Origin of the sequence: Allobosea spartocytisi, assembly GCF_014764685.1 — a bacterium.
Lineage (GTDB): Bacteria > Pseudomonadota > Alphaproteobacteria > Rhizobiales > Beijerinckiaceae > Allobosea > Allobosea spartocytisi.
This window is the reverse complement of sequence record NZ_JACXWY010000014.1, coordinates 1-111692: the sequence shown is the minus strand read 5'-3', so window position 1 is coordinate 111692 and position 111692 is coordinate 1. Positions and strand designations below refer to the sequence as shown.

General features: G+C 67.6%; 105 protein-coding genes and 1 riboswitch (1 of these 106 running past the window's edge). Of the genes, 61 read left to right on the top strand and 44 right to left on the bottom strand.

Going from position 1 to position 111692, the window contains the following annotated elements; genetic code table 11:
- The 5 genes from pheT to IED13_RS20015 all read left to right on the top strand — a co-directional run.
- Positions 1–643: the 3' end of a phenylalanine--tRNA ligase subunit beta gene (pheT, locus tag IED13_RS20035; RefSeq protein ID WP_191125224.1), read on the top strand. 1781 nt of this gene lie to the left of the window's left edge; the window shows 643 of its 2424 coding nt (coding positions 1782–2424); its start codon lies off the left edge, out of view; it ends in the stop codon at positions 641–643.
- Between the two features lie 231 nt (positions 644–874).
- Positions 875–1786: an alpha/beta fold hydrolase gene (locus tag IED13_RS20030; RefSeq protein WP_191125223.1), complete on the top strand. Its 912-nt coding sequence runs from the start codon at positions 875–877 to the stop codon at positions 1784–1786.
- Positions 1783–2862: a tartrate dehydrogenase gene (locus tag IED13_RS20025; protein WP_191125222.1), complete on the top strand. Its 1080-nt coding sequence runs from the start codon at positions 1783–1785 to the stop codon at positions 2860–2862. The genes IED13_RS20030 and IED13_RS20025 overlap by 4 nt, the downstream gene beginning before the upstream one ends.
- 90 nt (positions 2863–2952) lie before the next feature.
- Positions 2953–3657: a TerC family protein gene (locus IED13_RS20020; RefSeq protein WP_112763290.1), complete on the top strand. Its 705-nt coding sequence runs from the start codon at positions 2953–2955 to the stop codon at positions 3655–3657.
- Between the two features lie 76 nt (positions 3658–3733).
- Positions 3734–4477: a TerC family protein gene (locus tag IED13_RS20015; RefSeq protein ID WP_038361080.1), complete on the top strand. Its 744-nt coding sequence runs from the start codon at positions 3734–3736 to the stop codon at positions 4475–4477.
- 3 nt (positions 4478–4480) lie between these two features.
- Here the strand turns inward: IED13_RS20015 and IED13_RS20010 are convergent, their stop codons facing one another.
- Positions 4481–5092: a 4'-phosphopantetheinyl transferase family protein gene (locus IED13_RS20010; RefSeq protein WP_191125221.1), complete on the bottom strand. Its 612-nt coding sequence runs from the start codon at positions 5090–5092 to the stop codon at positions 4481–4483.
- Positions 5093–5249: 157 nt separating this feature from the next.
- Here IED13_RS20010 and IED13_RS20005 point away from each other — a divergent pair, with 157 nt between their 5' ends.
- The 4 genes from IED13_RS20005 to IED13_RS19990 all read left to right on the top strand — a co-directional run bounded on the left by IED13_RS20005 (position 5250) and on the right by IED13_RS19990 (position 8344).
- Positions 5250–5984, top strand: a complete 735-nt coding sequence (locus IED13_RS20005) for an AzlC family ABC transporter permease (protein WP_112763292.1) — start codon at positions 5250–5252, stop codon at positions 5982–5984.
- Positions 5971–6288 carry an AzlD family protein gene (locus IED13_RS20000; RefSeq protein WP_112763293.1) on the top strand — a complete coding sequence of 106 codons (318 nt, stop codon included), beginning with the start codon at positions 5971–5973 and terminating at the stop codon, positions 6286–6288. The genes IED13_RS20005 and IED13_RS20000 overlap by 14 nt, the downstream gene beginning before the upstream one ends.
- 188 nt (positions 6289–6476) lie before the next feature.
- Positions 6477–7349: a branched-chain amino acid aminotransferase gene (locus tag IED13_RS19995; RefSeq protein ID WP_038361085.1), complete on the top strand. Its 873-nt coding sequence runs from the start codon at positions 6477–6479 to the stop codon at positions 7347–7349.
- A 17-nt stretch (positions 7350–7366) separates the two neighbouring features.
- Positions 7367–8344: an NAD(P)H-dependent flavin oxidoreductase gene (locus IED13_RS19990; protein ID WP_191125220.1), complete on the top strand. Its 978-nt coding sequence runs from the start codon at positions 7367–7369 to the stop codon at positions 8342–8344.
- A gap of 4 nt (positions 8345–8348) precedes the next feature.
- On the opposite strand, the gene murJ is transcribed toward IED13_RS19990, so the two are convergent.
- Positions 8349–9872: a murein biosynthesis integral membrane protein MurJ gene (gene murJ, locus IED13_RS19985; protein WP_191125219.1), complete on the bottom strand. Its 1524-nt coding sequence runs from the start codon at positions 9870–9872 to the stop codon at positions 8349–8351.
- Between the two features lie 7 nt (positions 9873–9879).
- Positions 9880–10911: a glycosyltransferase family 2 protein gene (locus IED13_RS19980; RefSeq protein WP_260368185.1), complete on the bottom strand. Its 1032-nt coding sequence runs from the start codon at positions 10909–10911 to the stop codon at positions 9880–9882.
- Between the two features lie 123 nt (positions 10912–11034).
- Here IED13_RS19980 and IED13_RS19975 point away from each other — a divergent pair, with 123 nt between their 5' ends.
- The gene (locus tag IED13_RS19975) at positions 11035–11868 is read left to right on the top strand and encodes a ChbG/HpnK family deacetylase (RefSeq protein ID WP_191125218.1); all 834 of its coding nucleotides are present in this window, start codon (positions 11035–11037) and stop codon (positions 11866–11868) included.
- A gap of 171 nt (positions 11869–12039) precedes the next feature.
- Entirely contained in the window at positions 12040–13725 is a 1686-nt protein-coding gene (locus IED13_RS19970; protein WP_191125217.1) for a methyl-accepting chemotaxis protein, read from the top strand.
- A gap of 73 nt (positions 13726–13798) precedes the next feature.
- Here IED13_RS19970 and IED13_RS19965 read toward each other — a convergent pair whose 3' ends face one another.
- On the bottom strand, positions 13799–14401 hold the full coding sequence (locus IED13_RS19965) for a superoxide dismutase (protein ID WP_112763299.1): 603 nt from the start codon (positions 14399–14401) through the stop codon (positions 13799–13801).
- A gap of 236 nt (positions 14402–14637) precedes the next feature.
- On the opposite strand from IED13_RS19965, the gene IED13_RS19960 reads away from it, so the two are divergent.
- Entirely contained in the window at positions 14638–16068 is a 1431-nt protein-coding gene (locus IED13_RS19960) for a hypothetical protein (RefSeq protein WP_191125216.1), read from the top strand.
- Positions 16069–16160: 92 nt separating this feature from the next.
- Here IED13_RS19960 and IED13_RS19955 read toward each other — a convergent pair whose 3' ends face one another.
- Positions 16161–18359 (bottom strand): S9 family peptidase, encoded by a 2199-nt coding sequence (locus IED13_RS19955; protein ID WP_191125215.1) that lies wholly within the window; start codon positions 18357–18359, stop codon positions 16161–16163.
- Positions 18360–18688: 329 nt separating this feature from the next.
- Between IED13_RS19955 and IED13_RS19950 the strand changes: the two genes are divergently transcribed.
- The 3 genes from IED13_RS19950 to IED13_RS19940 all read left to right on the top strand — a co-directional run bounded on the left by IED13_RS19950 (position 18689) and on the right by IED13_RS19940 (position 20488).
- Positions 18689–19105: a Ros/MucR family transcriptional regulator gene (locus IED13_RS19950; protein WP_038361095.1), complete on the top strand. Its 417-nt coding sequence runs from the start codon at positions 18689–18691 to the stop codon at positions 19103–19105.
- A gap of 220 nt (positions 19106–19325) precedes the next feature.
- The gene (locus tag IED13_RS19945; RefSeq protein ID WP_081925283.1) at positions 19326–19691 is read left to right on the top strand and encodes a helix-turn-helix domain-containing protein; all 366 of its coding nucleotides are present in this window, start codon (positions 19326–19328) and stop codon (positions 19689–19691) included.
- A complete protein-coding gene (locus tag IED13_RS19940) occupies positions 19691–20488 on the top strand; it encodes a DUF6456 domain-containing protein (protein WP_191125214.1) in 798 nt (265 codons plus the stop codon). The genes IED13_RS19945 and IED13_RS19940 overlap by 1 nt, the downstream gene beginning before the upstream one ends.
- A 6-nt stretch (positions 20489–20494) precedes the next feature.
- On the opposite strand, the gene IED13_RS19935 is transcribed toward IED13_RS19940, so the two are convergent.
- On the bottom strand, positions 20495–20920 hold the full coding sequence (locus IED13_RS19935) for a SufE family protein (RefSeq protein WP_191125213.1): 426 nt from the start codon (positions 20918–20920) through the stop codon (positions 20495–20497).
- A gap of 77 nt (positions 20921–20997) precedes the next feature.
- On the bottom strand, positions 20998–21264 hold the full coding sequence (locus IED13_RS19930) for a hypothetical protein (protein WP_038361101.1): 267 nt from the start codon (positions 21262–21264) through the stop codon (positions 20998–21000).
- A gap of 327 nt (positions 21265–21591) precedes the next feature.
- On the opposite strand from IED13_RS19930, the gene IED13_RS19925 reads away from it, so the two are divergent.
- The 3 genes from IED13_RS19925 to IED13_RS19915 are packed head-to-tail and all read left to right on the top strand — an operon-like array spanning position 21592 to position 24379.
- Positions 21592–23394 (top strand): sensor histidine kinase, encoded by a 1803-nt coding sequence (locus tag IED13_RS19925; RefSeq protein ID WP_191125212.1) that lies wholly within the window; start codon positions 21592–21594, stop codon positions 23392–23394.
- A 15-nt stretch (positions 23395–23409) separates the two neighbouring features.
- Positions 23410–24024, top strand: coding sequence for a hypothetical protein (locus IED13_RS19920; protein WP_191125211.1), 615 nt, complete (start codon positions 23410–23412; stop codon positions 24022–24024).
- Between the two features lie 19 nt (positions 24025–24043).
- A complete protein-coding gene (locus tag IED13_RS19915) occupies positions 24044–24379 on the top strand; it encodes a DUF1491 family protein (protein WP_038361105.1) in 336 nt (111 codons plus the stop codon).
- On the opposite strand, the gene IED13_RS19910 is transcribed toward IED13_RS19915, so the two are convergent.
- Entirely contained in the window at positions 24376–25515 is a 1140-nt protein-coding gene (locus IED13_RS19910) for a DUF2336 domain-containing protein (protein WP_191125210.1), read from the bottom strand. The two genes, IED13_RS19915 and IED13_RS19910, sit on opposite strands and share 4 nt — an antisense overlap.
- A 163-nt stretch (positions 25516–25678) precedes the next feature.
- Here IED13_RS19910 and IED13_RS19905 point away from each other — a divergent pair, with 163 nt between their 5' ends.
- Both IED13_RS19905 and IED13_RS19900 read left to right on the top strand, forming a co-directional pair.
- Positions 25679–25885 carry a hypothetical protein gene (locus IED13_RS19905; RefSeq protein ID WP_191125209.1) on the top strand — a complete coding sequence of 69 codons (207 nt, stop codon included), beginning with the start codon at positions 25679–25681 and terminating at the stop codon, positions 25883–25885.
- Entirely contained in the window at positions 25882–26676 is a 795-nt protein-coding gene (locus IED13_RS19900; protein WP_191125208.1) for a hypothetical protein, read from the top strand. Before IED13_RS19905 ends, IED13_RS19900 begins: the two co-directional genes overlap by 4 nt.
- A gap of 18 nt (positions 26677–26694) precedes the next feature.
- Here IED13_RS19900 and IED13_RS19895 read toward each other — a convergent pair whose 3' ends face one another.
- From IED13_RS19895 to argC, 3 genes are all read right to left on the bottom strand, one after another.
- A complete protein-coding gene (locus tag IED13_RS19895; protein ID WP_191125207.1) occupies positions 26695–27360 on the bottom strand; it encodes a DUF1254 domain-containing protein in 666 nt (221 codons plus the stop codon).
- Positions 27357–27932: a DUF1214 domain-containing protein gene (locus IED13_RS19890; protein ID WP_112763311.1), complete on the bottom strand. Its 576-nt coding sequence runs from the start codon at positions 27930–27932 to the stop codon at positions 27357–27359. Before IED13_RS19890 ends, IED13_RS19895 begins: the two co-directional genes overlap by 4 nt.
- Positions 27933–28091: 159 nt before the next feature.
- Positions 28092–29069 carry an N-acetyl-gamma-glutamyl-phosphate reductase gene (argC, locus tag IED13_RS19885; RefSeq protein WP_191125206.1) on the bottom strand — a complete coding sequence of 326 codons (978 nt, stop codon included), beginning with the start codon at positions 29067–29069 and terminating at the stop codon, positions 28092–28094.
- Positions 29070–29402: 333 nt separating this feature from the next.
- Here argC and arr point away from each other — a divergent pair, with 333 nt between their 5' ends.
- Positions 29403–29831 (top strand): NAD(+)--rifampin ADP-ribosyltransferase, encoded by a 429-nt coding sequence (arr, locus tag IED13_RS19880; protein ID WP_210323692.1) that lies wholly within the window; start codon positions 29403–29405, stop codon positions 29829–29831.
- A 42-nt stretch (positions 29832–29873) separates the two neighbouring features.
- Here the strand turns inward: arr and IED13_RS19875 are convergent, their stop codons facing one another.
- Positions 29874–32093: a transglycosylase domain-containing protein gene (locus IED13_RS19875; protein WP_191125205.1), complete on the bottom strand. Its 2220-nt coding sequence runs from the start codon at positions 32091–32093 to the stop codon at positions 29874–29876.
- A 242-nt stretch (positions 32094–32335) separates the two neighbouring features.
- Between IED13_RS19875 and IED13_RS19870 the strand changes: the two genes are divergently transcribed.
- From IED13_RS19870 to IED13_RS19855, 4 genes are all read left to right on the top strand, one after another.
- Positions 32336–32833, top strand: coding sequence for a YcgN family cysteine cluster protein (locus IED13_RS19870; protein WP_142020196.1), 498 nt, complete (start codon positions 32336–32338; stop codon positions 32831–32833).
- A gap of 182 nt (positions 32834–33015) precedes the next feature.
- A complete protein-coding gene (gene ppdK / locus IED13_RS19865) occupies positions 33016–35700 on the top strand; it encodes a pyruvate, phosphate dikinase (RefSeq protein WP_191125204.1) in 2685 nt (894 codons plus the stop codon).
- A 129-nt stretch (positions 35701–35829) separates the two neighbouring features.
- Positions 35830–37026, top strand: a complete 1197-nt coding sequence (locus tag IED13_RS19860) for an MFS transporter (protein ID WP_191125203.1) — start codon at positions 35830–35832, stop codon at positions 37024–37026.
- 44 nt (positions 37027–37070) lie between these two features.
- Positions 37071–37772: an HAD family hydrolase gene (locus IED13_RS19855; RefSeq protein WP_113253368.1), complete on the top strand. Its 702-nt coding sequence runs from the start codon at positions 37071–37073 to the stop codon at positions 37770–37772.
- Between the two features lie 17 nt (positions 37773–37789).
- Here IED13_RS19855 and IED13_RS19850 read toward each other — a convergent pair whose 3' ends face one another.
- Positions 37790–38284, bottom strand: a complete 495-nt coding sequence (locus tag IED13_RS19850; RefSeq protein ID WP_113253369.1) for a GFA family protein — start codon at positions 38282–38284, stop codon at positions 37790–37792.
- Between the two features lie 273 nt (positions 38285–38557).
- Between IED13_RS19850 and IED13_RS19845 the strand changes: the two genes are divergently transcribed.
- The 4 genes from IED13_RS19845 (at position 38558) to IED13_RS19830 (ending at position 41063) form a co-directional block, all read left to right on the top strand.
- Positions 38558–38767 carry a cold-shock protein gene (locus IED13_RS19845; RefSeq protein WP_038361128.1) on the top strand — a complete coding sequence of 70 codons (210 nt, stop codon included), beginning with the start codon at positions 38558–38560 and terminating at the stop codon, positions 38765–38767.
- Positions 38768–38942: 175 nt separating this feature from the next.
- Positions 38943–40427, top strand: a complete 1485-nt coding sequence (locus IED13_RS19840; protein ID WP_038361130.1) for a DEAD/DEAH box helicase — start codon at positions 38943–38945, stop codon at positions 40425–40427.
- A gap of 91 nt (positions 40428–40518) precedes the next feature.
- Positions 40519–40788 carry a translation initiation factor IF-1 gene (infA, locus tag IED13_RS19835; protein ID WP_038361133.1) on the top strand — a complete coding sequence of 90 codons (270 nt, stop codon included), beginning with the start codon at positions 40519–40521 and terminating at the stop codon, positions 40786–40788.
- A gap of 8 nt (positions 40789–40796) precedes the next feature.
- Positions 40797–41063, top strand: a complete 267-nt coding sequence (locus IED13_RS19830; protein ID WP_113253370.1) for a hypothetical protein — start codon at positions 40797–40799, stop codon at positions 41061–41063.
- A 293-nt stretch (positions 41064–41356) separates the two neighbouring features.
- Here IED13_RS19830 and IED13_RS19825 read toward each other — a convergent pair whose 3' ends face one another.
- Both IED13_RS19825 and IED13_RS19820 read right to left on the bottom strand, forming a co-directional pair.
- A complete protein-coding gene (locus tag IED13_RS19825) occupies positions 41357–41950 on the bottom strand; it encodes a hypothetical protein (protein ID WP_051987715.1) in 594 nt (197 codons plus the stop codon).
- 178 nt (positions 41951–42128) lie between these two features.
- Entirely contained in the window at positions 42129–43364 is a 1236-nt protein-coding gene (locus IED13_RS19820) for a cell wall hydrolase (protein WP_038361135.1), read from the bottom strand.
- Positions 43365–43789: 425 nt separating this feature from the next.
- On the opposite strand from IED13_RS19820, the gene IED13_RS19815 reads away from it, so the two are divergent.
- Together IED13_RS19815 and acuI are read left to right on the top strand one after the other, a co-directional pair.
- Positions 43790–45034: an MFS transporter gene (locus tag IED13_RS19815; protein ID WP_038361136.1), complete on the top strand. Its 1245-nt coding sequence runs from the start codon at positions 43790–43792 to the stop codon at positions 45032–45034.
- A 97-nt stretch (positions 45035–45131) separates the two neighbouring features.
- Positions 45132–46118, top strand: coding sequence for an acrylyl-CoA reductase (NADPH) (gene acuI / locus IED13_RS19810; RefSeq protein WP_112763320.1), 987 nt, complete (start codon positions 45132–45134; stop codon positions 46116–46118).
- 3 nt (positions 46119–46121) lie between these two features.
- Here the strand turns inward: acuI and IED13_RS19805 are convergent, their stop codons facing one another.
- The 3 genes from IED13_RS19805 to IED13_RS19795 all read right to left on the bottom strand — a co-directional run bounded on the left by IED13_RS19805 (position 46122) and on the right by IED13_RS19795 (position 49034).
- Positions 46122–46796 (bottom strand): DJ-1/PfpI family protein, encoded by a 675-nt coding sequence (locus tag IED13_RS19805; RefSeq protein ID WP_113253373.1) that lies wholly within the window; start codon positions 46794–46796, stop codon positions 46122–46124.
- A gap of 19 nt (positions 46797–46815) precedes the next feature.
- Positions 46816–46896, bottom strand: a riboswitch (ZMP/ZTP riboswitch).
- A 39-nt stretch (positions 46897–46935) separates the two neighbouring features.
- Positions 46936–47841 carry a LysR family transcriptional regulator gene (locus IED13_RS19800; protein WP_038361141.1) on the bottom strand — a complete coding sequence of 302 codons (906 nt, stop codon included), beginning with the start codon at positions 47839–47841 and terminating at the stop codon, positions 46936–46938.
- A 239-nt stretch (positions 47842–48080) separates the two neighbouring features.
- Positions 48081–49034, bottom strand: coding sequence for an L-threonylcarbamoyladenylate synthase (locus IED13_RS19795; RefSeq protein ID WP_113253374.1), 954 nt, complete (start codon positions 49032–49034; stop codon positions 48081–48083).
- 202 nt (positions 49035–49236) lie between these two features.
- Between IED13_RS19795 and IED13_RS19790 the strand changes: the two genes are divergently transcribed.
- Entirely contained in the window at positions 49237–51012 is a 1776-nt protein-coding gene (locus IED13_RS19790; protein WP_112763324.1) for an acyl-CoA dehydrogenase, read from the top strand.
- A 17-nt stretch (positions 51013–51029) separates the two neighbouring features.
- Here IED13_RS19790 and IED13_RS19785 read toward each other — a convergent pair whose 3' ends face one another.
- A complete protein-coding gene (locus IED13_RS19785; RefSeq protein ID WP_191125201.1) occupies positions 51030–51824 on the bottom strand; it encodes a class I SAM-dependent methyltransferase in 795 nt (264 codons plus the stop codon).
- Between the two features lie 242 nt (positions 51825–52066).
- Between IED13_RS19785 and IED13_RS19780 the strand changes: the two genes are divergently transcribed.
- The 3 genes from IED13_RS19780 to IED13_RS19770 all read left to right on the top strand — a co-directional run bounded on the left by IED13_RS19780 (position 52067) and on the right by IED13_RS19770 (position 55026).
- Positions 52067–52948, top strand: coding sequence for an SDR family NAD(P)-dependent oxidoreductase (locus tag IED13_RS19780; protein ID WP_191125200.1), 882 nt, complete (start codon positions 52067–52069; stop codon positions 52946–52948).
- Positions 52932–53792, top strand: a complete 861-nt coding sequence (locus IED13_RS19775; protein WP_113253376.1) for an SDR family oxidoreductase — start codon at positions 52932–52934, stop codon at positions 53790–53792. Before IED13_RS19780 ends, IED13_RS19775 begins: the two co-directional genes overlap by 17 nt.
- 244 nt (positions 53793–54036) lie before the next feature.
- Positions 54037–55026: a magnesium transporter CorA family protein gene (locus IED13_RS19770; protein ID WP_038361150.1), complete on the top strand. Its 990-nt coding sequence runs from the start codon at positions 54037–54039 to the stop codon at positions 55024–55026.
- Between the two features lie 12 nt (positions 55027–55038).
- Here IED13_RS19770 and corA read toward each other — a convergent pair whose 3' ends face one another.
- Positions 55039–56097, bottom strand: a complete 1059-nt coding sequence (corA, locus tag IED13_RS19765) for a magnesium/cobalt transporter CorA (RefSeq protein ID WP_191125199.1) — start codon at positions 56095–56097, stop codon at positions 55039–55041.
- A gap of 287 nt (positions 56098–56384) precedes the next feature.
- Here corA and IED13_RS19760 point away from each other — a divergent pair, with 287 nt between their 5' ends.
- A complete protein-coding gene (locus tag IED13_RS19760; protein WP_038361155.1) occupies positions 56385–57752 on the top strand; it encodes a dicarboxylate/amino acid:cation symporter in 1368 nt (455 codons plus the stop codon).
- A gap of 28 nt (positions 57753–57780) precedes the next feature.
- On the opposite strand, the gene IED13_RS19755 is transcribed toward IED13_RS19760, so the two are convergent.
- Positions 57781–58827, bottom strand: coding sequence for a cysteine synthase A (locus tag IED13_RS19755; RefSeq protein WP_191125198.1), 1047 nt, complete (start codon positions 58825–58827; stop codon positions 57781–57783).
- Positions 58828–58916: 89 nt separating this feature from the next.
- On the opposite strand from IED13_RS19755, the gene IED13_RS19750 reads away from it, so the two are divergent.
- From IED13_RS19750 to IED13_RS19730, 5 genes are all read left to right on the top strand, one after another.
- Entirely contained in the window at positions 58917–60206 is a 1290-nt protein-coding gene (locus IED13_RS19750) for a class I SAM-dependent RNA methyltransferase (protein ID WP_318652292.1), read from the top strand.
- Between the two features lie 9 nt (positions 60207–60215).
- A complete protein-coding gene (locus tag IED13_RS19745) occupies positions 60216–61628 on the top strand; it encodes an FAD-binding oxidoreductase (protein ID WP_191125196.1) in 1413 nt (470 codons plus the stop codon).
- 188 nt (positions 61629–61816) lie between these two features.
- Entirely contained in the window at positions 61817–62836 is a 1020-nt protein-coding gene (locus IED13_RS19740) for an ABC transporter substrate-binding protein (RefSeq protein WP_191125195.1), read from the top strand.
- A 210-nt stretch (positions 62837–63046) separates the two neighbouring features.
- Positions 63047–63847: an ABC transporter ATP-binding protein gene (locus IED13_RS19735; protein ID WP_191125194.1), complete on the top strand. Its 801-nt coding sequence runs from the start codon at positions 63047–63049 to the stop codon at positions 63845–63847.
- A 25-nt stretch (positions 63848–63872) separates the two neighbouring features.
- Positions 63873–64649 carry an ABC transporter permease gene (locus IED13_RS19730; protein ID WP_191125193.1) on the top strand — a complete coding sequence of 259 codons (777 nt, stop codon included), beginning with the start codon at positions 63873–63875 and terminating at the stop codon, positions 64647–64649.
- A gap of 151 nt (positions 64650–64800) precedes the next feature.
- On the opposite strand, the gene IED13_RS19725 is transcribed toward IED13_RS19730, so the two are convergent.
- On the bottom strand, positions 64801–66396 hold the full coding sequence (locus IED13_RS19725; RefSeq protein WP_191125192.1) for a gamma-glutamyltransferase family protein: 1596 nt from the start codon (positions 66394–66396) through the stop codon (positions 64801–64803).
- A gap of 51 nt (positions 66397–66447) precedes the next feature.
- Positions 66448–67215 (bottom strand): SOS response-associated peptidase, encoded by a 768-nt coding sequence (locus IED13_RS19720; RefSeq protein ID WP_142020214.1) that lies wholly within the window; start codon positions 67213–67215, stop codon positions 66448–66450.
- Positions 67216–67302: 87 nt separating this feature from the next.
- On the opposite strand from IED13_RS19720, the gene IED13_RS19715 reads away from it, so the two are divergent.
- A complete protein-coding gene (locus IED13_RS19715; RefSeq protein ID WP_112763334.1) occupies positions 67303–67803 on the top strand; it encodes a hypothetical protein in 501 nt (166 codons plus the stop codon).
- Positions 67804–67865: 62 nt separating this feature from the next.
- Here the strand turns inward: IED13_RS19715 and IED13_RS19710 are convergent, their stop codons facing one another.
- Positions 67866–68597: a TlyA family RNA methyltransferase gene (locus IED13_RS19710; RefSeq protein ID WP_191125237.1), complete on the bottom strand. Its 732-nt coding sequence runs from the start codon at positions 68595–68597 to the stop codon at positions 67866–67868.
- A 1-nt stretch (position 68598) separates the two neighbouring features.
- Positions 68599–70509 carry a 1-deoxy-D-xylulose-5-phosphate synthase gene (dxs, locus tag IED13_RS19705; RefSeq protein ID WP_191125191.1) on the bottom strand — a complete coding sequence of 637 codons (1911 nt, stop codon included), beginning with the start codon at positions 70507–70509 and terminating at the stop codon, positions 68599–68601.
- Positions 70510–70687: 178 nt separating this feature from the next.
- Between dxs and IED13_RS19700 the strand changes: the two genes are divergently transcribed.
- Positions 70688–71917 (top strand): MFS transporter, encoded by a 1230-nt coding sequence (locus IED13_RS19700; protein ID WP_191125190.1) that lies wholly within the window; start codon positions 70688–70690, stop codon positions 71915–71917.
- A gap of 28 nt (positions 71918–71945) precedes the next feature.
- Here the strand turns inward: IED13_RS19700 and IED13_RS19695 are convergent, their stop codons facing one another.
- Together IED13_RS19695 and IED13_RS19690 are read right to left on the bottom strand one after the other, a co-directional pair.
- Positions 71946–72866, bottom strand: a complete 921-nt coding sequence (locus tag IED13_RS19695) for a pirin family protein (protein WP_112763338.1) — start codon at positions 72864–72866, stop codon at positions 71946–71948.
- Positions 72867–72922: 56 nt separating this feature from the next.
- Positions 72923–73483: an NAD(P)H-dependent oxidoreductase gene (locus IED13_RS19690; protein WP_142020219.1), complete on the bottom strand. Its 561-nt coding sequence runs from the start codon at positions 73481–73483 to the stop codon at positions 72923–72925.
- Positions 73484–73568: 85 nt separating this feature from the next.
- On the opposite strand from IED13_RS19690, the gene IED13_RS19685 reads away from it, so the two are divergent.
- Positions 73569–74477: a LysR family transcriptional regulator gene (locus IED13_RS19685; protein WP_191125189.1), complete on the top strand. Its 909-nt coding sequence runs from the start codon at positions 73569–73571 to the stop codon at positions 74475–74477.
- Between the two features lie 24 nt (positions 74478–74501).
- Here IED13_RS19685 and IED13_RS19680 read toward each other — a convergent pair whose 3' ends face one another.
- The 5 genes from IED13_RS19680 to IED13_RS19660 all read right to left on the bottom strand — a co-directional run bounded on the left by IED13_RS19680 (position 74502) and on the right by IED13_RS19660 (position 77855).
- Positions 74502–75095, bottom strand: a complete 594-nt coding sequence (locus IED13_RS19680) for a hypothetical protein (protein WP_210323689.1) — start codon at positions 75093–75095, stop codon at positions 74502–74504.
- Complete coding sequence (locus tag IED13_RS19675) at positions 75092–76357, bottom strand: YcxB family protein (protein ID WP_191125188.1); 1266 nt, start codon at positions 76355–76357, stop codon at positions 75092–75094. The genes IED13_RS19680 and IED13_RS19675 overlap by 4 nt, the downstream gene beginning before the upstream one ends.
- Positions 76358–76379: 22 nt before the next feature.
- Positions 76380–76649, bottom strand: coding sequence for an exodeoxyribonuclease VII small subunit (locus IED13_RS19670; protein WP_038361192.1), 270 nt, complete (start codon positions 76647–76649; stop codon positions 76380–76382).
- Between the two features lie 83 nt (positions 76650–76732).
- Positions 76733–77197, bottom strand: a complete 465-nt coding sequence (locus IED13_RS19665) for an Lrp/AsnC family transcriptional regulator (protein WP_185747783.1) — start codon at positions 77195–77197, stop codon at positions 76733–76735.
- Between the two features lie 145 nt (positions 77198–77342).
- Positions 77343–77855 carry a tyrosine phosphatase family protein gene (locus IED13_RS19660; RefSeq protein ID WP_113253390.1) on the bottom strand — a complete coding sequence of 171 codons (513 nt, stop codon included), beginning with the start codon at positions 77853–77855 and terminating at the stop codon, positions 77343–77345.
- Positions 77856–77973: 118 nt separating this feature from the next.
- Between IED13_RS19660 and IED13_RS19655 the strand changes: the two genes are divergently transcribed.
- Entirely contained in the window at positions 77974–78534 is a 561-nt protein-coding gene (locus IED13_RS19655; protein ID WP_191125187.1) for a thioesterase family protein, read from the top strand.
- A gap of 11 nt (positions 78535–78545) precedes the next feature.
- Here IED13_RS19655 and IED13_RS19650 read toward each other — a convergent pair whose 3' ends face one another.
- A complete protein-coding gene (locus tag IED13_RS19650; RefSeq protein ID WP_191125186.1) occupies positions 78546–82121 on the bottom strand; it encodes a hybrid sensor histidine kinase/response regulator in 3576 nt (1191 codons plus the stop codon).
- Between the two features lie 260 nt (positions 82122–82381).
- Here IED13_RS19650 and mscL point away from each other — a divergent pair, with 260 nt between their 5' ends.
- From mscL to IED13_RS19630, 4 genes are all read left to right on the top strand, one after another.
- Complete coding sequence (gene mscL, locus IED13_RS19645) at positions 82382–82801, top strand: large conductance mechanosensitive channel protein MscL (protein WP_038361203.1); 420 nt, start codon at positions 82382–82384, stop codon at positions 82799–82801.
- A 121-nt stretch (positions 82802–82922) separates the two neighbouring features.
- Positions 82923–84116 carry a pyridoxal phosphate-dependent aminotransferase gene (locus tag IED13_RS19640; protein ID WP_191125185.1) on the top strand — a complete coding sequence of 398 codons (1194 nt, stop codon included), beginning with the start codon at positions 82923–82925 and terminating at the stop codon, positions 84114–84116.
- A 113-nt stretch (positions 84117–84229) separates the two neighbouring features.
- Positions 84230–85294, top strand: a complete 1065-nt coding sequence (locus IED13_RS19635) for an AbrB family transcriptional regulator (RefSeq protein ID WP_162720089.1) — start codon at positions 84230–84232, stop codon at positions 85292–85294.
- Positions 85295–85439: 145 nt separating this feature from the next.
- Positions 85440–86795: a protoporphyrinogen/coproporphyrinogen oxidase gene (locus IED13_RS19630; protein WP_112763346.1), complete on the top strand. Its 1356-nt coding sequence runs from the start codon at positions 85440–85442 to the stop codon at positions 86793–86795.
- Positions 86796–86822: 27 nt separating this feature from the next.
- On the opposite strand, the gene IED13_RS19625 is transcribed toward IED13_RS19630, so the two are convergent.
- The gene (locus IED13_RS19625; protein WP_113253394.1) at positions 86823–87755 is read right to left on the bottom strand and encodes an SMP-30/gluconolactonase/LRE family protein; all 933 of its coding nucleotides are present in this window, start codon (positions 87753–87755) and stop codon (positions 86823–86825) included.
- A 62-nt stretch (positions 87756–87817) separates the two neighbouring features.
- Positions 87818–88723 (bottom strand): LysR family transcriptional regulator, encoded by a 906-nt coding sequence (locus tag IED13_RS19620; RefSeq protein ID WP_191125184.1) that lies wholly within the window; start codon positions 88721–88723, stop codon positions 87818–87820.
- Positions 88724–88850: 127 nt separating this feature from the next.
- On the opposite strand from IED13_RS19620, the gene IED13_RS19615 reads away from it, so the two are divergent.
- The 8 genes from IED13_RS19615 to IED13_RS19580 all read left to right on the top strand — a co-directional run bounded on the left by IED13_RS19615 (position 88851) and on the right by IED13_RS19580 (position 98236).
- A complete protein-coding gene (locus IED13_RS19615; RefSeq protein ID WP_112763348.1) occupies positions 88851–90287 on the top strand; it encodes an FAD-binding oxidoreductase in 1437 nt (478 codons plus the stop codon).
- Complete coding sequence (locus IED13_RS19610) at positions 90284–91471, top strand: FAD-binding protein (protein WP_191125183.1); 1188 nt, start codon at positions 90284–90286, stop codon at positions 91469–91471. Before IED13_RS19615 ends, IED13_RS19610 begins: the two co-directional genes overlap by 4 nt.
- Positions 91471–92106 (top strand): DUF2585 domain-containing protein, encoded by a 636-nt coding sequence (locus tag IED13_RS19605; RefSeq protein WP_191125182.1) that lies wholly within the window; start codon positions 91471–91473, stop codon positions 92104–92106. Before IED13_RS19610 ends, IED13_RS19605 begins: the two co-directional genes overlap by 1 nt.
- Positions 92107–92109: 3 nt before the next feature.
- Positions 92110–93483: a glycolate oxidase subunit GlcF gene (gene glcF, locus IED13_RS19600; RefSeq protein WP_191125181.1), complete on the top strand. Its 1374-nt coding sequence runs from the start codon at positions 92110–92112 to the stop codon at positions 93481–93483.
- Positions 93484–93790: 307 nt separating this feature from the next.
- Positions 93791–95365: a histidine--tRNA ligase gene (gene hisS, locus IED13_RS19595; protein WP_142020230.1), complete on the top strand. Its 1575-nt coding sequence runs from the start codon at positions 93791–93793 to the stop codon at positions 95363–95365.
- A 135-nt stretch (positions 95366–95500) separates the two neighbouring features.
- Positions 95501–96613, top strand: a complete 1113-nt coding sequence (locus tag IED13_RS19590; RefSeq protein ID WP_191125180.1) for an ATP phosphoribosyltransferase regulatory subunit — start codon at positions 95501–95503, stop codon at positions 96611–96613.
- A complete protein-coding gene (hisG, locus tag IED13_RS19585; protein WP_191125179.1) occupies positions 96610–97599 on the top strand; it encodes an ATP phosphoribosyltransferase in 990 nt (329 codons plus the stop codon). The genes IED13_RS19590 and hisG overlap by 4 nt, the downstream gene beginning before the upstream one ends.
- A gap of 151 nt (positions 97600–97750) precedes the next feature.
- On the top strand, positions 97751–98236 hold the full coding sequence (locus tag IED13_RS19580) for an META domain-containing protein (protein WP_038361233.1): 486 nt from the start codon (positions 97751–97753) through the stop codon (positions 98234–98236).
- Between the two features lie 156 nt (positions 98237–98392).
- Here the strand turns inward: IED13_RS19580 and IED13_RS19575 are convergent, their stop codons facing one another.
- The 4 genes from IED13_RS19575 to groES all read right to left on the bottom strand — a co-directional run bounded on the left by IED13_RS19575 (position 98393) and on the right by groES (position 104148).
- Positions 98393–100486 carry an ABC transporter ATP-binding protein/permease gene (locus IED13_RS19575; RefSeq protein WP_191125178.1) on the bottom strand — a complete coding sequence of 698 codons (2094 nt, stop codon included), beginning with the start codon at positions 100484–100486 and terminating at the stop codon, positions 98393–98395.
- 268 nt (positions 100487–100754) lie between these two features.
- Positions 100755–101864, bottom strand: a complete 1110-nt coding sequence (locus IED13_RS19570) for a branched-chain amino acid ABC transporter substrate-binding protein (protein WP_112763356.1) — start codon at positions 101862–101864, stop codon at positions 100755–100757.
- Between the two features lie 310 nt (positions 101865–102174).
- Positions 102175–103812, bottom strand: a complete 1638-nt coding sequence (gene groL / locus IED13_RS19565) for a chaperonin GroEL (RefSeq protein ID WP_038361239.1) — start codon at positions 103810–103812, stop codon at positions 102175–102177.
- A gap of 48 nt (positions 103813–103860) precedes the next feature.
- A complete protein-coding gene (gene groES, locus IED13_RS19560; RefSeq protein WP_038361241.1) occupies positions 103861–104148 on the bottom strand; it encodes a co-chaperone GroES in 288 nt (95 codons plus the stop codon).
- 219 nt (positions 104149–104367) lie between these two features.
- On the opposite strand from groES, the gene IED13_RS19555 reads away from it, so the two are divergent.
- Both IED13_RS19555 and IED13_RS19550 read left to right on the top strand, forming a co-directional pair.
- On the top strand, positions 104368–104835 hold the full coding sequence (locus tag IED13_RS19555; RefSeq protein WP_162720090.1) for a MarR family winged helix-turn-helix transcriptional regulator: 468 nt from the start codon (positions 104368–104370) through the stop codon (positions 104833–104835).
- A 145-nt stretch (positions 104836–104980) separates the two neighbouring features.
- A complete protein-coding gene (locus IED13_RS19550) occupies positions 104981–105463 on the top strand; it encodes a PaaI family thioesterase (RefSeq protein ID WP_038361243.1) in 483 nt (160 codons plus the stop codon).
- Here IED13_RS19550 and IED13_RS19545 read toward each other — a convergent pair.
- From IED13_RS19545 to IED13_RS19535, 3 genes are all read right to left on the bottom strand, one after another.
- Positions 105450–106292, bottom strand: coding sequence for a DMT family transporter (locus tag IED13_RS19545; RefSeq protein WP_038361245.1), 843 nt, complete (start codon positions 106290–106292; stop codon positions 105450–105452). The genes IED13_RS19550 and IED13_RS19545 overlap by 14 nt on opposite strands.
- Positions 106289–106786: a GNAT family N-acetyltransferase gene (locus tag IED13_RS19540; RefSeq protein ID WP_191125177.1), complete on the bottom strand. Its 498-nt coding sequence runs from the start codon at positions 106784–106786 to the stop codon at positions 106289–106291. Before IED13_RS19540 ends, IED13_RS19545 begins: the two co-directional genes overlap by 4 nt.
- Before the next feature lie 63 nt (positions 106787–106849).
- Positions 106850–107614 carry a sulfite exporter TauE/SafE family protein gene (locus IED13_RS19535; RefSeq protein ID WP_191125176.1) on the bottom strand — a complete coding sequence of 255 codons (765 nt, stop codon included), beginning with the start codon at positions 107612–107614 and terminating at the stop codon, positions 106850–106852.
- Between the two features lie 171 nt (positions 107615–107785).
- Between IED13_RS19535 and IED13_RS19530 the strand changes: the two genes are divergently transcribed.
- Positions 107786–109228, top strand: coding sequence for a lipopolysaccharide biosynthesis protein (locus IED13_RS19530; RefSeq protein ID WP_191125175.1), 1443 nt, complete (start codon positions 107786–107788; stop codon positions 109226–109228).
- A gap of 172 nt (positions 109229–109400) precedes the next feature.
- On the top strand, positions 109401–110210 hold the full coding sequence (locus IED13_RS19525; RefSeq protein ID WP_112763361.1) for a L,D-transpeptidase: 810 nt from the start codon (positions 109401–109403) through the stop codon (positions 110208–110210).
- Between the two features lie 12 nt (positions 110211–110222).
- Here the strand turns inward: IED13_RS19525 and mbfA are convergent, their stop codons facing one another.
- Complete coding sequence (mbfA, locus tag IED13_RS19520; RefSeq protein ID WP_038361255.1) at positions 110223–111179, bottom strand: iron exporter MbfA; 957 nt, start codon at positions 111177–111179, stop codon at positions 110223–110225.
- 117 nt (positions 111180–111296) lie between these two features.
- The coding region (locus IED13_RS19515; RefSeq protein WP_210323687.1) for a DUF2076 family protein at positions 111297–111692 on the bottom strand (396 nt) is incomplete at its 5' end.

Sequence of the window (111692 nt, the reverse complement as noted above, 5' to 3'; positions counted from 1 at the left end):
CGGCCTGCGCCGCGGCACGGCCAAGCTTGACGGTGTCGGCCGCCACTGGGACGGCGGCGCCAAGGCCGTCGACGCTTTCGACGTCAAGGCCGATGCGCTCGGCCTGCTCTCCGCTCTCGGCGTGCCGACCGGCGGCTTGCAGATCGTCGCGGGCGGTCCCGGCTGGGCCCATCCCGGCCGCTCGGCGACCCTCCAGTTCGGCCCGAAGGGCGTCATCGGCGCCTTCGGCGAGGTGCATCCGAAGATCCTCAAGGCGCTCGACGCCAAGGGACCGCTCGTCGCCTTCGAGATCCATCTCGATGCGCTGCCGCTGCCCAAGTACAAGCCGACCAAGGTCAAGCCGAAGCTTGCGCTCTCGGACTTCCAGCCGGTGACGCGTGACTTCGCCTTCATCGTCGACAAGGCGGTGGCGGCCGGCGACATGATGAAGACGGCGCAGGGCGCCGACCGCGCGCTGATCGCCAATGTCGGCGTCTTCGATCTCTATGAGGGGCAGGGCGTCGAGACCGGCAAGAAGTCGGTCGCGCTGGCGGTGACGCTCCAGCCGGTCGAGAAGACGCTGACCGAGGCGGAAATCGAGGCCGTCGGCAGCAAGATCGTCGCCGAGATGGCCAAGCGCTACGGGGCGACGCTCAGGGGCTGATGCCCGCCATCCAACGCACGTCATGCTCGGGCTTGACCCGAGCATCTCGCGCAGGATGAGGCTCACCTGCTCTCTTCGGCAGGAGATTCTCGGGTCCCCGCTGCGCGGCGCCCGAGAATGACGTCGGGGCCAACAGTCTCTGACCATTGACCATGATTATGTAATAATCAGCGGCAGAAAACCCTGCGCATTCGGAGTATCGGCACCGGATTGTTGCAATTTCGCTGACTGATGACTCTCACCGAACGCCCCGTCACGGACAATCTGTTCCCCGGCTTCCGCCTGCTCGACGTCGCGACATCGGGCGCGCGCATCCGTGTGCGCACCGGCGGCGAGGGGCCGCCACTCCTGCTGCTGCATGGCTACCCGCAGACCCATGCGCTCTGGCACAAGGTCGCGGCACGGCTGAAGGACCGTTTCACGCTCGTCTGCGCCGACCTGCGTGGCTATGGCGACAGCGAGAAGCCGCCGACCGACGCCGGGCACGCGCCCTATTCCAAACGCGCCATGGCGCAGGATATGGCCGAGGTGATGACGGCGCTGGGTCACGAGCGCTTCTTCGTCGGCGCGCATGATCGCGGCGCCCGCGTCACCCATCGCCTGGCGCTCGACCATGCCGAGCGCGTCATCCGCCTCGCCACGCTCGACATCGCCCCGACGCGGGAGATGTATGCCAACACCACCGACGCTTTCGCCCGCGCCTATTGGCACTGGTTCTTCCTGATCCAGCCCGCGCCCTTCCCGGAACGGATGATCGGCGCGGATCCGGAAGCCTATTGGCGCAAGAAATGCGGTTCCGGCTCGGCCGGGATGACGCCCTTCGCGCCGGAAGCGCTCGCCCATTACCTGCGTTGCTTCGCCGATCCTGCGACGATCCATGGCTCCTGCGAGGATTATCGCGCCGCCGCGACCATCGACATCCGCCATGACGACGAGGATGGGGACCGCAAGCTGACCCAGCCGCTGCTCGCGCTCTGGGGCGCCAACGGCATCATCGGCAAATGCTTCGACCCTCTCGCCTTGTGGCGCGAGCGTGCGCAGGATGTGCGCGGCCATGCCCTACCGGGCGGCCACTATCTCGCGGAGGAGGTCCCCGACCTCGTCGCCGCGGAGTTCCAGGCCTTCTTCGGAGAAGCAGCATGACCGGGACCAATCGCGTCTATCGTATCGCCGTCATCCCCGGCGACGGCATCGGCAAGGAGGTCATGCCCGAGGGGCTGCGCGTGCTGGAGGCGGCGTCGAAGAAGTTCGGTTTCGAGCTGCGTCTCGACGAGTTCGATTTCTCCTCCTGCGACTACTACGCCAGGCACGGCAAGATGCTGCCGGACGACTGGAAGGAAAGGATCGGCGGCCACGACGCGATCTATTTCGGCGCGGTCGGCATGCCCCAGCAGGTGCCGGACCACGTCTCGCTCTGGGGCTCGCTGCTGCTGTTCCGGCGCGAGTTCGACCAATACGTCAATCTGCGCCCCGTCCGCCTGATGCCGGGCGTTCCGGGCCCGCTCGTGGGCCGCAAGCCGGGCGACATCGACTTCTTCGTCGTGCGCGAGAACACTGAGGGCGAGTATTCCTCGGTCGGCGGGCGCATGTATGCCGGCACCGAGCGCGAGATCGTCATCCAGGAGACGGTGATGAGCCGTGTCGGCGTCGACCGCGTGCTGAAATACGCTTTCGAGCTCGCCCAGCGCCGCCCGCGCAAGAAGCTGACCTCGGCCACCAAGTCCAACGGCATCTCGATCACCATGCCCTACTGGGACGAGCGGGTGAAGGAGATGGCCAAGAACTATCCGGGCGTCGCCGTCGACCAGTACCATATCGACATCCTGACCGCGCATTTCGTGCTGAACCCGGACCGCTTCGACGTGGTCGTCGCCTCGAACCTCTTCGGCGACATCCTCTCCGATCTCGGCCCGGCCTGCACAGGCACCATCGGCATCGCGCCGTCGGGCAACATCAACCCGACCGGTGATCATCCTTCGCTGTTCGAGCCGGTCCATGGCTCGGCGCCGGACATTGCGGGGCAAGGCATCGCCAACCCGGTCGGCATGATCTGGTCGGGTGCGATGATGCTCGATCATCTCGGCGAGCACGAGGCCGCCAAGGGCATCGAGGCGGCGATCGAGCGGGCGCTCGGCGACGCGCGGACGCGGACACGTGATCTCGGCGGCCCGCTCGGTACCGAAGCTGCCGGCAAGGCGGTCGAGCAGGCGCTCGGCTGAGCGAGAAAAAGGGCGGCGCGGCCCTGGCCGCGCCGATTGGGGCAAACGAAGCCGGAAGCGGCCGGGGCAGACGAGGAAAGTCGCGCGACCATGGATCTGACGTCGTTTTCGCTGGGCGATCCCCTGCTCTGGGGCAAGCTCTTCGAGATCATCCTGCTCAATGTCATCCTCTCGGGTGACAATGCCGTCGTGATCGCGCTGGCCTGCCGGGCGCTCGCGCCGGAGCAGCGCACCAAGGGCATCGCGCTCGGCGCGGCGGTGGCCGTGGTGCTGCGGATCGCCTTCACGGTGGTCATCGCGTCCCTGCTGAGCATGCCCTTCCTGCGCATCGTCGGCGCCGGTTTGCTGATCTGGATCGCGGTGAAGCTTCTCGTCGAGGATGAGGGGCAGGACGAGGATTCCATCGCCGCCAGCAGTAAGCTCTGGAAAGCCGTGCAGACGGTCGCGATCGCCGACATCGTCATGAGCCTAGACAATGTCCTCGCCATCGCCGGCGTGGCGCGCGATTCCATGCCGCTGCTGATCGTCGGCCTCGTCATCTCGATCCCGCTGATCGTGGTCGGCGCCTCGCTGATCACCAATCTCTTGACCCGCTTCCCGATCCTGGTCTGGGCCGGCGCGGGCCTGCTCGGCTGGGTGGCGGGCGAGATGCTCGACAGCGACCCCTGGCTGGTGACCCGCTTCGGCGCGGAACTGCTGCACCAGCTCGAATACCCCGTCGCCATCCTCGGTGCGCTGCTCGTGCTCGGACTTGGCTATCTCATCAAATCGCGCCGGCCGGACCCGGCACACTAACCGATTGTTTTGATGCAATTCCGGCGCGGTGCCGCTGCGCGCTTCTGCTGGAACGGCTTGAAGGACTGACCGACACATGGATTTCTCATCTTCGACCTTCTGGGTGTCGCTGCTCCAGATCATCTGGATCGACCTCCTGCTCTCCGGCGACAACGCCATCGTCATTGCGATGGCGGTGCGCTCGCTGCCGGAGAAGCAGCGCAAGCTGGGCATCCTGCTCGGCGCCGGTGCCGCCGTGGGCCTGCGCATCCTCTTCGCGGTGGTGGTGTCCTATCTGCTCAACATCCCCTTCCTGAAGGTCGTCGGCGGGCTGCTGCTGTTCTGGATCGCGATCAAGCTCGCCAAGGGCGAGGAGGAAGCCCATAGCGATATCGCGGCCAGCGACAATCTCTGGAAGGCGGTGCGCACCATCGCCATCGCCGATGCGGTGATGAGCCTCGACAACGTGCTCGCCATCGCCGCGGCGGCGCGCGGCCATTTCGAGCTCTTCATCTTTGGCCTGCTGCTGACCATTCCGCTGATCATCTTCGGCGCGAACGTCCTCTCGAAGGTCCTCGAACGCTTCCCGATCCTGGTCTGGTTCGGCGCCGGCCTGCTCGGCTGGATCGCCGGCGAGATGCTGGTCAGCGACATCGCCGTGCTGCAATGGCTCCAGACCGCCATCCCGAGCTGGGTCCAGACCGTTCCGGTGTCCGACACACATCCGGTCGGGTTGGCGACGAACAAGACGGTCTTTTACGGAGCGGCGGTCGTCGGCGCAGCCTTCGTCTGCGCTGTCGGCTACCTTCTCAAGCGCAAGCCTGCCGACCAGCCGGGCTGAGCTTCAGGCGCCATCCAGAACGATCGCCGCGGCGGCCAGGATCTCCTGGCCGCCGTTTTCGATGGTGACGAGCGCGCCTTCTGCCATGCCCCGCAACGGATCGTGGACACGGAAGCGTTCGGGCGAGATGAGTAAGATCGCGAAGCTTTCGGGCGGCCGGACGAATCCGGTTCCGAGCGCTTTGACATAGGCCTCCTTCGCCGCCCAGAGCCGGGCGAAGGCGAGGGCGCGAAGCGAAGGTTCGCTCTCCTCCAGCATCCGCCATTCATCGCGATGCAGGGCTTCGCGCGGAATGACGCCGGCCGGATCGACCCGTTCCACATCAACCCCGACGGGTGCCTGCGCGAGCGCGATGGCGATGACGCCCGCCCGTGTCGCAAGCGAGATCTGCAGGTCCGTTTCCAGCGCCGTCGCCAGCAGCGGCCGGCCGGCGGAATCATGAGCGATGGCGATTTCAGCCGCAGGGCGGCCGAGCTGCCGCGCCAGGATGGCCCGTGCCGTCTCGCGCCGGAGTGTCGAGCGCTCCGTCAGGTTGCGCGGCCGCTGCGGCGTCGCCACCAGCCAGACGGCCGGGTAGGTGGGCGCGGTCGCCTCGGTCGAACGGAGCCAATGCATGGGCCGGACTATGGCATGCGGCTTATCCCGTCACCACGTGCGCGGGCCGATATCCGGACCGCGTCCTGCCCCATCGGCCTCCGCCTTGCATGGGGCACATGCGCAGGTGCAGCCGGCATGCGTTGACCCGACGGCGCCTTCGGCCTTTGGAAAGACCATGCAGTCACACGATACCGAACCGCCATTGGCGGGCAATGTTGCTCCCTTCACGGCACAGGGCATGCTGCTCGGCCTGCGCAAGGTTTCCGTGCTGCTGCCGGGCATCGTCGTCTTCGCCGTGGCCTTCGGCGCCGCCGCCTCGGCCAAGGGCATGAGCCTCGTCGAGACGCTGCTGATGAGCGCCCTGGTCTATGGCGGCGTCTCGCAGCTCGTGGCGATGGAGCTGTGGCGGCCGGAATGGAGCTGGGGCGCCATCGTCGGGCTGGCGGTGGTCACCGCCACGGTCAATGCCCGCTCGATCCTGCAGGGGGCCTCGCTGCAGCCCTGGTTCGCGCGCTATCCCAAGGGGCTGAACGCCTTCCACCTGTTCTTCTTCACCGATGCGAACTGGCTGATCGGCACGCGCTATCAGGCCGAGGGCGGGCGTGATCTCGGCGTTGTGGTCGGGGCGGGCCTCGGGCTCTGGGTCGTCTGGGTTCTCGCCACGGTTCCCGGCCACATGCTGGGCGCCCTGGTCTCCGATCCGCGCCGTTACGGCATCGACCTCGTCATGCCGATCTTCTTCGCGGCGATGATCGTGCCGCTCTGGCGCGGCCGGCGCGCTGCCGTTCCCTGGGTCGTCGCCGGTATGGTCGCCCTGCTGACGGCGAAGCTCGTCGACGGCTACGCCTTCATCATCGCCGGCTCCCTCGCTGGCGCCGTCACGGGGGCGTTCCGCGATGACGCTGTCTGATCCCGGCCCCTGGGGCGCCTTCATCGCCATCGGCGCCATGGCGATGGCGACCTATCTCTGCCGGCTGGCAGGGGTGGTGCTGATGAGCTTCGTGCCGCTGACGCCGCATGTCCGGCGCGGCCTTGCCGCGCTGCCCGGCTCGATCGTGGTCGCGACCGTGCTGCCTTTGATCGAGCGGCTCGGCCTCGCCGCGGCCGTGGCGCTGCTCGCCGCCATCGGCGCGATGTTCGTGACCCGCAGCGAACTCGTCGCGCTGCTCACCGGCATGGCGATGATCTCGGCGGCGCGGTTCTTCGGCTTCTAGAGCATTTTCGAGCGAAGTGGACACCGGTTCGCGTGAAGACAATGCGGCAAACCAAGACCTGACCCATCACCCCGCCCGATGGCTTCCATCACATCCCGTCATCGCGCCATGTCCGGCTGGCTGTTGACGGCGCGTGGCGGCGGGAGGACGGTGCGGCTTAGCAAAAACGACTGAAACGGAGCGCCGTCATGGCATGGTATTCTCAGACCTGGACCTGGTTCGACGGAGCCTGGCATGAGGGCAACCCCGGCCTCGTCGGCCCGCGCAGCCATGCTCTCTGGCAGTCCTCCTCCGTCTTTGACGGCGGCCGCTATTTCGACGGCGTCGCCCCCGACATCGACCTGCACGCCGCGCGCGTGAACCGCTCCGCCGTGGCGCTCGGCCTCGAGCCCACCGTGACCCCGGATTTCATCGTCGAGAAGATGTATGAGGGCGCGAAGAAATTCGCTCCCGGCACGGCGCTCTACGTCAAGCCGATGTACTGGGCCGAGGCCGACGGCCCCTCGACCATCATGCCCGATCCGGATTCGACCCAGTTCGCGCTCTGCCTGTTCGAGGCGGCGATGCCGCAGCCGACGAATGGCTTCTCCGTCACCAAGGGCATCTATCGCCGTCCGACCTTCGAGACCGCCCCGACCGATTCCAAGGCCGGCTGTCTCTATCCGAACAATGCCCGCATCCTGAAGGCCGCCAAGGCCGCCGGCTTCGACAACGCGCTGGTGCTCGACATGCTCGGCCATGTCGCGGAGACGGCGACCTCCAACATCTTCCTCGCCAAGGACGGCGTGGTGAAGACGCCGGTCCCGAACGGCACCTTCCTGAACGGCATCACCCGCCAGCGCGTCATCAGGCTGCTGCGCGAGAACGGCGTGCCGGTCGAGGAGTGCAGCCTGCGCTACGAGGATTTCGAGACGGCCGACGAGATCTTCATCTCCGGCAATTACTCGAAATGCATGCCGGTGATCCGCATCGACGACCGCGTGCTCCAGCCCGGCCCGCTCTTCCGCAAGGCGCGCGAGCTCTACATGGACTTCGCGCACAGCAAGGCGAAGGCCGCCTGAGGCCGTAGGAACTGGCCATGGCGCGCCTCGCCACGCGGCTGACCGAGCGGCTCGGCATCGCCCACCCGATCCTGTCGGCGCCGATGGCGCTGGCAGGCGGCGGGGCGCTTGCCGCCGCCGTGACGCGGGCGGGCGGGCTTGGCCTGATCGGCGGCGGCTATGGCGATGCTACGTGGCTCGATCAGCAATTCGCCGCCGCCGGCAACACCCAGACCGGCTGCGGCTTCATCACCTGGTCAATGGCGAAGCGGCCGGAGCTGTTGACGCAGGCGCTGGCGCATAAGCCTGCCGTCCTGATGCTGTCCTTCGGCGATCCGCGCCCCTTCGCCACCGAGATCGCGGCGGCGGGCGTGCCGCTGATCTGCCAGTGCCAGTCATTGCAGCATGTCCGGCAGGGTCTGGAGGCCGGTGCCGCGATCATCGTCGCCCAAGGCGCCGAGGCAGGCGGCCACGGCGCGCGCCGCGCAACCTTGCCTTTCGTGCCCGAAGCGGCCGATCTCATCGCCCGCGAGAGCCCGCAGACGCTGCTTCTCGCCGCGGGCGGCATCGCCGACGGGCGCGGGCTCGCCGCCGCGCTGATGCTGGGCGCGGACGGCGTGCTCGTCGGCACCCGTTTCTGGGCGAGCCGCGAGGCGCTGGTGCATGAGCGCCATCATGCCGCCGCCGTCGCGGCCACCGGCGATGGGACGGTGCGCTCCTCGTTGCCCGACATCGCCCGCCAGCTCGACTGGCCGAAGCCCTTCGACATCCGCGTCGCGGACAATGCCTTCATCGCGCAATGGGCCGGGCGCGATCACGAGCTGAAGGCCGCGATCGCGACAGAGGCTACGGCCTATCGCGAGGCCTTCATGGCCGGAGACCCCGACAAGGCGGCCGTGATCTTCGGCGAGGCGGCGGGGCTGATCGCCGATGTGCCGTCAGCCGGCGAGATCGTCGAGCGGATGGTCGAGGAGGCCGCTGCGCTGCTCGGCGGGGCAGGGCGCTTCCTCGGCTGAGAATTCAGCGCAGCAGCCTGAGCAGCCCCGTCATCTTCAGCCCGATGCCGGCGATGGCGACATAGAGCAGGCCCGCGGCTGTGGACAGCAGCAGCACCGCCATCAGCAGCGGCTGCGGCAGGGACGCTGTCCATGCCTGGGCCGGAGAGGCGAACCACCAGGCCAGAAGGCCGGCGGCGATGGTGGCCACGCCGACGATCGCGACAAAGCCCGGCAGGCGCCGGTCCGGCGCGGTCCAGCCGCGCCGCCGCGCCAGCACGAACAGCGTCAGCAGATTGACCCAGGCGCCGGCGGCGGTGGCGAGGGCGAGGCCCGGAGCGCCCCAGTCGCGCCACAGGAACAGCTTGAGCGTGAGATTGCAGGCGATGGCCGCGAGCGCGACCAGCATCGGCGTCCTGGTGTCGCCGCGCGCCTGGAAGGCCGAGACCTGGGTGCGGATCATCACGATCGCCGGCAGGCCGAGGGAATAGGCGAAGAGCACGGTGCCGGCCGCCCGGCTCGCTTCGGCATCGAAGGCGCCGCGCTGGAACAGCCCCGCCACGATCAGGTCCGGAATCGCGATGAAGGCGGCGACGAAAGGAGCGCTGGCGAGGAGCGAGATCGCGACGGCGCGGTTCTGCGAGCGGTTGGCGCCGGCCTCGTCCCCGCGCGCGACCTGCCGGCTCATCGCCGACAATGCGACCGTGCCGACCGCGATGGCGATCAGCCCGAGCGGGAGCTGGTAGAGCCGCTCGGCATAGTAAAGGGCCGAATAGGCGCCGCGCGGCAGCAAGGAGGCGATGATCGTGTCGGCGAAGATCGCGATCTGCACGCCGGCCGAGCCGATCACCGCCGGCCCGAAGGCCTTCAGAAAGCGCCGGACGCCGAGATCCATATGCGGCCTGACCAGCTTGCTGGAGACGCCCGCGCGCTTGGCCGCCACATAGAGCAGCACCCATTGCGCCAGCCCGGAGATCGCGACGCCCCAGGCGGCGGCATAGGCCGCGCCCGGAAACAGGAAGGGCACGGCGAGTGCCGCCATCACGCCGATATTGAGCAGGATCGGCGCGGCTGCGAAGGCCGAGAAGCGGTCGACCGCGTTCAGCGTCGCGCCGAGGAAGGTGACCATGGTCACGAAGAGCAGATAGGGGAAGGTGATCCGCGTCAGCGCGACGGCGAGCGCGAAGGTGGCCGGATCTTGCTTGAAGCCGGGCGCCAGCAGCGTCACCAGCCAGGGCATAAGCGGCAGGGCCAACGCGAGCAGCACAACCTGGATCAGGAACAGCACGGTGAAGAGCCGGTCGGCGAAGAGATTCGCCGCCTGCTGCCCCTGCTTCTCCGCGACATGAGCATAGGCCGGCACATAGGCCTGGTTGAAGGCGCCCTCGCCGAAGATGGCGCGGAAATGATTCGGCAGGCGCAGCGCCACCGAGAAGGCGTCCATGGTGGCGCCGGCACCGAGCACGGCCGCGAGCATGATGTCGCGCGCGAAGCCGGTCAGGCGCGAGATCAGCGTATAGCCGCCGACCGACAGGATGTTCCGGAGCATGAAAATCCTAGCGGATCAGCGGCGGCAGGGCGTCGCCGCGCGGGTGGTCGACGGTGCGCGCCTCGAAACCGACGCGCTCGCCGATGAGGTAGAGCGGCCGGCGCTTCACCTCGGCGAAGATGCGGCCGACATATTCGCCGATCATGCCGAGCGAGACGAGCTGGATGCCCGAGAAGAACATGATCGAGACGATCAGCGACGGGAAGCCGGGAAGGTCCGTGCCGTAGATCAGCGTGCGCAGCATGAAATAGAGCGCCGACAGCGTCGCGATGCAGGCGATGATGGCGCCCGACCAGGTCGCGATCTTGAGCGGCACGGTCGAGAAGGAGGAGAGCCCGTCGAAGGCGAAGGAGAACAGCTTGCGATAGCGGAACTTCGATTGCCCGTGCTCGCGCTCGGCGACCTGGAAAGGCACGCCGATGGAGCGGAAGCCGACCCAGGCATAGAGCCCCTTGGAGAAGCGTGCCCGTTCCGGCAGCGCCCGCAGCGCATCGACCGCCTTGCGGTCGAGCAGGCGGAAATCGCCGGCGCCTTCCGGCAGGTCGGTTTCGCCGAACTGCGAGAAGATGCGGTAGAAGGCCTTGGCGAAATTGCGCTTCAGCCGGGTCTCGCTCTCGCGGTCGACGCGCTGGCCATAGACGTTGAGATAGCCCTCGCGCCACTTCTCCAGAAAGGCGGGAATGACCTCGGGCGGGTGCTGCAGATCGGCGTCCATGATGACGACCGCATCGCCATAGGCATGGTCGAGCCCGGCGGCGATGGCGATCTCCTTGCCGAAATTGCGGCTGAAGGAGACGGCGTTGATCCGCGGATCGGTAGAGTAGAGCTCGCGGATGGTCGCCAATGTCGCGTCCTGGCTGCCGTCGTCGACGAAGACGATTTCCCAGGAGGCGACCGCCTCCGTCAGCACGGCCCGCAGCCGCTCGACGAGCGGGCGCAGATTGTCGGCCTCGTTGTGGACGGGCACGACGATGGAAAGCTCCGGCCAGCGGGAGACCCGGGGCGTGCGCTGAAGCGGCGGGGACGCGATGTCCGACACGAACGACCTTTCATGACGCGTCTGTCGACGGGGTGACGCGCGACGCACAGAACCGTAAAGCTTGCCGGCCGACAAGCCCGCATCCGACGGCGTCTTGCGGCCGAAGGAGGAACACCAGCAGCGATGGCGAACGGCTTTGTTCTCTGCGCCGATGATTTCGCCCTCACCGAAGGCGTCAGCCGTTCGATCCTGGATCTCCTCGGCCGTGGCAGGCTTTCCGCCACCGGCGCGATGACCAACCGGCCACACTGGCGCAGATTGGCGCCGGAACTCGGCGCTTTTGCGGAAGCCGCCGATCTCGGCCTGCATTTCAACCTGACTTGCGCCGCCCCGCTCGGCTCGATGCCGCGGCTGGCGCCGGGCGGAGAATTCCAGGCGCTGGGCGTGGTGGCGCAGGCCGCCGCCGTATCGCCGGTCGCCCGGCGCGAGATCGCGGCCGAGTTCGGGCGCCAGCTCGATGCCTTCGAGGATGCGATGGGGTGCCCGCCTGATTTCGTCGACGGGCATCAGCATGTCCATGTCCTGCCCGGCGTGCGGCGCGCGGTGCTCGATGCGCTGGCGCGGCGCTATCCGGCGGGGTCGATCTATGTGCGCGATCCGGCCGACAGGATTTCGGCGATTCGCGAGCGTGGCGTCGCGGTGGGCAAGGCGCTGGTGATCGCCGGGCTCGCGACTGGCTTCCGCGCGGCCGCGCTGCGCCGGGAGCTTCGCGTCAATCGTGGCTTCTCGGGCGTCGCGCCTTTCGATCCGGCGCGCGATTTCATGGCCGATCTGCGCCGCTTCCTGATCGCGCCGGGGCCTGCGCATCTGGTGATGTGCCATCCCGGCTTCGTCGATGACGAGTTGGCGCGGCTCGACCCCGTCGTGGCGCCGCGGCCGGTCGAGCATGCGGCGCTCGCCGCCTTCCGGCCGCCGGCGGACATGCCCATGCGGCGTTTCCGGGAGCTTGCCGCTTAGAGCATCGGCCCGAAAACTGGACCGCGGTTTTCGGGAAAAGCCGATGCTCTAGGGCCGGCTGCCGGCCGTCGCCGCAAGCGATTTGTTTACCGGCTTAGGTCAGTGTCCTCGCGGTGGATGGGGGCGCCGTCCGTCGATGGATCGCGCCGGGTTTTAAAGGGCAGTCGCTCGATGACGGGGTTGACGCGGGCGGCCGAGGCGGCTGAGGAAACGCAGGCGCAGGGTGGGATGAAGGGCTTCGGCTCGCTGAGCCGGCAGATCGCGCTCGCGGCCGTGGTCATCGTGGCCGTGGCGATCATCTTCGTGGTCATGGCCGTGGCGCGCTACAATGACAGCCGCACCCGCTCCGATCTCGACCAGAAGGCGACCGCGCTGACGATGATGGTCGCCAATGCGGCGCCGTCGCTGATCCTGTCGCGCGACAACCTCACCCTGGGCTACATCCTCGAATCGCTGCGGCGCGACCCCGATTTCGATGCCGCCATCGTCGCCGACGATCTGGTCTCGCTCGCTTCCGCCGGACGGACCGAGGAGGCGCGCCTGTCCCTGACGCCGCGCTGGCTGACCAGCGCGGTCGGAGAGGAGCCCTGGCGCAAGCTTCTGTCGGTTCCTTCGGTCGAGATCGAGGACGATGTCAGCGTCACCAAGATCCAGCCCGTGCGCGTGGTCGACAGGCAGATCGGCTATGTCGCGGTGCGCTTCGACAAGACCAGGCTGGTCGCACGCGCGACCTGGGAGCAGTTCGTCATCATCGGCCTGGGGCTCGCCGTCCTGATCGTGCTCGGGCCGCTGCTCTGGTTCTCGCTGTCGCGCACGATGCGCCCGCTGCGGGGCATGACGAATGCCATCGTCAGCATCTCCGACGGCGATCTCGACACGCCGATCGACGCGCAGGAACGCAGCGACGAGATCGGCGCGATCGCGCGCGCGCTCGGCGTGCTGAAGATCAGGCTGGCCGAGCGCGCGGCGCTGGAAGAGAAGCAGACTCTCTCCGAGACCGAGCGAAGGGCCCGGCAGCAGAACGTCGACGGCGCGATCGCGATGTTCCGCAGCGAGGTCGGCCTCGCGCTCGAAGCCTTCAAGAGCAACGCCGATCGCATGCAGGAGGCCTCCGACGGGCTGGCGCGCGTCGCCGCCGAATCCTCCGAGCGTGCTGCGCGCGCTGCCGACAACGCGCATGGTGCCTCTGGAAACGTCGAGAGCGCGGCGCAGGCGGCCGAGGAAATGGGCGCCGCGATCCGCGAAGTCGAGTTCCAGGTTCGGCGCGTCCGCACCGAGATCGTCGAGGCGGCCTCGGCCTCGCGCAACACCGCCGGCTCGGTCGAGGCGCTGGACGAGACGGCGCGCGCCATTGGCGAAGTGGTCAATCTCATTCGCGACATCGCCGCGCAGACCAACCTGCTCGCGCTCAATGCGACCATCGAGGCGGCGCGGGCCGGCGAGGCCGGGCGCGGCTTCGCGGTGGTGGCCTCCGAGGTCAAGTCGCTCGCGGCCCAGACCGCCGATGCAACCGACCGCATCGTCTCCCAGGTCGCCGCGATTCAGGGAGCGACAGGGCAGGTCGTCGGCGCGATACAGAACATCGCTGAGCGGATGAATGCCATCGAAACCTTCGCCAACTCGGTCGCGGCCTCGATCGAGCAGCAGGCGCTCGCGACCGGCGAGATCGCCAGCGGCGTCGCCATGGCGAGCTCCTCGGCCCTGTCCGTCTCGAGCGACCTGAGCGTGCTCGCCGACAGCGTCGAGGAGACCGGCCGTTCGGCCGAGCAGGTCCGCGGCGCGGCCGGCGAGGTGGCGACGCAGGCCCAGAGGCTCGATTCGACCGTGGACCAGTTCCTGCGCAACGTCGCCGCCTGAAGCCGTCGCGGAGCGGCAAACAAAAACGGGGCCGCGAGGCCCCGTTTGCTTTTCCGGTTGCTGATCGCCGGGATCAGCCCTTGGCGGCTGCGCCATGGAGCTCGGCGACGTATTCCCAGTTCACTAGGCTTTCGAGGAAGGCCTTGAGATAGTCGGGGCGCCGGTTGCGGTAATCGATGTAGTAGGAGTGCTCCCACACGTCGACGCCGAGGATCGGCGTGCCGCCATGGACCAGCGGGTTCTCGCCGTTCGGGGTCTTGCTGATGGCGAGCTTGCCGCCCTTGACCTCGAGCCAGGCCCAGCCCGAGCCGAACTGGCCGATGCCGGCGGCGATGAAGTCTTCCTTGAACTTGTCGACCGAGCCGAAGGAGTCGACGATCGCCTTCTCCAGCGCGCCCGGGATCTTGCCGCCGCCATTCGGCTTCATCCACTTCCAGAAATGGAGGTGGTTGTAGTGCTGGCCGGCATTGTTGAAGACCGCGGCATTCTTGCCGTAGGAGCCCTTGACGATCTCCTCGAGCGACTTGCCCTCGAATTCCGTACCCTTGATCGCGTTGTTGCCGTTGTTGACATAGGCGAGGTGGTGCTTGTCGTGGTGGTACTCCAGCGTCTCCTTCGACATGAAGGGCTGAAGTGCGTCATGTGCATAGGGGAGATCGGGAAGGGTAAAGGTCATTGGGCCTCTCCTTGGGCTGTGAAATCGCTTGAATCAGAATGGCTTGCCATTCGGAGGCGGGGCCATGACAACCCTGCCGCTCCACGCGTTAGTTAAGCCGCCGCGCGCGGCTCGACAACCGCCAAACCTGCGAAAAACCCATGTCCTCTCGACAGGCGGCCACAATGGGGCCAGATTCCTCTCCTTAAGCCAGGTCGATTGGAAACTCTCTCTTATTCAATACGTTAGATATTGGCATGTTCCCGCCCGTCCACGAGCCGGGCAGGCCCAGCGTCAAGGAAGCCGAATTGATCGCGATTTTTACTCTCCTCGGCCTCGGGCTCTTCGGCGGCGGTGCCTATGCCGTCTATGATGGCTGGCCCTATCTGGTGCTGGAGCGGGGCTTCACTCAGGTCATCATCGGCTCGATCGCCATGACGGCAGGCCTCATCCTGCTGGCGTTGGCCTGGGTCCTGAAACAGCTCAAGGCGATCAGGGCGGAGCTGGCGGAAGCCGCCGAGGCGCGCGTCTCCGTTGCGGCTCCTGCGGAGGCCGCTTTTCCGGCCGTCTTGCCCATGGCGCCGGCGAATGCGCCGCCCGCCTCGTCTCCGATCGTGCCCGCCGTGCTGGGTGCGGGTGCCGCGGCCGCCGCGGCCGCCGTCGTCGCGGAGACGTCGGAAGCCAGCCCATCGTCCTCCGGCGCGGTGGAGCGGGACCTGTTCGGCACGCTGGTCGCCGACCATCTTGCTGCCGCGCCGAAAGAGGAAGAGGAAGAGCAGGATGAGGTGCCGGCGCCGGAGCGCGATGATTCCGTGCCGGACATGTTCGCGAAGGCTGCGGCGGATATCGAGCCGAGCGAGGCGGAGCATCCGATCGCCGTCGAGGATGAGAGCCACGAGCCGGCTGAGATCGTTGCGGCCCATATCCAGCCGCTGAGCGAGGACGAGGCCCTGGCGCACAGTGACGAACAGGCCGAGGCGGCGGTTGAGAAGGCGGAGATCGACGAGCTTCCGCCCGAGCATCCCGTCGCCGCCGTCACGGATCAGGCTCCCGCCGATGAGGAAGACACCGCGCGTGACGAGTTCGCGATGCTGCGGGAAAGCCTGACCACCGAACTCGGCGACCTGCGCCGGCCGGCCGGGCGTGTCGAGCCGTCCTTCGCGCTGGACGATCCCTTCGCGGAAGCCGAAACCTGGATGAAGCCCGGCGCCAAGCGCCAGGAGCCCCGTTTCGACACGGAGCAGCCTTCGGCCGAGGTTGAAGAGACTCAAAAGCCCATGCCGGTCGCGCCGATCTGGCCGCCGCGTACCGGGCCCCATGCTTTCGGTGTGTCGCCTGCGAATGAAGCCGAGCAGCCGGCGAAGCTTTCTCCCGAGCCCGTCGGGATGGATGCGGCTCCGGAAGCGCCTGTGCCCTCCGAAGAGATCGCGGAAGCGCCATCGAAGCCGGCCGATGAAGAGGTGCCTGCGGGCGAAAGCTCTCCCGCTGTCTCGTCCGAGCCGGCAGCGCCCGAACCTGCCGCCTCCGAAGAGGGTGTCGTCGGCGCCTATCAGGTCGGCGAAGCCCACTTCACCATCTATGCCGACGGTTCGATCCGCGCGCGCACGCCCGACGGTGAATACAGCTTCGCCTCGATGGACGAACTCAAGGTCTACCTCGCCAGCGAGAAGAGCCGGCTCGGCGTTTGAGCATCCGCGAGCGCCGCCGCCATTCTCGGGCTTGACCCGAGAATCTCATGACATGGCGGCTCCTTCGCCTCATCGAGCGCGAGATGCCCGGGTCAAGCCCGAGCATGACGCGGGAGGTTCTCGGGCCAGCCTTCGCCGACGGCCTTGATGGCGAAGGCATAGGCCAGCGCCGTTTCCTTCAGCGAATCGAAGCGCCCGGCCGCGCCGCCATGCCCCGCCTCCATATTGGTGTGGAGCAGGATCGGCCCGCCGCCGGTCATGGTCGCGCGCAGCCGCGCCACCCATTTCGCCGGCTCCCAATAGGTCACGCGGGGATCGGTGAGGCCGCCCATCGCCAGGATCGGCGGATAGTCCTGCGCGCTGACGTTGTCATAGGGCGAGTAGCTGCGGATCGTCTCGAAGGCTTTGACGTCCCGGATCGGATCGCCCCATTCCGGCCATTCCGGCGGCGTCAGCGGCAGGCTGTCGTCGAGGATGGTGTTGAGCACATCGACGAAGGGCACCTCCGCGACGATGCCGGCGAAAAGCGCCGGCGCCATGTTGGCGACTGCGCCCATCAGCATGCCGCCGGCGCTGCCGCCCTCGGCGACGATGCGCCCGCGACGGGTGAAGCCGGCCTCCGCCAGCGCTTCCCCCGCGGCGATGAAGTCGGTGAACGTATTGCGCTTCTTCTCGCGCTTGCCGTCGAGATACCAGCGCCAGCCCTTGTCCGTGCCGCCGCGGACATGGGCGATGGCATAGACGAAGCCGCGATCGACCAGGCTGAGCGGCCGCGTCCGGAACGAGGCGGACATCGCCGAGCCGTAGGAGCCGTAGCCGTAGAGCAGGCAGGGCGCATTGCCGTCGAGCTTCAGATCGGCACGGTGCAGGATCGAGATCGGCACCCGCTCGCCACCCTCGGCCGTCGCGAAGATGCGCCGCACCTTGTAGTCGGCCGGGTTGTGGCCCGAGGGCACCTCCTGCCGCTTCAGCAGGGTCCGCTCGCCGGTTGCGAGATCGTAGTCATAGGTTTCGGCAGGCCGCGCCATCGAGGCATAGATGAAACGCAGCGTATTCGTGTCGAACTCGTAGCCGGCATCCATGCCGAGCCCATAGGCCTCCTCGTCGAAGGCGATGCTGCTCTCGGCACCATCGGCGAAGTCGCGGATCACGATGCGCGGCAGCCCTTCCTCGCGCTCCAGCCGGATCAGCCTGCCCTCGAGGCAGACATGGTCGAGGATGAGCCGGCCCTGCCGATGGGGAACGAGATCGCGCCACCCTGCCGGATCGGGGTTGGCGAGCGGGGCCGTCACGATCTTGAAGTCTTCCGCCCCCTCGGCATTGGTCAGGATCACGAAGTCGTCGCCATGGTGCTCGACGCTGTATTGCCGGCCGGGCAGGCGCGCGGCGACAAGGCTGAGCTTCGCTTCGGGTGAAGCCAGATCGAGCAAACGGATCTCCGAGGTTTCGTGATCGCTGATCGAGATCAGCAGGAAGCGGCCGGACTGGGTCTTGTCGATGTCGACGAACATGCCCGCATCGCTCTCGTCATGCAGCAGCTCATCCGTCTCGGCCGCCGTGCCCAGACGATGCCGCAGCACCCGCGACGGGCGGTGATCGGCATCAACGGCGACATAGAAGAACGAACGGGAATCGCTCGCCCAGACGATGTCGCCCGTGGCGTCGTTGACCTGGTCGGCCAGATCCTCACCCGTTTCGAGATCGCGGACGCGGATTCCATGCAGTTCCGAGCCGGCCTCGTCCGCGCTCCAGGCAAGCAGCCGATGGTCGGGACTATGGACGGCGTCGCCGAGGTCGAAGAAGTCCTTGCCTTCGGCCAGGGCATCGGCGTCGAGCATGATCTGCTCGCGGCTCTTGCCTTTGTCTTTGCCCTTGTCCTTGCCGTGACCTTCCCGCGGGCGGCGGCAGATCAATGGATGCTCGGCTCCCTTGCGATAGCGTGAATAGTAGAGCCAGGCGCCGTCCCGCTGCGGAACGCTGGAATCGTCTTCCTTGATCCGGCCGCGCATTTCCTTGACGAGTTCGCGCTGCAGGTCGCGGGTCGAGGCCATCAATGCCTTGCAATAGACATTCTCTGCTTCGAGATAGTCGCGGATATCGGCGGGCAGCGCTTCGGGATTGCGCAGTACGTCCTTCCAGTTCGGGGCTCGCAGCCAGTCGTAATCATCGCGCAACAGCACGCCGTGGACGGTGCTTTCCTTCGTCCTGATCTCCGCTTTGGGCGGCGCCGGCAGGCGGCGGGATCGGCGCGATACGCCGCTCTGATCTCGAAGGCCGGGGGCAGGACGCATGAGCGGTTCTCCATGACGGGCGCCCGAGAGGTAGAGCCCCGCTGCTACGGTGACAAGACGCACTTCTTGTCGGTAGGTATACCTTTGCGTGCATTGGAAATCGCAGTCATTTGCGCTGCCGAATATTGGATCAAGATATTCCTGTTCGATTGAATTGTTCTCTTGCGTGAATAGCCAGTATCCATTACAGGCTGATCTCGATCGATCGGGTCGATGATTCTGTTTCCGGTAGTGCCCGCCACTATTGGCAAGGATGGCCACCAGGTGGGGCTTTCAAAGACGGGCGATCGCCAAAGTCCACGTTAAGAACGATAAGGAGCGACATAGCTATGGCCGATCACGAGGGAGCGGACTTCATCGAACTGACGGCAGACATCGTTTCTGCCTATGTCTCCAACAATTCAGTTCCTGCGTCCGACTTGCCGGCGCTGATCAGCGAAGTCCATTCGGCGCTCAGCCGCGTCATCGGCGGTGTGGCTCCGGTGCTTCCGGTCGAGGCGCCGAAGCCGGCGATCCCGGTCAAGAAGTCGATTACTGCCGATTTCCTAGTCTGCCTCGAGGACGGCAAGAAATTCAAGTCGCTGAAGCGCCATCTGCGCACGCAGTACAACATGTCGCCGGAGCAGTATCGCGAGAAGTGGGGCCTGCCGCCCGACTACCCGATGGTCGCTCCGAACTACGCCGAGGCTCGCTCGCAGCTCGCGAAGAAGATGGGCCTGGGCCAGCAGCGTCGCAAGCGTCGCTGAGACGCGGGACGAAGCAGAATTTCATCGACAGAAGCCGCCGGATTTCCGGCGGCTTTTTTCATGCCGATCGTTTCGTGCCGGTCGTTTCTTGCTGGTCGCTTCTTGCCGCCGTTCGCGGGGATAACCGAGCGCGCAGGCTTGCCAAGGCGGATATAAGAATATAATCCTATTCCCCGGATCTCGCGCCATCACTCGCGCAATCGCAGAATGGGAACATAGCATGAACAATATCAAGGCCGGCCCTGACATGATCTTGCAGGAGGCTGCCGGCGCCAGACTGGCCGAGGCCACCGTCGCGGCTGCGGCGAAGATCGCTCCCGGGAAGCTCAGGGCCTTCAATCGCGGCCGGCGGCCGGTTGCCCGGGCGCGCCAGCGGGCGATGTATCTGGCCCATGTCGCCTTCGGGCTGAGCCTCACCCGCGTCGGCGCCTGTTTCGGGCGGGACCGCACCACCGTGCGCCATGCCTGCGCCTTGGTGGAGGACAGCCGCGACGATCCGGGGACGGAATTCGGCCTGAACGCACTCGAAGCGGCCCTCCTTGCCGCCAGTGCCAGCCTGTCGGCCCATCCGAGGGAGATTCTGTGATGACGAACGAGATCGACCGGCGTGATCGCGAGCGGCTCCTGCGCCATCTGCGCGAGCCGAATGCCTATGGCATCGTCTCCCCGCTCGGCTGCGGCCGGATCGCGCTCTATCGCGAGCGGAACGGCGCGAGCCTTGGCGCAGGCTATGTCGCGGCGGAAGCGGCGGCGGCGCTCATGGCCGAGGGGCTGATCGCCTGGGCGGGCGAGGGCAGGGGCGCCCGCCTTACGCTGAAGGAGGCGTCTTCCGGGCAAGGCGTTCCGGTCGCCCCGCCATTCGATGCGCCGCAGGCGCCGGCGGTCCGGATCGATGAGTGCGAAAGCCCCTTGCTCTGGCTGAGGCGGCGGCTCGGCAAGGACGGCAAGCCGCAGATCAGCGACGAGGAATTCGCCGCCGGCGAGCGCTTCCGGGCCGACTTCACGCGCGCGCAGATGCTGCCGCGCACGACCATGAACTGGGATGCGGCGCTGACCCCGGATGAACGTAGCCCCGGCCCGCGCGATCCCGCCGGCGCGTCCGATGTGGCCATCGCGGCCCGCCAGCGCGTCCGGCATGCCTGCGAGCGGCTGGGGCCGGCGCTGTCCGGCCTCGCCATCGACGTCTGCGGCTTCCTGAAGGGGCTCGATCTGGTCGAGCGCGAACGGCACTGGCCGGCACGCTCGGCCAAGGTCGTGCTGCGCGTCGCGCTTGCGACGCTGGCCTCGCATTACGGCATGGATCGCGGCGGCAAGCCGTCCGGTCTTACCGCCTGGCAGGCGCCGGATGCCCGGCCGGGCATCCCGCCCGCGGCCGGGCGCTGAGGCGTTTCACATTGCCGTGGTGCGGGCGTCGCTCTTGATGCGCTCGATCATGGCGCGCACGCCGTTTGAGCGCTGCGGCGTGAGATGCGCGGCGAGGCCAAGCTTCTCGTAGATCGCGAAGGCGTCGGTCGCGAGGATCTCCTCCGCCTTCCGGCCCGAGAAGATGGCGAGCGCCAGCGCGACGAGACCGCGCACGATATGGGCGTCGCTGTCGCCGCGGAAGAACAGGCGCGTCTGCGGGCCGGGCCCGCCTTCGCGATGCAGGTCGAGCCAGACCTGGCTGGCGCAGCCGCGCACCTTGTTGGTGTCGTTATGCGCGCCCTCGGGCAGCGGCTCGAGGCTCTTGCCGAGCTCGATCAGGTAGCGGTAGCGGTCGTCCCATTCGTCGAGCAGCTCGAAATTGGCGACGATCTCGTCGAGAGTGGTGGTCATGTCCTGCCTTGCCGACCTCCGATCCATCCGGAGCCGGCGCGCTCTCTTCCCGCGCCTTGCGGGCTTTCGTCAAGCATTCAACGCGGGGCGGAGCGGCCGGTTGCAGCCGATGCCGCGGCGTTGATGATACGCCCACGCGTCTCCGGATCGAGTCCCGCCAGGATCTGGGCCGCCTCGCGGGCCGCGGTGAGGCTGCCGGCCGCCACGCGCGGCTCGGCCTGGACCGCGCTCACGACCTGCCGCACGGCCTGGGGCAGCTCCACCTCGGCCGGCTTGCCGCCATGGACCGGGGAGTTGATCGCGATCAGGCCGATGATCGCGACCTTGCGCAGGAAGTAAGCCATCTCGATCTCCGTTGCGGTTCTTGCGACCGCGACGCTGACCCTAGCCGGGGATCCGGAAAAATCGCGTCATTCCAAACGCTCAAATGCGAGTCGAATGCGGATGGCGATCTTCAGGTTCCGTTCACCCTGCTTTGAACCTTCATGCCGCATGAGAAAGCCGCCGAAACAAGCGTAACTATCTGCCGAATTTACATAAACTTGAAATTGGCCGCCTGTGGGGCGTCTTGTCGGGCGATCGCCTTAAGCCCCGCTTAAACCCGCCATGGCGAGATAGCGGCAAGCGGGCATGTCGGTCCGCACGAGTTAGGCGTTGCGTTTCGGATGGTGATGGCAGCACTCAGGACACAGGCGGCAGCACTGGTGCATGCATCGGCGCGGTCGGACACCTGCGAGAGGGGGCGCCACGAGCGCTTCATCCTGTCGCGGCTGCTCGTCGGCGCCGGTGCCCTTGGTCTTGCGCCTGCCTATCTCGCCTGGCGCGGAACGCTCGGCACCTTCGAGGCCGCGATCGTCGTGGCGGCGGCGCTGCCGCTCCTGGCCGTCTTCATCCTCTCCCGCAGCGGGCGGCTCGACGTCGCTCATGCCGTCTCGGCAGTTGCGCTGTCCCTGTTCATCGTGACGCTCGCGGCCGCGACTGGCGGCGCGCGCTCGCCGCTCCTCGCCGGGCTCGCCATCTTGCCAGTGGAGGCCGCCAGCCTCGGCGGCCGGAAATACGTTTTTCGCGCCGGGGTGGTGGCGGTGACCGCGCTGCTAGCCATGGTCGTCGCCGACCAGCTCGGCGCCTTCGCCGCTCCCGCGGCCTGGACGCAGCAGGCGATGCCGCTTCTCGTCATCGGGGCACTGGTGCAGGCGCTCGTCGTCACCGCGATCATGCTGCGCCGGCGCGATACGGAATTGCGCGAATACAAGGCCTCCGACGAGCGCGCCCGGGCGCTGCTCGACCATGTCGGCGATCTCGTGACCTGGCATGACGTGGACGGTGCCGTCGTCTTCGCCAATGCCGCGGCGCGCCAGCTCGCCGGAGCCGAGCCGCGCGAACTGATGGGCCGCGGCCTGTTCGAGCGTGTCCACATCGCCGACCGTCCGCTGTTCCTCAAGGCGCTGAGCGACGCCGCCCATGGCGATGCCGGCGTCAGCGCCTGCTTCCGCACCCTGTTCGTGCCGCGGGAGGATGGCGGGGCGGGGCGGGTGCCGGTCTCGCGCTGGCTCGAAATGCAGGCTTATCGGGTCGCGGGGTCCCAAGGCGGCAAGGGCGCGACCGTCGTCTGTGTGATGCGCGACGTCACCGCGCGCCGGGTGCTGGACGAGGAGCGCGAGCGCGGCCATGCCGAGGCCCTCAAGGCCAACGACATCAAGGGCCGCTTCCTGGCGACGGTCAGCCATGAATTGCGCACGCCGCTCAACGCCATCATCGGTTTCTCCGAGATGCTCAGCATGGACGAGACGGGGCGCCTCGATGCCGGCAAGCGCGCCGAATACGCACGGATCGTCCATGCCTCGGGCAACCATCTGCTCGATGTCGTCAACACATTGCTCGACATCTCGAAAATCGAGAGCGGCGCCATGTCGATCGAGCGCGAGCCGCTCGACCTCGGGGTGCTGGCGCAGGATTGCTGCGCGCTGATGGCGCTGCGCGCCGAAACCGGTGGCATCGCGCTCGAGCATGTTCTGGGCCCTGCGCTGCCGCAGGTCGAGGGTGACAGGCGCGCGCTCAAGCAGGTCGTCCTCAACCTCCTGTCCAACGCGGTCAAGTTCACCCCTGCGGGCGGCCGCGTCACCCTGGCCGTTATTCGCGACGGGGATGTGATCGACCTCTCCGTCTCCGACACGGGCATCGGCATCTGTGCCGCCGATCTGCCGCGATTGGGTGATCCCTTCTTCCAGGCCAAGGGCTCCTATGACCGCTCGCATGAAGGCACCGGCCTCGGGCTTTCCGTGGTGCGCGGGCTCGTCGGCCTGCATGGCGGGCGGCTGAGCATCGAGAGCGCTCCCGGCGTGGGCACGCGCGTTTCGGTGCGCCTGCCGGTCGGCGGCGCCGAGACGGTCGAGCCGCCGGCCAAGATCGTGACCTTCGCCAGGGCGCCGCGCCGTGGCATCGACACCAAAGAACCGCTTCGCCTGACTGCCTGAGAACGAGCCGAACAGATGTCCGCAACCATGGCCGCCCGCGCCCGCCCCGGCGCCTCCTTGTCCGCTCCGGTCCGGCGCGCGCAGCCGGCGCGCCGGAAATCGTCCCCGTGGTTCGCCCGCCTCATCCGGACGGCGAGCCGGCGGCCGGGCCGTGCTCTGATCCTGCTCGTTTTCGGCATCGTCTCGCTCGCCATCGTCGCCAATGCGCTGATGTTCCAGACGGCGCGTCACCCTCATCCGATCCTGTCGGCGCCGCGCCCGGTCGAGGAGGCGCGTCCCGCAGCCCGGCGTGCCGAACCCGCGCCGGCTCCCGCTGCGGCGCCTCCGACCGACATTCCTTCGCTGCTGGGCCCGGCCCTGCCGCCGTCGCGCCCCAGCGACCTGTCCCAGGCACAGCCGGCCGTGCGTGAGGCCGCGCCCCGGCCGCCTGCGGCCGTCACCAATGTCGCGCGCACGCCGGCCCCGGCTCCCGCCCCGGCGGCAGCCCCCGCGCCGCGCGCTGCTGCGGCTCCCGCTCCGCGCGATCCCATCGCCGATCTGATCAACGGCGCGGATATGCGTCCGCCGGCTGATATCCGCGGCGCCGCCACGCGTTCGGCGGCCGCGCCGCGCCGCACGGCCTCCAATTGACGCCCGGCTTCGCCAGCCCATGGCGCGCCTGACCAGCGAGTTCTGGGTTTCGGCTTGGCTGCGGCAGGCGGCGCATGACGGGCTCATCGCCGTGCTGCGGCGTCGCGGCGCGGCCGAGGCCGGTGCCATCTTCGTCAAGCTCGACCGCCTCGACGGCACCGCCGTGCTCTATGGCCCGGCGCCGCAGACGCTCGCCAGCGATGACGGTGTCCGTCGCTTCCAGCTCCTGCTCGACGCCGATCCGTTGACGGTCGAGGATCGTGTCACGCGCGAATTGCGCTTCGACGGTGACCTCTGGCTCGTCGAGATCGAGAACCGTGCGGGCGATCCGCGCCTGGAGCTGGTGAGCGACTAGCCGCGCTCCCGCTGCGGGCCGATCCGCCCCAGCACCTCGGACATGGCGGGCTGGCCTTCCGGCCGGGCGGTGCCCGTTCCGGCGCGCGAGGGCGTGCCGCTCGGGTCCATCGCCGGCTGATGCTGGCCCCGGCGCTGCGGAGCCGGTGGCGCGAGCCCGGCGATCTGCTGGACGAGGCGCCGGGCGATGACCGGCCTGATCGAACGCATCAGGGCGACGAGCGCGAAGATGCGCTCGACCGAATGCGCGGCCTCGTCGCCGAGCCGGATCAGGAAGCGCGTCGCCTCCTCGACGGTGGTGCCGCTGGCGATCAGGGCCAGCGCCGCGAGTTCGCGTGTCGCGTCGCGATCCATGGCCTCGGCGAGCGCCGGGCCGCCGCCGAAATGCCGGGCGATGGCGCCGAAGGCTCGCTTCCGGTCCTCGCTGGCAAGCGCGAGCCAGTCGGCGAGGATCGTGGCCGAAAGCGGCGAGAGCCGCTCGCCGGGATGCAGCGCCTCATGCGCGGCCAGCGAATCGAGGATGGTCAGCCGCCGCTCCGCGCCGGCGCGCAGGAAGAGCGGGGCGAGCTCGAGATTCGAGAGGTCCGGCCGGCCGAGCAATCCCGATCGATAGGCCGGGCGGCTGCGGGCGCGCGCGATCAGGATGTCGGCGGCGGCGCGGGGCAGGGGGGCTTCGGTATTGGCGATCAGAGCGAGGTCAAGCGCGTCGGAATCCCGCTCGACCAGCATCAGCGTCGCGGCGGCGGTGAGGTCGCGGCGGGCGCTCAGGGCCGACAGCATCTCGTCATCGCCCGTCTCCGCCAGCTCTTCGACCTCGGCGGGGGTGAGCGGCAGGCCGTGCCGCAGCATCTCGGCGAGGACCGTGCCGCCGCGCTCGCGCAAGGCCAGCAGGACCGGCGCGGGTGTGTGCCGCCAGCCGGAGAGCTTGCGCGCGAGGATGAGCGCCGTCGCCTCGTCGATGCTCGGAATTAGGGCCGTCGCCATCTCGGAAAAGGCCGCGAGATCGTCCTGCGGAGGGCGCGGCGCCGAGAGCAGCAGGTCGGCTCTGACACGCAGCGAGACCTGGCTGAGATCGAGCCCGCCTTCGCGCGCGAGGCGAGCGAGATCGGCGAGTTCCTTGGCGGGGGAGGTGGTCATGAGGCAGCAAATCCGATGTCGGATCGCAGATTATCCCCGATGGCTTAAGGCCACGTTAACCATGTCCGGGCCTGATGGTCTTGAGAGCTGTGACACGGGGAGCGGCCTCTGTGTCGTCCGTGGCTTTCGCGATCGTAAGCAGGCGCTGGACAAGGAGGCGCACATGGCCGACGTCATCCCCTTCGCGCTCTGGCGGCGCTGGCAGGCGCGGAGCTGCGCCTTCCCGCAGACGAGCGCCGAAATCCTGTTCTTCACCGGCGTGCGCTTCGAGCGCCCTGCCGAGCCCGGCCCACGCAAGGCCTTGCCGCGCGGCAGCCGCCCGGCGGCGGGCAAAGTGGTCGGCCGCAGGAAGGCCAGGCAGCCGGCGTGACGGATTCAGCAGACGCGACGGCGCGCCGCCGGCCGTGCGGCGGCAAGACGGCTTTCGCCGCGCTGCTCGCGCTGCTGGCCTCGGCCTGCACCGCGACGACCGGGGATCTCGGCCGGCCGCGCCCGACCGTCTGGTCGCAGCTCCTGGCGCCCGAGGCGGGTTTCCTTGCGGCGGCGGTCCGGGGCGAGGCGGCCTCGCCTTTCCGCCTGACCGATGACGAGGAGCAGATGCGCGACCGCGCCTGGCGCTTCGTCATGCCCGCCAGCCCGCACAGCATCTTCCAGGGGGAGGTGTCGAACCTCGCCCATACCCGCATCCTGCCGGTCGCGGCGCAGTCGAACGACGTCTCCGACTATTTTCACGGTCTGACATCGACCTCCTTCGCCTCGCAGAGTTCGCGCTACAACCGCATGAGCGAGGATGTGAATGCCGATCGCCTGCTGATCGGCCCGTTCCGCGCCAATGCGATGCGGGTGGTGAGCATGGACCGGGTGCGGATGCGCACGGTCGAATCCTCCCCCGATGTCGCACCCGAGAAGCAGGACCCGGCCCTGGCGCGCGTCGTCGAGAACGAGGGGCTGGTCTTCTGGGTCTGCGAGCGCCTCGATTTCCGCCTGAGGAGCTATCGTTACGCGCTGGCCAATCTCGTGGTCGAGATGCCCTCCCGCGAGGCCATCCGTGCCGAACGCGCCATCATGGCGCTGGAGGCCGAGGCCGGCCCGCTCTGCAGGATGCCGCTCAACGACGCCTTCGGCGAAGGCACGAAACGCCCCGTGGTCTACAAGGGCTGAGCGGCGGGCGGCGCATCGTCAGTTCGCCATGCCGCACTGGATGCCGGTGGCGAGCGCTTCGGCATCCGCTCGGTCGGAGGGGCGCTTGGCGAGCACGCGCGCGACGATCAGCCCCTGTGCGGTGTCGGAGACCACGCGCAGTTCGCGGCTCGTCTCGCCCTCCTCGTCATTGGCGACGCGCTCGTCATATTGCGCCTCCGTCATCACCAGGAATTCCAGCACGCCGCGGATCGCGGCCCGGTCGGTGATGGCGTAGATCACGCCGCCGCCCTGCCGGTGCAGGGTGAGCCCGAGCGGCAGCGTCCCGATATGGGCGACGACCCGCATCGGCCCGGCCGAGAGATCGTAGCCGCAGATGGCGGTCACCGCATTCGGGTCGGCCTCCTGCAAGGGCGGCAGTCCTGAGGCATTGCCGGCCGGCGGGACGATCTCGACATGGCCCTCGCTGCCGAGATTGCGATAGGCATGCGCCGCATCGCGCTGCGACAGGACCGGGATCAGGAGGATCGTGACGATGTGCACGATGGCCGCGAGCATCAGCCCGGCGAGCGTCGTCAGGGCCAGGCGCATGGCTGCGGAGCGCAGCCGCTCGGGCCAGCTCCGGGGCGCCGGTGCGGGCCGGGGAGCCTTCCCGGGCCGGGCCTCGTCCGGAAGCGGCGCGGCTGTGGGGTCGAGCGCGCTCATCGGCAGTCGATGCGCGTGATCCGGGGCAGGTTCGCCGCCCGCGTCTCGCCGGTCTGGCTCGACACCGGCGTATCGTAGAGCCGCAATCGGAGCTGGAAGCGTCCGCCCGCCGGCAGCGGCAGCCAGTTGCCGGCCTGGGCTGCCGCCGCGGCCGTGATCGACAGCCCGCCATCCTCTCCGCGCACGATTTCCGAATCGGTGAAGCTCACCCGTTCGAGCGGCAGGTGGAAGGGGCGGCCGGCACCGTCCGTGACGCCCAGCGTCCAGCCCCGCGATGTCGGGATGGTGCCGCTGACGCGATAACGGCAGCGCCCTTCGAGCGGCGCGCCGTCATCGCTGCGCTCGGCGATCAGCTCGAGCCCCTCGCCGGCGCCGATGGGCAGATGGACGCCGCGCGCCAGATAGGCCCGCATATAGGGATCGACGTCGCGGCTGCCGCTGCCGGGCCAGGCCATCCAGGAGCCGACCTCGACCTTGCCCACCACCGGCCGGCCGGCGACCGCCCAATGGGCCGAGACCAGCCCGAGACCGGCGCCCAGCCCGAGAATAGTGGCGAGATCGAGGATTCGCACGCTTGCCTTCCGCGCCTGCGTTGCATCGCAGCCCGCCGGAGTTGAGCCCCGGCGCGTCGGGTCGTCAACCGCTGGCGGTGTCTCGGTTTGAATATCGGGTTGCGCGCCCCTGGCGAACCCACAAAGCGGATTGAAACACTGCGTGGAGACCCGCGCTCATCATGGCCAAACGGGCACGCCGTCCAACCCCGCGGTTTCCGGCAGGCCGCAGATCAGGTTCGCATTCTGCACCGCCTGGCCGGCGGCACCCTTGCCGAGATTGTCGACCGCGCCCATCGCGATCACCAGGTTGCGCTCTGGATCGGCCGCATAGCTGACGAACGCCAGGTTCGAACCCGTAGCCCATTTGGTCTGCGGCGGCTTGTCGGTCACACGCACGAACGCTCGCCCGGCGTAGAAGCGCCGGGCCGCGTCCAGGCACTGCTCCGTGGTGGCGCGGCCGCGGCAGTAGATGGTGGCGAGGAGGCCGCGGGTCATCGGCACCAGATGCGGCGTGAACACCAGCCCGGCCGCGCTGCCGCCGCTCAGCCGCTCGATCGTCCTGGCCATCTCGGGCATGTGGACGTGCTTGAGCAGCCCATAGGGGATTAGGTTCTCATTGCTCTCGGCATAGCCGAACCTGCTGTCGGCGCCGCCTCGGCCGGCACCGGAGATGCCGGTCTTGGCGTCGATCATGATGTTGCCCGGCTCGATCAGCTTGTCGGCCAGCAGCGGCGCCAGCGCGGCCAGCGTCGCAGCCGGGAAGCAGCCGGGGTTGGCAATGCGGGTCTGCCCCTTGATCTCAGCCGGCCAGACGTCTGCCAGGCCATACGCCCAACCCTCGAGGTAGCGGTGGTCGCCGCCGATATCGACGATCTTCACGTCCTGGGAGACGCGCGCCAGGGCCTCGGCCGAGGTGCCCGTGGGCAATGACGCGAACAGCAGATCGAGCTTCGGCAGCGTCGCCGGGTCCCACTTCTCGATCACCAGCTCGGCCAGCTTGGATGGCACACCGGGGAAGCGGTCCACCAAACGGCTGCCGGCACTGCTTTCGCCTGCGGCGTAGACCAGCTCGAAAGACGGGTGGCTGGCGATCAGGCGCAGCGCTTCGCCGCCGCCGAAACCGCTGATCCCGACAATGCCGACGCGAATGCTCATGATGGTGTCCTTCTGGAGTTCGGGCAAAAGAAAACCCCCGGAGCCGAGGGCTGCGGGGGTTCAGGAAGGCGGGCCGAGGCCGCTTCGACGGGTGGGACCTACGATGAGGCCGTCACCACGCGGAAGAACGCTGATCGACGCGCAGCCCGAAGAGCCGCCGCTTGGGGAAAGCGGCGTCGGCGTCGATCACAAAGGTTCTGGTTCCTGAACATGCCCTGGGACACTGTCGCGAGCCCTATTCATCGTCAAGCGGAATATCCGCTTTCGACGGTGGATTAGCGGACGTTGGCACCCTCGGCTCACGGACTAAAACAGGCTCGCAAGATAAGGACGATGACGATGACCGAGGCGCTGGACGAGGGGCCGTTTTTTCACGGCACGATCGCGGATCTGCGCGTGGGTGATTTCCTCACCGCAGGATACCGGTCGAACTATCGTCCTGAGGTGGTGATGAACCACATCTACTTCACGGCCCTTGTGGACGGCGCCGGGCTTGCCGCCGAAATCGCGGCGGAACTTGCCGAAGGCGATGCCGTCCCGCGTGTTTATGTCGTAGAGCCGACCGGGACATTCGAGAACGACCCGAATGTGACCGACAAGAAATTCACCGGCAACCCCACTCGGTCGTATCGCAGCAGCGCACCGCTCAAGGTCACCGGCGAAATCACGCATTGGACCAGATTGACGCCCGAAGCGCTCCAGATGTGGAGAGAACGACTGACGGCACTGCGCTCGGACGAACGAGGCGAAATCATCAACTGATGCGTGGCGACACGCATCTCGTGCCGAGGCAGCGCCCAACTGTCAGCGCAGCCGCGTCTCCAGCCCCGAGACCTCGCGGATGCCGACCTGGACCGGGCGGCTGGCGCTGCGCGAAGGCTCGACCGTCTTGAACAGCGCCCCGACGGCGGACAGGACCTCGAAGGATTGCCGCGGCATATGGCCGGCGCCCGGCATGCCCGCGCCGAGCGGGTCCGGCGTCGTGCCGTTCGCCTTCGCGACCGTAACGGCCTTGGGGTCGACGGGGACGCCCGGAATCGGCTTCAGCTCCAGCCCCTGATGGGCGAACTGCATGATCTCCTTGAAGGTCATGGCCGGCAGCGCGCCGCCGGTCAGGTTCGCCGTCTCGGAGGAATCGTCGTTGCCGAACCAGACGGCCTCGACGAGGTTGCCGGAGAAGCCGACATACCAGGCGTCCTTGTAGCCGTTGGTCGTGCCGCTCTTGCCCGCCGTCACCACGCCGTCGAGCGCGGCGCGACGGCCGGTGCCCTCGGTCGGCACCTTGGAGAGCATGAAGTTCATGTCCTGCACGACCTGGGTCGTCAGGACCTGCTGCGGCTCGGGCTCGTCGCGGCCGTGATTGTAGATCAGCTCGCCCTGCGAGTTATGGATGTCGAGCGCCGCATAGGGCTTGGCCCGCTTGCCGCCATTGACGAAGACGGCATAGCCCGCGGCCTGGTCGATCACCGTCACCTCCGCCGCGCCGATCGGCAGCGAGACCGTGTCGGTGAGCGGCGTCGTCAGCCCCATCGCATGGCCCATCGCCACGATCTTCTTGCGGCCGATGGCGGCGGCGCGCGCCTCATGCGTCTCGCCGGTGGCGCGGCCGATCGCGATCGACATCTGCACCGGGATCGAGTTGATCGACTTCGCCAGCGCCACATAGAGCGGCATCGACCCCGAGAACGAGCCGCCGTAATTCTTCGGGCACCAGTTGCCGATGCAGACAGGCCGGTCGGTGACGATGGTGTTCGGCCGATAGAGCCCGGCCGAGAGCGCCGTCGCATAGACATAGGGCTTGAAGGAGGAGCCGGGCTGGCGCTGGCTCGCCGTGGCGCGGTTGAACTGGCTCGCGCCGTAGTCGCGCCCGCCGACGATGGCGCGCACCGCCCCGTCCGGGTCCATCACGACGGTCGCCGCCTGCTTCACGCGATAGGTCGGGCCGTGCTGGCGCAGGATCGCCTCGACCGCCTCGTCGGCCCGTTGCTGGATCGCGGAATCATGCGGTGTCTTGACGGTGAGCACCCGGTCGGAGCCGAGCTTGCCCTCCTCGGCCAACTCCTTCACCTGGTCGAAGGCCCAGTCGAGATAGTAGTCGGGGCTGGATTCGCGCTTGCGGTCGACCGGCGTCGCCGGATTGCGCTTGGCGCTGTCAACCTGGCCGGCGGTCATGAAGCCGGCATCGACCATGGCGTTGAGCACGTCATTGGCCCGTGCGCGGGCGGCGGGCAGGTTGACATGCGGCGCGTATTTCGTCGGCGCCTTGAACAGGCCGGCGAGCATCGCGGCTTCCGCCAGCGAGACGTCCTTCACCGACTTGCCGAAATAGTATTCCGCCGCCGCCGCCACGCCAAAGGTGCCGCCACCCATATAGGCGCGGTCGAGATAGAGCTTGAGGATCTCGCTCTTGCTCAGCCGGGCCTCGAGCCAGAGCGCCAGGAAGGCCTCCTTGATCTTGCGGTCGAGCGAGCGCTCGTTGGAGAGGAACAGGTTCTTGGCGAGCTGCTGCGTCAGCGACGAGCCGCCCTGCACCACGCCGGAGGCGCGCGCATTCACGGTCAGCGCCCGGAAGGTGCCGATGATGTCGATGCCGAAATGGTCGTAGAAGCGCCGGTCCTCGGTCGCGATCACGGCCTTCAGCAGATGGTCCGGCATCTCCTCCAGCTTGAGCGAGTCGTCGTGCCGGGCGCCGCGATGGCCGATCGCATTGCCATAGCGGTCGAGGAAGGTGACGGCGAGCACCTGGCTCTTCAAAGCCTCCTCATTGCCGATGCGGAAGGCGGGCAAAGCCAGTATCAGGACGAAGAGCGCGCCGACGATGCCGATGTTCAGCCCCTCGCTGGCGAATTCGGCCGCAAGGCGCCTGGGGCCGGTCACGGTCAGGCGGTCGGCCTGGCTGCGGATGCGCTCGTAGATCTCGCCGACGCGGCGGCCCGCGCCCCACAGGCCGGCATCGAGCCATGAATCGACGGCGAGCGCATAGCGCTTCAGCCGCGTCCTCCAGCCTGCCTTCCTGAACTCCATGGCCGTTCCAGGCTTCCCGAATGGCCCCCGACACAGTCCTGCCCCGCGGTCGCCGCCTTGGCAACAGGAGGGTGCCCGGTCATAGACACATAATCACGCCCCGCGCGGCGGTAAGGGCAGCATGCGCGGAATTCTTTTTTAACAGCAGGAAGCAGGCCAGCCGGCTTGTCCCGGACTGGGACAAGGACGCGCGCCGATGCGCCGCCCTTCCATCTTCGGGCGCATCGGCGCATAAGCCTGCCATGGAGCCGAAGCCCGCGACAAACGAGCCGTTCTGGCTGACCACGCCGCTCGAGGAGATGAACCGCGAGCAGTGGGAGTCGCTCTGCGACGGCTGCGGGCGCTGTTGCCTCGTCAAGCTCGAGGACGAGGATAGCGGCCGCCTCTTCGCCACCGATATCGGCTGCCGCCTTTTCGATGCGGGCACCTGCCGCTGCCGCGACTATCCGAACCGCTCTCGCGAAGTCCCCGATTGTGTCACCCTGACGCCGGAGGATGTGCGCACGCTGCCCTGGCTGCCGCCGACCTGCGCCTATCGCCTCATTGCGGAGGGCAGGGATCTGCCCTGGTGGCATCCGCTCGTCTCCGGCGACCCCGAGACGGTCGTGGCGGCCGGGATCTCGGTGCGTGGCCGGGTCTTCGCCAATGAGGACGAGGTGACGGAGGACGAGGTGACCGAGCGCATCGTCGCCTGGCCGCTGCGCTGGCCCCGGGCCGCCCGCGGCGGACGCGCGAAATGAAGCGTCGGTGCTTCCGCGCCTGCGGGCGTTTTGTTGCACCTGCTCATTGATTGTTCAGCCGCTTTTGGGCATGACCGCCCCATCCCGCCGTCCCTGCCTATGGGGCATCGATGGCACGCGCACGAAACTTTCGCATCGCCGTGGCGTTGCTGCGTCCGGCTGCAAACGAAGAGGTTGAAGTGATGGCAGGTGGGAAGTGGGTCTATACCTTCGGCGACGGCAAGGCCGAAGGTGAGGCGGGAATGAAGAACCTGCTCGGCGGCAAGGGTGCGAACCTCGCCGAGATGAGCAATCTGGGTCTGCCCGTTCCGCCCGGCTTCACCATCACCACCGAGGTCTGCACGGCCTATTACGACAACGGCAAGAGCTTCCCGGCCGAGCTCGACGGGCAGGTCAAGGCCGCGCTGGCCGGCATGGCCAAGCTCACCGGCAAGACTTTCGGCGACCCCGCCAATCCGCTCCTCGTCTCCGTCCGCTCCGGCGCGCGAGCCTCGATGCCGGGCATGATGGACACCGTCCTCAATCTCGGCCTCAACGACGAGACGGTCGAGGCCGTCGCGAAAGCCTCGGGCGACGAGCGCTTTGCCTGGGACAGCTACCGCCGCTTCATCACCATGTACTCCAACGTCGTGCTCGATATCGACCACGGCCTCTTCGAGGAGGCGCTGGAAGACTACAAGGAGCGCAAGGGCCTCCATCTCGATACCGACCTCAAGGCGGCCGACTGGAAGGTGCTGGTCGGCAAGTACAAGGAGATCGTGAAGAAGGCGCTCGGCTCCGACTTCCCGCAGGAGCCGGAGAAGCAGCTCTGGGGCGCGGTCGGCGCCGTCTTCTCCTCCTGGATGAATGCGCGTGCCATCAAGTACCGCGAGCTCAACGGCATCCCGGCGAGCTGGGGAACGGCGGTCAACGTCCAGTCGATGGTGTTCGGCAATATGGGCGACACCTCCGCGACCGGCGTCGCCTTCACCCGCAATCCCTCGACCGGCGAGAACGCGCTCTATGGCGAGTTCCTGATCAACGCCCAGGGCGAGGACGTCGTCGCCGGCATCCGCACGCCGCAGGACATCACCGAGAAGGCGCGCATCGAGGCGGGTTCCGACAAGCCTTCGATGGAGAAGGAGATGCCGGAGGCCTATGCGGAGCTCGTCCGCATCTACGGCATCCTCGAAAAGCACTACCGCGACATGCAGGACATGGAGTTCACCATCCAGGAGGGCAAGCTCTGGATGCTGCAGACCCGGTCCGGCAAGCGCACCGCCAAGGCTGCCCTCAGGATAGCGGTCGACCTCGCCAGCGAGGGGCTGATCACGCAGGCGGAGGCGGTCGGCCGTGTCGAGCCCGGCGCGCTCGACCAGCTCCTGCACCCGACCATCGACCCCAAGGCCGAGCGCCGCGTGCTGACCACCGGCCTGCCGGCCTCGCCCGGCGCCGCCGCCGGCGAGATCGTCTTCAATTCCGACGATGCCGAAGCCGCCAAGAAGGCCGGCAGAAAGGTCATCCTCGTGCGCGTCGAGACGTCGCCGGAGGACATCCACGGCATGCACGCCGCCGAAGGCATCCTGACCACGCGCGGCGGCATGACCTCGCATGCGGCGGTCGTGGCGCGCGGCATGGGCAAGCCCTGCGTCTCCGGCGCCGGCCAGATCCGCGTCGACTACGCCAAGGGCACGCTCGCGGTCGGCAACACCACGCTGAAGGCCGGCGATTTCATCACCATCGACGGCGGCAACGGCCAGGTGCTGCTCGGCGAGATCAAGATGCAGAAGCCCGAGCTTTCCGGCGAGTTCTCGACGCTGATGGGCTGGGCCGACAAGGTCCGCCGCCTCAAGGTCCGTGCCAATGCCGAAACGCCCGATGACGCGAAGACCGCGCGCGAGTTCGGCGCCGAAGGCATCGGGCTCTGCCGCACCGAGCACATGTTCTTCGACGAGAGCCGCATCCAGTCGGTGCGCGAGATGATCCTCGCCCAGGACGACAAGGGGCGCCGGGCGGCGCTTGCCAAGCTCCTGCCGATGCAGCGCCAGGACTTCGTCCAGCTCTTCACCATCATGAGCGGGCTGCCGGTGACGATCCGCCTGCTTGATCCGCCGCTGCACGAATTCCTGCCGCATGGCGAGAAGGAGATCGCCGAGGTCGCCGCGGCGCTCGGCGTCTCGTCCGATGCGCTGCGCCAGCGTGCCGCCGAACTGCATGAATTCAACCCGATGCTCGGCTTCCGCGGCTGCCGTCTTGCGGTGGCCTTCCCCGAGATCGCCGAGATGCAGGCCCGCGCCATCTTCGAGGCGGCCGTGATCGCCGCCAGGGAGACCGGCAAGCCGGTGATCCCGGAGGTGATGGTGCCGCTCGTCATGGGCAAGCCCGAGCTCGACCTCGTCAAGGCCCGCATCGACGCCATGGCCAAGGCCGTGATGGAGGAGAGCGGCACGACCATCGACTATCAGGTCGGCACCATGATCGAACTGCCGCGCGCCGCCCTGCGCGCCGCCGAGATCGCCGAGAGCGCCGAGTTCTTCTCCTTCGGCACCAACGACCTGACGCAGACGACGCTCGGCATCAGCCGCGACGACGCCTCCTCCTTCCTCGGCTCCTACACCGCCAAGGGCCTGCTCGAGGCCGATCCCTTCGTCACCATCGACCAGGACGGCGTCGGCGAACTGGTCAAGCTCGCCGCCGAGCGCGGCCGCAAGACCCGCAGCGACATCAAGCTCGGCATCTGCGGCGAGCATGGCGGCGACCCGGCCTCGATCGGCTTCTGCGAGAGCGTCGGCCTCGACTACGTCTCCTGCTCGCCCTTCCGCGTGCCGATCGCGCGGCTGGCGGCGGCGCAGGCGGCGCTGGGCGCGATCAAGCCGAAAGACGGCTGAGCCGGATCGCAGCTGCCGGGCATGGCGCCCCTGCACGGGCGCCATGCAATTTGCTGCGTCGCAGCATGATGGGCGGAGTGCCATAGTGCGCTCCTCCGCCCGGTTGTCCGGGCCTGTCGGTCCATCACCATGAACGAGACGACTTCCGACGCTCCGACCATCGGGGCGGGGCTGACCATTGTCCTGGCCGCGGCCTGCGGCCTGATCGTCGCCAATCTCTATTATGCGCAGCCCCTGGCTGGACCCATCGGCGCAACGCTCGGCATGTCGGCGGAGCTGACCGGCCTGATCGTCACCCTGACGCAGATCGGGTATGGGTTGGGGCTGGTCTTCCTGGTCCCGCTCGGGGACCTCGTCGAGAACCGGTTGCTGATCGTCACCCTCGTCGTCCTGGCGGCCGTTTCGCTCGGCATGGCCGCCCTGGCCGCCAGCGCGGCCGTCTTTCTCGCCGCTTCGCTCTTGATCGGCATGACCTGCGTCGCCGCGCAGGTCCTCGTACCGCTTGCGGCCCATATGGCGCCCGAGCAGATTCGCGGCCGGGTCGTCGGCAATGTCGTGAGCGGCCTGCTGTTCGGCATCATGCTGGCGCGGCCGGTGGCGAGCCTGGTCGCGGACGTTGCGTCCTGGCATGCCGTCTTCGTCCTCTCGGCCGTGGCGATGTTGGCCCTGGCGGCCTTCCTGTGGTTTCGCCTGCCGCAGCGCCGCCCCCATACCCGGTTGGGTTATGGCGAGCTGATCGCGTCCATGGGCGCGATGGTGATGAGCACGCCGGTGCTGCGCCGACGCGCCGGCTATCAGGCCTGCATGTTTGCCGCCTTCAGCCTGTTCTGGACGGTGACGCCGCTTTATCTCACCGGTCCGCAATTCGGCCTGACCCAGCGCGGCGTCGCGCTGTTCGCATTGGCGGGGGTCGCGGGCACGATCGCCTCGCCGATCGCCGGGCGCCTCGCCGATGCGGGTTGGACGCGCCCGGCGACGGCCTTCGCCCTGATCCTCGCGGCAGGGTCCTTCGCCTTGACCTTCCTCGCCGAGCCGGGCTCGACGGCGGCCCTGGCCTTGCTGACCATCGCCGCGATCCTTCTCGATTATGGCGTGACGACGGGCCTGGTGCTCGGGCAGCGCGCCATCTTCGCGCTCGGGCAGGAACAGCGCAGCCGCCTGAACGGTCTTTTCATCGCGAGCTTCTTCATGGGCGGTGCGCTCGGCTCGGCGCTCGGGGGCTGGGCCTTCGCGCATGGCGGCTGGCCGCTCGCGGGCGCGCTCGGCGCGGCGATGCCGCTGCTGGCGCTGGCCTATTTCGCGACGGAGTTCCGGGCGCGGGATTGATGCGCCCCGCATGTGGGGCATGATGCCTCGCGAAGGAGCATCGCATGGGCGATCTGACCACCATCGGCTTCGATGCCGACGACACGCTCTGGCAGAACGAGCAGTTCTTCCGCATGACGGAGGAGCGCTTCGTCGCTCTGCTCGGCGAGCATGGCGAGGCGGCCGAGATTTCCGGCCGCCTGCTCGAGGCCGAGAAGCGCAACCTTGGCTTCTACGGCTTCGGCATCAAGGGCTTCGTGCTCTCGATGGTCGAGACGGCGATCGAGATCACCAGGGGGCAGGTTCCGGCCGCCGTGATCGGCGAGATCCTCGCCGCCGGGCGCGAGATGGCGGCGCATCCGGTCGAGACGCTGCCGCATGTCCGGGAAACGCTCGAAGCGCTGTCGGGCGACTACCGGCTGGTGCTGATCACCAAGGGCGATCTCTTCGACCAGGAGCGCAAGCTCGCCCAGTCCGGCCTCGGCGATTTCTTCCACGCGGTCGAGATCGTCAGCGACAAGAAAGCCGCCACCTATGAACGCATCTTCGCGCGCCATGGCGACGGGGCAGGGCGGGCGATGATGGTCGGCAACTCGCTGAAGTCGGACATCCTGCCGGCGCTGGAGGCCGGCTCATGGGCGGTGCATGTTCCGCATGAGCTGACCTGGGTGCTGGAGCATGCCGAGGAGCCCGTCGGGCACGGGCGTTATCGCGCGATACCGCATCTCGGCCCTTTGCGGGGCCTCGTCACGCAGCTCGCGCGGTAGCCGTTCGCCATCGGCCTTCACTCGACCCAAAGGCCATGCCTGCGGTGCCACTCCTCGATGGATTCCTCCGGATAGCCTTCGAAGCTCAGGTCGTTCTCCGCGATATCCGGGTCGACCCAGCCGGCCTTGAAGCGCAGCATGATATGGGTCTTCTCGGGAGCGCGTGGCAGATGGCTGTCGATCGCCGAGGCGAAGGGATGCAGCAGATCCGGCCAGCGCGGATCGAACAGCCACAGCGCCGTCCCGCAGGACTTGCAGAAGTGGCGCCGCGCTTGCGATCGTTCGCAGGTGCCGTCGTCGTCGCGAATCTCGGCGCTGAAGCTGCCGACGCTGTCTTGGCCCTCGACCTTCAGCGTCGCGGCCTCGGCCGACAGGTTGATCGCGAAGCCGCCTCCGCCTGCCGTCTTGCGGCAAATCGAGCAGTAGCAGAGTTGATACGGGACGGGCGCATGGCTCTCGACCGAGAAGTGAACCGCCCCGCAGCGGCATGAGCCCTTCAGCGTGATCGGCATGACGTAGCCTCCCTTTGCCTGTCCAACACCGGCTTTCGCCGCGTGTTCCGCGATGCCCGCGGGCGCCTTGCTGGACCTGGCTTGCATTTCGTGCTATCGCCACCGATGTAAGACGAGATGCGGCCGGGTTCTGGCCACTCCTCCGCTTGGCGGCTTGTCCGGTGGCGGTTACGAATCAGATCCACCACACATCGCTACAAGGCCATGGCGAGGCGTCCGCGCGTCCGTCGTGTCATACCGATAGACGCGGATCTGAACGTAAGGACTAACACTATGAACAAGGGCACCGTGAAGTGGTTCAACGCCACCAAGGGCTACGGCTTCATCACCCCTGAGAACGGCGGCCAGGACGTTTTCGTCCACATCTCCGCCGTCGAGCGTGCCGGCCTGCGCGAGCTGCGCGAAGGCCAGGTCGTCTCCTTCGAGATGGTCGCCGATCGCAAGACGGGCAAGACCTCGGCCGGCAACCTCGTCGCCGAGTAATAACCGAATCGACCGGGTGGGCGTTCGCCCGCCCGGTCCACAATAAACCTGCCGGCGCTGTGGCTAGCGGTTCGCCGGTGGGACCGATTCTCTGATATCCAGGCCGGATACGGGCCGACGGCGCAGCCGAAACCACATGCGCCCCCCGTCATCACGGCGTCCAGAAAGCTTTTTCTTGACTAAATTCGCTGATCTCGGCCTCGCCGAGCCGCTTCTCAAGGCGCTCGCGGCCGAGAGCTATGAAACGCCCACGCCGATCCAGGCGCAGGCGATCCCCCACATTCTGAAGGGCCGCGACCTGCTCGGCGCCGCCCAGACCGGCACCGGAAAGACCGCTGCCTTCTCGCTTCCGATGCTGCACCGGCTGCTCGGCAAGCCGCGCCAGATGCCGCAGCGTGCGGTGCGCGTGCTGATCCTCTCGCCGACGCGTGAGCTCGCCGCCCAGATCGAAGCCTCGATCCGCACCTATGCGCAGTTCACCACGCTGCGTTCGACCGTGATCTTCGGCGGCGTTCCGGTCGGCAAGCAGATCCGCGCGCTCGGTGACAAGATCGACATCCTCGTCGCCACGCCCGGCCGTCTGCTCGACCTCGTCGACCAGCGCGCCGTCTCGCTGCGCGAGATCGAGTTCCTCGTCCTCGACGAGGCCGACCAGATGCTCGACCTCGGCTTCATCCATGCGCTGCGCCGCATCGCGACGCTGATCCCGAAGGAGCGCCAGACGCTGCTCTTTTCGGCGACCATGCCGAAGCCGATCCGCGACATCGCCTCCGCCTACCTCACCGACCCGGTCGAGGTCGCGGTGACGCCGGTCGCGACGACCGCCGAGAAGATCGACCAGCGCGTCATCTTCACCGAGCCCGGCGACAAGCCTGCGCTGCTGGCGAAGACGCTGTCCGTGCCGGAGATGGAGCGCGCCATCGTCTTCACCCGCACCAAGCATGGCGCCGACAAGGTCGTGCGCCAGCTCGAGCAGTCGGGTATCGAGGCGGCGGCGATCCACGGCAACAAGAGCCAGGGCCAGCGCGAGCGCGCCCTCGGCGCCTTCCGCAACGGTAGCTTGCGCATCCTCGTCGCTACCGACATCGCCGCACGCGGCATCGATGTCGACGGCGTCAGCCATGTCGTGAACTACGACCTGCCGAACGTGCCTGAGAGCTATGTCCATCGTATCGGCCGCACGGCACGCGCTGGCGCTTCCGGCGTTGCGATTGCCTTCTGTACACCGGAAGAGCGCGGCGATTTCGCGGCTATCGAGAAGCTGACCGGCGTCAAGCCGACGCCGATCGGCGAGGTGCCGTATTGGGACGGTCGCACGCCCAAGAAGCCGGCGCAGAATCGCGGCGGCCGCAGCCAGCAGCAGGCCCGCCCGCAAGGGCAGGGCAGGCCGCAGGGACAGGCCAAGCGGGCGGACGGCAAGCGCTCCGACCAGGGCGGTCATCGCAACCATGCCGGCGGCGCGCCGCGGCAGGAGCGCCAGGATCGTCCGGAGCAGCGGCAGGAGCATCGCCCCCGCACGGGCGAGCGGCAGCAGCGTCCTGAGCAGATGCAGCAACGAAAAGAAGCGACTTCCGCGAAAGAAGGGCTTGGCGGCGTCGCGTTCTTGCAGCAAAGAACACAGCAACCACGCACCGACGGCGCCCGGCGGCGCGCGCGCTGACGCGCGATCGGCCAGAACAGGGCGGGCTCATTCGTTATCCTAACGGGACGATGGCCCGCCTTTGCGCCACAGGGCTCACGAAGGACGACAGATGGCGAAAGAAGAACTGCTTGAATTCGATGGCACCGTGGTCGAGGTGCTTCCCGACGGCAACTACCGGGTCAAGCTCGACAACGACCATGTGATCCTGGCCTATGCGGCCGGCAAGATGAAGAAGAACCGCATCCGCACCATCGCGGGCGACCGCGTCATCGTCGAGATGTCGCCCTACGATCTCGATCGTGGCCGCATCAACTTCCGCCAGAAGACGGCTGGTCCCGGGCCGGGCGGCCCGCCGCGCCAGAATTTCCGCCGCCGCTGAGCGAAGCGATGCGCCTTTCGCGGAACGAGCTTCTCTTCGTCGCGCTGGGCGCCCTTCTCGGCGCCATTGTCGCCTATGCCGTGAAGGCCGGCCTCGTCGCGCGGGACGGGGCCCTCCCGCCCTTCGCCATCGTGCTGCTCGGCCTCGGCTTCGTCGAACTGGTGTTCGGCTATGCTGCGGGCCGCTCGCCTGGCACGCTGGTCGGCATGCCCGCCCGCTTCCTCGCCTTCGTCGTCGGCGTCTGCGTCTTCCTGCTCGGCGACCGCTACGTCTGAGCGGCTGCGGCTCCGCACCATCCCATCATTGTCATTCCGGGCAAGCGAAGCGCAGATCCGGAATCCATCATCGGGCATTGTGCTTTGTGATGGATTCCGGATCGGCGCCGCTGGCGCGGCCTGTCCGGAATGACGTTGGATCGGGGGCGTAATCCACCCAAGAAAAAACCCCGGCCGAGGCCGGGGTTGAAGTGGTCGTTTCCGTGGATAAAGGGTCTGCGTGAAACTCTCTGATGCATCGGCCCGAAAACTGGAATCCGGTTTTCGGACAAGCAGATGCTGCGATACCGCGCTCAGTAACGGGCGCGGGACCAGTACTGCGAGCCGGGGCTGACCAGGACCTGGCGCTGCCGCGTCTCGTAGACGGCGGGGATCTCCTCCCGCACGACCTGAGTGGGACGCACCATCACCCTGCGCTGACGCTGCGTGTAGACGGCGGGAACCGTCTCGTATTCGACGGTCGCCGGAGAAACCTCGACGCGGCGGCTCTGGTAGCCGTATTGCGCGGGCACATCGACCCAGCAGCCGACGGTCCTGCCCCAGGCGTCGCGGGTCACTTCCCAGCGGCGCGTGGCGGGCGAGATCAGCACCTTCTCGGTGACGGTGTCGTAGACCGCGGCGCGGTGACGCGGAATCTGGCGGGCCGGCGCGATCATCACCGTGTCGGTGACGGTCTCGTATTCGGCCGGGACGACGTGGCGTTGCACTTGCGGCGGCTGGACCTGATAGGTTTCGTCGACGGTGCCGTAGACCGGCGGCGTGCTGACGAGGTTGTAGCAGGCGGAGCCGTGGCAACCGCCGGCCTGCGCCGCGCCTGCACCGAGGAGAAGAACGGTCGTGAGCGCCGAGGTGGCGAGGAGCAACCGGGATGAGAGCGAGCGCGCCATGATGGACCTGACCTGTCGGTTCCGGCGTCTGAGCGCCGTTCGTTGGGATCAGGAAGCCAATTTGGCGTGATGAACGCAAGGTAAACGCTAAAACAAGGTAAAATTAACCACGTCGCGCGCGCTGGCGACCTTCCTCCCGCTGCTGTTCAGGTCGATGGAATCGCTTGCTTTCCAGCGCTCAGGTCTGGCCGGGCCGGAGCTGGTAGAAGACGTGCTGGCCGATGGTGTCCATCTTCTTCAGCCGCTTCGCCCAGTAGGGGCTGACGTAGCGCGCATGGTAATGCGTCGAGGCGCCGACCTCGGCGAGATAGGTCGTGCCCTCATAGACCTCGCGTGCGATCCGCACCGCATCGCGCCACGGCCCCGGCTCGGTGATGCGCAGCGACTTGCCTTCGCAGGTGAAGGTGAACTGGCAGGAGAGGTAGCGGTTGCTGTTCTGGTAGACGGTGCCGCAGACGCTGTTCGGATAGAGCCCGCTCTTCACCCGGTTGAGCACGACCTGCGCGACGGCGGCCTGCCCCTCCGGCGATTCCGAACGAGCCTCGAAATAGACCGCCTCGGCCAGGCAGCGCTGCTCGCGCGCCATGTTCTCCGGCACGATCAGCCCGGCATAGCTCTGCCGCTCGCCCGGCGTCGCGAGGCGCAGGTCTCGGGTCGCCGGCGCGGAGGCGAGCGCGATCCGCGCCTCCGGCTGCTGCGCGCCATGCGCGGGCAGGGCGGGGGGCGTCAGCTCCGCCATGGCGATCGCCGAGCGGGGCGTCGACGAGCTGCGCTGGCTGGGCGAGGGCACCGCAGGCGAGGAGCCGTCGATGCTTTCGAGATAGAGCTCGGCCTGGCGCGCCGAGGTGATCTTGGGCTTCAGCGAGACCGGCGAAGAATCGGACAGGGCCGGGTCGGTCAGGCCTTCGTCGATCGCGTAGGGCTCGAAACCGCTCGGTGGACCCTCGACCTCTCCCGCCGCGCGCATCGCATCGAGCGAGAAGCCGCCCGAGATCAGCCTGGGCTGGGTGTCGCCGAAGACGACGCGCTCGAGCTCGACGGAGGGGTGCTGGGACAGGCCGGGCCGCAGGCTCGGCAGCATGTCGCCCTTGGCGGTGCGGTCGACTTCCGGGAAGCTCGCTGCCGTGCGCTTCATGTCCTCGCGCGGCTGGCGCGGATCGACGACGATGCGCCGCTCCGGATCCTCGAAGGAGAGGCTGGCCTGCACGATGGCCGAGGACAGGGCAAGTCCCGGCAGCCGGAAGGCGCTCTCCGCCACCAGCATCGAGGGGCCTTCCGCCAATGCGGAGGCGGGGCCGGGATCGATGCGTGGGATCGCGCTGGAAGGCAGGCCGGTCGGCCCGAAATTCTGTCCGGCCGAGGCGGTGAAGGAGACCAGCAATCCGACCGACAGGGCCCAGGGCGCAGCCGTCACCGCGGCCCATCTGAGCCCCGGCGCCCGCCCGCCTCGCTTCCGCCTGTGAAGACGCAAATGACTCAAAACGACGCACCCGTCCCGACGATACGGAACGAAAGACCGCCGGCCGGAGCCGCGTCTTCGTTGGAATCCGTTATCGCCTCGGTAAGGTTGAGCGGCAGTTAACGCCGGAGGGTGTTTTTTGGCCGGGCTGGAGCGTCATTGCCGTGCGAGCACCCGGGGCTTGCCTTTGGCGCCCCCCGGTACAGGCTCCGCAAAGCAATTCGCGATGACGACTCCGGCGGTCCTTTCTGATCGAAAGCTGCTCCGGCGCGGCCGCCGGCCATATCGGTCCGTGATGCCTCGTTTCACGAAAACGCGCTGGTTGCCCCCGGGGCGAGCCGCTATCGTGTAGTCACACATTCGAGGCTTCGGGGACATTCATGAGCTCCACTCCGGCAAGCTCCAAACCGGCACGCAGCTACGCTCCGGAGGTCATCGTCGCGGCCGGCTGCCTGATCGCGCTGATCACCTTCGGGCCGCGCGCCAGTGCCGGCCTGTTCCAGATCCCGATGACGCTGCAGTTCCATTGGGGCCGCGACATCTTCGGCCTGGCCCTGGCGATCCAGAACCTGCTCTGGGGTCTCGGCGCTCCCTTCGCGGGCGCCATCGCCGACCGCTACGGCACGGTGCGCGTGCTCTGCGTCGGCGCGGTGCTCTATGCCGCCGGCCTCGTCGTCATGGCCCATGCGACGACGCCGCTGCAGCTCCATCTCGGCGCCGGCGTGTTGATCGGCTTCGGCCTGTCGGCCTGCTCCTTCAACCTCGTCCTCGCTGCTTTCGGCAAGCTCCTGCCGGAGCAGTGGCGGCCGATGGCCTTCGGGGCCGGCACGGCGGCGGGCTCCTTCGGCCAGTTCCTGTTCCCGCCGATCGGCAACATCCTCATCGATACGCTGGGCTGGCAGCAGGCGCTGATGGTCTTCGCCGTGACCCTGCTGCCGGTGCTGCCGATCTCGATCATCCTGGCCACGCGCAAGCTCGGCGGCTCCGGCAGTACCACCGCCAACCTGCCGAATCAGACGGTGGTCCAGGCGCTGACCGAGGCGTTCAGGCACCGCAGCTACGTCCTGCTCGTGCTCGGCTTCTTCACCTGCGGCTTCCAGCTCGCCTTCATCACCGTCCACATGCCCGCCTATCTCCGGGATACCGGCCTGCCGGCCTGGGTCGGCGGCTGGACGCTCGCGGTCATCGGCCTCGCCAATGCGGTTGGCTCGCTCTCCTCCGGCTGGCTCTCGACGCGGATGCCGAAGCGCCATCTCCTCGCCTGGATCTATCTGGGTCGGGCGGTGGCGATCGCCGCCTTCATCCTGATCCCGCCGAGCCCGCTGACGGCGCTGACCTTCGGCGTCGTCATCGGCCTGTTCTGGCTCTCGACCGTGCCGCCGACCTCCTCGCTGGTCATGCTGATGTTCGGCACGAAATACATGGCGATGCTCTACGGCTTCGCCTTCTTCTCGCATCAGGTCGGGGGATTTCTCGGGGTCTGGCTCGGCGGCGTGCTCTACGAAGCGATGGGCAACTATCAGTTCGTCTGGTGGCTCTCGGTCGCGCTCGGCGTCGCCTCGGCGTTGATCAACCTGCCGATCGTCGAACGACCGGTCGAGCGGCCGCAGGCGCAGCCCGCCTGATCCGGAAGACGATCCCGCGCACGGCCGACGGGGTTGCGATGGCGGACCGCCGCTGCAACCTTGTCGGCTTTCGCATGTCAGTGTTCGGGAGATGGGGATGACGACGTTCAAGGCCCTGGTGGCGACCAAGGGGGAAACCGCGCCCAACCTCGCCTTCACGGATTTCGCCGAAAGCGATCTGATGGAGGGCGACGTCACCGTCCGCGTCACGCATTCGACCGTGAACTACAAGGATGGCCTCGCCATCACCGGCAAGGCGCCGGTGGTGCGCCGCTGGCCGATGATCCCGGGAATCGATTTCGCCGGCCGCGTCGAGGCCTCCGATCATCCCGGCTTCAAGCCCGGCGATCTCGTCGTCCTGAACGGCTGGGGCACCGGCGAGACCCATCTCGGCGCCTACGCCCAGAAGAGCCGCGTGAAGGGCGACTGGCTGGTGCCGCTGCCGGCGGGGCTGACCCCGGCCGAGGCCATGGCCATCGGCACCGCCGGCTACACCGCGATGCTTTGCGTGCTGGCGCTGGAGAAGCATGGGCTGAAACCCGCGGACGGTCCCGTCGTCGTCACCGGCGCCGCAGGCGGCGTCGGTTCGGTCGCGATCGCGCTGCTCGCCAAGGCCGGCTGGCACGTCATCGCCTCGACCGGCCGCGCCGAGGAGGCCGATTATCTCAAGGGCCTCGGTGCCGCCGAGATCATCGACCGCAACGAACTCTCCCAGCCCGGTCGCCCGCTCGGCAAGGAGCGTTGGGCGGCGGGCGTCGATGCGGTCGGCTCGCATACGCTGGCGAACCTGCTCGCCATGACGAAATATGGCGGCGCGGTTGCCGCCTGCGGCCTTGCGCAGGGCATGGACCTGCCGATGACGGTCGCGCCTTTCATCCTGCGCGGCGTCGCGCTGTTGGGCGTCGATTCGGTGATGTGCCCGAAGCCGCGTCGCCTCGAGGCCTGGCAGCGCCTCGCGACCGATCTCGACCGCGAAAAACTCGCCGTCATGACGACGACGATCCCGCTCGACGCCGTCATCGAGACCGGCAAGGCGATCGTCGAGGGCAAGGTCAAGGGGCGCGTCGTCGTGGAGATCGGCTGAGGTTCAGCCGAGCTTCGCTCCGGCGCGGCGCGCCAGGACTTCGCGCGCTTCCTGGAACGCGGCCGTGTCGGCACGGACGGCCGCGATCAGATCGGCTGGCGCCGAGGCGGGCGAGCCGCCGCTGAAGGGAGGCTGCGGGTCGTATTCCATCTGCAGCTGTACTTTCCGCGCCCGCTCCTCGCCGAAGAGGTGAGCGGCGAGGGACAATGCGAAGTCGATTCCCGAGGTGACGCCCGCGCCGGTGATGCGGTTGCGGTCATGGACGACCCGTTCGGCGACGGGCTCGGCTCCGAGCAGGCTCAACTGCGACAGGGAGAGCCAGTGGCAGGTGGCGCGATACCCCTTGAGAAGCCCCGCCGCGCCGAGCACCAGCGAGCCGGTACAGACGGAGGTGATGTAGCGCGCGCTGCCGGCCTGCTCCTGCAGGAAGGAGAGCACGTCCTCGTCCTCCATCAGCGCGCTTTGGCCTGGCCCTCCGGGAACGAAGAGGATATCGGCCTGCGGACAGTTCCGGAAATCGCAGCTTGGCAGGATCGTCAGCCCGCTGGCGTCCCGGACCGGCTCCGTCGTCTTCCAGACCAGGTCGATCTTGCACTCGCGGAAGCGGGACAGGACTTCGAAAGGCCCGGTCAGGTCGAGCTGCGTCAGGCGCGGGTAGAGAAGCATCACAATCTGCATGGGCTCGGCTCCGTCGGGAAGGTGAGGCCCAGGCGCGCGGCTCATGCGTTCGCGTTTCCCGATGGTGATCCATCTCGTAGCGCCAGTCGCGCGAACGCTGCGAATGTAGAGCGCCACACCCGAGCGGGCAATGCAGTCCTTACTCCGCCCCCTCGATCAGCATCCGATGCCGCATGAGCTCATTGCTGCAGTAATCCATGAAGGCGCGCACGCGCGGGACGTGGCGGATGTCCGGATGGGTCAGCACCCACAGGCCCGTCGCGAAATCGGGATTGGGCGGCAGCAGCCGCGTGAGCCCCGGCCGCCGGTCCGCGATGAAGCAGGGCAGGGGGCCGATGCCGAGCCCCTGCTCGACGGCCTCGGTGATGCCGAGCACGGCCGAGCTCTTCAGCGCGATCCGCTCCGGCGCGACGTGCTCGCGCACGAAGCGCGCCGCCTTCACATGCGAAAGTTGGTCCCCCAGAGCGACCCAGTCGCGCAGGTAGAGCCGGGCCGGGTCGGCCTTCTCCTGCGCCGTGATGCCGTCCTCGCTGCGGCCATAGATCGCCCAGGCGAGGGTGGCGATGCGCCGGCCGACCAGCGTCTCGCCCGGCGTGTCGCTGGCGCGGATGGCGACGTCGGCGTCGCGCTTGGACAGGTTGAGAGCCTGGTTGCCAATGACGACATCGAGCCGGATCGCCGGATGCGCCCGCCGGAAACCGGCGAAGATCGGCAGCAGCAGGTTGAGATGCAGCGTATCGGTGGTGGTGATCCTGATCTCGCCGGAGGGCGCCACGTCGCGGCCGGCGAGTCGCCGGGAAAAGGCCGTCACGTCCTCTTCCATCCGCCCGGCCAGCGCCGCCATCTCCGCGCCGGCGACGGTGGCGACATAGCCGGTCTTGCGCCGCTCGAAGAGCGGCATGCCGACCATCTCCTCGATCTGCCCGAGGCGGCGGAACACGGTGGAATGGTTGACCGCGAGCGCTCCCGCCGCACCCGTCAGCCCGCCATGGTCGGTGATGGCCTTGACCAGGCGGAAATCGTCCCAGGCGAGCTTGGAAGACATCGGCGATCTTTTCCTCCCCGCCGGCACGCAAGCCGAAATCTTGCATGGATGCAAGGTGATGCCGTCCAGATCCGAACGAATGGCGACGTGCGAAACGGTCGAGCCCTCATCCTGAGGAGCCGTTCCGTAGGAGCGGCGTCTCGAAGGATGCTTCACGGGCGCAGAAACCACTGGAACATCCTTCGAGATGCCGCTGACGCGGCTCCTCAGGATGAGGGCTGTGAATTGCAGATGCGTTCTCAGCGCGGCGCGGCCGCTCGCCGCAGCCTGTCGTTGATCGCCTCGCCCAGGCCTTGCTCGGGGATGCGGGCGACGGCGATCGTCTTCCGGCCGGTCTCGTCGAGCCGGCGCAGATAACCGAAGAGATGGCTCGCCGCCTCGCGCAGATCGCCGGTCGGGCTCAGATTGAGCGCATGCGGATGGCTGGGCGTCTCCGGGCCGAAGCCGAGCCAGGCCTCGCCCTCTCGCGGCGCATCGGCATCGAGCCGGACCCGTGCGGCCGGCGCGTAATGTGAGGTGAGCATGCCCGGCGCGATCGGCGCCTGCCCGGCCTCGCCCGCCTGGACCAGCGGGCGGCCGATCACGCCTTCAAGCGCGGCGCGGGGAATTCCGCCAGGCCTGAGCAGGCGCGGCGCCCCGTCAAGGCAGGCGACGATGGTCGATTCGACTCCGACCTCGGTCGGGCCGGCATCGAGCACCGCGTCGATCCGCCCGTCGAGATCGGCCAGCACATGGGCGGCGCTGGTCGCGCTGATCCGGCCGGAACGGTTGGCCGAAGGCGCCGCGATCGGCCGCCCTGCGGCTTCGAGCACGGCATGTGCGACGGGGTGGGCCGGCACGCGCAGCGCCACGGTGGCAAGCCCGGCCCGCGCCAGATCGCTGACCGTGCAGCCCGGCGACGCCGGCACCACCAGCGTCAGCGGCCCCGGCCAGAAGGCTTGCGCCAGCGCCAGCGCATTCGCGTCGAACAGGCCCTGCCGCCGCGCGCCGGCAAGATCGGGCAGATGCGAGATCAGCGGATTGAAGCTCGGCCGCTCCTTGGCCGCGTAGATACCGGCGACGGCCGTGCCTGCGGTCGCGTCGGCCGCCAGCCCGTAGACCGTCTCCGTCGGCAGTGCGACGAGGCCGCCTGCGCGCAGGATCGCAGCCGCCTCGGCGATGCCGGCGGCATCGGCCGCGAGACGCTTCGTCATACGGGAGAGGGAAGGAGATTGATCCACGAGGCGATTGACCGAAGATGGTTTATATATAAACTAATTACCGGGCGCGGCACGGGACGAAGGTCGCGCTCGTCTGCGCGTGGCATAGGCGATAGTTCCTCGCTACCATCGCGGCAACGGCAAATTCGGGCCCGGCCGCCCCAGCGGGCGGAAACGCGGCCGAAGGGAGACGATCATGACTTATCGCGCCCCGGTTTCGGACATGCTGGCGACCATGCGCCATGTCGCCGGCCTCGACCGGCTGATTGCGGACGGGCTGGCGCCGGAGCTCGAAGGCGGCGTCGCGGAAGCCGTGCTCGACGAGGCCGCCAAATTCGCAACCGACGTCATCGCGCCGCTGAACCGGGTCGGCGATCTCAATGGCTCGAAGCTGAAGGACGGCGCCGTCACCACGCCGCCGGGCTGGAAGGAGGCCTACAAGGCCTGGGCCGAAGCCGGCTGGAATGCGCTGCCGGCGCCGGAAGCCTATGGCGGACAGGGCCTGCCGACGCTGCTGCAATCGGCCTGCATCGAGATGTGGAACTCGGCCGCCTTCGCCTTCGCGCTCGGCCCGCTGCTGACCGTCGGCGCGATCGAGGCGCTCTACGCCCATGGCTCCGACCATCTCAAGGAAACCTATCTCGCCAAGCTCGTCTCGGGCGAGTGGATGGGCACGATGAACCTGACCGAGCCGCAGGCGGGCTCCGACCTCAACGCGCTGCGCAGCAAGGCCGAGCGCCAGCCGGACGGCACCTATCGCATCACCGGCCAGAAGATCTTCATCACCTATGGCGAGCACGACCTGACCGAGAACATCGTCCATCTCGTGCTGGCGCGCCTGCCCGATGCCCCTCCCGGCACGCGTGGCATCTCGCTCTTCCTCGTCCCGAAATATCTCGTCAATGCCGATGGCTCTCTCGGCGCGCATAACGACCTGCGCTGCTCCGGCATCGAGCACAAGCTCGGCATCCATGCCTCGCCGACCTGCTCCATGGCCTTCGGCGACAAGGGCGGCGCGATCGGCTGGCTGATCGGCGAGGAGAATCGCGGCCTCGCCTGCATGTTCACGATGATGAACAACGCCCGACTCAACGTCGCGCTGCAGGGCGTCGCCATTGCCGAGCGCGCCTATCAGCAGGCGCTCGCCTTCGCCCATGAGCGCAAGCAGGGCGCCACGCTCGATGCGCCCAAGGGTGCCCCGATGAGCCCGATCATCGTCCACCCCGACGTGCGCCGCATGCTGATGGACATGCGCGCCAAGACCCAAGGCGCCCGCGCCATCTCCTATCAGGTCGCCGAAGCGCTTGATCGCTCGCATCGCGAGACCGACGAGGTCAGGCGCAAGGCCGCCTCCGAGCGCGCGGCGATCCTGACGCCGATCGCCAAGGCCTATGCCACCGATATCGGCATCGACGTCGCCTCGACCGGCGTTCAGGTCCATGGCGGCATGGGCTTCGTCGAGGAGACCGGCGCGGCCCAGCATCTGCGCGATGCCCGCATCGCCGCGATCTACGAGGGCACCAACGGCATCCAGGCCATCGACCTCGTCACCCGTAAATTGCCGCTATCCGGCGGCGAAGCGGTCAAGGCGCTGATCGCCGAGATGCGTGGCATCGTCGGAGAGGTCGAGCGCGCCAATAATCCGGGCTTCGGCCACGCCGCCACCCGCCTCGGCGCCGCCGTCGATGCGCTCGAACGCGCGACGCAGTGGATGCTGGCGACGCTCGGCACGAGCCAGGCCGATGCGCTGGCGGGCGCCACGCCCTATCTCAAGCTCTTCGCGCTGGCGCAGGGCGGCACGGGACTGGCGAAGAAGGCGCTCGCCACCCGCTCGGAAGCCGAAGGCACCGGCGACCTCGCCACCGCCCGGTTCTATGCCGAATACATCGCGACGGAGGCCCCGGCGCTGGAACTCACCGTGACGGAGGGCGCCGGCGCCATCGCCGACGCGGCCGCGGTCTTCGCGGCGTGAGGGCGGCCGCGCCCTGCTCAGGCAGCCGCGCTCTTGCGGACGCGGATATGCAGGAACAGCGGTGCGATATGCGTATCGGCGAGGTAGGGCTGGGCCTGCGCCGTCTCGGCATCGACGCGCGGCTCGGCCATATGCTCGATCGTCAGCCCGGCCGAGACGATCATCGCGACCCATTCGCTCAGCGTGCGGTGGAAGCGCGGCACGCGGAACGGTTCGACGCTGGCCTTGACCTCGGCCGGCGCGGCGCCGAAGCGCCAGGTTTCGATCTCGCCGTCGACGCCGTCGAAATAACGACCGACCTCGATTCCACGGATGGTCCCGGCCTCGTCTCGCAGCACCTTGCGATAGGGTGGGGCAAAGCACGGATGCAGGATCGAGAACTGCAGGAACCCTCCGGGTCTCAGCACGCGCGCGGCTTCCGCCAGCGCCTTGTCCTGCCGCGGCATGTCCATCATCGACATGAACGCCGTGGCGAAGTCGAAGCTTGCATCGGCGAAGGGCAGGGCGGTGCCGTCGCCCTCCCGATAGGCGATCCCGAGCGGCGCCTGCATCTCGGTCTCCTGCGCATGGCGAATGAAGGTCGGCGCGATGTCGACCGCAGTCATGCGCGCGCCGGCCTCGGCCAGCTTGCGTGTGTTCGAGCCTTCGCCGCAGCCGATGTCGAGGCCGTCCAAGCCGGCAATATCGGGCAGGTTCGCCAGGAAGGCCGGCGTGTTCAATGCGTCGCGATAGAGGTCGTAGCCGGCGCGCGCGTGCCGGGTCCAGGTTTCGGCATTGGCCTCCCAGCAGGCCGCGACATCCGCGCTGTCCATGGTTCTGCTCCGTTGCGAGGGGAGCGGGGCTATAGAGCAGGAGATGGTGCGTGGCTAGCGGATTTCCTTTGCACCCACGCGTGTCATCCCGGGCGCAGCGAAGCGGAGACCCGGGATCCATGCCTGAGCGTTTCCGATCGAGTTTCAGGCATGGATCCCGGATCGGCGCCGCTGACGCGGCTTGCCCGGGATGACTGCGGAAATCTGGGGGGATGGGATCCATCAGGGCCGGGAGCCTCCGCATGACCCCCGCCACACCCGCACTCTTCGGCCGCATCTGCCTCGTCGCGGGCGCCTCGCGCGGGCTTGGGCGCGGTATCGCCAGGGCGTTGGGGGAGGCGGGCGCGACCGTGATCGTCACCGGCCGCTCCAGCGAGGCCGGGCCGCATACCGACCAGCGCCCCGAAACCTTCGAGGACGCGGCCCGCGAGGTCGAGGCCGCTGGCGGCAAGGGCCATCCCTATCGCTGCGACCACACCAATGAGCGCGAGGTCGACGGCCTCGTGTCCTGGGCCCTGCGCCGCTTCGGCCGGCTCGACTGCGTCGTCGATGCGGTCTGGGGCGGGAACGAGGGCTATGACGGCGAGCGCTATCCCGATGGCTCCGGCTACGGCACGCCGTTCTGGCGCCGGCCGGTCGCGAGGCTTGGCGAGAGCTTCGAGAGCGGCGTCTATGCCCAGCTCCTGCTGGCGCGGGCGGTCGCTCCGGCGATGGTGCAGATGCGCTCGGGCCTCATCGTCACGGTGAGCTTCGACACAGGCACCGGCTATCTCGGCGATGTCTTCTACGATCTCGCCAAGGCCGCGATGAATCGCCTGACCTTCGCGATGGCGCAGGAGCTGGCGCCCTTCGGCGTCACCGCGCTCGGCCTCTCGCCCGGCCATGTCCTGACCGAGCGCGTTAGCGATGCGGGGCTGGCGGCGCAAACCACCGAGACGCCGCTCTATGCCGGCCGCGCCGTCGCGGCACTGGCCGCCGACCCCGATGTCGCGCGTCATGCCGGGCAGGTGCTGCACGTTGCCGATCTGGCGCGCGCCTATGGCTTCACGGACCGGGACGGCTCGCAGCCCGGCCGCTTCATCATCACGAACCAGGAGGGAGGCGGCGATGTCGCTCAAGGGTAAGACGCTCTTCATCACCGGCGGCTCGCGCGGCATCGGGCTCGCCATCGCGCTCAGGGCAGCGCGGGACGGCGCCAATGTCACCATTGCCGCCAAGACGGCCGAGCCGCATCCCAAGTTGCCGGGCACGATCTACACCTCGGCCGCCGAGATCGAAGCGGCTGGCGGCAAATGCCTGCCGCTGATGGTCGACGTCCGCGACGAGCAAAGCGTCGCCGAGGCGATCGCCAAGACGGCCGAGACCTTCGGCGGCATCGACATCGTCGTGAACAATGCCAGCGCGATCCAGCTCACCAACACGCAGATGACCGACATGAAGCGCTTCGATCTGATGCATCAGATCAACACGCGCGGCACCTTCATGGTCTCGAAATACGCCATTCCCCATCTGGAGAAGGCGGAGAACCCGCATATCCTGATGCTCTCGCCGCCGCTCGACATGAAGACGCAGTGGTTTGCGCCGCATCTGGCCTATTCGATCGCGAAATACGGCATGAGCCTGTGCGTGCTGGGTCTGGCCGGCGAGCTGGCCCGCCAGGGCATCGCCGTCAACGCGCTCTGGCCGCGCACGACGATCGCCACCGCCGCCGTCCAAAACCTGCTCGGCGGCGACAAGATGGTGCAGGCCAGCCGCACGCCGGAGATCCTGGCCGACGCCGCGCATATGATCTTCTCGAAGCCGTCTCGTGAATTCTCCGGCAACTTCCTGATCGACGACAGCTTCATGGCCGGCGAGGGGGTAACCGACTTCACGCCCTACCGCGTCGACCCGTCAGTGCCGCTGATGCCGGACTTCTTCGTCCCGGCCGATAGCAAGCCACCGCAGGGCGTGAAGGGCGGCGTCTGAAGAAGGTCACACGCCGTCCTGCTCGGGCTTGACCCGAACATCTCATGACAAGGAGGCTCCTGAGCCTTTCCTGAAAAGAGATTCTCGGGTCGGCGCTTCGCTTCGCCCGAGAATGACGCTCTTTTAAGTTTCCGGTTTTCGGGCGCGGGCCCGAAGGCTCCGCCGACCGTCATCGGTTTGACATCCGCCTCGGATCGGAGTTCCTGCCGGTTTCCCTCCTGACCGTGCATCGAGATTCGCGCCCATGCTGATGATCCACGGCATCTGCCCCGACTCGCGCGACAAGCTGCGCTCGGCGACGCTCGGGCCGGCAGAAATCTTTTCAGCCGATACGGTCTGGATCGACCTGCTCAACCCGACGCCCGAGGAGGACAAGCGCGTCGAGGAACATCTCGGCATCTCGATCCCGACACGGGAGGAGATGCACGATCTCGAGCCCTCCGAGATCATCTATACCGAGAACGGCGCGCATTACATGACGGCGCGCGTGATCTGCCAGTCGGAAACCATCGTCCCCAAGCTGGCCGACGTCACCTTCATCCTCACCGAGAAGGCGCTGGTGACAGTGCGCTATGACGAGCCCGGCGCCTTCAACATCTTCCTCAACCGCGCGACCAAGCCCGGTGGCTGCGGCGAGCAGCCGGAGGCGGTGCTCGACGGGCTGATCGAGGCGATCGTCGACCGCGCGGCCGAGGTGCTGCGCGGCGTCGGCGACAAGATCGACATGGCCTCGCGCCGGATTTTCGCCGGTCGGGCGCAGGACGTCGAGCAGGGGGGCGTCTATCAGGTGGTGATCCAGCGGATCGGCCAGCACGAGCACATCATCTCGAATGTCCGCGAGAGCATGATGTCGGTCGAGCGCGTCCTGCTCTTCCTCTCGGCCAACTACAAGCGCCCGAAGAAGGCCCAGACCGGCTTCTCCGCCGAATGGCGCTCGGCGGTGCGCGACGTGCAGGCCATCGAGGAACATGCGACCTTCCTGTCGAACAAGCTCCAGTTCATGCTCGACGCGACGCTCGGCCTCGTCTCGATCGAGCAGAACAAGATCATCAAGCTGTTCTCGGTCGTCTCGGTGGCGCTGATGCCGCCGACGCTGATCGCCTCGATCTACGGCATGAACTTCAAGGCCATGCCGGAACTCGACTGGCAGTGGGGCTATCCGCTGGCGCTGGTCTCGATGGTGCTCTTCGCGGTGCTGCCCTATCTGTTCTTCCGCTGGAAGAAGTGGCTGTGAGCGACTGCCCGGCTACAGCCAGCCATTGCGCTTGAAGCGCCAGTACAGCACGGCGCAGGAGGCAAGGATCACCACCAGCACGCCGTAATAGCCATAGGGCAATTCCAGCTCCGGCATGTTCTTGAAGTTCATGCCGTAGATGCCGGCGACCGCGGTCGGCACGGCCAGGATCGCCGCCCAGGAGGCGAGCCGCTTGGTGATCGCGTTCTCCTGGCTCTGCCCGACCAGCAGGCTCGCCTCGAAGGCGAAGGCCAAAACCTCGCGCAGGCTGTCGATCTTCTCCTGCACGGTGCGGACATGGTCGGTCACGTCGCGGAACATCGGCGCGAGTGTCGGCCGGACCTGCGGCACCGTGCCGTTCATCAGGCGCTGGCAGACATCGACCAGCGGCGCCACCGCATTGCGCAGGCGCAGCAGGTCGCGCCTGAGCATGTAGAGCCGCTCGATGTCCGAGCGCGCCATCGGCTTGGCCAGCACCTTGTCCTCGATTTCCTCGACCTCGTCATGGATGGCCTCGAGCACTGGCATGTAGTTGTCGACGATGAAGTCGAGGATGGCGTAGAGGATGAAGTCCTCGCCCTTCGCCAGCGAGGTCGGGCAGGTTTCCCAATGCTGCCGGACCGAGGTGTACGAGGTCGAGGCGCCGTGCCGGACGCTGACGATGTAGCCGCGGCCGAGGAAGATATGCGTCTCTCCGAAGGCGATGCGTCCCTCGATCAATTGCGCGGTGCGTGCCACCACAAAGAGGGCGTCGCCATATTGCTCGAGCTTCGGGCGCTGATGGGCGTTGGTCGCGTCCTCGACGGCGAGCGGATGCAGGTTGAATTGCCGCTGGACGCAGTGAAGCAGGGCGGCGTCGGGCTCCAGCAATCCGATCCAGACAACGTGGTCGTCCTTGCGCGACCACTCGCCGGCTTCCTCGACCGGGACATCGGCGACGCGCACGCCATGGGCATAGACGCTGGAGGCGACGACGCCGGCCGCATGGAGATGGCCCGGCTCGGCCGGGGCAACGGAGGGTGAGGGTTCGGGCGCGGTCCTGGCGGCGAACCTGACCTGTGAAGCCGTCATGCGATCACCTCATCTTTCGCGGGATCACCTTAGGGCAGGCTAGAACGCTTCGACCTTCGGGGAAATCATTTTTGCGGCAAAAGAATTTCCGGCCTTCGCGGCGGAGGGGGCTTGTCGCCGACGCTCTTGCCGCGAATGGATACATTTTCTCTTTTTGCGCCAGTCCGGAGAGTATTTTTGCCGCCGGCGCGGCCAAAGACGGAAGCCTCCGCTTTTGCGAAAATCGCGCCAGATCGTATATATAGCGCGTATCTTCAGCCATTTGCGGCGATTGACGAGCTCTTGCCATGACAACATCGATATCCCGGAGCGGTTCGTCCGCTGCCGGCGCTAAGCCGTTCTATTCCAACTTCGGCTTCCAGGTTTTGACCGCGATGGTGGTCGGGCTCGCGCTCGGCTGGGTCGCGCGCAACATCGGCCCGGATGCGGCCGGACAGCCCAACTGGCTCACGACCACGCTCGCGACGACGGGCTCGATCTTCGTGCAATTGCTGCAAGCGCTGGTGCCGCCGCTGATCTTCACGGCGATCGTCGCCTCGATCAGCAATCTGCGCCAGCTCTCCAACGCAGCCGCGCTGGTCTGGCAGACTCTGCTCTGGTTCGCCGTCACCGCTTTCATCGCGGTGTTGATCGGCATCGCGCTCGGCCTTCTGATCCAGCCCGGCATCAATGCCGGCGTGGTCGCCGCCAGCGCCAAGGCGCCGGGCACGGTCGGCTCCTGGCTCGACTTCCTGAAGGGGCTCGTGCCTGCCAACATGCTCGGCTTGCAGGCGACGACGCGGGTCGACGGTGGCGGGGCGACCACCCGCCTCGGCTTCAACGTGCTGCAACTGCTGGTGATCTCGATCGTCGTCGGCGTCGCCGCGCTGAAGGTCGGCGAGCGCGCCAACAGCTTCCTCGCGCTGAACGAGTCGTTCCTGGCGATCGTCCGCAAGATCCTGTGGTGGGTGATCCGGCTGACGCCGATCGGCACCGTCGGCCTGCTCGGCAATGCCGTGGCGCAATATGGCTGGCAGACGCTGGAGCAGCTCTCCTGGTACGCCTTCGCGATCTATCTCGGCCTCGCCATCGTCCTGCTCGTCGTCTACCCGACCTTGCTCGTCCTGCACGGGCTTTCGCCTGCGCGCTTTTTCGCTGGCGCCTGGCCGGCGATCCAGCTCGGCTTCGTCTCGCGTTCCTCGATCGGCACCTTGCCGGTGACCGAGGCCGTGACCGAGAAGAGCCTCGGCGTGCCCCGCGAATACGCTGCCTTCGCCGTGCCGCTCGGCGCGACCACCAAGATGGACGGCTGCGCCGCGATCTACCCTGCGATTTCCGCGATCTTCGTCGCGCAGTTCTACGGCGTGCCGCTCGGCATCCAGGAATATGTCCTGATCGCCTTCGTCTCGGTGATCGGCTCGGCCGCGACCGCCGGTCTCACCGGCGCGACGGTGATGCTGACGCTGACGCTTTCGACGCTCGGCCTGCCGCTGGCGGGTGTCGGCCTGCTGCTCGCCATCGACCCGATCCTCGACATGGGCCGCACGGCGGTGAACGTCGCCGGCCAGGCGTTGGTGCCGACCCTCGTCGCCAAGCGCCAGGGCATGCTCGACCAGGCGCAATACGACCGCGCCGGCGATATCGACGCGATCGACGCGACGCCGCGGGCGGCGTGAAGCCGAAGGGCCTGAGGCGGCTGCCGCCTCAGGCCATCACCTTGGCGACGACCTGCTTCAGCGCCGACCCGTCGCGCTCGAGCCAGCCGGGAACCGGCAGGTTCTTCGAACGCAGGAACTCCGGGTTGAACAGCTTCGACTGGTAGCGCGTGCCGTAGTCGCAGAGCACCGTCACGATGGTGTGGCCCGGCCCCATCTGCTGCGCCAGCCGGATCGCACCGGCGACGTTGATGCCCGATGAACCGCCTAGGCACAGCCCCTCATGCTCCAGCAGGTCGAAGACGATCTGCACCGCCTCCGCATCCGGGATCTGGAAGGCGGCATCGACGGGTGCATCGACCAGATTGGCGGTGATCCGGCCCTGGCCGATGCCCTCGGTGATCGAGGAGCCCTCAGACTTGAGGACGCCGCTGGTGTAATAGGAATAGAGCGCCGCGCCCATCGGATCGGCCAGTCCGATCGTCACCTTCGGATTGCGAGCCTTCAGCGCCATGCCGACGCCGGCGAGCGTGCCGCCCGAACCGACCGCGCAGATGAAGCCGTCGACCTTGCCTGCCGTCTGCTCCCAGATCTCCGGGCCGGTGGTGTCGAGATGGCCCTGCCGGTTCGCGACATTGTCGAACTGGTTGGCCCAGATCGCGCCGTTGGGCTCGCTCTTCGCCAGTTCCTCGGCGAGGCGGCCCGAGACCTTCACGTAATTGTTCGGGTTGGCGTAGGGCGCGGCCGGCACCTCGACCAACGTCGCGCCGGCGAGCCGCAGCATGTCCTTCTTTTCCTGGCTCTGCGTCTCCGGGATGACGATGACCGAGCGATAGCCCAGCGCGTTGCCGACCAGCGCGATGCCGATGCCGGTATTGCCCGCCGTGCCCTCGACGATGACGCCGCCGGGCTTCAGATGCCCTTTCGCCTCGGCGTCGCGGATGATGGCGAGCGCGGCGCGGTCCTTCACCGATTGGCCGGGATTCATGAACTCGGCCTTGCCGAGGATGGCGCAGCCGGTTTCCGCCGAGGCGCGCTCGAGCTTGATGAGCGGGGTATTGCCGATGGCTTCGATGACGCCGTCGCGGATAGTCATGGCAGGATTTCCCAATTCGTCCCTGACCTGATAGGCGAAAGCCTCGTTCCCGTCATCAGCAGGCCGGCTCTGCGCCGGAGATTGTCACGATGCCCGCCGCCCGATCGAATCCGCCTCCGGATGCTTCGCCTCGCCTCGCGATGAACGAAGTCCTGACCATCGATCGCCTCGGCCAGAAGGGCGATGGCATCGTGCAGGCGCCCGCCGGCAGCATCTTCGTTCCCTATGCGCTGCCGGGCGAGACCGTGCGCGCCGTGGTCGATGGCGATCGCGGCCAGCTCGTCGAGATCATCGCGCCCTCCGAATCCCGCATCGCGGCGATCTGCCCGCTCTTTACCCGTTGCGGCGGCTGTGCTGCGCAGCACATGGCACCCGGTCTCTATCGCGAATGGAAGCGCCAGCAGGTCGTGACCACGCTGAGCCGCGCCGGCATCGAGGCGCCCGTGGCCGATCTCGTCGACGCCCATGGCGCCGGGCGTCGCCGCGTCACCTTCCATGCCCGCCGCCAGGGCGAGGCGATGGTCGTCGGCTTCATGGCGGCGCGCAGCCACGATCTGGTTCCCGTCGAGGCCTGCCCGGTGTTGGCGCCGGGCCTCGACCGGGCACCAGCCGCCGCTCAGATGTTGGCGAACCGGATGGGCGGGGCGAACAAGCCGCTCGACATCCAGATCACCGCCTCCGAAGCGGGGCTCGACGTCGATATGCGCGGCCACGGACCGCTCGGCGACAAGCTCAGGCTTGCCTTGACCCAACTGGCCGAGCGGCTCGACCTCGCCCGGCTCTCCAACCATGGCGAGATCGTCGTCGAGCGCCGTCCGCCCTTGCAGCATATGGGCAAGGCGCTCGTCGCCCCGCCGCCCGGCGGCTTCCTGCAGGCGACGGTGCTGGGGGAGGAGACGCTGGCGAATCTCGTCACGGCGGCTCTGCCCAAGGGCAAGCGCGCCGCCGATCTCTTCGCCGGCTGCGGCCCCTTCAGCTTCCGCATCGCCGAGCGCATGCAGGTTCTCGCCGTCGAGAGCGACAAGGCCGCGATGCTGGCGCTGGCGAAAGGTTTTGGCGCGACGCCGGGGCTCAAAGCCATCGCGACCGAGACGCGCGACCTCTTCCGCCGCCCGCTGCTGGAGCATGAGCTCAACGGTTTCGACGTCGTCGTGCTCGACCCGCCGCGTGCCGGCGCCGAGGCCCAGGCGAAGCGGCTGGCGGCCTCGAAGGTCAGGGACGTGATCTACGTCTCCTGCGATGCCGGCAGTTTCGCGCGCGACGCTGCGACGCTGGTTGCGGGCGGATATGCGCTGGAAGGCGTGACGCCGGTCGATCAGTTCCGCTATTCCGCCCATGTCGAGCTCGTCGGCGTGTTCCGGCGCGGCAGGAAGGGCTAGGACTTCAGGATGAGCGCAATTCTCGATCGCATGGCCGGCATCGTCGGCGCGAAGAACATCGTCACCGATGCCGACGCCATGGTGCCCTATCTCAAGGAATGGCGCGATCTCTTCCGCGGCAAGGCGCAAGGCATCGTCCGCCCCGGCTCGACGGCCGAGGTCGCCGAACTGGTGAAGCTCGCAGCCGAAACCGGCACGACATTGGTGCCGCAAGGTGGCAATACCGGTCTCGTCGGCGGCCAGATCCCGATCGCCGAGGGCAGGGAGATCATCCTCTCGCTGCAGCGTCTCGACAAGGTCCGCGCGGTCGATACCGATGGCGACACCATGATCGTCGAAGCCGGCGTCACGCTGAAGCGGGCGCAGGATGCGGCGGAAGCGGCCGGACGCCTCTTCCCGCTCTCGCTGGCCTCGGAAGGCTCCTGCACCATCGGCGGCAACCTCTCGACCAATGCCGGCGGCACCGCCGTGCTGGCCTATGGCAATGCCCGCGAGCTCTGTCTCGGCCTGGAAGTCGTGCTGCCCGACGGCCGCATCTGGAACGGCCTGCGCCAGCTCCGCAAGGACAATACCGGCTACGATTTGAAGGACCTCTTCATCGGCGCCGAGGGCACGCTCGGCATCATCACGGCGGCCGTGCTGAAGCTCTTCCCGCTGCCGGCGGCGCGGGCCACCGCCTTCCTCGCCGTGCCGGACCCGGAAGCGGCGCTCGCGCTGCTGAATGCCGCCAAGGCCGGCGCCGGCGGCACGCTCACCACCTTCGAACTGATGCCGCGCATCGGCCTCGATTTCGTCCTGCGCCACGCCTCCGGCACGCGCGACCCGCTCTCTGAACCATCGCCCTGGTATGTGCTGATGGAGGTCTCGGCCCAGTCTGCTGCCGGGCTCGACGAGCATGTCGAGGCCTTCCTCGGCGATGCTCTGGAGAAGGGCATCGTCACCGATGCCGCGCTCGCGGGTTCGCTGACCCAGCGCGCCGATTTCTGGAAGCTGCGCGAGATGATGTCGGAGGTGCAGACCTATGAGGGCGGCTCGATCAAACACGACGTTTCCGTGCCGGTCCATGCCCAGCCGGAGTTCCTGAAGCGCGCCATCGCGGTGGTCGAGGCGATGGTGCCGGGCTGCCGGCCGGTGCCCTTCGGCCATCTCGGCGACGGCAACATCCATTTCAACGTCAGTCAGCCGGTCGGCGCCGACAAGGCGGCCTATCTTGCCGGCTGGAGCGAGATGAACGAGGCGGTCCACGCCATCGTCACGGAGCTGCACGGCTCGATCTCGGCCGAGCACGGCATCGGCCGCCTGAAGCGGGACCTGCTGCCGGGCGTGAAGGACCCGGTCGAGCTCGACCTGATGCGCGCGATCAAGCAGACGCTCGATCCCAGGGGCGTGCTCAATCCGGGCGCGATGCTGGCCGCGAAGTAAGCTGCGGTCGAGAGTGACGCACCTGCCTGCATGGCTGCCTAAAAAACTGGCAGGACGGCCTTCCCGCCTGATTGACCGCTTTCGGGCCCCTCTCTAGCCTTTGAAGCACAATCAAAAATCGGGGGTCGGCTCAGATGATCGGCGTGGTGCGTGGGGTTTCGAAGAATGCGGCGGCGAAGGGCAGGGGGATGACCCGCCGCGCGCTGGCCGCAGCCGCTGCCGGCTGTGCCCTGGCGCTCGCCTCGGCAGCGCCCGCCATCGCCCAGACGCCGGTCAAGTTCACGCTCGACTGGGTCTTCCAGGGGCCGACCTCGCCCTTCCTCGTCGCACTCGACAAGGGCTACTACAAGGCCGAGGGGCTCGACGTGACCATGGATCCCGGCCAGGGCTCGGCCGGCGCCGTCCAGAGGGTCGCGACCGGCGCCTACGATATCGGCTTCGCCGATGTGAACTCGCTGATCGAATACAACGCCAAGAACGCCGGCAAGGAAATTCTCTGCGTCTTCATGGCCTATGACTTTCCGCCCTTCGGCGTGCACGCGCTGAAGAAGAGCGGGATCACGAAACCCGCCGATCTCGCCGGCAAGAAGCTCGGCGCCCCGGTCTTCGACGCCTCCTTCCGCCTGTTTCCGGCCTTCGCCAAGAAGGTCGGCATCGACGCGGCAAGCGTCCAGCACGTCAATCTGACGCCGCAGCTGCGCGAGCAGTCGCTGGTGCAGGGCACGGTCGACTTCATCTCCGGCCATTATTTCTCGTCGATCCTCGACCTGAAGGCGCGCGGCGTGAAGGCCGAGGATGTCGTCTCGTTCAACTACTCCGACTACAAGATGGATGTGTACGGCAACGGCATCATCGTCTCGCCGGCGCTGGCCGCGAAGCCGGAGGTCGTGACCGGCTTCCTGCGCGCCACCGCCAAGGCCTGGAAGGAGGTCGCCGCCAATCCGGCGCTCGGCATCGCCGCCGCCAAGAAGCGCGACCCGCTGATCGACGAGAAGCTTGAGGCCGAGCGCCTCGACATGTCGCTCAAGATGAACGTGCTGACCCCTTACGTGAAGGAGAACGGCATGGGCGATGTCGACCCGGCGCGCTTCGCCCGCTCGGTCAAGGACGTGGCCGAAGCCTTCGGCCTGCCCGCGGCGCCGGAACCGGACAAGGTCTTCACGGCTAAGTTCCTGCCGCCGAAGGCCGAGCGGATGGTCGCGCCTTGATTCCTGAAGGGTGCCGAAGAGAGCGATGAGCGGAATGACGAATGCGGGGAACCCTTCTCCCGTGTGGGAGAAGGGCAGGGATGAGGGCCCGCCTTTCCCGCAGAAGGCGCAGCCGCTCCTTGTCGTATCGACGATGACCCAGTCCCTCACCCCTGCCCCTCTCCCATCCGGGAGAGGGGTTCCCCACGCCTGCCGGTGATGACGCTGCCTATGCTTGACAGTTCGGAACCGCCCCTCGTCGAACTGCGACAGGTCAGCCTCGCCTATGGCAGCGGCCCCGCGCGCATGCTGGCGCTGGAGGATGCGACGTTGTCCATCGCCAAGGGCGAGTTCATTGCCGTGGTCGGCCCTTCCGGCTGCGGCAAGTCGACCCTGATGAAGCTCGTCACCGGCCTGCTGCCGCCGAGCGGCGGCGAGGTTCGCGTGCACGGGCAGGTGGTGAAGGGGCCGATCCGCGGCGTCGGCATGGCCTTCCAGGCGCCGACGCTGATGCCCTGGCGCACCACGCTCGACAACATCCTGCTGCCGCTGGAGGTGGTCGAGCCGCATAAGCGCCGCTTCCGCGCCAACAAGGCCGAATACGTCGCGCGGGTCGAGGCGCTGCTGGCTTCTGTGGGCTTGGGCGGTTTCGGCCAGAAATATCCCTGGCAGTTGTCCGGCGGCATGCAGCAGCGCTCGAGTCTCTGCCGCGCGCTCGTCCACGAGCCGGATATCCTGATGCTCGACGAGCCTTTCGGTGCGCTCGACGCCTTTACCCGCGAAGAGCTCTGGAGCGTGATGCAGAAGCTCTGGATGGAGCGCCGCTTCACCGCGGTGCTCGTCACGCACGATCTGCGCGAGGCGGTCTATCTCGCCGACACCGTCTATGTGATGAGCCGGCGTCCCGGTAAAATCGTCAAGATCCGCAAGATCGAATTGCCGCGTCCGCGCACGCTGGAGACGACCTTCACGGTGGAGTTCGTCGACATCGTCCACGAACTGCGCGAGCGCATCCACATGGAGCATGCGTGATGCGGCCCCCGGCGGGACAAAGACCATGACGGAGAGACAGAAACGTCTTTTGCTCGTCGCCATGCCCTGGCTCGCCATGGCGGGGCTGCTGCTGCTCTGGGAGCTGGCCTGCATCGTCTTCGACGTGCCGGAAATCCTGGCCCCGCGTCCGAGCCGGATCTTCGAGACGATGGTCCAGCGTTGGGACATCCTGCTGCGCTTCTGCCTGGAGACGCTCTGGACCACGATCATCGGCTTCGCGCTGGCGATCGGCTTCGGCCTGCTGCTCGGCCTCGCCATTGGCGCATCGCCCTTCATCAATGCCGGGCTCTACCCGCTGCTGATCGCCTTCAACGCGATCCCGAAGGTCGCGATCGTGCCGATCCTGATGATCTGGGTCGGCGTCGGCGCCTTGCCGGCGGTGATCACCGCCTTCGTCATCTCCTTCTTCCCCATCGTCGTGAACGTCGCCACGGGGCTTGCCACCATCGAGCCCGAGATGCGCGACGTGATGCGCTCGCTCGGCGCGAGCCAATGGGAGATCCTGACCAAAGTCGGCGTGCCCCGCGCGATGCCCTATCTCTTCGCCAGCCTCAAGGTGGCGGTGACGCTCGCCTTCGTCGGCTCGGTGCTGTCGGAGACGGTGGGCGGCAATCGCGGCATCGGCTTCCTGATGTTGTCCGCCGGCGCGCGCAACGACGCGCCGACGACCTTCGCCGGCCTGTTCTCCATCGCCATCATGGGCATGGCGCTCTACGCGCTCTGCGCCCTGGTCGAGCGGCGGATGACCCGCTGGGCGTTTCGCGCCGAGATCGTGAGTTAAAACGGGCAGTTTGCCCTGAGAGCCACGCCGTCATCCCGGACAAGCGGCGTAGCCGCGACGCTCCGGGATCCATCTTAGAGCGTAGCGGTCTCCGATGGATCCCGGCTCAAGCCCGGGATGACGTCTGAACTCGCCGGGAGCTTCCAGGCGCCTACGGTGTCGCGACGTAGCCGTCGCGGCGCGGATCGGCGGCGCCGGTGAACACGCCGGTCGCCGGATCGACCGCGACCGCCTGCATGCCGCCGCAGCGCATCGTCCAGCCGACATCGAACGCCTTCGCATCATGGCCGCGCCGGACGAGTTCGGCGATGGTCTCCGGCGCGATCCGGTTCTCGATCTCGACGAGGCGTCCATCCCAGAGCCGGGCGCGCGGCGCCTCGATCGCCTCCTGCAGCGGTAGCCCGAAGACGAGATGCTGCACCATGGCCTGCGCCTGCGTCTGCATGATGCCGTAGCTGCCGGGCGTGCCGAGTGCGAGCACCGGCTTGCCGTCGCGCGTCGAGATCGAGGGCGACATGCACATGGCCAGCGCATCGCCGGGCTTGGCCCGGTTCGGGCTGCCGGTCTGCACATCCGCCCAGTACAGGAAATTGTTGAGGCAAAGCCCCGTGCCGGGCACCACGACGCCGCTGCCGAACGGGCTGCCGAGGCTCTGCGTGATGCAGATCAGGTTGCCCTCGTTGTCGGCGATCGAGAAGGAGGTGGTATGCGCCGGATCCTCTTTCTCCTGCGGCGTCCATTGCTCGGTCGGTCCCGTCACCGGCTTGCCGTCGGTGAGGCGCTGGCGCAAACGCGCGACGGAAGCCTCGGACAGGATTTCGGCGAGCGTCTCCGGGCTTGGATTGTTGTGGGCGATGCGCTCGCCCGCCGCGAGGCGGATCGCGCGATAGACGAGGTCGAGATGGTCCGCGCCGTCCCTGGGAAGCGAGGCGAGATCGAGACCTTCGAGCAGGCGCAGCGTCAGCAGGAACTGGAAGCCTTCGCAGGGCGGCGGCGGCACATGCACCGACAGCCCTTTGAAGCTCGCGGCCAGCGGCTCGCGCCACACCGTCTTCACCGCCGCAAGGTCGGCCATCGTCATCGAGCCGCCGAGCCCCTGCAGATGGGCCACGATCGTCTCGCCGAGCGTGCCGCGGTAGAAGTGATCCGGTCCCTTTTCCGCGATCTCGCTCAGCGTCCGGGCGAGATCGGATTGGACCAGCAGCGAGCCGAGATGCAGGGCGCCATCGGGCTGGTAGTTCTTCGACCAGGCCGGATAAAGCGCCGGGTATGTCTTCAGAAGCGGGTCGTTCTCCTCGAACTCCGCCGCGCCGAATTCGGCGAGAGCGAAACCGTCCCGGGCGAGCGCGATCGCCGGTGCGAAGATCTCCGGCAGCGATTTGCGGCCATAGGTCTTCACCAGCTCGCACCAGCCGGCGAGGTTGCCGGGCGCGGCGACCGAGAGGGCGCCGCGTTCGAGATCGGAGCGCTTGCTGAAGCGCTCGACCGGGAAGCTCGCCGGGATCGGCGGCACGAAATCGAGCACCCGCACCCGCTGCTCGGCTGCGACCCACAGCGTCGCGAAGCCCATGCCGGCGAGGCAGGACATGAAGGGTTCGACGACATTGAGCGCCGCGGCTGTGGCTGCGGCGGCGTCGAAGGCGTTGCCGCCCTGGGCCAGCAGCCGGGCCCCGGCCTGGGCTGCGAGCGGATGTGCGGCGGCGACCATGCCGTGGCGGGAGGTCATGGTGGGGCGGCGGCCGTGCATCTGCGCGTTCTCCTCATCGTGCTTTTGCACGATCAGAGCATGATTCCGCCGCTAGAACAGGCTGCCTTGCCCATCATCGACGGGACGCCGGGTCGCTTTGCGCGCATGGCTCGCCGGCTCGGCCGCGGGAGGCTCCGGCACCGTCTCCGCCATTGGCGCCTGCACTTCCGGCCCGTCATGCGCCACCTTGTTGACGGCGGGTCCGATCGCGACCGGCTCCAGCAGAGCGTCCGGTGGCGGCTTGAGCAGGCGATCGATCTGCTGCGGCGCGGCGCCCGGATCGAGCCAGGCATCGTAATCGGCCGGGTCGAGGATGACCGGGCAACGGTGGTGGATCGCGGCCATGGTGCCGTTGGCCGGGCCGGTCATCATCGCGACGGTGTCGATCTCCGAACCATCAGGCGAATGCCAGGTTTCCCAGAGCGCCGCGAAGGCGAAGAAGCCGCGATCCGGCCGGCGGAACAGGAAGGCGTCGGCGCGCGCCTGCCGCCCCGTTCCGGAGCGGCGCCACTCGTAGAAGCCGTCCGCCGGCAGCAGGCAGCGCCGCCGCGTCAGTGCGTGGCGGAAGGAGGGCTTCTCGGCCGCGCTCTCCATGCGGATATTGATGACGAGGGGGAAATCCTTGGGGTCCTTGACCCAGCCGGGAATGAAGCCCCAGCGCATCAGCAGGAACTGCCGCGCCCCGTCATGAAGTCTGACGATCGGCACGGGCTGCGTGGGCGCGATGTTGTAGCGCGGCGGAAAATTCGGCTGCTCGCGATAGCCGAAGCTCGCGCGCATCGCCTCGGGGGGCAGGGTGATCGCATAGCGTCCGCACATGGCGCCTGTTTAGCGCGATAGCGGCAGAGCAAAGCAACACTTTGTTGGGGTTTGGCCCACCATAGTCGCGGCGAGTTGGGGCTCAGGATGACCGTCTCCGCGACGCAATTGCAGGCCGGCGAGGCGGCTGATCGGATGGACGGGCTCCGCGCCCCCCGTCTCTCGACCGATTTCCTCAACCGCTACAGCGAAGCGTTGATGCTGATCGAGATGGCGGAGAGCGACGACAGCGTCATCGAAGACCTGCAATCCTGGCGAAACCTCTGCTATCGTGGGCATTTCGAGATATCGGCCCTGCGCTGCGCTGGCGAGGCGCTGGTCGCCTATGACCGGCTTGACCCGGCGCGGCGCAAGAGCTTCGAGGAGGTCTGCCGTTCCATGGCCCGCCTCGTCGCGACGGTGACCGCGCTCCTCGTCGAGAAACCGCGCCCTGCCGAATTGCCGACGATCATCGAGGTGGCGAGCGAGGCCTTGCGCAGGCTCATCACGCGCTCCACCCAGTTCATCAACGCCAACGGCACGATCGACATCGCGACCTTCGACGATGCCAGCCTGCAAGGCGAGATCGACGCACTGCTGGCGCGCTGATCAGGCGCTTTGTCTCAGCATCAGATCTCTCCGAAAAGTGGATTCCACTTTTCGGTCCGATGCTAGCGCTGCGCGCCGACGAGGAATTCGCGATTGCCGTCGCCCCCCTCGATCGGAGAGAGGATCGGCCCAGAAACGGTGAAGCCCAGCTCGCCCAGCAATCCGACGATCTCGTCGCAGACCTGAAGCTGGATCGCCTCGTCCCGGACGATGCCCTTCTTCAGCGCCGCCCGCCCGGCCTCGAATTGCGGCTTGATCAGCGCCGCGATGCCGGCGGCAGGCGCGAGCAGCGCCGCGACCGCCGGCAGGACCAGCTTGAGCGAGATGAAGCTGACATCGATCGCCGCGAGGCTCGGCCGCTCGGGCAGTGCCTCGACATCCAGCGTGCGGATATCCTGCCCTTCGAAGCTGGTGACGCGCGGGTCTGACCGCAGCGAAGCATGGAGCTGGTCACGCCCGACATCGACGGCGACGACATGGCGTGCACCGCGTTTCAGCAGCAGGTCGGTGAAGCCGCCGGTGGACGAGCCGACATCGAGGCAGACCAGACCCTGTGGATCGAAGCCGAAGGCATCGAGCGCGCCCGCCAGTTTCAGCCCGCCGCGCGAGACGTAAGGATGCGGCGCCTGCGCGGTCAGCACCGCATCAGCGGCCACCATCTCGGAGGCCTTGCGCACGGGGGTGCCATTGGCGGTGACCAGCCCGGCCGCGATCGCGGCCTGCGCCCGCGCCCGGCTCTCGAAGAAGCCGCGCTCGACGAGCAACTGATCGGCCCGGCTCTTCATGGCAGGGATGTCAGGCCAGTTTCACCGCGCTCGGCGTGCCCAGCGCAGCCTCGACGGCCTTGACGATGCCGGCGGCATCGAGCCCGGCAGCGGCATACATGGCGTCCGGCTTGTCATGGTCCTGGAAGACGTCGGGCAGCGTCAGGCTCCGGATCTTCAGGCCGGCATCGAGCGCGCCGTTCTGCGCCAGCAGATGCAGGACATGGCTGCCGAAGCCGCCGACCGAGCCTTCCTCGACCGTGACGAGAACCTCGTGCTCGCGGGCGAGCTTGAGGATCAGCGCTTCATCGAGCGGTTTCGCGAAGCGGGCATCGGCGACCGTGGTCGACAGGCCGCGCTGTGCCAGCAGTTCGGCGGCCTTGAGACATTCGCCGAGGCGCGTGCCGAGCGAAAGCAGCGCGATCCGCGTGCCCTCGCGGACGATGCGGCCCTTGCCGATTTCGAGGGGCAAGCCGACATCCGGGATCTCGACGCCGATGCCTTCGCCGCGCGGATAGCGGAAGGCGATCGGCCCTTCGTCATAGGCGGCGGCGGTCGCGACCATATGGGTGAGCTCCGCCTCGTCGGCGGCCGCCATCACCACCATGTCCGGCAGGCAGGCGAGATAGGCGATGTCGAAGGAGCCGGCATGGGTCGCGCCATCGGCGCCGACGAGTCCGGCGCGGTCGAGTGCGAAGCGCACGGGCAGCTTCTGGATCGCCACGTCATGCACGATCTGGTCATAGGCGCGCTGCATGAAGGTCGAGTAGATCGCGACGAACGGCTTGTAGCCCTCGGTTGCCAGGCCGGCCGCGAAGGTCACCGCATGCTGCTCGGCGATGCCGACATCGAAGGTGCGGCCCGGAAATTCCTTGCCGAAGGCGTCGAGCCCGGTGCCTGACGGCATGGCGGCGGTGACGGCGACGACCTTCTCGTCCTCCCGCGCCTGCTTGATCAGGGCCTGGGCGAAGACGTTCGTGTAGCTCGGCGCATTGGCCGGCGCCTTGGCCTGCAGGCCGGTGACGGGGTCGAATTTGACGACGGCGTGGTACTTGTCGGGCGTTGCCTCGGCCGGGGCGTAGCCCTTGCCCTTCTGCGTCACGACATGGACGAGGATCGGCCCGTTGCCGGCGTCGCGGACATTGCGCAGCACCGGCAGCAGATGGTCGAGATTATGCCCGTCGATCGGACCGACATAGTAGAAGCCGAGCTCCTCGAACATCGTCCCGCCGGTCCAGAAGCCGCGGGCATATTCCTCGGTGCGCCTCGCCTTGTCGTGGAAGAAGCGCGGCAGCCGCTCGGCGAGCTGCTTGGCGACCTCGCGCAGCGAGCGATAGGTACGGCCTGAAACCAGCCGCGCCAGATAGGCCGACATCGCGCCGACCGGCGGGGCGATCGACATGTCGTTGTCGTTGAGGATGACGATGAGCCGCGAATCGAGCGCGCCGGCATTGTTCATGGCTTCATAGGCCATGCCGGCCGACATCGCGCCGTCGCCGATCACGGCGATGACGTTGTTCTTGCGGCCGGCGAGATCGCGCCCGACCGCCATGCCGAGCCCGGCCGAGATCGAGGTCGAGGAATGCGCGGCGCCGAAGGGGTCGTACTCGCTCTCAGCGCGCTTGGTGAAGCCCGAGAGCCCGCCGCCCTGGCGCAGCGTGCGGATGCGGTCGCGCCGCCCGGTCAGGATCTTGTGCGGATAGGCCTGGTGCCCGACATCCCAGATCAGCCTGTCGCGCGGCGTGTCGAAGACATGATGCAGCGCCACCGTCAGCTCGACCACGCCGAGCCCGGCGCCGAGATGGCCGCCGGTGACGGAGACGGCGTCGATCGTTTCCAGCCGGAGCTCATCGGCGAGCTGGCGCAGTTGCGTGTCGTCGAGCCTGCGCAAATCGGCCGGGGCTTGGATCGTGTCGAGGAGCGGCGTGACAGGACGGGGCACGAGGCAATGTGATCCTTCGGTGAGATCACCTGAAATAGAGGTTGCGTGGCGCGCTGGCAAACCAGAGGTGGGGGGCGGCCCGCGCATGGCAAGCGCCGACTCATCCCACGAAACGGGTGGCTCCCGCGCCAGCAACGCCGTTTAGTGCCCTCAAGACCGCTTTCGAGGACACCGGGCGATGGAAACGACCGATACCGCGCCGCTGCCGATGGCATTCCGCCGCATCGGCTGGTCCAATCTCTCCGCCCAGTTCTCGGAGCAGATTGCGCTGGCTGCCGCGCCCTTGGCCGCGGTGCTGCTGCTCTCGGCCGGGCCGGCCGAGACCGGCTGGCTGCAGACGGCGCAGACCCTGCCTTTCCTCCTTTTGTCCATCCCGGCGGGCCTGATGGTGGACCGTGCCTCGCGGCGCCGACTCATGGTCGGCACGGAAGCGCTGCGGGCCCTGTCGCTGCTGGCGATCCCGCTGCTGCTGGCCGCAGGCAGCCTCAACCTGACCTGGCTTGCCGTGCTCGGCGCGCTCGGCGCCATCGGCACGGTCTGCTACAGCGTGGCGGCACCGGCCTTCGTTCCCTCCGTGGTGCCGCGCGCGCGGCTTGCGGATGCCAATCGCTGGCTGGAGCTGGCGCGCAGCGTCGCCTATGCCGGCGGGCCGGCTCTCGGTGGGGCGCTCGTCGGCTGGATCGGCGTCTCGACGGCCTATGGCCTGGCCGCCGCACTTTCCATCCTGGCCGTGCTCCTGCTCGCCGGCCTGCCCAAGGATGAACCGCCCTCCGGTCAACGGCGCCATCTGCTGCATGATCTGGGGGAGGGCGCCCGTTTCGCGGTTGGCCACGACCTGCTCAGGCCGATCCTGCTGACGGCGGTCTTCTTCAACATCTCCTGGTTCGTCTTCCAGGCGGTCTATGTCGCCTATGCGATCCAGAACCTCGGCCTGAGCGCGACCCAGGTCGGCGTCACGCTCGGCATCTACGGCGCGGGAATGATCGTCGGCGCTGCTCTCGCGCCCGCCATAGCCCGGCGCGTCTCTTTCGGGACGTTGATCCTGCTCGGGCCCTTCGCCGGGCTTTGCGCGGCCAGCGTGATGCTCGCGACGCTCTGGTTCCCGTCTGTCCAGCTGGTCGGAGCGAGCTTCTTCCTGTTCGGTGTCGGGCCGATCATCTGGACGATCTCCACGATGACCTTGAGGCAGGCCGTCACGCCCAATGCGATGCTCGGCCGCGTCTCGGCCTTGATCATGACGGCGACCTTCGGCGCCCGTCCACTGGGCGCCGCGATCGGAGCCTCCGTGGCGGCGCATTTCGGCATCGCCGCCTGCCTGGGTCTCGCAACCGCGGGCTTTCTGGTTCAGCTGCTCGTCATCGCCTTTTCGCAGGTGCCGAGATTGCGGGACCTGTCCGAGATCGCCTGACGGGTTGTGGCTGCTGGGAGGGAAGGTGTCATCCCTCCGGCAGCGGAATGAACTCCTTGTCGTCGCCCGGTACGGTGTCGAAGCGGCCGGTCTTCCATTCCTGCTTGGCCTGCTCGATGCGCTCCTGCGAGGAGGAGACGAAATTCCACCAGATATGGCGCGGGCCATCCATCGGCTCGCCGCCGACGATCATCACGCGGCTTTGATCGACGGCGAGGATCGAGATGCGGTCGCCGGGCTTGAAGACCAGGAGCTGGCCGGCGCCGAACTCGTCCCCGGCGATGTCGACCTTGCCCGAGACGATGTAGATCGCGCGCTCGTCATAGTCCGGGTCGAGCGGCAGGATCGCGCCGGGCGAGAGCACCGCCTCGGCATAGAGCGCCTCCCAGGGGAATTTCACCGGCGAGCTCTGGCCATAGGCCGAGCCCATGATCAGGCTGATGCGCTTGCCGCCTTCGACGATGCGCGGCAGCATTGGCGCGCCGTGATGCACGAATTCCGGCGCGACCTCCTCATGCGATTTCGGCAGGGCGAGCCAGGCCTGGATGCCGTAGAGCTTGGGGCCGCTGGCGCGTGCCTCCATGCCAGTGCGTTCCGAATGCACGATGCCGCGCCCGGCCGTCATCAGATTAACCGCCCCCGGCTTGATGGCGAGTGCGGTGCCGAGCGAGTCGCGATGCATGATCTCGCCGTCGAAGAGATAGGTCACGGTCGAGAGCCCGATATGCGGATGCGGGCGCACATCGAGCCCTTCGCCGAGATGGAACTCGGCCGGTCCCATCTGGTCGAAGAAGATGAAGGGGCCGACCATGCGCTGGCCGATCGCCGGGAGCGCCCGGCGCACCTGGAAGCCGCCGAGGTCATGGGAGCGGGGCACGATCACCTTCTCGATCGCCTCGCAGGAGCGGGCATCGCCCAGGACGGGATCTTCGGCTGGCAGTTGCGACATGGCGGCCTCCTGTGTCGGCGAGAGCCTACCCCGATCGCGCTGGCGGGCAAGGCTGTTCAGGCGGCCGCCGCTGCCGGTGCCGGCGCGGCCAGGCGCCGCAGCCGCGAGGCGTAGTAGTCGCCTGCGGCCTTCAGGGCTTCATCGTCGGCGCGACGGGCGTCGTAAACGAGAAAGGGCTCGGCCCAGGCGAGACCGCAGCGATGCGCCGTCGCCCGCAGCGGGAGCAGGAGTTCCGTCAGCGGGAAGAGATTGACGCCTTGCGGTGCATAGGCCGTCTCGACATTGCCCGCCGTCGCCGCGACCAGCAGCGGCCTGCCGACGAGTTTGGCGCCTTCCGTCTCATAGTCGAGGTAGAACATCCGCGTGAGTACGACATCCTGCCAGGCCTTGAGCAGCGGCGGTGTCGAATACCACTGGACCGGAAACTGCAGCACGATGCGATCCGCCGCGACGAGCCGGGCGGCCTCGGCATCGGCATCGATCTGCCCGTCCGGATAGAGCGCATGGAGATCGGCGATCTCGGTATCAGGCAGATGCTGCGCTGCCTCGACGAGCGCCCTGTTGGCACGCGAAACCGAGAAATGCGGGTGGAACAGCAGGATCAGGGTCTTGGTCATGGCATCCTCCTTCGGAATGAGCAGAGGATGGCTGCGTCGATAAAATTACTCCAATGGATGATCGATATACCGTATCATCGATTTCATGAATTTAAGGTCGGTCGATCTGAACCTGTTGGTGGTGCTCGACGCCCTGCTCGACGAGGCGCATGTCTCGCGTGCGGCGGATCGCATCGGCCTGTCGCAACCGGCGATGTCGAGCGCGCTGGACCGCTGCCGCCAGCTCTTTGGCGACCGGCTGCTGGAGCGCGGTCCCGGGGGAATGGTCCTGACGCCAAAGGCCCATGCGCTGGCCGGGCCGGTGAAGGACATTCTGGCGAGCACGAAATCCCTGCTCGACCGGAACGAGCCGGATCTCATGGCGATCCGGCAGACCGTGCGGGTCGTGACGGCCGATTATCCGGCCGTGGCCATCGCCCCCGAATTGCATCGCCGCCTGGCGCGGACGGCGCCGGGCATCACGGTCGTCCTCATGCCCTGGCATGGCGCAGCCGCCGCGCTTGAAGGCCTTGGGCGCGGAACCATCGATCTGGCGATCTCGGTCTTCCCGGTCGTCGAGGCCGATTTCACCCGCCGCGAATTGCTTCGGGAGAGCTATCTCGTCGTGATGCGCCGCGGTCATCCGGCGGCGGCCGGCTTCGATCTCGAGGGCTGGCTCGCCCATCCGCATGTTCTGGTTTCGGGGCGCGGCGACACGAAGGGGCCTCTCGACGAAGCCCTGGCGCGGATCGGGCGCGAGCGCCATGTCGGCATGGTCGTGCCGAACTTCACGATGGTGCTGCCTTTGGTGGCCGGCTCCGACATGATCGGGCTGTTGCCGAGCCGCTGCCTGCAGGATGGCGACGACGCGTTCGTCACTTTCCCGCCGCCGCTTGCCGTGGAAGGCTTCCCGCTGCACAGCGCCTGGCACAAGCGCCGCGCCGGCGATCCAGCCGTCCAGCACGTCGCAAGGCTGATCGAGGATCTGATCCTCGCGCTGCCGGTCGGAGGCTGAGATTGCCGTCGGCGAGCGGCAGGCCTAGCGCAGGGAGGCGGCTGCGGCGCTCGATTTCAGGCTCATCAGGATCTTCAGGCCGTCCCGATGGCGTTCCTCGCCGGTTTCGCAGGTCTTGCAGATCCCGCCGACATAGAGGCCGCTGACGACCGTCTCGGCGAAAAGGCCGGATTTGTAGTTGTGCCGCGCATCGGTCTCGACGCGGTACCATTCTCGCTCGCCCATCCGCACGATCTCCAGCGGCTTGCGAATCTCGGCGTCCTTGCTGGTCGAGCGCAGCACGGCGCGCAGGCGGGTGTAGCGGTCGAGAGGCGAGGCATAGAGCGCGCGCAGCCTGGCCGCATCGTCGGCGCCCTCGATCTCCTTCGAGCGCATCAGGATGGTGCAGGTTTCCTGCGTCTTCCTGCAGGCCTCGCTGTCGCAGACGAGCTGCACGCGGCGAAGTCCGGTTTGCGAGACCTCGCCTTCCGGCGACCCGTCAACGTGCCAGCCCTCGGGGAGGTCGACCGAAAGCCCGTGCGGCATCACGATGGTCTCGGCGTGAGAGGTGGCGGCCGCGACGGACAAGGCCAGCGCCGCCAGCGCTGTTGCAATGGAATTCGCGAGCGGCTTCGTCACGTGCCTGCCTCCGGCCGATGGCTCCCCCCATCGATGCGATGATCGACGATGCGCTGGAAGATGGCCAGCTTGTCGCCGTCGAGCGCGCGCAAAGGCAGGATCAGCGGCTCGCCTTCCCGCCGCAGCAGGATGAGATGGTCGCCCTGGCGTTCGATCCGCTCGAACCCCTTCCAGTCGAAGCCGTTGCAAAAGCCGTCCTGCCAGGTTTCGAGGCCGTCGTCGTAGAGCCGCACCTCGTGCTCATAGGCTTGCACGCGCTTCTGCATCTGCCGGGCGAGCTGGCGCGCATGCCGGCGTCTCATCCAGGGATGGAGCAGGATGACGGCCGTCATGACCGCCCAGAGACCGAGCACCCATTTCCAGAAGGTGCTCGCGAACATCTCGACGAACAAGGGAAAGGCATAGCGGAAGGGCACCCTCTCGGGATCGAGAAGCCAGAGGACGCCGAAGAGCAGCGGGGGGATCAGTGCCGCGACAAGGAAGGCGAGGATAAAGCCGCGCCTGCGCCGCCGCCGCGTCCCCGGGCGCTCCATCTGCCAGCCGAGCGCGACCGCGCGATCATCCTCGGTCAGCTCGAAACGCGCGGTCAGCAGGGGCGCGCGCCCCGGCGGCGTTTCCAGCTCCGGAAAGGCGCGGGCCGCTCCCGCGCCATCGACATGACAGGAGGCGGCCCATGCTCCGATCTGCGCGACCTGCTCCCCGGATAGCGCGCTGCGGGGCAGGGCGAAGACATCCTCGATGTCCTTCAACCGGATGAAGAGATGGGTGGAGCTTTCGGAGATGCCGCCGATGCGGCGGCAGGCGAGCGCGCTCCCGCGGCCGGGCAGGGTCACGGCGATGCCGCCGGGCTCGAAGCGATAGGTAGTGCCAATGGGGCGGTCGAGCCGTTCGTCGCGATACCAGCGCTTCAGCCGGCTGCGAACGAGCGCCGGCTGGACGAGGTAGTAGGCCAGCATGGGCCCCGCGACGACGAGGATCGGCAGGCCGCCGAGACCGAGCAGGTCCGCGCCGAAACGCGACAGGAAAGCGCGGGCGCCCAAATGGCCGCTTTCCTGCCAGGAGGCGTAGTAGGCCATCGCCAGAAGCGCGATAACCACCCAGATCAGCAGATGGAGCTGGCGCCGTCGTGCCACCGCGAACAGATCGGCATAAGCGAAGAGCGCGGCCGCGACCCGGTCTTCGAGGCGGACCGGAGCCTCGATCGTGAAAGCCTCGGGAGGATCGGTTGCGTCAGCGCGGCGGATCGTCGGCGTCGTGCGCATCCTGCCGGTCGCCTCCGCCCTCTCAGTTCTCGACGTCGAGCGGCGTCGTGCCCGTGGGCTTGCCGTCTGCACCGAGGGTGATGCGCTCGATGCGGGCTTCCGCCTGCTTCAGCAGCGCGTCGCAGCGCGCCTTCAGTGCCTCGCCGCGCGTGTAGATCGCGATCGATTCCTCGAGCGGCACGTCGCCGCGCTCGAGCCGCGCGACGATGCCTTCGAGTTCCTTCAGCGCCGCCTCGAAGGGCAGGGCGGCGACGTCGGCATGGGGAGTGCCTTGGGTCTTGTCTTCGCTCACGGGCCTGATTCCTGTTTGAGGCAAGCTTATCGGTCGGACGGCGCCCCGTCGCAACCCGCGAGCCGGAATTAGATCCGCCGGGCTCAGACCGGCAGGGCAGAGGTCTTCTTGATCGTCCGTAGCGTCAGTGTCGACTGCACGCGCGTCACGCCAGGCAATTGCGTGATGATGTCGGTGTGGATGCGCTCGAAATCGGCGCTGTCGCGATAGATCACGCGCATCAGATAATCATGCGCCCCGGCGAGCAGGTGGCATTCGAGGATCTCGGGCAGGTTCTGCACGGCCTGCTCGAAGCTCTCCAGCGAGGCCCGGCCCTGCTGGTCGAGCGTGACGAAGACGAAGGCCGTGCCCGGAAAGCCGGCGATCTTGTCGTCGAGCATCATCGCATAGCCACGGATCAACCCGCTTTCCTCGAGCTGCCGCACGCGCCTGAGGCAGGCGGAGGGCGACAGGTGCACCTTCTCGGCCAGGTCCGAATTGGTGATGCGTCCGTCCTGCTGCAGGATTCGCAGGATCGTGCGGTCGCGCGAGTCGAGTTCGATCGTCATGGTGCCGGAATTGCCTCCCGCGCGATCAATCGTCGCAAATTTTGCCGGATGCAAGCAATCTTCTGCCTCGCTCGTCGAGGAGCCCGGTACGATCCGCGACGATCCTCCGGAAGGCCGCATGAAGCTGCCGTTGCGGCATCCTGGCTCAAGCCAGCGGGAAGACGAAGGGCTGCCCCTCGAAGGCGTCGGCTCCGCGGCCGATCCGCTCGATGGCGCGGATCATCCGGCCGCCCCGTCCGAGGCTGGCGTCGGCGAGTGCGACGAGGCGGGCATTGGGCGTTGCCGAGGGCGAGGCGGCGCGCAAGGCCTCCGCCGCTTCCGCCTCGTCCCGCTCAGGCGCGAGCGCGCAGGCGGTGATGTAGGCGGCCGCGGTCGAGCGGCTGATCCCGGCCCAGCAATGGATCACCAGCGGCGCGGCGCGGTCCCAGTCCCTGACGAAGGCGATGAGCCGCGCGATATGCTCCTGCCCCGCCAGCACATGCCCCTCCATCGGCTGGCTGATGTCGGACATGCCGAGGAAGAGATGGCGGCTCTCCGCGATGCCGGCGGGCCGCTCGACCTTGGTGTCGGTATTGATCAGCGTGACGAGATGGCTGGCGCCGCAGGCCGCGACCGTGACGTCGAGCTTCGACAGGGGCGAGACGTGAAGGGTGGGCAAGCCGGCGACTCCGCTGCCGCTCTCTGGCGGGTTCGAACCAGACGATAGCATGATCGACAGCGATGCCGCCCGTATGACATGGGGCTCGCAGCGACCGGTCCACAATCGGAAGGCCGACATGAATCTCTGGTTCCGCCTGATCTGGCTCCTCGCCACCTTTCGGATGCGCCCGCGCCTGAAGATGCCGGGCGGAGCCTCTCTCCTGCCGTTCCGCGTCTGGTTCCACGATCTCGACACCAGCCTGCACATGAACAACGGCCGCTACTGGACGCTGATGGATCTCGGGCGGACCGACCTCGTGCTGCGCAGCAGCCTGTGGCGCGCGATCCTGCGGCACCGCTGGGTTCCGGTGGTCAATGCCGGGACGATTCGCTTCAGGCGCGAGATGCGGCTCTTTCGTTCCTTCAATCTCGAGACGCGCATCCTGTGCTGGAGCGAGAACTGGCTGGTGATGCAGCACCGCATGCTGATGCAGGGCCGCGACGGGGGTGAGATCGTCGCTGCCGTCGCGCTGGTGCGGGCGGCGATCTACGACCGGCGGGCGAGGGCCTATGTGCCCGTCGAGCGGCTTCTCGCGGAGATCGGCATCACCGCGCAAAGCCCGGCGCCGAGCCCCGAGGTCGCGGCCTTCCTGGCATCGGAAGAGGTGCTGCGCGGCGCCGGCGCAAGCGAGCGCTGAGGGCTGGAAACCTACTCCGCCGCCAGCCGCGTCGCGCGCCACTGCGCCAGCAAGGCGCGCAGCGCCGCCGGCTTCAGCGGCTTGTTCAGCAGATGGGCGTCGAGCGCGTTCGCCGCCTCGCGCACATGCGGCGTGCGGTCGGCGGTGAGCAGGATTGCCGGCATCGGCGTACGGGCATGGGCCCGCAGCGAGCTGATCGCGGTCAGCCCATTGCCATGGTCGAGGTGATAATCGGCGATCAGCACGTCCGGTTCGTTCTTGCCCCCGACATGCGGCAGCGCCTCTTCGAGCCCTGCCGCGATCGTCACCCGGCAGCCCCAGCCTTCGAGCAGGCGCTTCATGCCGTCGAGGATCGCCGGCTCGTTGTCGATCACCAGGAGCCGCATTCCGGCGAGCTGGCCGGCCGGGGACTGGCGCGGAGCCGCGCCGGTCGTCATCGCCGGCAGCGGCGCGGTGCGCGGCACCATGAGCGAGAAGCGCGTGCCGCGGCCGGGCACCGAATCGAGCGTCAGCCCATGGTCGAGCGCGCGGGCGATGCGCTGGACGATCGACAGGCCGAGCCCGAGGCCGCGCGCTACTCGCGCGCCCTGGTCGAGCCGCTGGAACTCGCGGAAGACGGTCTTCTGCTTGCTCTGGGGAATGCCGAGCCCGGTATCGATCACCTCGACCGCGACCTGGTTGCCGCGCCGCCGGCAGCCGATCAGCACCTTGCCGTTCGGCGTGTATTTGATCGCGTTGGAGATCAGGTTCTGCAGCAGGCGCCGGAGCAGGCGCCGGTCCGAGCGCACGGCGAGCCCGGTCGGCACGAAGACGAGCTTCAGCCCCTTCTCCTGCGCGCTGGGCTCGAATTCGCGCTGGAGCTGGCGCATCAGCTCGTCGAGGCGGAAGGCGGTGAGCTCGGGCTTGAGGGCGCCGCCGTCGAGCCGCGAGATTTCGAGCAGTGCGGTGAGGATCTCTTCCACCGCGTCGAGCGAGGCGTCGATGTTCTCGGCGAGGTCGGGCTGGCCGGCGGTACGATCCCGCTCGACCAGCGAGGTCGCGTAGAGGCGCGCAGCGTTGAGCGGCTGCAGGATGTCATGGCTCGCGGCCGCGAGAAAGCGCGTCTTGGAGAGGTTCGCGGCCTCGGCCTCGGCCTTGGCGCGCTGGAGCTCCGTGTTGACGTGGAGCAGCTCCTCGGTGCGCTCGGCGACGCGCCTTTCCAGGCTTTCATTGGCGCGTTCGAGCTTCTCCTCGCCGGCGACGGTCTCGGTGATGTCGGTATAGGTCGTGACGAAGCCGCCATCCGGCAGCGGGTTGGTGCGGACCTCGATCACCTTCTTCGAGGGGAAGAGCTTGAGGCGGACCGGCTCGCGGTCGTTGACGAAGCTTTCCAGCCGCGCCGCCATCAGGTCGTCCTGCGCGCCGTCGCCATAGGCGCCGCGTGCCGCGTTGAAGCGCACGATCTCGTCGAGCCCCGTGCCGAAGCGCACCAGCGAGGGCGGCAGGTCGTAGAGCTGGAGGAAAGCCTGGTTCCAGGCGAGCAGCCGAAGATCCCGGTCGAGCACCGTGATGCCCTGGCCGGCATGGTCGAGCCCGTGCTGGAGGATGTCGCGGTTGTACTGCAAGGCCGCCGAGGCATCGTCGAGCAGCTTGAAGGCGGCCTCGGTCGAGAGGTTGCGCTTCTTCAGCAGCAGCGACAGCACCAGCCGCGAGGAGGCTGCGCCGATCGCCGAGGAGAGCAGGTGCTCGCCGAAGCGCAGCAGGTGGATGTCGGCGTCGCGAGCGGGCTCAGGCGTTTCGCCGCGGCTGTGGTTGAAGCTTTCGAAGGCACCTTCCGTGCGCTCCCGGCCGAGATAGCGGGCGATGGTCGCCTGCAACTCGCCCTCGGTGACGCTGGTGCGCCAGAGCGAGAAGGTCTGCGCCATCGTCGCCCGGTCCGATTCGACGAAGGCGTTGGCCTGCAGACGCTCCATCGGATTGGCCGGCCTGAGCAGCGAGAAGCCGACATAGGAGAGGATGTTGAGCCCGAGGCTCCAGGCGACGCCGTGCGGCAGGGCCGGCATGCCGTCGAAGCCCAGCAGCGCTTCCGGCCGCAGCAGGTCGAGCCCGAGAAGGCCATGCGCGACGATCTCGCTCCACCAGCTCCCGGGAATGGCGAGGCTCGGCATCAGCAGCGTATAGGCCCAGACGGTCGTGCCGACGATGAGCCCCGCCGCCGCGCCCAGCGACGTGCCGCGCCGCCAGATCAACCCGCCGAAGAAGGCAGGCGCGATCTGCGCCGTCGCCGCGAAGGAGAGCAGGCCGATCGAGACCAGCGCCGCCTCGCCGGCGGCGCGGTAATAGGCATAGCCGAGCAGGATGACGAGGAAGATGCTCACCCGGCGGATGATCAGGATCTGTGAGCCGAGATCGCCGCCGGGATTGCCGTTGCCCGGCGTTTGCGGGCCGAGCGAAGCCTTCGCCTTCCTGGGCTCGCTGAGGGCCCGGCGGCCGCGCAGCAGCAGCGGCATGACGAGGTGGTTGGCGATCATGATCGCGATCGCGACCGAGGCGACGATCACCATCGCCGTCGCCGCCGAGAGCCCGCCGATGAAGACGAGAAGCGCGATCAGCCCGGCCTCGCGCTGGAGCGGCAGCAGCAGCACCGTCATGTCGCGATCGATGCCGCTGCCGGGCAGCAGGATCTCGCCGGCGGCCGCCAGGGGCAGGACGAACAGGTTGATCAGCACGAGATAGAGCGGGAACATCCAGGCCGCGCGGCGCACGTCCCGGGCATCGCGATTCTCGACGATGGTCATATGGAACTGGCGCGCCAGCAGCAGCGCGGCACAGCTCGACAGCAGCGTCAGCGTCAGGAAGCCCGGCCAGCTCGATGTCCGGTCCCAGATCGGCGGCATGTCGGGTGCTGGCTTTGCCGCCTGAGCGAGCAGGTCGCCCATGCCGTCGAACAGCCCGTAGACGATGAAGATGCCGAGCACGAGGAAGGCGATGAGCTTGACCACCGATTCGACCGCGATGGCGAGGACGAGGCCGTCCTGATGCTCCGTCGCATCGATATGGCGCGTGCCGAAGGCGCAGGCGAAGCCGGCCAGCACCACCGCGACGAGGAAGGCGATGTCGCTCAGAATCGGCACGTCATAGGCCGGGGCGTGTCCGCCGGTCGCGGCGAGGAACACGGAGAGCGAATTCGAGACCGCCTTGAGCTGCAGCGCGATATAGGGCAGGGCGCCGATCACGGCGACGAGGCAGACCAGCGCCGCCACGCGCTCGCTCTTGCCATAGCGCGCGCCGACGAAATCCGCGACCGAGGTGATATTCTGCGATTTGGCGATGCCGACGATGCGCGCGACGAAGCGATGGCCGAAGCCGATGACCAGGATGGGCCCGACATAGATGCCGAGAAAATCGAAGCCTGCGCGGTTGGCGAAGCCGACCGAGCCGTAGAACGTCCAGGAGGTGCAGTAGACGCCGAGCGCCAGCGCATAGATCGTCGAGCGCGCCCGCCCGGTCATCAGCCGCCGGCCGGATATGTCGGCGGTGTGGGCGACGGCGAAGAGCCCGCACAGATAGGCGAGCGCGACCAGTACGACGGACCAGGCTGGAATCACGATGCCATGTCCTGCGAGAGCGCCTGCAATCGGGGCCGAAAAGCTGCCGGCATGACCTTCCGTTTCAGGTTTCCCACCAGTCTAGCGATGTGTCTTCCGGCTTGCCACAGGTCATTTGTCCAAGTCGTCCCCCGAATATTTCGCGCAAACCGGGTCGAACGCGCCGAATATACCGCCTGCGGGCTTTTCCTGCCTGGGCTGCATGGTCTAGCCTGCGCCGGCCGATGGAAAAATCCGGGCGACTAAAGAAGGGGTGCAGCATGCTCGATGAATTCAAGAAATTCGCGCTGCGAGGCAATGTGATCGATCTCGCGATCGGTGTCGTCATCGGCGCCGCTTTCGGCAAGATCGTGGACTCCCTGGTCAACGACATCATCATGCCCTTTATCGGCGCATTGGGCGGTGTCGATTTCTCGAACTATTTCATCGGCCTCAACAGCGGCATCACCGCCACGACGCTGGCCGAAGCCAAGAAGCAGGGCGCGGTCCTCGCCTACGGCAACTTCATCACGGTCGCGGTCAACTTCATCATCATCGCCTTCGTGCTGTTCCTCGTCGTCAAGGGCATCAACACGCTCCAGCGCAAGCAGAAGGAAGAGCCGGCCGCGCCGCCTCCGAAGGCCGACGACGTCGTCCTGCTCACCGAGATCCGCGATCTGCTCAAGCAGAAGACGGTTTGATCGGCTGACGCCGCCGGTCGCGATTCATCACCGCGACCGATCGACCCGATCTCGCGATTTCATGCCCCGCCGCGCCGTCATCGGCTAAAGAAGGGCAGGACAAATCGCGAGGTCGAAGCCGATGAATTCCGCTCTCCCGACGGGCAGCACGCTGATCGCCGATCTGCGGCCGGAGGCGCGCGAGGCGCCCGAAAGCGGTATCGTCGAGGTGATGAATTACGGCCGCCTGCGGGAGGGGTTGATTCCGCTCTGGGTCGGCGAGGGTGATCTGCCGACTCCGGCCTTCATCCGGGACGCGGCGGCGCGCTCGCTCGCCGCCGGCGAGACCTTCTACACCTGGCAGCGCGGCATCCCGGAACTGCGCGAGGCGCTGGCCCGCTATCACGAGCGCCTGTATGGGCAGCCATTCTCGCCCGAGCGCTTCTTCGTCACCGGCTCCGGCATGCAGTCGCTCCAGATCGTGGTGCGCATGATCGCGGGGCCGGGCGACGAGCTCATCATCCCGACTCCGGCCTGGCCCAATTTCGTGGCCGCGACGAGCGTCGGCGGCGCCAGGCCCGTCTGCGTGCCGATGGAGTACGACCAGGGCCGGTTCACGCTCGATCTCGGCAAGCTCGAGGCCGCGATCACGCCGAAGACGCGCGGCATGCTGATCAACTCGCCCTCCAACCCCACCGGCTGGACGGCGACGAAGGCGGAGCAGGAGGCGCTGCTTGCCCTGTCGCGCAAGCACGGTATCTGGATCGTCGCCGACGAGATCTATGGCCGCTTCGTCTATGACGGCTCGGCGCGGGCGCCGTCCTTCCACGACATCATGGCGCCGGAGGACCGCGTCATCTTCGTCCAGACCTTCTCGAAGAACTGGGCGATGACCGGCTGGCGCATCGGTTGGATCGAGGCGCCGGAGGCCTTCGGCCAGGTGATCGAGAACCTGATCCAGTATTCGACCTCCGGCTCGCCGGTCTTCGTGCAGCGCGGTGCCGTTGCGGCGCTGGACGAGGGCGAGGATTTCATCGCCGGCCAGATCGCGCGCGCAGCCGAAGGACGCCGGATCGTCCATGAAGGGCTCAAGGCGACCAACCGCGTCTCGCTCGCGGCGCCGGTCGGGGCCTTCTACCAATTCTTCACTGTCGATGGCCGCGAGGATTCCCGCAAACTGGCGCTGGATCTCGTCGATACCGCCAATGTCGGGCTGGCGCCGGGCACAGCCTTCGGCCCCGGCGGCGAGAAGGGCCTGCGGCTCTGCTTCGCCCGCAACGCCGCCGATCTCACGGAGGCGGTAGCGCGGTTGCAGAAGGCGCTGATGGCGGCCTGACCGCCCGCCACGCAAGGCGGCCCTGCGCGGGCCGGCGGCCGGCGCGGTTGACCGTTGCGCCAGCGATGGTCATGAACGCCCGGCGTCGCCGATGCGGCACGCTTCGGGGCAGAATGAGACTGTTCGGCTACCCTTCCTCGCGATTTGCGCTCCTCGGACGCGAGGCGGTCGTCATCGCGATCGCGGCGCTCGGGGGCGCCCTGTTCGCGACGCTCGGCATGCCCGCCGCCTGGCTGTCGGGGTCGATGCTGCTCAGCACCATCGTGTCGCTGATTCGCCCGCTGCCGGCGCTTCGGCGCCCCTGGTTCGATTCGACGATGCTGTTCTCGGGCACGATTCTCGGCTCGGCCGCGACACCCGAGGCGCTGGCCGCGCTCGCGCGCTATCCGGCTTCGCTCGCGGTTCTGCTGGTCGGCGTCGCGGCGATCATGCTCGCGACCGGGGCTTATCTGCGCCATGTCGCGCGCTGGCCCTGGATCGACGCGCTTCTCGCCGCCGCGCCGGGCGCGCTCTCGACCGTTCTGGCGATCGCCCAGGCGAAGGGCGCCAATATCGGCCGCATCTCGGTCGTCCAGCTCTTCCGGCTGCTGGTCCTGGTCGCGTTCCTGCCGAGCCTGATGCAGGCGACCGGCACCTCGGCGGGCGCGCCGGCGCCGGTCCTGACGGCAGTCGGTCCCTCGACCATGCTGGGTCTGGTCATGGCCGGGTTGCTGCTGGGTCTCAGCTTCGAGCGCATCGGGCTTGCCGCGCCCTTGATGTTCGGAGCGACCTTCGCCAGCGCGATCCTCCATGGCAGCGGGCTCGTCGAAGGCAGCTTGCCGCAGCCGATCCAGATCGCGGTGCAGATCCTGCTCGGCTCGACCATGGGCGGGCGCATCGCCCATATCCCGCGCAAGGAGCTGCGCGGCCTGTTCCCGCTGGCGATCGGCGGCTTCGCCGTCTCGATGGGCGTCGCCTTCCTCTTTGCCTGGCCGGCGGCCTGGCTGGCTGATGTCCCCTATGCCAGCGGCATGGCCGCCTTCGCGCCGGGCGGGCTCGAGGCCATGGCGATGCTCGCCTTCGCCATGGGGCTCGACACGCTTTATGTCGGCGCCCACCATCTGGTGCGGTTCGTGGTGATCGGCCTCGCCATGCCGCTCGTGCTGATGCGGATCAAGGGCGAGAAGCCCGGCTCCTGAGTGCCGCCGCTCCGTTAGCGTTAACAGTTCATGACGATCTGAGCCCTTGATTGTGAAGTCGGCTCAAATCGGGATTCATCCGCTCCTGTTACGTCAGTTCATGCCGGAACCTGCCGGCGGGCTTCGGAACGCGGGGGCTTTCTCCATGGACATCGCAGTCAAGGCGCCGGCTGTCTGGCGCCGTCTCGCCAAGCCTGTCGCGATCATCGGCGCCGGCATCGCCGGGCTGACGGCGGCTTTCGATATCGAGCGGCGCGGCTTGCAGGCTGCGGTCTTCGAGACCGGCCGCGCGGTCGGCGGCATGGCTTCCTCCTTCAAGGATGCCGAAGGCTACACCTATGATTTCGGCGCGCATTTCGTCAGCAACCGGCTGGCGGACGCGCTCGGCGCGAGCGAGATCTCGCGAACCGTCGGTCACTACGGCGAGGCGGTCTCGCTCGGTGGGCGCAGCTACAGCTACCCCTTCGGGCTGGCGGCGTCGCCGCGCTACGCGGTCAGCGCCTTCGCGGCCCGGTTAAGCCCCGGTAAGGTCGAGAACGCCGCCGACTGGTTCCGAAACGCCTATGGCGAGGCGCTGGCGCAGGATGTCGCGATTCCGCTGGCGGAGGCCTGGTCCGGCGCTCCGGCGAGCGAGCTTTCTCCGGCCGTCGGACAGAAGCTCTCGGCCGGGGTGATGAAGACGCTCTATCTCAAGGCCGCCTCCCGCGTCACGGGTCGTGCGGTCTGCAACGGCTATTCGCACGAGATGCCGGAGAGCCCGCGCGTCTATCATGTCTATCCGGAAGGTGGCGTCTCGCGGCTGCTGGAGCCGACGATGAAGCAGGTCGGCCACCGCATCGAACTGGAAGCGCGCGTCGAGCGCGTCTTCGTCGAGCGCGGCCGCGTCGCCGCGATCCAGGTCAATGGCCGCGAGATCGGCGTTTCGGCGGCGATCAGCACGGCGCCCGTTCATGTCCTGCCGCGCCTCGTCGAGGGCACGGACCAGCTCGACGAGCTCGGCCAGTTCCGCTACCGGCCGATGATCTTCGTCAATCTGCGCTTCGAGGGCCGCAACCTGCTGCCCGACACGATGCTGTGGGTGCCGGACCGTTCGCAGCCCTTCTTCCGGGTGACGGAAGCTCCGGCCGCGATGCCCTGGCTTGCGCCGGAAGGGCGCACGCAACTGACCTTCGACATCGGCTGCGAGGTTGGCGACGCCCATTGGTCGATGTCGGACGAGGAACTCGCGACGCTCTGCCTTGAAGGGCTCTGCAGGATCTATCCGCATCTGCGGGCGCGCTATATCGGCGCCGGCGGGATGCTGAAGACGCCCTTCGCCTATCCGGTCTATCTCTCGCGCTACGAGCAGCGGCGGCAGGCCTTCGCGCGCGGCACCGGAGTCGCCGGGCTCTACAGCATCGGCCGCAACGGCGAGTTCGCCCATCTGCTGATGGAGGACATCTACTGGCGCACGCTGAAGCGCATGCAGCATGTGGCCGATTATGTCGGGCAGGACGTGTAGCGCCCTGCCGCGCTGATCCGCTTGGGATCAGGGTCGCCGCGCGCCGTTGGTGTGGGTCATCACCGAATAGAGCGAAGTCGTGCCGCAGATGAAGAGGCGGTTGAGCTTGGGGCCGCCCCAGCAGAGATTGGCGACGATTTCGGGAATCGCGACCTTGCCGATCAGCGTGCCGTCCGGGTGGTAGATGTGGACGCCGTCGGCGGCGCTGGTCCAGATCCGGCCCTCGACATCGAGGCGGAAGCCGTCGAACAGCCCATTCGTGCAGGTGGCGAAGACCTTCGAGGCGCCGAGCGTCTTGCCGTCGGCGCCGACCGCGAAGGCGCGGATATGGCGCGGGCCGTTCTCGGGATCGTGGCTGGCGCCGGTATCGGCGATGTAGAGGATGCTCTCGTCGGGCGAGAAGGCGAGGCCGTTGGGCTTGACGAAATCATCGGCGGCGATGGCGATTTCGCCGGTTTGCCCGTCGATCCGGTAGACATGGCAGGCGCCGATCTCGCTCGGCGACTTGTCACCCTCATAGTCGGTGAGGATGCCGTAATCGGGGTCGGTGAACCAGATCGAGCCGTCCGATTTCACGACGACGTCGTTGGGCGAGTTCAATCGCTTGCCGCCATAATGGCTCGCCAGCACGGTGACCCTGCCGTCATGCTCGGTGCGCGTCACCTGCCGCCCGCCATGCTCGCAGGTGACGAGCCGGCCCTGCGCGTCGACCGTGTTGCCGTTGGAATTGCGGGCGGGCTCGCGGAAGACGGCCGTCTGGCCGGAGAGGGCGTCGAAGCGCAGCATCCGGTTGTTGGGAATGTCGGACCAGACCAGCGTGTTGTGGGCGGGAAACCAGGCCGGCCCCTCCGACCAGCGCGCACCCGTCCAGAGCCGCTCGACCCGGGCCGAGCCGGGAACGATACGGTGGAAGCGCGGATCGAGAACCGAGACGCCTGTGCCTTCGAGCACGCCGAACATGAGTATCCTCCCAGAAGCCCTTTCCCGGAGCATCCCCCGGCGGCCTGGCCGCCGGCAATGCCCTATAGCGCAAGCCCCGCATCCCAATAGGGCGTGGCGCCGTAGAGTTCGGCGAGATAGTCGACGAAGGCGCGCACCTTCTGCTCCATGTGGCGGCGGCTCGGATAGACGGCATGGACCGCGACGCGAGAGCCCACCGCATAGGCCGGCAGGACCCGTTGCAGGGCGCCGGATTTCAGCTCCGGCCCGACATCCCAGGTCGAGCGCAGGGCGATGCCGACGCCGGCCAGCAGCGCCTCACGCACCACCTCGCTCGAATTGGTCCTGAGCGGACCGCCGACCCTCACCGAGACAGGACCTTCCGGCCCATCCAGCCGCCAATGGTCGGCATTGTGCGCGATCAGCGTATGCCGCGAGAGCGCGGCGATGTCGGTCGGCGTCCCGTGCGCTGCGAGATAGCCCGGCGTGGCGCAGAGCACGCGGTGGTTCGGGGCGAGCCGCTTCGCCACGAGGCTGGAATCCTGCAGATCGGCGATCCTAACCGCGAGGTCGAAGCCTTCTCCCACCACATCGACGAAGGCGTCGCTCAGCACGAGCTCGACGGTCACCAGCGGGTTGGCGTCGAGGAAGGCCTTGAGATGGGGGGCGATATGCATCCGGCCGAAAGAGGTGGGCGCCGAGACGCGTAAGGTGCCGCGCACCTGCCCCGCGCCGCTCGCGACCCAGGCCTCCGCCTCCTCGATCGAGGAGAGAATCGAGACGACGCGCTCGTAGAAGCCTTGCCCGGCCTCGGTCAAAGCGAGCTGCCGCGTCGTGCGCTGCAGCAGCCGCACCCCCAGCCGCTCCTCGAGGCGGCGGATGCGCTTCGAAATGACCGCGGGTGACAGATTGAGCTGCCGTCCCGCGGCTGACATGCTCTTCGCCGTGACGACATGGGCGAAGACGTCGAGATCGCCGAACCGATCCATGGCAAGCCCACCTTTTCCATTTTGGAAATAATGGCTGGCTTTCCACACGCGCTGCAAGTGGTCTTGAATTGGTCTAGTCTCCGGCGCAATCAGAGCCGTGTGTTTCGCGGGGCGAGGGGAGGGACAGATGAGCGCGATTGCCTTTCCGGAGCCGGATGCCGGCATTCTCGCCCGCCGCGAATCGATCATCGCCGGCCTGTCCCGGCTCGTTCCGCCGCAGGCCCTGATCACCAGCGACGACGAGCGGCGCCCCTATGAGACCGATGCGCTCACCGCCTATCGCCGCATGCCGCTGGCGGTCGTCCTGCCCTCGACGACGCAGGAGGTCGCGGCGGTCCTGCGCTATTGCCTGGAACAGGGCGTGCCGGTGGTCCCGCGCGGCTCCGGCACCTCGCTCGCCGGCGGGGCGATCCCGCAGGAGGACGCCGTGGTGATCGGCGTCTCGAAGATGAACCGCATCCTCGAGATCGACTATGCCAACCGGATCGCCAGGGTCGAAGCCGGCGTCACCAATCTCGCGGTGACCGGTGCAGTCTCGGCGGAGGGCTTCTTCTACGCGCCCGATCCGTCCTCGCAGCTCGCCTGCTCGATCGGCGGCAATATCGGCATGAACTCGGGCGGGGCGCATTGCCTGAAATACGGCGTCACCACCAACAACGTCCTCGGCGTCACCATGGTGATGCTCGACGGCAGCATCGTTGAAGTTGGCGGCGGCCATCTCGATTCCCCCGGCTACGATCTGCTCGGCCTGATCAACGGCTCGGAAGGCCAGCTCGGCATCGTCACCGAGGCGACGGTGCGCATTCTGCGCGCGGCGGAAGGAGCGCGTCCCGTGCTCTTCGGCTTCCCGACCAGCGAGCAGGCCGGCGCGGCTGTGGCCGCCATCATCGGCGCCGGCATCATCCCGGTCGCGATGGAGTTCATGGACAAGCCGGCGATCGAGATCTGCGAGGCCTTCGCCAAGGCCGGCTATCCGATGGATGTCGAGGCGCTGCTGATCATCGAGGTCGAGGGCTCGGATGCGGAGATGGACGCCCAGCTCGCCCGCATCGTCGCGATCGCCCGCGAGCACGGCGTCAAGACGGTGAAGGAGAGCCAGTCGGCCATGGAGTCGGCGGCGATCTGGAAGGGCCGCAAATCGGCCTTCGGCGCGACCGGCCGCATCGCGGATTACATCTGCATGGACGGCACGATCCCGACCGGCCAGCTCCCCTATGTGCTCAAGCGCATGGACGAGATCGTGAAAGCTTACGGCCTGCGCGTCGCCAATGTCTTCCACGCCGGTGACGGCAATCTCCACCCGCTGATCCTGTACAACTGCAACGATCCCGTAGAGGCGCAGAAGGCGGAGGATGCCGGCATGGACATCCTCAAGCTTTGCGTCGAGGTCGGCGGCTGCCTCACCGGCGAGCATGGCGTCGGCATCGAGAAGCGCGATCTGATGACCTTCCAGTTCACCGAAACTGACCTCGCCCAGCAGATGCGGGTGAGGGCGGTGTTCGATGCCGGGTGGCTGCTCAACCCGGCCAAGGTGTTCCCGCTGGAAGGCAGGGTCGCGGCGTGACCATCCACACCCCCACCACCGAGGCGCAGGCCTGCGCCGTCGTGAAATCCGTGGTCGACAACAACGTGCCGCTGATCCTGCGCGGCGGCGGCACGCGTGCCGGCCTCGGCCGGCCCGCCCAGGCTGCGAGCACGCTTTCCAGCGCCGGCCTCACCGGCATAACCCTCTACGAACCGGCCGAGATGGTCATCGCCGCCCGCGCCGGCACGCCGCTGCAGATCGTGCAGGAAACCCTGACCGAGCGCGGCCAGATGCTGCCCTTCGAGCCGATGGACCATCGCGCCCTCTTTGGCAGCGAGGGCGAGCCGACGATCGGCGCGGTCGCCGCCTGCAATGTCTCGGGCCCGCGCCGGATCAACGCCGGCGCCGCGCGTGATTCCCTGATCGGCGTCAGGCTGGTCAATGGCCGCGGCGAGATGATCAAGTCCGGCGGGCGGGTGATGAAGAACGTCACCGGTCTCGATCTGGTTAAACTGCTGAGCGGCAGCCACGGCACGCTCGGCTTTCTGACCGAAGTGACCTTCCGCGTGCTGCCGCGGCCGGAGCGCATCGCGACGCTGCAATGGCGCGGCCTCTCCGACGAAGTGGGAGTTGCGCTGCTGGCGAAAGCGCTGGGCTCGCCCTTCGAGCCGATGGCGGCGGCGCATCTCCCGGCCCGGATCGCTGGCGAGGAGGCGCTGACCCTGCTGCGTCTGGAGAATTTTTCGGACTCGATCGATTACCGTGCCGCTGAACTCGCGCTGCTGCTCGGCGACTATGGCACGCCCGATCGGCTGGAAGGAACAGCCCCGACCGAGCTCTGGGTCGACATCCGCGATGCGGCCTTCTTCGCCGGGAGCGATGACGCGGTCTGGCGGCTCTCGCTCGCCCCGACCAACGGCCCGAAGGCCGCCGCTGCGATTGCGCGGATGATCCCGGCTGCACGCTGCTTCTACGACTGGGGCGGCGGACTGGTTTGGCTCGCGGTTCCCGCCTATGGCGATGCCGGCGCCGCCGCGATCCGCACCGCGTTGAAGCCGCTCGGCGGCCATGCCACGCTGGTCCGGGCGCCGGATGCGATCCGCGCCGCCGTCGACGTGTTCCAGCCGCTGGCCGAGCCGCTGATGCGGGTGACGGCCGGCATCAAGAAAAGCTTCGATCCCGCCGGCATCTTCGAGCCCGGCCGGATGTATGCGGGGATATGATGGCGCTCGCCGAACCGGTTTCCAGCGAATTTGCCGCGCCGCGCCCGAGCTGGGCGCCGGGGCGTCTCGGCCCTCTTGCAATCGCCGGGCTGGCGCTGCTGCTGGTGGCGGCGGCCGCCGTGATCCTGTTGGCCATGGGCCGCGAACCGATCTGCAAATGCGGCTATGTGAAGTTCTGGCAGGGGCAGGTTTTCTCCTCCGAGAACTCCCAGCACATCGCCGACTGGTACACCTTCTCGCACATCATCCACGGCTTCCTGTTCTATGGCCTGTTCTGGCTGGTGCGCCGCATCACCGGCCTGCCGATCTCCTTCGGGCTGGCGCTGCTGCTCGCCATCATCATCGAAGGCGCCTGGGAGATCACCGAGAACTCGCCGGCCGTGATCGAGCATTATCGCTCGGCGACGATCTCGCTCGACTATTACGGCGACAGCGTCCTGAACTCGGTCAGCGACATCCTCTCGATGGTGCTGGGCTTTCTCGTCGCGCGGCTCGCGCCGGTCTGGCTGACGGTGACCAGCGCATTGGCGATGGAGCTCATCGTCGGCTGGCTGATCCGCGATAACCTCACCCTCAACGTCATCATGCTGCTCTGGCCGATGGACTGGATCAAAGCCTGGCAGGGCGGAGCCTGAGCCATGCAGACCAACTTCACCTCCGAGCGCCTCGCCTCCGATCCGCGCATGCCGGCCTCGGAGAAGATCCTGCGCACTTGCGTGCATTGCGGCTTCTGCACCGCGACCTGCCCGACCTATCTGCTGCTCGGCGACGAGCTCGATTCCCCGCGCGGCCGCATCTACCTGATCAAGGACATGCTGGAGAACGGCAAGCCGGCCACCGCCGAGGTGGTGCAGCACATCGACCGTTGCCTCTCCTGCCTCTCCTGCATGACGACCTGTCCGTCCGGCGTGAACTACATGCACCTCGTCGACCATGCCCGCGCGCATATCGAGGAGACCTATACGCGCTCCTGGCATGACCGTTTGCTGCGCAAGGTCCTTGCGGCGATCCTGCCCTATCCCGGCCGCTTCCGCGCCGCGATGCTGATGGCCCTGGCGGCCAAGCCGCTCGCTCCGGTGCTCGGCGTTCTCCCGGTCGTCGGCAACCGGCTGAAGGCGATGCTGGCGCTGGCGCCCGCGCGCCTGCCGACGCGCTCGGCGATGGAAGGCCCGCAAAGCTTCCCGCCGCCGGCCGAGCGATCGAAGCGCGTCGCGCTGCTCTCCGGCTGCGCCCAGCCCGTGCTCGACCCCGCCATCAACGAGGCGACGATCCGCCTGCTCAACCGCCATGGCGTCGAGGTCGTGCTTCCGAAGGGCGAGGGCTGCTGCGGCGCTCTCGTCCACCATATGGGGCAGGAGCACGACGCGCTCGCCTTCGCCCGGAAGAACGTCGACGCCTGGACGGCGGAGATCGAGGGCGAGGGGCTCGACGCCATCCTGATCACAGCCTCAGGCTGCGGCACGACGATCAAGGATTACGGCTTCATGTTCCGCAACGAACCGGCTTACGCCGAGAAGGCGGCGAAGGTCTCAGGCTTGGCCAAGGACGTCACCGAGTTCCTGGAGACGCTGGAGCTCGCTCCGGTCCGCGACGTCGCGATGCCGATCGCCTATCACTCCGCCTGCTCGATGCAGCACGGCCAGCAGCTCAAGGACGGGCCGAAGCGCCTGCTCTTGGGCGCCGGCTTCAAGGTCAAGGAGGTGCCGGAAGGGCATATCTGCTGCGGCTCGGCCGGCGTCTACAACATCCTCCAGCCCGAGATCGCGGGGAAGCTGCGCGAGCGCAAGATCGGCAATATCGAGCGGACGAAGCCGATGCTGGTCGCGACCGGCAATATCGGCTGCATGACCCAGCTCGCGAAGGGTTTTGCCGACAAGGGCTCGGGCGTGCCGGTCGTGCATACCGCCGAACTGCTGGATTGGGCGACCGGGGGCCCACTGCCGGAAAAGCTGGCGCGGGCAGGGATCGAGGATCGGCCTTTACGAGAGACGAGGCTCGCGGCTGCGGAATAGCCTTCCTTCTCCCCTTGCGGGAGAAGGTGCCGGTAGGCGGATGAGGGGTCGCGCCGCACTCTCCGTCATTGCGAGAAGCGAAGCGACGAAGCAATCCAGGGGACATTGCGCTCTGCGATACTGGATTGCTTCGCTGCGCTCGCAATGACGGCTGAGGATGGCGCGACCCCCTCATCCGTCTCGGCTTGGCCGAGCCACCTTCTCCCGCAAGGGGAGAAGGGAACGCGCTTGCCCCTCGCGCCCGTACGGTCTAACCCGCCATCCAGCCCCTTTCGTGTACACGAAATCCGTTTTTCCGAGTTCGCCCATGTCCGCCGACAAGACCGCCCCTGCCAAGCTGAAAGCCCGCCAGCCGCGCGGCTTCGTCGATCGTGGCCCGGCCGATGTCGCCGCCACCGAGCGCATGCTCTCCGTCATCCGCGAGCAGTTCGCCCTTTATGGCTTCGATCCAGTCGAGACGCCCTTCGTCGAGTACACCGACGCGCTCGGAAAATTCCTGCCGGATCAGGACCGGCCGAACGAGGGTGTCTTCTCCTTCCAGGACGATGACGAGCAGTGGCTCTCGCTGCGCTACGATCTGACGGCGCCGCTCGCTCGCTATGTCGCCGAGAATTTCGACGCGCTGCCGAAGCCCTATCGCGGCTACCAAGTCGGCTATGTCTTCCGCAACGAGAAGCCGGGCCCCGGCCGCTTCCGTCAGTTCATGCAGTTCGACGCGGATATCGTCGGCTCGGGCACCGTCGCGGGCGATGCCGAGATCTGCATGCTCGCCGCCGATACGATGGAGGCGCTCGGCATCAAGCGCGGCGACTATGTCGTCAAGGTCAACAACCGCAAGGTGCTCGACGGCGTGATGGATGCGGCGGGCATCGACCCCGCTGTGCGCCTCACCGTGCTGCGCGCGATCGACAAGGCCGACAAGTTCCCGCTCGAGGAGGTCCGCAAGCTCCTCGGCGACGGTCGCAAGGATGAGAGCGGCGACTTCACCAAGGGGGCGGGTCTGTCCCCCGCGCAGACGGATCGCATCATTCGCTATCTGGAGCTCGGCCAGAAGCTCGCGGAGCTGGGCAAAGCCAATGCCGAGGACAGCGAAGGTTCTGCCAAGCTCTCGGCCGAGGCTCTCACCGATCTGCGCGGCCTTGTCGAAGATGCCGAGAATGGCCGCGCCGGCATCGGGGAACTGGAGCAGATCCGCGAGTTGATCACGGTGGCCGGCTATCTCGGGCGGATCATTATCGACCCCTCGGTCGTCCGCGGCCTCGAATACTACACCGGCTCGGTCTACGAGGTGGAGCTGACCTTCCCGGTCACCAATGACGACGGCCAAATCGTGCGCTTCGGCTCGGTCGCGGGCGGCGGGCGCTATGACGGGCTGGTCGGCCGCTTCCGGCCCGAGCCCGTGCCGGCAGTCGGCTTCTCGATCGGCGTTTCCAGGCTCTATTCGGCGCTGAAGGCGGTGAAGTCGCCCATCGTCGATAGCAGGAACGGACTGCCTCTCGTCGTCGTCACGGCGATGGACAACAAGTCGCCGGAGTTCATGCCGGGCTATCAGGCGATGGTCGCAGGCTTGCGCCAGGCCAAGGATGCCGAGGGCAAGCCGCTGCTGCGCGCTGACCTCTATCTCGGCTCCTCCGGCTTCAACGCCCAGATGAAATATGCCGACCGGCGCGGCGCGATCTGCGCGGTCATTCAGGGCTCGTCCGAGCGCGAGGCAGGGACCGTCGTCATCAAGGATTTGATCCTCGGCGCCGAACTCGCCGCCGCCAGCCGCGACGTCAAGGATTCCGCCGAGCACAAGGCCAAGCAGGCCGAGGCTCAGTTCGCTGTGCCCGTAGCGGAACTGGTCGAGGGCGTGAAGCGGGTGCTGGCGCGACATTCGTGAGGCACTGAGAACCCTCTCCCTGCGGGAGAGGGTTCCGGTCAGCCCTTCGATTCCCATTCACCCATTTCCCTCAAATCCCTCGAAAATCCTCCGCGCCGCTGCTAGGACGACGCTCGCAACAGGACAGGACGACCCGTGCCCGCAAGCCGCGCCAGCATCGAGACCGTGATCGCGCTCTTCGCGGGCGAGGGCTATGGGCATGCCGAACCCGCGATCCTCCAGCCCGCCGACGTCTTCCTCGACCTGTCGGGCGAGGATATCCGCCGCCGCATCTTCATGACGCAGGATGTCGACGGGCGCGACTGGTGCCTGCGCCCTGAATACACCATCCCCGTCGCGCTCGATCACATCGCCTCGGGCTCGACGGAGCCTGCGGCCTATGGCTATGCCGGCCCGGTCTTCCGCATGCGCGCCGGCGAGCCCGGCGAGTTCCAGCAGGCGGGAATCGAATCCTTCGGCCGTGCCGATTTCACCGCCGCCGATGCCGAGATCATGGGGCTCACCATCGAGGCGACCGCTGCGCTGGGCCTGCAGGCGCCGCGCATCCTGATGGGTGACGTCGCGCTGCTCGGCGCGCTGCTCGACCGGCTGGCCGTGCCCCAAGGCGCACGCCGGCGCCTGGTGCGCGCCATCGTGCAGGGCAGGGGGACGCAGGCCGTCGCGGCGCTCGATCCCCCGCTCGCCGAGGGCGAGGCCGCCCATGCCGGCCTGCTCAAGGCGCTGGAAGGGCAGGATCCCAAGGCCGCCCGTGCCTTCGTCGAGGATGTGCTCTCCATCGCCGGCATCTCGACGGTCGGCGGGCGCAGCGCCGCCGATATCGCCGAGCGCTTCCTCGCCCGCGCCGCCGAACGCGAGAATCCGATCAATGGCGACGTCAAGGCGTTGCTGGCGCAGGTGCTGGGCGTCTCGGGTGATCCCGATACGGCCTCCGCCGCGCTCAGGGCCTTGGCCGATCAGGCCTCGCTCGATCTCGGCCGCGAACTGGACGCCTTCGACGAGCGCACCGGCTTCCTGGCCGCGCGCGGGGTCGATGTCGGCGCCATCGGGTTCTCGGCCGGCTTTGCGCGCAATCTCGACTATTACACCGGCTTCATCTTCGAGCTGCACGATCCCGCGCGTGGCGACGGCAAGCCTGTGGCGGGCGGCGGGCGCTACGACAACCTGCTCGGGCGCCTCGGCGCGAAGCGCGCGATCCCCGCGGTCGGCGCCTCCCTCTGGCTCGACCGTCTGGCGGGAGAGACCCCATGACTCAAGCGCCGCAAGCCAATGACGCTCCTCTCGTCCTCGCCGTCCCCTCCAAGGGCCGGCTGCAGGAGAACGCCACCGCCTTCTTCGGCCGCGCCGGGCTGAAATTCGTCAAGGCCAGCGGCGAGCGCGGCTATCGCGGCACCATCGCAGGCGTCGAGGGGGCGGAGGTCGCCTTCCTCTCCGCCTCGGAAATCGTCGCCCAGCTCGCCTCGGGCGCGGCCCATCTCGGCATCACCGGCGAGGATCTGGTTCGCGAGCAGCTCTCCGATGCCGATGCGGCGGTGGAGATGCTCACGCCGCTCGGCTTCGGCCACGCCAATGTCGTCGTCGCCGTGCCGCAGGCCTGGATCGACGTGCGCAGCATGGCCGATCTCGATGACGTCGCCTCGACCATGCGCGCCCGCCACGGCCGCAAGCTGCGCGTCGCCACCAAATATGTGAACCTGACCCGCCGCTTCTTCGCTGAGCATGGGCTCGCCGATTACCGCATCGTCGAGAGCCTGGGCGCGACGGAAGGCGCCCCTGCCGCCGGCACCGCCGAGATCGTCGTCGACATCACCACGACCGGCGCGACGCTCGCGGCGAATGCGCTCAAGGTGCTGGACGATGGCGTGATGCTCGCATCGGAAGCCAATCTGGTCGCCTCGACGCGCGCGCCCTGGGACGACCGCGCCAGGGCCGCCGCCAGGACGATTCTCTCCCGCATCGCGGCGGAGGAGGAGGCGCGCACGGTCCGCGAAATCCGCGCCAGGTTAGACCTCGATGCGTCGGCGCTGGCTGCGCTGACCGAGCGTTTCGGGGCGCGGCTGCCCTTTGGCGCCCCGGCCGCGGGGGCGCCATTGACCCTGCATTGCCCGGACAAGGCGGTCTTCGCGCTGGTCGAGGAGCTCGACCGCAAGGGTGCGGACGACATCACCGTCACCGCGCCGACCTATGTCTTCCGCCGCGCGAACCGGCTGCTGGAGCGGCTCGACGCCCGGATCTGAACGCATAACCGGCCATCCGGCTGTGCGCTTTCCGGTGCAGCAGCCTTGATCCTGAACCAATTGGCATCTACGCGTTTAACCATGAAGGGGTCCGCGGCCCATTTGATCCTGGATCGAGGCGGCCGCGCGCGTGAATGCAGGTAAGACGAAGATGACTCGACGCCTTGGCCTTGCGGCCGTCCTTGCTGCGCTGGTTGCACCGATGCTGATGCCGGGAGAGGCCGCCGCGCAGCGCCGCCAGCAGATGCCGTCCCGCGAGGAGCTCGGCGGTGGCGGCACGGCGATTCCGCTGCCGCAGCAGGAGAAGACCTTCCCGATCGGCGCGAGCTGGAGCGTCATCGAACTCAACGGCAAGCCGGTCTATGATCGCCGCGCCACCCTGATGATCGACGCAAACCTGCGCGGCACCGGCTTCGGCGGCTGCAATACCTTCTCGGCCTCCGCCTATCCGCTGCGCCAGCAGGCTCTCGCGGTCGGGCCGATCGCGCTGACCAAGCGCTCCTGCGACAAGGGGCTGCTCGATTTCGAGCGCTCCTTCCTCACGACTTTGCGCGCCACCCAGAAATGGGACCTGGTCAATGGTCGCCTGGTGCTCAAGGGCAGCGCCGGCGAATTGGTGCTCAGCCGCACGCTCTGAGTTCTTGAGCCGACAGGCTCGGGCTCAACCGGACCATTCTCCCGACGCCAATCGCCCAGCAACAGCGGACTGAATATGATGTTCAGTCCGCTGTTGCTGGGCTTTGTTCTTGCGTCGGCCTCTCTCAAAACCGCATGCCGCTTCTCGGGCTGACGATCAGGCGACCGGCGCCTTTTCTGTCGGCGTCGGTGTGAAGGTGCCGTCGGCATTGGGCTCCATCGTCACGATGGCATCGTGCATCTCGCGCAGCGTTGCCCGGTGGCCGATCGAGACGATGCGCGTCTCCGGCAATTCCGTGTCGATGGTCGCGTAGATCTCGCCTTCGAGCTTCTCGTCGAGCGAGGCGGTCGCCTCGTCGAGGAAGAGCCAGTCCGGCTTGCTCAGCAGGGCGCGGGCGACCGCCAGCCGCTGCTGCTCGCCGCCCGAGAGACGCTGGCCCCAGAGATCGACCTCGTCGAGCCTGTCGGCGAGATGGCCGAGCTTGACCTTCGCCATGGCGGCGCGGATCGCGGCGTCGTCATAGGCGCCTTCCTCGGCCGGGTAGGCGAGCGCCGCACGTAGCGAGCCCTGCGGCAGATAGGGGCGCTGCGGCAGCAGCATGATCTGCGCATCCGCCGGGATTCCGACCTTGCCGTCGCCGAAGGGCCAGATGCCGGCGATGGCACGGAACAGGGTCGACTTGCCCGAGCCCGAAGGGCCGATCAGCAGGGTCGAGCGCGCCTGGCCGAAATCGAGCCGCTCGAACCGGACGATCGGCTGGCCGTTCGGCAGCGACAGCACCGCCTTGCCGACATGCAGGCCGCCGTCGCGCGACGTCTCGCGGCTCAGCGCCTCCTCGCTGATCGCGCCGTGCTGCGCATCGGCGATCGCTGTCTCGAAGGAGGTCAGGCGGTTGATCGAAGCGAGGTAGGAAGCGATCGAGGAGTAGCTGTTGATGATGAAGGACAGCGCCGTCTGCACCCGGTCGAAGGCGCCCGAGACCTGCTGCAATATGCCGAGCGTGATCGTGCCCGCGAAGAAATACGGTGCCAGGATGATGGTCGGGACGACCACGCTGGCCTGGTTGTAGGAAAAGGTGAAGGCGGTGAGCTTCAGCCGGCGCCAGACCAGCCGGTAGAAGTTCTCGACGATATCGCGGAAGCGCTGGGCGAGGTGGCTGCGCTCCGTCGGCTCGCCGACCATCAGCGCGATCTGCTCGGAATATTCGCGCAGGCGCGCCAGGGAGAAGCGGAAATTAGCTTCCCGCTTCTCCTGCTCGAACTCGAGCCGGATCAGGGGGCGGCCGATGAGGTGGGTCAGCCAGGTCGCCGCCGCCGCATAGAAGAACGCCACCCAGAAGATGTAGCCGGGGACCGCGAAGGAGGTGCCGGGCAGGGTGAAGGCGACGGGGATGTTCCAGAGGATGATCGAGAACGAGACCAGCGTGGAGATCTGCGAGAGCAGAGGCAGTGCGAAATTATAGGTCTGGTTGACGAAGGCTCGCGTGTCTTCGGCGATGCGCTGGTCGGGGTTGTCGACGCTGCCGACCAGGGCGATCCGGTAATGCGTGGCGTGGCTGAGCCAGCGCTCGGTGTATTCGCGCGCCATGAACTGCCGCCAGCGGATCAGGATCGTGTAGTTGGCGAACAGCTCGATCAGATTCGAGACGACCCAGATCGTTGCCCAAGGCACGAACACCCAGAAGATCTGATACCAGAAGCTCGGCGCGTCCTTGTTCTGCAGCGAGTCGAACATGTCGCGGCTGAAGAACGAGATCCTGAGCGAGATGCCGACCTGGAGCTGGTTTATGACGACCAGGAAGACGAGGAGCGCGACGGCGAGCCGTCCGAGCCGGATCTGGTAGGGGCCGATCGGCCAGAGATTGGCGGTGGTCACCTCGTCGGTTTCGAAGAAGGGCGAGGCGAGCCGCGAGATGCGTGCGATCACCGGTACGAAGGAGATCGCGTAGATCAGGACGCCGAAGACGCCGACCGTGGTCGGCAGGCTGGTCGGAATCGCGGGAATGCCCAAGGGCGCCGGCCACAGCCCGGTCTGGGCGAGCAGCGCGGCCGCGCCGAACAGCACATATTCGATGGCGAAGACGCCGGAGAAGATGCGCAGGAAGAACGTCAGCGCCGGGGAGCGGAAGGTCACCACCGCCAACAGCAGGCCGATGACGCCCATGCCGATGATGGCGGCCGATTGGGCCGAAGCGCCGACCGCCAGCGCGGCGGCCGCCATCACGGCGACGAGAATGCTCAACAGACGCATGGGCTGAAATCCTGGCGGGAAACGGTGAAAGCCACGATTCGGACCATGTCGCAGCGCCGATGGCCTTTCAATGGCAACGCGCGCAGATGAGCAAATTGTCATCCGCCGGAGAGGCGAACAACAGCGTGATATTACCCAGCGAGGTGGCTGTTTGCGGCCACCCGGAGCGCTCCAATCGAGAGGTCATCCCGGGTCAAACTGAGGTTGCCTAGGATGACCCGCGCCCCGAAAAAAGGCGAAGCGGACATGACCCGCTTCGCCCTCTGTCTCACTCCGCCGCGACGATCTTGCCGGCGTCCCACTTGTACATGGAGAAGCTCGGCGAGCTCAGATCGCCCGTCTTACCATAGGTCAGCGTGCCGATGGCGGTCTTGATCGGCATGCCCGATTGCAGCGCCTTGGCCGTGCCCGAGGCGTCGGTCGCCTTGCCCGCCTTCTCGATGCCGGCCTTCAGCACCTCGACCGCGGCATAGGCGTTGAGCGTGAAGGCTTCCGGCGGGATGCCCTTCTCCTTCAGCGCGGCGACGGCCTGCGCCGAATCCGGGTTCTTCAGTGCGTCGGTGGCGTTGGTGAACAGCGTGCCGGTGGCGTGGTCACCGCCGATTGCCGCGAACTCGGTGTTGGAGAGACCCTCGCCGCCGATGATCGTCGCCTTGACGTTGGCATCGGCGAGCTGGCGCGAGAGCAGGCCGCCCTCGGGGTGATAGCCGCCGAAATAGATCACCTCGGCGCCGGCCGACTTCAGGCGCGTGATCACGGCCGAGAGGTCCTTCTCGCCCGGCGTCAGCGAGAGATAGGCCACTTCCTTGAGCCCGCCCGCATTGATGCCCTTCTGGAAGTTGTCGGCGAGGCCCTTCCCGTAGGTGCCCTTGTCGTGGACGATGGCGATCTTCTTGTCCTTCAGGGTCTTCAGCACATAGGCGGCGGCGACTTCGGCCTGCTGGTCGTCGCGGCCGCAGGTGCGGAAGACGTTGGTGAGGCCGCGGCTGGTCAGCGCCGGCGAGGTCGCGGTCGGCGTCACCATCAGCACGCCGCTTTCGGCGAGCGCGTCCGAAGTCGCCATCGCGACGCCCGAGGTCACCGGACCGACGACGAACTTCACCTTGTCGCCGACGAGAAGATTGGCGGCCGAGACGCCCTGCTTCGGGTCGCCCGCATCGTCGGCGAGCTTGAGCACGAGCTTTTCGCCGAGCACGCCGCCATTCTTGTTGATGGCGTCGACGGCGGCCTGGGCGCCGTTCTTGACCTGCTCGCCATAGGCGGCGACGGGGCCGGTCAGCGGCGCGATCAGGCCGATGGTGATGTCGGCGCGAGCGATCTGCGACGCCAGCAGCGTGGCGGTGAAAGCGACGCCTGTGAGGAATTTGGAGGTCTTCATGGGCCTCTCCCGATCGGTTTTTGCATGTTCGCGCATCCGTTGCGGAGGCGCTTGCCGCTTTTATAGGCGAGGAGAGGGGATGATGACATCTCATCGGCTCCCAAGCGGGCCGCTTGGGACGCATGGCCGCAGGGGAGCGTCGGCTCCCTCGCTTGCTGCTTTGGAAAATCACGCAAACGAAAAAGGCCCGGCTTGCGCCGGGCCTTCTCGATAGCTTGCGAGAAGCTGGACTTCCTCAGAAGTCCATGCCGCCACCGAAGCCGGGCTTGCCCGGCTTCGGCACTTTGACGCTTTGGGCGTCTGGACTTCCTCAGAAGTCCATGCCGCCCATGCCGCCGCCGCCCATCGGGGGCATCGGAGCTTCCTTCTTCGGCAGGTCGGCGACCATCGCCTCGGTGGTGATCAGCAGGCCCGCGATCGAAGCCGCGTCCTGGATCGCCGTGCGCACGACCTTGGTCGGGTCGATGATGCCGGCCTTGACCAGATCGCCGTATTCGCCGGTCTGGGCGTTGTAGCCGTAGGTGTAGTCCTTCGACTCGAGCAGCTTGCCGATCACGACGGCGCCGTCATCGCCGGCGTTGTCGACGATCTGGCGGGCCGGGGCCATGATCGCCTTGCGGACGATCTCGACGCCGGTCTTCTGGTCGTCGTTGACGGTCTTGATCGACTTGACGGCCTGGAGCGAACGCAGCAGGGCGACGCCGCCGCCCGGCAGGATGCCTTCTTCCACCGCGGCGCGGGTGGCGTTCAGGGCATCGTCGACGCGGTCCTTCTTCTCCTTGACCTCGACCTCGGTCGCGCCGCCGACGCGGATGACCGCGACGCCGCCGGCGAGCTTGGCCAGACGCTCCTGGAGCTTCTCACGGTCGTAGTCCGAGGTGGTCTCCTCGATCTGGGCCTTGATCTGGCCGACGCGAGCCTCGATGTCCTTCTTCTTGCCGGCGCCGTCGATGATCGTGGTGTTCTCCTTCTCGATGCGCACCTTCTTGGCGCGGCCGAGCATCTGGAGGGTCACGGTCTCGAGCTTGATGCCGAGGTCTTCCGAGATCATCTGACCGGCGGTCAGGATCGAGATGTCCTCGAGCATGGCCTTGCGGCGATCACCGAAGCCCGGAGCCTTGACGGCCGCGACCTTCAGGCCGCCACGGAGCTTGTTGACGACGAGCGTGGCCAGGGCCTCGCCCTCGACGTCCTCGGCGATGATGAGCAGCGGCTTGCCGGTCTGCACGACGGCCTCGAGGATCGGCAGCATCGCCTGGAGCGAGGACAGCTTCTTCTCGAAGATCAGGACGTAGGGGTCGTCCAGCTCCGCGATCATCTTCTCGGAGTTGGTGATGAAGTACGGCGAGAGATAGCCGCGGTCGAACTGCATGCCCTCGACGACGTCGAGCTCGGTCTCGGCGGTCTTGGCTTCCTCGACGGTGATGACACCCTCGTTGCCGACCTTCTGCATCGCGGTCGAGATCATCTTGCCGACCGACTCGTCGCCGTTCGCCGAGATGGTGCCGACCTGCGCGACTTCCGCGTTGGACGTGACCTTCTTGGAGTTCTTCTTGAGGTCGGCGACGATGGCCTCGACGGCCAGGTCGATGCCGCGCTTCAGGTCCATCGGGTTCATGCCGGCCGCAACCGACTTGGCGCCTTCACGGACGATCGCCTGGGCGAGAACCGTGGCGGTGGTGGTGCCGTCGCCGGCATGGTCGTTCTGGCGCGAAGCGACTTCGCGGACCATCTGGGCGCCCATGTTCTCGAACTTGTCGGAAAGCTCGATCTCCTTGGCGACGGTGACGCCGTCCTTGGTGATGCGCGGCGCGCCGAACGACTTCTCGATCACGACGTTGCGGCCCTTGGGACCGAGCGTGACCTTCACGGCGTTGGCGAGGATATCCACGCCGCGCAGCATCTTGTCGCGGGCTTCAGTGCCGAATTTGACGTCTTTGGCAGCCATGAGAGCTACTCCTTGAACTTGAAACGGAAGAGAGCGGTCAGGCGGCTATCAGCCGACGACGCCCATGATGTCGGATTCCTTCATGATCAGGAGGTCCTGACCATCGATCTTGACCTCGGTGCCCGACCACTTGCCGAACAGGACGCGGTCGCCCTTCTTGACGTCGAGCGGAACGAGCTTGCCGGCCTCATCGCGCGCGCCGGAACCGACGGCGATGACCTCGCCCTCCTGGGGCTTTTCCTTGGCGGTCTCGGGGATGATGATGCCACCCTTGGTCTTCTCTTCGCCATCCAGGCGACGGACCACGACGCGGTCATGCAAAGGACGGAACTTCATGGTTCTGTCTTCCTCTCGGTCTTATTCGTTTCGGGCGCCGCTGATGGGCTCCCGGGGGAGGCTGTTAGCAGTCACCTGTTGGGAGTGCTAACAGATAGCGCGGAGATAGGCGCGGGTGTCCGGAGAGTCAAGAAAGCCGCGAGCGATAAAGTGAACGCTCCGGACGCAGCCCTTAGCCTTCCGGCTGCGGTAAAGGGCAGAACACGTTAAGATGGCGACATGACGACATCCGCGACCCCTCCCGCGCCCGACCCCCGTCTCGATGAGATCGCCCGCTCCTGCGTGGCGCTGCACATCCGCATGACGGCGCGCGCCGTCACCCGCGCCTATGACGAGGCGATGCGGCCGAGCGGGCTGAAGATCACCCAGTTCGTGCTGCTCTCGGCGCTGAGCACCGGGCAATGGAAGTCGGTCACCGAATTGGCCGAGCGCTTCGCGCTGGAGCGGACGTCGCTGACCCGCAATCTCCAGCTTCTGGCGGCCGAGGGCATGGTCGAGCCGGTCGAGTGCCGCGGCCGCGCCTCCGTCTATGCGGTGACGGAGAAGGGCCGGGCTGCGATCGCGGCGGCGATCCCGTTCTGGCGGGCGGCGCAGGACAAGATCGAGGGCGGCTTCGGCGAAGAGCGCTGGCGCGAGACCCGCGACGGGCTGAAGGCGCTGCGCCGCGCGGCACGCGAGACACGCTAAGAACCTTGCCTGAAAAATACGGCACTCCTCAGGATGAGGGCTTTAGAACACGTCTCCCGCTTTTCGCGGCATGATCTCCGGCGGCCCGGTTGACGGTACAGTCAGGCTCTCTCTATCGTGCAGATACACGATTGGAGAAGCGGCCATGGATCGAACCTTCGGAGTGGTGTCCCGCGAAGTGCTGACCGCCGGCGACGGCCTGAGCTTCCTGCGCGGCATCATCGATGGCTCGCAGCCGGCCCCGCCCTTCGCGCAGACCATGGATTTCGACCTGGTCGAGGCGGATGAGGGCCGGGTCGTCTTCGTCGGCCGGCCGTCGCCGCGCTTCTTCAACCCGCTCGGCACGATCCATGGCGGCTGGACGGCGACGATCCTCGATTCCGCCATGGCCTGCGCCGCGCATGCGACGCTGAAGCCGGGCGAGGGCTACACCACGCTGGAGATGAAGCTGAACTATGTCCGCCCGGTCATGCCGGAGAGCGGCACGGTCCGCTGCGAGGGCAAGCTGATCCATCGCGGCGGCACGGTCATCACGACCGAGGGCAAGCTCGTCGACGAGCGCGGCAAGCTGCTCGCGCATGGCACCGAGACCTGCGTCGTATTCCCGGCGAGGCCTAGCGCCGGCTGACTGCCACCGCTCCCGCTACGATCAGCACCGCCCCGGCATAGGTCGTGTAGAGCGGCACCTCGCCGAAGAGGTGGAAGCCGAGCAGGCTCGCCCAGATCAGCGCGGTGTATTCGATCGCCGCGAGCTTCGAGGCCGCCGCCCGGGCATAGGCCGAGGTCAGCGTCAGATGACCGGCGACGCCGAGGATGCCGGCGCCGAGATAGATCGCGAGGTCGATCGCCGCCATCGGCACGAAGACGGTTGCCGCCGGGATGGCGAGGCAGAGAGCAGGGCCGACATTCTGGAAGGCGACGATCACCGTCGGGTGCTCGCGCATCGCGATGCGCCTGAGCAGGATGAGGTTGAAGGCATAGCTCACGGCCGAGAACAGGGCGGCGGCGACGCCGAGCCCCGCGCCACTGACATGGCCCTGCAGCCGCGGCCAGACCATCACCAGCATGCCCGCGAGGCCGAAGGCGAGCGCCTGCAGCACGCGCTTGTCGATCTTCTCCTTGAGCAGAAGCCCGCCCAGCAGCGCGACGAAGACCGGGGCGAGGAAGGAGAGCGTCAGCGCCTCGGCCAGCGGCAGCACCGAGACCGAATAGAAGAAGCTGCCGGCGGTGAGCACCACCAGCGGGATGCGGGCGAGATTGCCGATCAGGCTGTCGCGCGTCGGCCTCGCGGGCCGGGCGATCGCCAGGACGACGAGCGCGCAGAGCCCGCCCATGGCGAAGCGCATGAACAGCGCCAGCACGAAGGGATGCTTGTGCATCTGCCCCTTCAGCACCGCGTCCATGGCGGTGAGCAGGGCGATGCCCAGGGCGGCGCGCAGCGCCGTCGACCAGGTCATGACACGCAGCTGAGCGGCTTGCGGAAATGATATTCCCAGGTGGCGGAGACGTCTGCGAGATAGCGCTCGCCCGGCCAGCGCCGGAAACCGAGCTTCTCGTAGAACCGGTGGCCGCGCGCGAAGCGCGTGTCAGACCACAGCATCATCTCGGCAAAGTTGCCTGCCTTGGCGAAAGCCAGCGCCTCCGAGAAAAGCGCCTGCGCCAGCCCGGTGCCGCGAAAGGCCGGGTCGGCATAGACCTTGGTGAGCTCGACGGCGTTCTGCTCGGGCAGCGGCGTGGCGCCGAGCGAGCCGGCGATGCCGCCATCCGGCGCGTCGACGATCCAGAGCTTGCCGCCCTTGTTGGCGAAGGCCGTCGCCGGCTGCCGCAACTCCGGGAATTCCTCCCAGACGAAATGGCAGTTCGGATATTCGGCGAAGCTCGCCGCGATCAGCGTGGCGAGAGGCTCGGAATCGGTGTCGCGGGCAAGGCGGATCGGCGGGAGCGCGGTCATGACGACGGCTCTAGGGATAAACCGGTATCGCGCCTAGAGGGGCCGCCGCATTCCGCCATGCCGCTATCGCATCAGGGCGAGCGCAGCATCGGCGGTGAGCTTCAGCGCGGCGACTGCGAGCAGGGCGTAGCACCAGAGGAACAGGGCCTTCTGCTCGAGCCGATCATGCAGCACGCGCCCGAGCCAGATCCCGATCGGCACGGCGGGAGCCAGCGCCAGCGCGCCCCAGAGCGCCTCGGTATGTTTCAGGCCGAGGCTGAAATAGGGCGGCAGCTTTAGCCAGTTGCCGAGGGTGAAGATCGCCACCGTCGTGCCGACGAACAGGGTTTTCGGCAGGCCGCGGGCGAGCAGATACATCGCGACGGGTGGCCCGCCGGCATGGGCGACGAAGGTGGTGAAGCCGGAGGCCGTGCCCGCGGCGAGGGCCAGCACCGGTGAAACCGGGCGGTTGCCGGGCGGGGCGAGGCGCCCCCTCAGGAACCAATGCGCGGTGAACAGCAACGTCACGACGCCGATCATCAGGTTGACGATGCGCGGGTCGATCCGGATGAAGACGAGATAGCCAAGCCCGATGCCGAGGACGAGGCCCGGCAGCAACCAGACCAGGTCGGGCTTCGACCAGGTGTCGCGCCCGAAGCGTTGTAGCGCCATCAGGTCCATCAGCGAGACCAGCATCGAGACCATGATCGCGGCGTTCTGCGGTGTGGTGACCATCGCCAGCAGCGGAATGCCGAGGATGGCGAGACCGCCGCCGAAGGCGCTCTTGCCGATGGCGATGATCAGCGTCGTCACCCAGCCGACGAGATAGAAGGACAGCGGCTCAGGCATCAGGCCCCCGACCTCGCCCGAGACGCGGCCACAACCCGGCTCCTTCCGCTTGGAAAACCATCCGCGCCCCGCTACGCCATGTTTCGCTGAGCTTCCCGACTTGTCGGCGAGTCGCAAGGGCGTTGGCCGCATGGGCGTCGCGAGGGAAAACAAGGGGATGACCGAGACGCGATGACCGTCCTGCTGCCCTTCCTCGTCAACGCGGTGCTGAATTTCGCTCTCGGCCTGCTGATCGCGCTGTTCCTCGGCCCCGAGGCTTTTGGCCTCTATGCGATCGGCGCGGCGCTGGTCGTCCTCGTCAACACGGCGGCGCTCGACTGGTTGAAGCTCTCGGCCGTGCGCTTCTACACGGCGCAGACCCGCGCGAGCGATCCCGGCATCCGCTCCACGCTGGACCTGCTTTTTGCGGGTGCCGCACTGGCGCTGTGCGGATTGCTCGGGATCGTGCTGCTGGCGGGCTTCGATGGTGGCGTGCCGGTGGCCCTGCTCGTCGCTGCCGTCCTGGCCGGGATCGGCGCTGGCTGGTTCGACTATCACGGCGCCATCGCGCGGGCGCGTTTCCTCGATGCTGCCTATGGCCGCCTGATCGCCGTGCGCGCCGCCATCGTGCTCGTCCTGATGGTCGGCGGCGCCTGGCTGACGCGCGATCCGGTGGTCGTGCTGCTTGCGGGGCTTGCGGGGACCATCGCCTCGGTGCTCAGCGTGCGCGGCCGGCTCTCCGACGGGCCGCTCGCCATCGCCGGGGCGCGCATGGATCTGGCACGCGCCTTCCTGCGCTACGGCCTGCCGCTCGTCGCCGGAAATGCGGTCTATTCGCTGATCCCGCTTGCCAATCGCAGCCTGCTGGCCGAGGCGCACGGCCTCACGGAGTCCGGCTATTTCTCGCTCGCCTCCGATATCGGCCTCAGGCTTTTCCCGATGCTGGCGTCGATGCTCGAGATCGTGCTGTTGCGCGAGGTGATCCGCCTCGACGAGACGCGCGGGCGCAACGCCGCCCAGAAGCGGATCGCCGGCAACATGGTGCTCGTCCTGGCCGTGGTCCTGCCCGCCGCGCTCGGCTTCTGGCTCGTGCTGCCGGCCTTCGAGGCGCTTTTCGTCCCGGCGACGTTCCGCGGCCATTTCGCGGGCTACATGGCGTTGCTGCTGCCGGGCTTCGCCGCCATCGCCCTGTTCCAGGCGGCGATCTATCCGGTTTTCCTGCTCCAGAAGCGAACCCTGATCGCGGCGATCGTCGCGCTCGCGGGGCTCGCGGTGAATCTCGCCCTCGTCTCCGGCCTGCTCGGCACCGCGTCGCCCTCGCGCTTTGCCATCGCGCAGAGCGCGGGATTCCTGGTCGTGCTGCTGGTGACGGCTCTCGTCGCCTTGCGCTCCCTGCCGAAAGCGCCGCCGCCGCGCGATATCGCCTGCGTCCTGTTCGCGGGAGCCGTCATGGCGCTGGCGATCTGGCCGCTGCGGAACCAATTGCCGCCGGTGCTCGAACTCATCCTCCAGATCGGGCTGGGTGGGCTCGTCTACGCTGCCATCATCCTCGCCTGCGACGTCGCCCGCTGGCGCACCGGGCTCAGGTTGCGCTGGCTTGCCCGCAAGACGCGGCCTCCGCGCGGTTCTGCCTGACCTGCACGCGGAAAGCTTTCCTTCACCCTGTCTCTTGGCAAGGCACTAAGGTTAATTCCGCGAATTCGCGCCTTTCGGCCCTGTTTCAGGCCGAAAGAGTCAACGATTCACCATTCCTTCGAGACCGTTCCGCAGGCTTTCGGGCAAGTCTTTCCGTTGAGAGAGTTGTGTCATGCGTCGAGCGTTCATCCTCTCCTGTCTGGCTGTCGCCGGCAGTCTGGCCGTGGCCGATCCCGCCGCCGCGCAAGGATATGGCTATCGCGGCCCCGACGATCCGATGCTGCAGGCGCAGCGCGGCCGCTCGAACTATGGCGGCGGCTTCATCGAGATGCTGATGACCGGCCGCGATCCGACGCCCGCGAGCCGTGGCGGCGCGGTCTATAACCGGCCGGGCGGCTATGCCTATGGCCAGGCGATGCAGGCGCCCGCCGGCTACGGCGCCGATCCCTTCGCGGAAACGCGCCGCCCGCAGCCCGGGCGGCAGGTCGCGGCCTTGGGCCAGCCGGTCGAGCCGCAGGCCGGCATCCCCTATGTCGTCGAGCCGCGTTTCCGGAAGCAGGAGGTCGCCTATGACGGGCCGCATCGGCCCGGCACCGTGATCGTCGACACGCCGAACCGCTTCCTTTTCCTGGTTCAGCCCGGCGGCCGGGCGCTGCGCTACGGCATCGGCGTCGGGCGTCCCGGCTTCTCCTGGGCCGGCACCAAGACGGTGACGCGAAAGGCCGAATGGCCGAGCTGGACGCCGCCGGCCGAGATGATCAAGCGCCGGCCCGACCTGCCGCGTTTCATGGCGGGCGGCCCCGAGAACCCGCTCGGCGCTCGCGCCCTCTATCTTGGCTCGACGCTCTACCGCATCCACGGCACCAACGAGCCGAACACCATCGGCCACGAGGTCTCCTCGGGCTGCATCCGCATGACCAATGACGACGTCATCGACCTCTACGGCAAGGTCGGCGTCGGCGCGAAGGTCGTCGTGATCTGAGGGCGACGGCCCTCAGGAACTGCCGATCAGGATGCCGACGGCCAGCACGGCGAGGCCGCCGAGGATGATCTGGACGATCGCGGAGGCGAAGGGCGTTTCCATGTAGCGGAAGCGCACCCAGGCGATGATGACGAGCTCGCAGGCGACGACGACGCCGGCGATGGCCGTCGCCAGCCAGAAATCCGGGATGAGATAGGGCAGGGTATGCCCGAGCCCGCCGATGGCGGTGGCAATGCCGCAGGCGGCGCCGCGCACCCAGGGGTGGCCGCGACCCGTGACCACGCCGTCGTCGGAGAGCGCTTCCGTCAGCCCCATGCTGATGCCGGCGCCGATGGAGGCGGCGAGGCCGACGACGAAGGCGTTCCAGGAATCATGTGTCGCGAAGGCGGCGGCGAAGATCGGCGCCAGCGTCGAGATCGAGCCGTCGATCAGTCCGGCCAGCGCCGGCTGGACGATCTGCAGGACGAAGAGGCGCTTGCGCGTCTCCTCCTCCTCATCGGCCGCGCCCGAGCTCTTGAGCTCGTCGTCGAGCCGTTCCGCCATCTTCTCATGGCCGCGCTCGGCCTCCGCCAGATCGGCTAGCAGCTTCCGCGTGCCGGTGTCATGCGCCCGCTCGGCGGCGCGCGCATAGAAGCGGCTGGCCTCGACCTCCATCACGGCGGCGTGGCGACGCGCCGCCTCGAGCTGCAGGTCCTCATGCAGCCAGATGGGATTGCGCTTGAGGAAGCCTTTGACGTCCTGCCGCGTGATCAGCGGCAATTCGGTGCCGAACCGGCTCTCATACTGCGCCAGGAGCTGGTGGCGATGGCCGCTCTCCTCGGCTGCCATTTCCTCGAACATCGCGGCGGAGTGGGGATAGTTGGCCCGCAGCCTCTGCGCGAAGGTCAGATAGATTCGCGCGTCCTCCTCCTCGCTGGCGACGGCGAGGGCAAGGAGTTCGGCTTCGTCGAGATCGTCGAGGCGCTTCATGGCGGATCCATAGATTAGAATTATTCTAACCTATCCTCGGCGCATCGGCTTGTGAAGCCCTTCGGCAGCAAAAAGCCCGCCTCCTGGAGGCGGGCTTTAAGGTCGTTCAGGGAGCTGTCAGACCCAGCTGTCGTCGTCCGAGTTGCCGCCGTCGTCGTAACCCGGATCGTCGTCGTCATCCGCCTGGTCGTAATTTGCCTGGCTGACATCCTGTCTGTCGGCAGTGCTGTCGGTGCGCGCCTGGTCGTCCGCGCCGCGATCATAGGCGGACTGGTCGGCTGCCCCCTGCTCGTAGGCGGATTGCTGGGCGTTCGTGCCGCTCGAGCCCGAGCCGAAGTTGCTCACCGAGCTGGCGAGACCGCTTGCCGCGGCGCCGTGACCGCTGAAAGCGTTGGTCAGGACATTGCCGAGCACGAGGCCGCCGGCCACGCCCGCCGCGGTCGTCAGCGCGCTGGCCATGAAGCCGCCGCCACGTGCGGCCGGCTGCTGGGGCTGGTTGCTCCAGGGGCCGGG

Bases quoted from the DNA above. Each gene is read 5' to 3' on its own strand.
- IED13_RS19785 (WP_191125201.1), bottom strand. From the start codon at position 51,824: ATGGACAGCGCGGATGTCGCGGCCTGCTGGGAGGCCAATGCCGAAACC.
- IED13_RS19540 (WP_191125177.1), bottom strand. From the start codon at position 106,786: ATGACCGCGCTCCCGCCGATCCGCCTTGCCCGCGACACCGATTCCGAG.
- glcF (WP_191125181.1), top strand. From the start codon at position 92,110: ATGCAGACCAACTTCACCTCCGAGCGCCTCGCCTCCGATCCGCGCATG.
- IED13_RS19745 (WP_191125196.1), top strand. From the start codon at position 60,216: ATGAGCGCAATTCTCGATCGCATGGCCGGCATCGTCGGCGCGAAGAAC.
- IED13_RS19725 (WP_191125192.1), bottom strand. From the start codon at position 66,396: ATGCACGGCCGCCGCCCCACCATGACCTCCCGCCACGGCATGGTCGCC.
- IED13_RS19655 (WP_191125187.1), top strand. From the start codon at position 77,974: ATGAATCTCTGGTTCCGCCTGATCTGGCTCCTCGCCACCTTTCGGATG.
- IED13_RS19615 (WP_112763348.1), top strand. From the start codon at position 88,851: ATGAGCGCGATTGCCTTTCCGGAGCCGGATGCCGGCATTCTCGCCCGC.
- IED13_RS19925 (WP_191125212.1), top strand. From the start codon at position 21,592: ATGGCAGCACTCAGGACACAGGCGGCAGCACTGGTGCATGCATCGGCG.
- IED13_RS19530 (WP_191125175.1), top strand. From the start codon at position 107,786: ATGACCGTCCTGCTGCCCTTCCTCGTCAACGCGGTGCTGAATTTCGCT.
- IED13_RS19715 (WP_112763334.1), top strand. From the start codon at position 67,303: ATGACCGTCTCCGCGACGCAATTGCAGGCCGGCGAGGCGGCTGATCGG.
- IED13_RS19870 (WP_142020196.1), top strand. From the start codon at position 32,336: ATGGAGCCGAAGCCCGCGACAAACGAGCCGTTCTGGCTGACCACGCCG.
- IED13_RS19605 (WP_191125182.1), top strand. From the start codon at position 91,471: ATGGCGCTCGCCGAACCGGTTTCCAGCGAATTTGCCGCGCCGCGCCCG.
- IED13_RS19620 (WP_191125184.1), bottom strand. From the start codon at position 88,723: ATGGATCGGTTCGGCGATCTCGACGTCTTCGCCCATGTCGTCACGGCG.
- corA (WP_191125199.1), bottom strand. From the start codon at position 56,097: ATGACGGCTTCACAGGTCAGGTTCGCCGCCAGGACCGCGCCCGAACCC.
- IED13_RS19800 (WP_038361141.1), bottom strand. From the start codon at position 47,841: ATGTCTTCCAAGCTCGCCTGGGACGATTTCCGCCTGGTCAAGGCCATC.
- IED13_RS19730 (WP_191125193.1), top strand. From the start codon at position 63,873: ATGACGGAGAGACAGAAACGTCTTTTGCTCGTCGCCATGCCCTGGCTC.
- IED13_RS19735 (WP_191125194.1), top strand. From the start codon at position 63,047: ATGCTTGACAGTTCGGAACCGCCCCTCGTCGAACTGCGACAGGTCAGC.
- IED13_RS20005 (WP_112763292.1), top strand. From the start codon at position 5,250: ATGCAGTCACACGATACCGAACCGCCATTGGCGGGCAATGTTGCTCCC.
- IED13_RS19790 (WP_112763324.1), top strand. From the start codon at position 49,237: ATGACTTATCGCGCCCCGGTTTCGGACATGCTGGCGACCATGCGCCAT.
- IED13_RS19685 (WP_191125189.1), top strand. From the start codon at position 73,569: ATGAATTTAAGGTCGGTCGATCTGAACCTGTTGGTGGTGCTCGACGCC.
- IED13_RS19825 (WP_051987715.1), bottom strand. From the start codon at position 41,950: ATGGCGCGCTCGCTCTCATCCCGGTTGCTCCTCGCCACCTCGGCGCTC.
- IED13_RS19635 (WP_162720089.1), top strand. From the start codon at position 84,230: ATGAGACTGTTCGGCTACCCTTCCTCGCGATTTGCGCTCCTCGGACGC.
- IED13_RS19580 (WP_038361233.1), top strand. From the start codon at position 97,751: ATGACTCGACGCCTTGGCCTTGCGGCCGTCCTTGCTGCGCTGGTTGCA.
- IED13_RS19930 (WP_038361101.1), bottom strand. From the start codon at position 21,264: ATGGCTTACTTCCTGCGCAAGGTCGCGATCATCGGCCTGATCGCGATC.
- murJ (WP_191125219.1), bottom strand. From the start codon at position 9,872: ATGCTCCGGAACATCCTGTCGGTCGGCGGCTATACGCTGATCTCGCGC.
- infA (WP_038361133.1), top strand. From the start codon at position 40,519: ATGGCGAAAGAAGAACTGCTTGAATTCGATGGCACCGTGGTCGAGGTG.
- hisS (WP_142020230.1), top strand. From the start codon at position 93,791: ATGTCCGCCGACAAGACCGCCCCTGCCAAGCTGAAAGCCCGCCAGCCG.
- mscL (WP_038361203.1), top strand. From the start codon at position 82,382: ATGCTCGATGAATTCAAGAAATTCGCGCTGCGAGGCAATGTGATCGAT.
- IED13_RS19700 (WP_191125190.1), top strand. From the start codon at position 70,688: ATGGAAACGACCGATACCGCGCCGCTGCCGATGGCATTCCGCCGCATC.
- IED13_RS19625 (WP_113253394.1), bottom strand. From the start codon at position 87,755: ATGTTCGGCGTGCTCGAAGGCACAGGCGTCTCGGTTCTCGATCCGCGC.
- IED13_RS19970 (WP_191125217.1), top strand. From the start codon at position 12,040: ATGACGGGGTTGACGCGGGCGGCCGAGGCGGCTGAGGAAACGCAGGCG.
- IED13_RS19760 (WP_038361155.1), top strand. From the start codon at position 56,385: ATGACAACATCGATATCCCGGAGCGGTTCGTCCGCTGCCGGCGCTAAG.
- IED13_RS19575 (WP_191125178.1), bottom strand. From the start codon at position 100,486: ATGCGTCTGTTGAGCATTCTCGTCGCCGTGATGGCGGCCGCCGCGCTG.
- IED13_RS19965 (WP_112763299.1), bottom strand. From the start codon at position 14,401: ATGACCTTTACCCTTCCCGATCTCCCCTATGCACATGACGCACTTCAG.
- IED13_RS19915 (WP_038361105.1), top strand. From the start codon at position 24,044: ATGGCGCGCCTGACCAGCGAGTTCTGGGTTTCGGCTTGGCTGCGGCAG.
- IED13_RS19830 (WP_113253370.1), top strand. From the start codon at position 40,797: ATGCGCCTTTCGCGGAACGAGCTTCTCTTCGTCGCGCTGGGCGCCCTT.
- IED13_RS19775 (WP_113253376.1), top strand. From the start codon at position 52,932: ATGTCGCTCAAGGGTAAGACGCTCTTCATCACCGGCGGCTCGCGCGGC.
- IED13_RS19545 (WP_038361245.1), bottom strand. From the start codon at position 106,292: ATGACCTGGTCGACGGCGCTGCGCGCCGCCCTGGGCATCGCCCTGCTC.
- IED13_RS20025 (WP_191125222.1), top strand. From the start codon at position 1,783: ATGACCGGGACCAATCGCGTCTATCGTATCGCCGTCATCCCCGGCGAC.
- argC (WP_191125206.1), bottom strand. From the start codon at position 29,069: ATGAGCATTCGCGTCGGCATTGTCGGGATCAGCGGTTTCGGCGGCGGC.
- acuI (WP_112763320.1), top strand. From the start codon at position 45,132: ATGACGACGTTCAAGGCCCTGGTGGCGACCAAGGGGGAAACCGCGCCC.
- hisG (WP_191125179.1), top strand. From the start codon at position 96,610: ATGACTCAAGCGCCGCAAGCCAATGACGCTCCTCTCGTCCTCGCCGTC.
- mbfA (WP_038361255.1), bottom strand. From the start codon at position 111,179: ATGAAGCGCCTCGACGATCTCGACGAAGCCGAACTCCTTGCCCTCGCC.
- IED13_RS19630 (WP_112763346.1), top strand. From the start codon at position 85,440: ATGGACATCGCAGTCAAGGCGCCGGCTGTCTGGCGCCGTCTCGCCAAG.
- IED13_RS20000 (WP_112763293.1), top strand. From the start codon at position 5,971: ATGACGCTGTCTGATCCCGGCCCCTGGGGCGCCTTCATCGCCATCGGC.
- IED13_RS20020 (WP_112763290.1), top strand. From the start codon at position 2,953: ATGGATCTGACGTCGTTTTCGCTGGGCGATCCCCTGCTCTGGGGCAAG.
- IED13_RS19770 (WP_038361150.1), top strand. From the start codon at position 54,037: ATGCTGATGATCCACGGCATCTGCCCCGACTCGCGCGACAAGCTGCGC.
- IED13_RS19695 (WP_112763338.1), bottom strand. From the start codon at position 72,866: ATGTCGCAACTGCCAGCCGAAGATCCCGTCCTGGGCGATGCCCGCTCC.
- IED13_RS19780 (WP_191125200.1), top strand. From the start codon at position 52,067: ATGACCCCCGCCACACCCGCACTCTTCGGCCGCATCTGCCTCGTCGCG.
- IED13_RS19855 (WP_113253368.1), top strand. From the start codon at position 37,071: ATGGGCGATCTGACCACCATCGGCTTCGATGCCGACGACACGCTCTGG.
- IED13_RS19850 (WP_113253369.1), bottom strand. From the start codon at position 38,284: ATGCCGATCACGCTGAAGGGCTCATGCCGCTGCGGGGCGGTTCACTTC.
- IED13_RS19920 (WP_191125211.1), top strand. From the start codon at position 23,410: ATGTCCGCAACCATGGCCGCCCGCGCCCGCCCCGGCGCCTCCTTGTCC.
- IED13_RS19750 (WP_318652292.1), top strand. From the start codon at position 58,917: ATGCCCGCCGCCCGATCGAATCCGCCTCCGGATGCTTCGCCTCGCCTC.
- IED13_RS19860 (WP_191125203.1), top strand. From the start codon at position 35,830: ATGAACGAGACGACTTCCGACGCTCCGACCATCGGGGCGGGGCTGACC.
- IED13_RS19935 (WP_191125213.1), bottom strand. From the start codon at position 20,920: ATGACCACCACTCTCGACGAGATCGTCGCCAATTTCGAGCTGCTCGAC.
- IED13_RS19905 (WP_191125209.1), top strand. From the start codon at position 25,679: ATGGCCGACGTCATCCCCTTCGCGCTCTGGCGGCGCTGGCAGGCGCGG.
- IED13_RS19740 (WP_191125195.1), top strand. From the start codon at position 61,817: ATGACCCGCCGCGCGCTGGCCGCAGCCGCTGCCGGCTGTGCCCTGGCG.
- IED13_RS19755 (WP_191125198.1), bottom strand. From the start codon at position 58,827: ATGACTATCCGCGACGGCGTCATCGAAGCCATCGGCAATACCCCGCTC.
- IED13_RS19535 (WP_191125176.1), bottom strand. From the start codon at position 107,614: ATGCCTGAGCCGCTGTCCTTCTATCTCGTCGGCTGGGTGACGACGCTG.
- IED13_RS20015 (WP_038361080.1), top strand. From the start codon at position 3,734: ATGGATTTCTCATCTTCGACCTTCTGGGTGTCGCTGCTCCAGATCATC.
- IED13_RS19570 (WP_112763356.1), bottom strand. From the start codon at position 101,864: ATGAAGACCTCCAAATTCCTCACAGGCGTCGCTTTCACCGCCACGCTG.
- IED13_RS19945 (WP_081925283.1), top strand. From the start codon at position 19,326: ATGAACAATATCAAGGCCGGCCCTGACATGATCTTGCAGGAGGCTGCC.
- IED13_RS19690 (WP_142020219.1), bottom strand. From the start codon at position 73,483: ATGACCAAGACCCTGATCCTGCTGTTCCACCCGCATTTCTCGGTTTCG.
- ppdK (WP_191125204.1), top strand. From the start codon at position 33,016: ATGGCAGGTGGGAAGTGGGTCTATACCTTCGGCGACGGCAAGGCCGAA.
- groL (WP_038361239.1), bottom strand. From the start codon at position 103,812: ATGGCTGCCAAAGACGTCAAATTCGGCACTGAAGCCCGCGACAAGATG.
- IED13_RS19640 (WP_191125185.1), top strand. From the start codon at position 82,923: ATGAATTCCGCTCTCCCGACGGGCAGCACGCTGATCGCCGATCTGCGG.
- IED13_RS20010 (WP_191125221.1), bottom strand. From the start codon at position 5,092: ATGCATTGGCTCCGTTCGACCGAGGCGACCGCGCCCACCTACCCGGCC.
- groES (WP_038361241.1), bottom strand. From the start codon at position 104,148: ATGAAGTTCCGTCCTTTGCATGACCGCGTCGTGGTCCGTCGCCTGGAT.
- IED13_RS19815 (WP_038361136.1), top strand. From the start codon at position 43,790: ATGAGCTCCACTCCGGCAAGCTCCAAACCGGCACGCAGCTACGCTCCG.
- IED13_RS19990 (WP_191125220.1), top strand. From the start codon at position 7,367: ATGGCGCGCCTCGCCACGCGGCTGACCGAGCGGCTCGGCATCGCCCAC.
- IED13_RS19720 (WP_142020214.1), bottom strand. From the start codon at position 67,215: ATGTGCGGACGCTATGCGATCACCCTGCCCCCCGAGGCGATGCGCGCG.
- IED13_RS19845 (WP_038361128.1), top strand. From the start codon at position 38,558: ATGAACAAGGGCACCGTGAAGTGGTTCAACGCCACCAAGGGCTACGGC.
- IED13_RS19895 (WP_191125207.1), bottom strand. From the start codon at position 27,360: ATGAGCGCGCTCGACCCCACAGCCGCGCCGCTTCCGGACGAGGCCCGG.
- IED13_RS19555 (WP_162720090.1), top strand. From the start codon at position 104,368: ATGACGACATCCGCGACCCCTCCCGCGCCCGACCCCCGTCTCGATGAG.
- IED13_RS19910 (WP_191125210.1), bottom strand. From the start codon at position 25,515: ATGACCACCTCCCCCGCCAAGGAACTCGCCGATCTCGCTCGCCTCGCG.
- IED13_RS19950 (WP_038361095.1), top strand. From the start codon at position 18,689: ATGGCCGATCACGAGGGAGCGGACTTCATCGAACTGACGGCAGACATC.
- arr (WP_210323692.1), top strand. From the start codon at position 29,403: ATGACGATGACCGAGGCGCTGGACGAGGGGCCGTTTTTTCACGGCACG.
- IED13_RS19995 (WP_038361085.1), top strand. From the start codon at position 6,477: ATGGCATGGTATTCTCAGACCTGGACCTGGTTCGACGGAGCCTGGCAT.
- IED13_RS19805 (WP_113253373.1), bottom strand. From the start codon at position 46,796: ATGCAGATTGTGATGCTTCTCTACCCGCGCCTGACGCAGCTCGACCTG.
- IED13_RS19955 (WP_191125215.1), bottom strand. From the start codon at position 18,359: ATGCGTCCTGCCCCCGGCCTTCGAGATCAGAGCGGCGTATCGCGCCGA.
- IED13_RS19960 (WP_191125216.1), top strand. From the start codon at position 14,638: ATGTTCCCGCCCGTCCACGAGCCGGGCAGGCCCAGCGTCAAGGAAGCC.
- IED13_RS19665 (WP_185747783.1), bottom strand. From the start codon at position 77,197: ATGACGATCGAACTCGACTCGCGCGACCGCACGATCCTGCGAATCCTG.
- IED13_RS19975 (WP_191125218.1), top strand. From the start codon at position 11,035: ATGGCGAACGGCTTTGTTCTCTGCGCCGATGATTTCGCCCTCACCGAA.
- IED13_RS19675 (WP_191125188.1), bottom strand. From the start codon at position 76,357: ATGCGCACGACGCCGACGATCCGCCGCGCTGACGCAACCGATCCTCCC.
- IED13_RS19875 (WP_191125205.1), bottom strand. From the start codon at position 32,093: ATGGAGTTCAGGAAGGCAGGCTGGAGGACGCGGCTGAAGCGCTATGCG.
- IED13_RS20030 (WP_191125223.1), top strand. From the start codon at position 875: ATGACTCTCACCGAACGCCCCGTCACGGACAATCTGTTCCCCGGCTTC.
- IED13_RS19525 (WP_112763361.1), top strand. From the start codon at position 109,401: ATGCGTCGAGCGTTCATCCTCTCCTGTCTGGCTGTCGCCGGCAGTCTG.
- IED13_RS19550 (WP_038361243.1), top strand. From the start codon at position 104,981: ATGGATCGAACCTTCGGAGTGGTGTCCCGCGAAGTGCTGACCGCCGGC.
- IED13_RS19940 (WP_191125214.1), top strand. From the start codon at position 19,691: ATGACGAACGAGATCGACCGGCGTGATCGCGAGCGGCTCCTGCGCCAT.
- IED13_RS19795 (WP_113253374.1), bottom strand. From the start codon at position 49,034: ATGACGAAGCGTCTCGCGGCCGATGCCGCCGGCATCGCCGAGGCGGCT.